At 66.5% G+C, this 114,202-nt stretch carries 103 protein-coding genes (2 of these 103 only partly in view); 51 read left to right on the top strand and 52 right to left on the bottom strand.

The window, feature by feature from the left end; all coding sequences use genetic code 11:
* The 9 genes from flgC to motA form a co-directional block, all read right to left on the bottom strand.
* Window positions 1–256 carry the 5' portion of a flagellar basal body rod protein FlgC gene (gene flgC, locus ABLE91_RS01835; RefSeq protein WP_348927871.1) on the bottom strand. The gene continues 164 nt to the left of window position 1, outside the view, so only the first 256 of its 420 coding nucleotides appear in the window; it begins with the start codon at window positions 254–256; its stop codon lies beyond the left edge, outside the window.
* Window positions 253–639: a flagellar basal body rod protein FlgB gene (gene flgB / locus ABLE91_RS01840; RefSeq protein ID WP_348927872.1), complete on the bottom strand. Its 387-nt coding sequence runs from the start codon at window positions 637–639 to the stop codon at window positions 253–255. The genes flgC and flgB overlap by 4 nt, the downstream gene beginning before the upstream one ends.
* Window positions 640–716: 77 nt before the next feature.
* Window positions 717–1,100: a BspJ family T4SS effector nucleomodulin gene (locus ABLE91_RS01845; RefSeq protein ID WP_348927874.1), complete on the bottom strand. Its 384-nt coding sequence runs from the start codon at window positions 1,098–1,100 to the stop codon at window positions 717–719.
* 55 nt (window positions 1,101–1,155) lie between these two features.
* Window positions 1,156–2,238 (bottom strand): flagellar biosynthesis protein FlhB, encoded by a 1,083-nt coding sequence (gene flhB, locus ABLE91_RS01850; protein WP_348927876.1) that lies wholly within the window; start codon window positions 2,236–2,238, stop codon window positions 1,156–1,158.
* A gap of 8 nt (window positions 2,239–2,246) precedes the next feature.
* A complete protein-coding gene (locus ABLE91_RS01855) occupies window positions 2,247–3,269 on the bottom strand; it encodes a flagellar motor switch protein FliG (protein ID WP_348927877.1) in 1,023 nt (340 codons plus the stop codon).
* A gap of 14 nt (window positions 3,270–3,283) precedes the next feature.
* Window positions 3,284–3,649, bottom strand: coding sequence for a flagellar motor switch protein FliN (gene fliN / locus ABLE91_RS01860; RefSeq protein WP_348927878.1), 366 nt, complete (start codon window positions 3,647–3,649; stop codon window positions 3,284–3,286).
* Window positions 3,650–3,696: 47 nt separating this feature from the next.
* The gene (locus ABLE91_RS01865) at window positions 3,697–4,017 is read right to left on the bottom strand and encodes a hypothetical protein (RefSeq protein WP_348927880.1); all 321 of its coding nucleotides are present in this window, start codon (window positions 4,015–4,017) and stop codon (window positions 3,697–3,699) included.
* Window positions 3,998–4,927: a flagellar motor switch protein FliM gene (locus ABLE91_RS01870; RefSeq protein WP_348927881.1), complete on the bottom strand. Its 930-nt coding sequence runs from the start codon at window positions 4,925–4,927 to the stop codon at window positions 3,998–4,000. The genes ABLE91_RS01865 and ABLE91_RS01870 overlap by 20 nt, the downstream gene beginning before the upstream one ends.
* Before the next feature lies 1 nt (window position 4,928).
* A complete protein-coding gene (motA, locus tag ABLE91_RS01875) occupies window positions 4,929–5,819 on the bottom strand; it encodes a flagellar motor stator protein MotA (protein ID WP_348927883.1) in 891 nt (296 codons plus the stop codon).
* Between the two features lie 170 nt (window positions 5,820–5,989).
* Here motA and ABLE91_RS01880 point away from each other — a divergent pair, with 170 nt between their 5' ends.
* From ABLE91_RS01880 to ABLE91_RS01985, 22 genes are all read left to right on the top strand, one after another.
* Complete coding sequence (locus ABLE91_RS01880) at window positions 5,990–6,763, top strand: DUF1217 domain-containing protein (RefSeq protein WP_348927885.1); 774 nt, start codon at window positions 5,990–5,992, stop codon at window positions 6,761–6,763.
* 1 nt (window position 6,764) lies between these two features.
* Complete coding sequence (gene flgF / locus ABLE91_RS01885) at window positions 6,765–7,487, top strand: flagellar basal-body rod protein FlgF (RefSeq protein WP_348927886.1); 723 nt, start codon at window positions 6,765–6,767, stop codon at window positions 7,485–7,487.
* Window positions 7,488–7,495: 8 nt separating this feature from the next.
* Entirely contained in the window at window positions 7,496–8,818 is a 1,323-nt protein-coding gene (fliI, locus tag ABLE91_RS01890; protein WP_348927888.1) for a flagellar protein export ATPase FliI, read from the top strand.
* An 84-nt stretch (window positions 8,819–8,902) separates the two neighbouring features.
* Window positions 8,903–10,186: a flagellar hook protein FlgE gene (locus tag ABLE91_RS01895; RefSeq protein WP_348927890.1), complete on the top strand. Its 1,284-nt coding sequence runs from the start codon at window positions 8,903–8,905 to the stop codon at window positions 10,184–10,186.
* A 34-nt stretch (window positions 10,187–10,220) separates the two neighbouring features.
* Window positions 10,221–11,648 (top strand): flagellar hook-associated protein FlgK, encoded by a 1,428-nt coding sequence (flgK, locus tag ABLE91_RS01900; protein ID WP_348927892.1) that lies wholly within the window; start codon window positions 10,221–10,223, stop codon window positions 11,646–11,648.
* Window positions 11,649–11,652: 4 nt separating this feature from the next.
* Window positions 11,653–12,690, top strand: a complete 1,038-nt coding sequence (locus ABLE91_RS01905) for a flagellar hook-associated family protein (RefSeq protein ID WP_348927894.1) — start codon at window positions 11,653–11,655, stop codon at window positions 12,688–12,690.
* 18 nt (window positions 12,691–12,708) lie between these two features.
* Window positions 12,709–13,056: a flagellar biosynthesis regulator FlaF gene (flaF, locus tag ABLE91_RS01910; RefSeq protein WP_348927895.1), complete on the top strand. Its 348-nt coding sequence runs from the start codon at window positions 12,709–12,711 to the stop codon at window positions 13,054–13,056.
* Window positions 13,053–13,514, top strand: a complete 462-nt coding sequence (flbT, locus tag ABLE91_RS01915) for a flagellar biosynthesis repressor FlbT (RefSeq protein ID WP_348927897.1) — start codon at window positions 13,053–13,055, stop codon at window positions 13,512–13,514. The genes flaF and flbT overlap by 4 nt, the downstream gene beginning before the upstream one ends.
* Entirely contained in the window at window positions 13,511–13,903 is a 393-nt protein-coding gene (gene flgD, locus ABLE91_RS01920) for a flagellar hook assembly protein FlgD (RefSeq protein ID WP_348927899.1), read from the top strand. The genes flbT and flgD overlap by 4 nt, the downstream gene beginning before the upstream one ends.
* 3 nt (window positions 13,904–13,906) lie before the next feature.
* Window positions 13,907–14,173, top strand: coding sequence for a flagellar biosynthesis protein FliQ (fliQ, locus tag ABLE91_RS01925; protein ID WP_348927901.1), 267 nt, complete (start codon window positions 13,907–13,909; stop codon window positions 14,171–14,173).
* Window positions 14,174–14,239: 66 nt separating this feature from the next.
* Complete coding sequence (gene flhA, locus ABLE91_RS01930) at window positions 14,240–16,330, top strand: flagellar biosynthesis protein FlhA (protein ID WP_348927902.1); 2,091 nt, start codon at window positions 14,240–14,242, stop codon at window positions 16,328–16,330.
* Complete coding sequence (locus ABLE91_RS01935; protein WP_348927904.1) at window positions 16,327–17,082, top strand: flagellar biosynthetic protein FliR; 756 nt, start codon at window positions 16,327–16,329, stop codon at window positions 17,080–17,082. The genes flhA and ABLE91_RS01935 overlap by 4 nt, the downstream gene beginning before the upstream one ends.
* Window positions 17,083–17,089: 7 nt before the next feature.
* Entirely contained in the window at window positions 17,090–17,503 is a 414-nt protein-coding gene (locus ABLE91_RS01940) for a hypothetical protein (RefSeq protein ID WP_348927906.1), read from the top strand.
* Window positions 17,504–17,549: 46 nt separating this feature from the next.
* Window positions 17,550–18,053 carry a rod-binding protein gene (locus ABLE91_RS01945; protein WP_348927907.1) on the top strand — a complete coding sequence of 168 codons (504 nt, stop codon included), beginning with the start codon at window positions 17,550–17,552 and terminating at the stop codon, window positions 18,051–18,053.
* Window positions 18,050–18,511, top strand: a complete 462-nt coding sequence (locus tag ABLE91_RS01950; RefSeq protein WP_348927909.1) for a hypothetical protein — start codon at window positions 18,050–18,052, stop codon at window positions 18,509–18,511. The genes ABLE91_RS01945 and ABLE91_RS01950 overlap by 4 nt, the downstream gene beginning before the upstream one ends.
* Window positions 18,508–19,023, top strand: a complete 516-nt coding sequence (locus ABLE91_RS01955) for a hypothetical protein (protein WP_348927911.1) — start codon at window positions 18,508–18,510, stop codon at window positions 19,021–19,023. The genes ABLE91_RS01950 and ABLE91_RS01955 overlap by 4 nt, the downstream gene beginning before the upstream one ends.
* 16 nt (window positions 19,024–19,039) lie before the next feature.
* On the top strand, window positions 19,040–20,710 hold the full coding sequence (locus tag ABLE91_RS01960) for a methyl-accepting chemotaxis protein (RefSeq protein ID WP_348927913.1): 1,671 nt from the start codon (window positions 19,040–19,042) through the stop codon (window positions 20,708–20,710).
* A 194-nt stretch (window positions 20,711–20,904) separates the two neighbouring features.
* Entirely contained in the window at window positions 20,905–23,709 is a 2,805-nt protein-coding gene (locus ABLE91_RS01965; protein WP_348927914.1) for a hybrid sensor histidine kinase/response regulator, read from the top strand.
* The gene (locus ABLE91_RS01970) at window positions 23,706–24,179 is read left to right on the top strand and encodes a chemotaxis protein CheW (RefSeq protein ID WP_348927916.1); all 474 of its coding nucleotides are present in this window, start codon (window positions 23,706–23,708) and stop codon (window positions 24,177–24,179) included. The genes ABLE91_RS01965 and ABLE91_RS01970 overlap by 4 nt, the downstream gene beginning before the upstream one ends.
* 28 nt (window positions 24,180–24,207) lie before the next feature.
* Complete coding sequence (locus tag ABLE91_RS01975) at window positions 24,208–24,588, top strand: response regulator (RefSeq protein ID WP_348927918.1); 381 nt, start codon at window positions 24,208–24,210, stop codon at window positions 24,586–24,588.
* Window positions 24,585–25,766: a protein-glutamate methylesterase/protein-glutamine glutaminase gene (locus ABLE91_RS01980; protein ID WP_348927920.1), complete on the top strand. Its 1,182-nt coding sequence runs from the start codon at window positions 24,585–24,587 to the stop codon at window positions 25,764–25,766. The genes ABLE91_RS01975 and ABLE91_RS01980 overlap by 4 nt, the downstream gene beginning before the upstream one ends.
* Window positions 25,763–26,596: a CheR family methyltransferase gene (locus ABLE91_RS01985; protein ID WP_348927922.1), complete on the top strand. Its 834-nt coding sequence runs from the start codon at window positions 25,763–25,765 to the stop codon at window positions 26,594–26,596. The genes ABLE91_RS01980 and ABLE91_RS01985 overlap by 4 nt, the downstream gene beginning before the upstream one ends.
* 45 nt (window positions 26,597–26,641) lie before the next feature.
* On the opposite strand, the gene ABLE91_RS01990 is transcribed toward ABLE91_RS01985, so the two are convergent.
* The 3 genes from ABLE91_RS01990 to ABLE91_RS02000 form a co-directional block, all read right to left on the bottom strand.
* Entirely contained in the window at window positions 26,642–28,711 is a 2,070-nt protein-coding gene (locus tag ABLE91_RS01990) for a GAF domain-containing protein (protein WP_348927924.1), read from the bottom strand.
* 171 nt (window positions 28,712–28,882) lie between these two features.
* Entirely contained in the window at window positions 28,883–30,511 is a 1,629-nt protein-coding gene (locus ABLE91_RS01995) for a GMC family oxidoreductase (protein WP_348927926.1), read from the bottom strand.
* A gap of 92 nt (window positions 30,512–30,603) precedes the next feature.
* Window positions 30,604–31,278, bottom strand: a complete 675-nt coding sequence (locus ABLE91_RS02000) for a GntR family transcriptional regulator (protein ID WP_348927928.1) — start codon at window positions 31,276–31,278, stop codon at window positions 30,604–30,606.
* Window positions 31,279–31,507: 229 nt separating this feature from the next.
* Here ABLE91_RS02000 and ABLE91_RS02005 point away from each other — a divergent pair, with 229 nt between their 5' ends.
* Both ABLE91_RS02005 and ABLE91_RS02010 read left to right on the top strand, forming a co-directional pair.
* On the top strand, window positions 31,508–32,878 hold the full coding sequence (locus ABLE91_RS02005) for a malonyl-CoA decarboxylase (RefSeq protein ID WP_348927930.1): 1,371 nt from the start codon (window positions 31,508–31,510) through the stop codon (window positions 32,876–32,878).
* The gene (locus tag ABLE91_RS02010; protein WP_348927932.1) at window positions 32,875–34,401 is read left to right on the top strand and encodes a malonate--CoA ligase; all 1,527 of its coding nucleotides are present in this window, start codon (window positions 32,875–32,877) and stop codon (window positions 34,399–34,401) included. Before ABLE91_RS02005 ends, ABLE91_RS02010 begins: the two co-directional genes overlap by 4 nt.
* Before the next feature lie 52 nt (window positions 34,402–34,453).
* On the opposite strand, the gene ABLE91_RS02015 is transcribed toward ABLE91_RS02010, so the two are convergent.
* The 5 genes from ABLE91_RS02015 to ABLE91_RS02035 form a co-directional block, all read right to left on the bottom strand.
* Window positions 34,454–35,362: a transglutaminase family protein gene (locus ABLE91_RS02015; protein ID WP_348927933.1), complete on the bottom strand. Its 909-nt coding sequence runs from the start codon at window positions 35,360–35,362 to the stop codon at window positions 34,454–34,456.
* 5 nt (window positions 35,363–35,367) lie between these two features.
* Window positions 35,368–37,863 (bottom strand): circularly permuted type 2 ATP-grasp protein, encoded by a 2,496-nt coding sequence (locus ABLE91_RS02020; protein WP_348927935.1) that lies wholly within the window; start codon window positions 37,861–37,863, stop codon window positions 35,368–35,370.
* Window positions 37,864–38,186: 323 nt separating this feature from the next.
* A complete protein-coding gene (locus tag ABLE91_RS02025) occupies window positions 38,187–41,522 on the bottom strand; it encodes a transglutaminase family protein (protein ID WP_348927936.1) in 3,336 nt (1,111 codons plus the stop codon).
* A gap of 148 nt (window positions 41,523–41,670) precedes the next feature.
* A complete protein-coding gene (locus ABLE91_RS02030) occupies window positions 41,671–44,871 on the bottom strand; it encodes an efflux RND transporter permease subunit (protein ID WP_348927937.1) in 3,201 nt (1,066 codons plus the stop codon).
* A gap of 30 nt (window positions 44,872–44,901) precedes the next feature.
* Window positions 44,902–46,161 carry an efflux RND transporter periplasmic adaptor subunit gene (locus ABLE91_RS02035; RefSeq protein WP_510181895.1) on the bottom strand — a complete coding sequence of 420 codons (1,260 nt, stop codon included), beginning with the start codon at window positions 46,159–46,161 and terminating at the stop codon, window positions 44,902–44,904.
* A gap of 528 nt (window positions 46,162–46,689) precedes the next feature.
* Between ABLE91_RS02035 and secA the strand changes: the two genes are divergently transcribed.
* Together secA and ABLE91_RS02045 are read left to right on the top strand one after the other, a co-directional pair.
* The gene (gene secA, locus ABLE91_RS02040; protein ID WP_348927941.1) at window positions 46,690–49,470 is read left to right on the top strand and encodes a preprotein translocase subunit SecA; all 2,781 of its coding nucleotides are present in this window, start codon (window positions 46,690–46,692) and stop codon (window positions 49,468–49,470) included.
* 222 nt (window positions 49,471–49,692) lie between these two features.
* Window positions 49,693–50,436 carry a class I SAM-dependent methyltransferase gene (locus ABLE91_RS02045; RefSeq protein ID WP_348927943.1) on the top strand — a complete coding sequence of 248 codons (744 nt, stop codon included), beginning with the start codon at window positions 49,693–49,695 and terminating at the stop codon, window positions 50,434–50,436.
* On the opposite strand, the gene ABLE91_RS02050 is transcribed toward ABLE91_RS02045, so the two are convergent.
* Window positions 50,405–51,067, bottom strand: coding sequence for a pyridoxamine 5'-phosphate oxidase family protein (locus ABLE91_RS02050; protein WP_348927944.1), 663 nt, complete (start codon window positions 51,065–51,067; stop codon window positions 50,405–50,407). The two genes, ABLE91_RS02045 and ABLE91_RS02050, sit on opposite strands and share 32 nt — an antisense overlap.
* Before the next feature lie 49 nt (window positions 51,068–51,116).
* Complete coding sequence (locus ABLE91_RS02055) at window positions 51,117–51,662, bottom strand: carboxymuconolactone decarboxylase family protein (RefSeq protein ID WP_348927946.1); 546 nt, start codon at window positions 51,660–51,662, stop codon at window positions 51,117–51,119.
* Window positions 51,663–51,780: 118 nt separating this feature from the next.
* Here ABLE91_RS02055 and ABLE91_RS02060 point away from each other — a divergent pair, with 118 nt between their 5' ends.
* On the top strand, window positions 51,781–52,689 hold the full coding sequence (locus tag ABLE91_RS02060) for a LysR family transcriptional regulator (RefSeq protein ID WP_348927948.1): 909 nt from the start codon (window positions 51,781–51,783) through the stop codon (window positions 52,687–52,689).
* A gap of 51 nt (window positions 52,690–52,740) precedes the next feature.
* Here ABLE91_RS02060 and ABLE91_RS02065 read toward each other — a convergent pair whose 3' ends face one another.
* Window positions 52,741–54,252, bottom strand: coding sequence for a hypothetical protein (locus ABLE91_RS02065; protein WP_348927950.1), 1,512 nt, complete (start codon window positions 54,250–54,252; stop codon window positions 52,741–52,743).
* 271 nt (window positions 54,253–54,523) lie between these two features.
* Window positions 54,524–55,474, bottom strand: a complete 951-nt coding sequence (locus ABLE91_RS02070) for an acetyl-CoA carboxylase carboxyltransferase subunit alpha (RefSeq protein ID WP_348927952.1) — start codon at window positions 55,472–55,474, stop codon at window positions 54,524–54,526.
* Between the two features lie 181 nt (window positions 55,475–55,655).
* On the opposite strand from ABLE91_RS02070, the gene ABLE91_RS02075 reads away from it, so the two are divergent.
* From ABLE91_RS02075 to ABLE91_RS02085, 3 genes are all read left to right on the top strand, one after another.
* Complete coding sequence (locus ABLE91_RS02075) at window positions 55,656–55,847, top strand: hypothetical protein (protein WP_348927954.1); 192 nt, start codon at window positions 55,656–55,658, stop codon at window positions 55,845–55,847.
* A 211-nt stretch (window positions 55,848–56,058) separates the two neighbouring features.
* Window positions 56,059–56,349: a YggT family protein gene (locus ABLE91_RS02080; protein ID WP_348927956.1), complete on the top strand. Its 291-nt coding sequence runs from the start codon at window positions 56,059–56,061 to the stop codon at window positions 56,347–56,349.
* Between the two features lie 6 nt (window positions 56,350–56,355).
* Entirely contained in the window at window positions 56,356–56,664 is a 309-nt protein-coding gene (locus tag ABLE91_RS02085) for a DUF167 family protein (protein ID WP_348927958.1), read from the top strand.
* Window positions 56,665–56,778: 114 nt separating this feature from the next.
* Here the strand turns inward: ABLE91_RS02085 and ABLE91_RS02090 are convergent, their stop codons facing one another.
* A complete protein-coding gene (locus tag ABLE91_RS02090; protein WP_348927960.1) occupies window positions 56,779–57,738 on the bottom strand; it encodes an amidohydrolase family protein in 960 nt (319 codons plus the stop codon).
* Window positions 57,739–57,895: 157 nt separating this feature from the next.
* Between ABLE91_RS02090 and ABLE91_RS02095 the strand changes: the two genes are divergently transcribed.
* The gene (locus tag ABLE91_RS02095) at window positions 57,896–59,356 is read left to right on the top strand and encodes an FAD-binding oxidoreductase (RefSeq protein WP_348927961.1); all 1,461 of its coding nucleotides are present in this window, start codon (window positions 57,896–57,898) and stop codon (window positions 59,354–59,356) included.
* On the opposite strand, the gene ABLE91_RS02100 is transcribed toward ABLE91_RS02095, so the two are convergent.
* The 4 genes from ABLE91_RS02100 to ABLE91_RS02115 all read right to left on the bottom strand — a co-directional run bounded on the left by ABLE91_RS02100 (window position 59,334) and on the right by ABLE91_RS02115 (window position 64,349).
* On the bottom strand, window positions 59,334–60,533 hold the full coding sequence (locus ABLE91_RS02100; RefSeq protein WP_348927962.1) for an MFS transporter: 1,200 nt from the start codon (window positions 60,531–60,533) through the stop codon (window positions 59,334–59,336). The genes ABLE91_RS02095 and ABLE91_RS02100 overlap by 23 nt on opposite strands.
* Before the next feature lie 216 nt (window positions 60,534–60,749).
* Entirely contained in the window at window positions 60,750–62,795 is a 2,046-nt protein-coding gene (locus ABLE91_RS02105) for a SpoIIE family protein phosphatase (RefSeq protein ID WP_348927964.1), read from the bottom strand.
* Entirely contained in the window at window positions 62,795–63,613 is an 819-nt protein-coding gene (locus tag ABLE91_RS02110; protein ID WP_348927965.1) for a hypothetical protein, read from the bottom strand. Before ABLE91_RS02110 ends, ABLE91_RS02105 begins: the two co-directional genes overlap by 1 nt.
* A complete protein-coding gene (locus tag ABLE91_RS02115; RefSeq protein ID WP_348927966.1) occupies window positions 63,603–64,349 on the bottom strand; it encodes a hypothetical protein in 747 nt (248 codons plus the stop codon). The genes ABLE91_RS02110 and ABLE91_RS02115 overlap by 11 nt, the downstream gene beginning before the upstream one ends.
* 285 nt (window positions 64,350–64,634) lie before the next feature.
* Between ABLE91_RS02115 and ABLE91_RS02120 the strand changes: the two genes are divergently transcribed.
* From ABLE91_RS02120 to rplS, 10 genes are all read left to right on the top strand, one after another.
* Window positions 64,635–65,282: a hypothetical protein gene (locus ABLE91_RS02120; RefSeq protein WP_348927968.1), complete on the top strand. Its 648-nt coding sequence runs from the start codon at window positions 64,635–64,637 to the stop codon at window positions 65,280–65,282.
* Window positions 65,279–67,267 (top strand): MFS transporter, encoded by a 1,989-nt coding sequence (locus tag ABLE91_RS02125; protein ID WP_348927969.1) that lies wholly within the window; start codon window positions 65,279–65,281, stop codon window positions 67,265–67,267. Before ABLE91_RS02120 ends, ABLE91_RS02125 begins: the two co-directional genes overlap by 4 nt.
* Window positions 67,267–68,277, top strand: a complete 1,011-nt coding sequence (locus ABLE91_RS02130) for an ABC transporter substrate-binding protein (protein ID WP_348927971.1) — start codon at window positions 67,267–67,269, stop codon at window positions 68,275–68,277. The genes ABLE91_RS02125 and ABLE91_RS02130 overlap by 1 nt, the downstream gene beginning before the upstream one ends.
* 4 nt (window positions 68,278–68,281) lie before the next feature.
* Complete coding sequence (locus ABLE91_RS02135; RefSeq protein WP_348927973.1) at window positions 68,282–68,950, top strand: GNAT family protein; 669 nt, start codon at window positions 68,282–68,284, stop codon at window positions 68,948–68,950.
* Complete coding sequence (locus ABLE91_RS02140) at window positions 68,947–70,134, top strand: alanine racemase (RefSeq protein ID WP_348927975.1); 1,188 nt, start codon at window positions 68,947–68,949, stop codon at window positions 70,132–70,134. Before ABLE91_RS02135 ends, ABLE91_RS02140 begins: the two co-directional genes overlap by 4 nt.
* Before the next feature lie 142 nt (window positions 70,135–70,276).
* The gene (locus ABLE91_RS02145) at window positions 70,277–70,726 is read left to right on the top strand and encodes an ATP-binding protein (protein ID WP_348927977.1); all 450 of its coding nucleotides are present in this window, start codon (window positions 70,277–70,279) and stop codon (window positions 70,724–70,726) included.
* A gap of 29 nt (window positions 70,727–70,755) precedes the next feature.
* A complete protein-coding gene (locus tag ABLE91_RS02150) occupies window positions 70,756–72,387 on the top strand; it encodes a Na/Pi symporter (RefSeq protein WP_348927979.1) in 1,632 nt (543 codons plus the stop codon).
* Window positions 72,377–72,679 (top strand): STAS domain-containing protein, encoded by a 303-nt coding sequence (locus ABLE91_RS02155; protein ID WP_348927981.1) that lies wholly within the window; start codon window positions 72,377–72,379, stop codon window positions 72,677–72,679. The genes ABLE91_RS02150 and ABLE91_RS02155 overlap by 11 nt, the downstream gene beginning before the upstream one ends.
* A gap of 143 nt (window positions 72,680–72,822) precedes the next feature.
* A complete protein-coding gene (trmD, locus tag ABLE91_RS02160) occupies window positions 72,823–73,545 on the top strand; it encodes a tRNA (guanosine(37)-N1)-methyltransferase TrmD (RefSeq protein ID WP_348927983.1) in 723 nt (240 codons plus the stop codon).
* Window positions 73,546–73,666: 121 nt separating this feature from the next.
* Window positions 73,667–74,089 (top strand): 50S ribosomal protein L19, encoded by a 423-nt coding sequence (gene rplS, locus ABLE91_RS02165; RefSeq protein WP_348927984.1) that lies wholly within the window; start codon window positions 73,667–73,669, stop codon window positions 74,087–74,089.
* A 62-nt stretch (window positions 74,090–74,151) separates the two neighbouring features.
* Here the strand turns inward: rplS and ABLE91_RS02170 are convergent, their stop codons facing one another.
* Window positions 74,152–75,231, bottom strand: a complete 1,080-nt coding sequence (locus ABLE91_RS02170; RefSeq protein WP_348927986.1) for a calcium:cation antiporter — start codon at window positions 75,229–75,231, stop codon at window positions 74,152–74,154.
* 79 nt (window positions 75,232–75,310) lie between these two features.
* A complete protein-coding gene (locus ABLE91_RS02175) occupies window positions 75,311–76,225 on the bottom strand; it encodes a hypothetical protein (protein ID WP_348927988.1) in 915 nt (304 codons plus the stop codon).
* Window positions 76,226–76,371: 146 nt separating this feature from the next.
* Here ABLE91_RS02175 and ABLE91_RS02180 point away from each other — a divergent pair, with 146 nt between their 5' ends.
* The 3 genes from ABLE91_RS02180 (at window position 76,372) to ABLE91_RS02190 (ending at window position 81,230) form a co-directional block, all read left to right on the top strand.
* Window positions 76,372–79,425: a hypothetical protein gene (locus ABLE91_RS02180; protein ID WP_348927989.1), complete on the top strand. Its 3,054-nt coding sequence runs from the start codon at window positions 76,372–76,374 to the stop codon at window positions 79,423–79,425.
* Window positions 79,426–79,506: 81 nt separating this feature from the next.
* Complete coding sequence (locus tag ABLE91_RS02185) at window positions 79,507–80,097, top strand: ANTAR domain-containing response regulator (RefSeq protein ID WP_348927991.1); 591 nt, start codon at window positions 79,507–79,509, stop codon at window positions 80,095–80,097.
* Window positions 80,094–81,230 carry a CmpA/NrtA family ABC transporter substrate-binding protein gene (locus ABLE91_RS02190; RefSeq protein ID WP_348927992.1) on the top strand — a complete coding sequence of 379 codons (1,137 nt, stop codon included), beginning with the start codon at window positions 80,094–80,096 and terminating at the stop codon, window positions 81,228–81,230. Before ABLE91_RS02185 ends, ABLE91_RS02190 begins: the two co-directional genes overlap by 4 nt.
* 54 nt (window positions 81,231–81,284) lie before the next feature.
* Here ABLE91_RS02190 and ABLE91_RS02195 read toward each other — a convergent pair whose 3' ends face one another.
* The 5 genes from ABLE91_RS02195 to ABLE91_RS02215 form a co-directional block, all read right to left on the bottom strand.
* Entirely contained in the window at window positions 81,285–81,794 is a 510-nt protein-coding gene (locus ABLE91_RS02195; RefSeq protein ID WP_348927994.1) for a TIGR00645 family protein, read from the bottom strand.
* A 73-nt stretch (window positions 81,795–81,867) separates the two neighbouring features.
* The gene (locus ABLE91_RS02200; protein WP_348927996.1) at window positions 81,868–82,749 is read right to left on the bottom strand and encodes a carbohydrate ABC transporter permease; all 882 of its coding nucleotides are present in this window, start codon (window positions 82,747–82,749) and stop codon (window positions 81,868–81,870) included.
* Window positions 82,750–82,779: 30 nt separating this feature from the next.
* Complete coding sequence (locus ABLE91_RS02205) at window positions 82,780–83,718, bottom strand: carbohydrate ABC transporter permease (protein ID WP_348927998.1); 939 nt, start codon at window positions 83,716–83,718, stop codon at window positions 82,780–82,782.
* 184 nt (window positions 83,719–83,902) lie between these two features.
* Entirely contained in the window at window positions 83,903–85,222 is a 1,320-nt protein-coding gene (locus tag ABLE91_RS02210; protein ID WP_348928000.1) for an ABC transporter substrate-binding protein, read from the bottom strand.
* A gap of 84 nt (window positions 85,223–85,306) precedes the next feature.
* Complete coding sequence (locus ABLE91_RS02215; protein WP_348928001.1) at window positions 85,307–86,374, bottom strand: ABC transporter ATP-binding protein; 1,068 nt, start codon at window positions 86,372–86,374, stop codon at window positions 85,307–85,309.
* Window positions 86,375–86,620: 246 nt separating this feature from the next.
* Between ABLE91_RS02215 and ABLE91_RS02220 the strand changes: the two genes are divergently transcribed.
* The 4 genes from ABLE91_RS02220 (at window position 86,621) to ABLE91_RS02235 (ending at window position 90,028) form a co-directional block, all read left to right on the top strand.
* Window positions 86,621–87,586, top strand: coding sequence for a 2-hydroxyacid dehydrogenase (locus ABLE91_RS02220; protein WP_348928003.1), 966 nt, complete (start codon window positions 86,621–86,623; stop codon window positions 87,584–87,586).
* Between the two features lie 10 nt (window positions 87,587–87,596).
* Window positions 87,597–88,037, top strand: a complete 441-nt coding sequence (locus ABLE91_RS02225; protein WP_348928005.1) for an AprI/Inh family metalloprotease inhibitor — start codon at window positions 87,597–87,599, stop codon at window positions 88,035–88,037.
* 38 nt (window positions 88,038–88,075) lie between these two features.
* Complete coding sequence (locus tag ABLE91_RS02230; RefSeq protein WP_348928007.1) at window positions 88,076–88,879, top strand: protease inhibitor Inh/omp19 family protein; 804 nt, start codon at window positions 88,076–88,078, stop codon at window positions 88,877–88,879.
* Window positions 88,880–89,125: 246 nt separating this feature from the next.
* Window positions 89,126–90,028, top strand: coding sequence for a TorF family putative porin (locus ABLE91_RS02235; RefSeq protein WP_348928008.1), 903 nt, complete (start codon window positions 89,126–89,128; stop codon window positions 90,026–90,028).
* A 296-nt stretch (window positions 90,029–90,324) separates the two neighbouring features.
* Here ABLE91_RS02235 and radC read toward each other — a convergent pair whose 3' ends face one another.
* From radC to ABLE91_RS02310, 15 genes are all read right to left on the bottom strand, one after another.
* Complete coding sequence (gene radC, locus ABLE91_RS02240; protein ID WP_348928010.1) at window positions 90,325–91,032, bottom strand: RadC family protein; 708 nt, start codon at window positions 91,030–91,032, stop codon at window positions 90,325–90,327.
* Window positions 91,033–91,034: 2 nt separating this feature from the next.
* Window positions 91,035–91,862: a type I methionyl aminopeptidase gene (gene map, locus ABLE91_RS02245; RefSeq protein ID WP_348928012.1), complete on the bottom strand. Its 828-nt coding sequence runs from the start codon at window positions 91,860–91,862 to the stop codon at window positions 91,035–91,037.
* Between the two features lie 130 nt (window positions 91,863–91,992).
* Complete coding sequence (gene sfsA / locus ABLE91_RS02250; protein WP_348928014.1) at window positions 91,993–92,706, bottom strand: DNA/RNA nuclease SfsA; 714 nt, start codon at window positions 92,704–92,706, stop codon at window positions 91,993–91,995.
* Complete coding sequence (locus tag ABLE91_RS02255) at window positions 92,706–93,176, bottom strand: PaaI family thioesterase (RefSeq protein WP_348928016.1); 471 nt, start codon at window positions 93,174–93,176, stop codon at window positions 92,706–92,708. Before ABLE91_RS02255 ends, sfsA begins: the two co-directional genes overlap by 1 nt.
* A gap of 278 nt (window positions 93,177–93,454) precedes the next feature.
* On the bottom strand, window positions 93,455–94,228 hold the full coding sequence (locus ABLE91_RS02260; protein ID WP_348928017.1) for a fumarylacetoacetate hydrolase family protein: 774 nt from the start codon (window positions 94,226–94,228) through the stop codon (window positions 93,455–93,457).
* A gap of 40 nt (window positions 94,229–94,268) precedes the next feature.
* Window positions 94,269–94,469 (bottom strand): YqaE/Pmp3 family membrane protein, encoded by a 201-nt coding sequence (locus tag ABLE91_RS02265; protein ID WP_348928019.1) that lies wholly within the window; start codon window positions 94,467–94,469, stop codon window positions 94,269–94,271.
* Window positions 94,470–94,671: 202 nt separating this feature from the next.
* Window positions 94,672–95,922, bottom strand: a complete 1,251-nt coding sequence (gene frc / locus ABLE91_RS02270) for a formyl-CoA transferase (protein WP_348928021.1) — start codon at window positions 95,920–95,922, stop codon at window positions 94,672–94,674.
* Between the two features lie 160 nt (window positions 95,923–96,082).
* Window positions 96,083–96,505 carry a PAS domain S-box protein gene (locus ABLE91_RS02275; RefSeq protein ID WP_348928023.1) on the bottom strand — a complete coding sequence of 141 codons (423 nt, stop codon included), beginning with the start codon at window positions 96,503–96,505 and terminating at the stop codon, window positions 96,083–96,085.
* 106 nt (window positions 96,506–96,611) lie between these two features.
* Window positions 96,612–97,889 (bottom strand): formyl-CoA transferase, encoded by a 1,278-nt coding sequence (frc, locus tag ABLE91_RS02280; protein ID WP_348928024.1) that lies wholly within the window; start codon window positions 97,887–97,889, stop codon window positions 96,612–96,614.
* Between the two features lie 126 nt (window positions 97,890–98,015).
* Window positions 98,016–99,755, bottom strand: coding sequence for an oxalyl-CoA decarboxylase (gene oxc / locus ABLE91_RS02285; RefSeq protein ID WP_348928025.1), 1,740 nt, complete (start codon window positions 99,753–99,755; stop codon window positions 98,016–98,018).
* Window positions 99,756–99,820: 65 nt separating this feature from the next.
* Window positions 99,821–100,456 (bottom strand): GntR family transcriptional regulator, encoded by a 636-nt coding sequence (locus ABLE91_RS02290; protein ID WP_348928308.1) that lies wholly within the window; start codon window positions 100,454–100,456, stop codon window positions 99,821–99,823.
* A gap of 309 nt (window positions 100,457–100,765) precedes the next feature.
* On the bottom strand, window positions 100,766–102,280 hold the full coding sequence (locus ABLE91_RS02295; RefSeq protein WP_348928027.1) for a tripartite tricarboxylate transporter permease: 1,515 nt from the start codon (window positions 102,278–102,280) through the stop codon (window positions 100,766–100,768).
* A 145-nt stretch (window positions 102,281–102,425) separates the two neighbouring features.
* A complete protein-coding gene (locus ABLE91_RS02300) occupies window positions 102,426–102,932 on the bottom strand; it encodes a tripartite tricarboxylate transporter TctB family protein (RefSeq protein WP_348928028.1) in 507 nt (168 codons plus the stop codon).
* A gap of 184 nt (window positions 102,933–103,116) precedes the next feature.
* Entirely contained in the window at window positions 103,117–104,130 is a 1,014-nt protein-coding gene (locus ABLE91_RS02305) for a Bug family tripartite tricarboxylate transporter substrate binding protein (protein ID WP_348928030.1), read from the bottom strand.
* A 575-nt stretch (window positions 104,131–104,705) separates the two neighbouring features.
* Window positions 104,706–105,551, bottom strand: coding sequence for an IclR family transcriptional regulator (locus tag ABLE91_RS02310; RefSeq protein WP_348928032.1), 846 nt, complete (start codon window positions 105,549–105,551; stop codon window positions 104,706–104,708).
* 214 nt (window positions 105,552–105,765) lie between these two features.
* Here ABLE91_RS02310 and ABLE91_RS02315 point away from each other — a divergent pair, with 214 nt between their 5' ends.
* On the top strand, window positions 105,766–106,800 hold the full coding sequence (locus tag ABLE91_RS02315) for a 2-dehydropantoate 2-reductase (RefSeq protein ID WP_348928033.1): 1,035 nt from the start codon (window positions 105,766–105,768) through the stop codon (window positions 106,798–106,800).
* 527 nt (window positions 106,801–107,327) lie between these two features.
* A complete protein-coding gene (locus ABLE91_RS02320; protein WP_348928035.1) occupies window positions 107,328–107,909 on the top strand; it encodes a YqaA family protein in 582 nt (193 codons plus the stop codon).
* Here the strand turns inward: ABLE91_RS02320 and ABLE91_RS02325 are convergent.
* Together ABLE91_RS02325 and ABLE91_RS02330 are read right to left on the bottom strand one after the other, a co-directional pair.
* Window positions 107,897–108,670, bottom strand: coding sequence for an anti-sigma factor family protein (locus ABLE91_RS02325; RefSeq protein ID WP_348928037.1), 774 nt, complete (start codon window positions 108,668–108,670; stop codon window positions 107,897–107,899). The two genes, ABLE91_RS02320 and ABLE91_RS02325, sit on opposite strands and share 13 nt — an antisense overlap.
* Window positions 108,660–109,166 carry a sigma-70 family RNA polymerase sigma factor gene (locus ABLE91_RS02330; protein WP_348928039.1) on the bottom strand — a complete coding sequence of 169 codons (507 nt, stop codon included), beginning with the start codon at window positions 109,164–109,166 and terminating at the stop codon, window positions 108,660–108,662. The genes ABLE91_RS02325 and ABLE91_RS02330 overlap by 11 nt, the downstream gene beginning before the upstream one ends.
* Window positions 109,167–109,324: 158 nt before the next feature.
* Between ABLE91_RS02330 and ABLE91_RS02335 the strand changes: the two genes are divergently transcribed.
* A complete protein-coding gene (locus tag ABLE91_RS02335) occupies window positions 109,325–109,870 on the top strand; it encodes a hypothetical protein (RefSeq protein ID WP_348928041.1) in 546 nt (181 codons plus the stop codon).
* A 192-nt stretch (window positions 109,871–110,062) separates the two neighbouring features.
* Here the strand turns inward: ABLE91_RS02335 and ABLE91_RS02340 are convergent, their stop codons facing one another.
* Both ABLE91_RS02340 and gltB read right to left on the bottom strand, forming a co-directional pair.
* On the bottom strand, window positions 110,063–111,487 hold the full coding sequence (locus ABLE91_RS02340; RefSeq protein WP_348928043.1) for a glutamate synthase subunit beta: 1,425 nt from the start codon (window positions 111,485–111,487) through the stop codon (window positions 110,063–110,065).
* A gap of 293 nt (window positions 111,488–111,780) precedes the next feature.
* A protein-coding gene (gene gltB, locus ABLE91_RS02345; RefSeq protein WP_510181892.1) for a glutamate synthase large subunit crosses the window boundary here: on the bottom strand, window positions 111,781–114,202 show its 3' portion. It continues 2,276 nt past the right edge of the window; only the last 2,422 of its 4,698 coding nucleotides appear in the window; its start codon lies off the right edge, out of view; it ends in the stop codon at window positions 111,781–111,783.

The raw sequence follows: 114,202 nt of genomic DNA on the forward strand, positions 1-114,202 counted from the left end.
GATTGCCCGGCTCGTGTTCGACCCGGAACGGCGCCTTGTCGACGCCCATGGACTTCACCTTCACCACGTTCACGCCAAGGGCGCGGTCGAAGTCGGGGGCGAGGTGGACGGTCTTGCGTGTATAGGGTCCGGCGCCGGTGGTGCTGCCGGTGGAGCGCATGTTGGCGAGGTTTTCCGCGACGATTCGCATGCGCATGCTCTGGGCTTCGAGGCCCGAGCTGGCGATGGACGTTGCGGCCTTTAATGGATCGATCATCCCTGAGACCTCACGCTGGCCAGCATCATCCGGTGGAAGGAGCGGGTGATGCTCATGTCGAGGGTATAGGCGCGGTTGACCTCGTCGGCCTTGACCATCTCCTGCTCCAGGGTGACCGAGTTGCCGGAGTGGTTGACGTCCCACGTGTCACGGCCGTCGAGACGCGCCTGGCGGGTCCCCGCATCGCGGATGTCCATGTGGCCGGCGGCGGTTTGCGCCACCTGCAGATGGGTCTTCGACAGCACCGCCGAGAACGGCTCCACGTCCATGGCCTTGTAGCCGGGGGTGTTCGCCTGGGCGATGTTGCTGGTGATGGTGGCCTGCCGCAGCGTCGCCCATTGGGCATGCCGGGAGACCAGATCGAAGAGATAAATGGGCTCCAAGAGGGCCTCCGCACGGTTCCAGGAGACCTTAAGAGAGCAACCTTGCACGAGGCTGGCCGCCGCGCGCCGCACCGTCTTTATTGGCGGGTGAGACGGGCCTCGGAGAGGGCGCGCGCGAAGCGACGAAGATTCTCTTCGGGCCCGCCCAGCGCCTCGCTGAACAGGATGCCGTCGATATGGACGCCGACAGCCTGGGCCTCGAAGGTCACGCGGAAGAAGGCCGCGAGGCTGTCATGGTGCAGCTCGAGGTCGAGGGAGACTTCGGGCGGAAAGCCCCAGACGGTGTCGACACTTGCGTGGCGTCCGTAGCGCAGCAGGCCGGGCTTCAGCGTCAGTTCCGCGGAGGAATCGACGATGTCGTTGATGTTCTCGCCCTTGTCCGCTTCGATATAGGAGATGAAGATCCCTGCACTGATAAGGCAGAGTTCCGAGAGAAAACCTTTGAGGTTTTCCGCAAGCATCTTCTCATAAGGAAACACTACGCGCCCGGGTAGAGCGCGCGCGTCCAGGAAGCGTTCATTGCTTGAGATTGCCATCTTTACCTCGGGAGTAGAGATAGAAGAGGATATTGGCGACCGGCCGGTAGAAGTCCGGCGGAATCCATTGGTCAACTTCCACGGCGTCATAAAGGGCTCGCGCCAGCTGCCGGTCTTCGATCACCGGCACGCCGTGGCGCTCCGCAATTTCGCGGATCTTGAGGGCGATCAGGTCCAGTCCCTTGGCGATCACCAGCGGGGCGCCGCCTTTCGTGCGGTCGTAGCGGAGCGCGATGGCGTAATGGGTCGGGTTGGCGATCACGAGGGAGGCGCCGGGGACGGCGTTCATCATGCGCCGGCGCGCCCGCTCCAGCGCCAGGGAGCGCAGGCGGGCCTTCACCAGCGGGTCACCCTCGGCCTGCTTGTACTCCTCCTTCACCTCCTGCTTCGTCATGCGCAGTTCCGTGCGCCAGTGGACGCGGGTCCAGACGAGATCGACGGCGACGAGCACGATGGTGGCGACGCAGACCGCTGAAATGAGGCGGGTGGCAAGGTTCAGCACCACCGACGGCAGCATCAGCGGGTCGGTGAATATGGCGTTCATCACGTTCGCCTGCTCGGAATAGAGCAGCGCCACGCAGACCACCGATATGACCACGAACTTGAACAGGGACTTTCCGAATTCCACGTATCCCGGCGTGCCGAAGATTCGCGACCAGCCGCTCGCCGGGGACAGCCGCGACCATTGAGGGCGGATGCGCTCCAGCACGAGGCGCGGGGTATTCTGGAACAGGGACGCCACAAGGCCTGCGAGCATGAGCACCACGACGATCGGCAAGAGAAAGCGGCCCGCCATCTCCAGCGCGCTCCACAACAATGCCGTGGCATCTTCGCCAGTGGCGATGGGATAGCCAGCAGGATCGTCGACGAAGCGTGCAAGGCCCTCGGTCAGGAGGCTGGTCTGGGGGCCCGCGAAGAAGGAGAGGCAGACAAGGATGCCCACCAGCGAAGCGAACAAGGGGGCTTCACGGGAGAACGGCACATTGCCCTTCTCCACCGCCTCCGAGATTTTCTTCTCGCTGGCGTCTTCTGTTTTGCTCTCCTTATCCGCATCCTCGGACATCGGCGCGCCTAGCCGATATAGGCGTCATCAGCGCCGGTGCTGATATCGATCTCTCCCTTGCCCGCAAGATCGAGGGCAAGGTCGGTGATGAAGCGGCGGGCCTCCTGCACGTCGCGATGCGGCGCCGGCTCGCCTCCCTGCAATTCCTGCTCGATCATGCGGCGCACGCGCGAGGAGATGGACTGCAGGATGGCCTCGCGGAAGACGGGGTCGGTGCCCTTCAGCGCGAGGACGATCTTTTCGGCCGGCACCTGGTCGAACAGCAGGGTCTTGGACCGCGCCGGAAGATCCATGATGTCGTCGAAGGTGAAGAGCAGGCTCTTGAGGATCTCCGCCGATTTGGGGCGGGTGGTCGCAAGATTCTGGAGCACCTGATCCATATCGTTGCGCTCCATCTTGTTGATGATATCGGCGATGCGCGAATGGGTATCCGCGGCGGCATTTCGCGCCAGATTCATCATGAAGTCTTCGTGGATGGTGTGCTCGATGATGTGCATCGTCTCCTCGACGATGGGCTTCACCGTGAGCATGCGCCGCATGACGCCGTTGCGCACATGCTCGGGCAGATGCGCCATGACCTTGGCGGCGCAGGCCGGCTTCACCTTCGAGAGGACGAGCGCCGCCACCTGGGGATGTTCCTTCAGGATGTAGGCGGCGATGGTGCTTTCCGAAACGCTGGAGATGCGGTCCCAGATGGAATGGTTGGCCGCACCGAGAACATCGTTCATGACCTCGGAGACTTGCTCGGGCGACAGGAACGCGCTCAGGATGCGCTCCACGTCTCCGGGCGTGCCGGCAATGTTGGCGCCGGCCACGAACTGGGACGCGAACTCCTCAACCGCCGCCTCGATCTGCGCGGTGGAGATCGAGCGCATGTCCGCGATGGCGCGGGTGACGGTCTTCAGCTCCTCCGCGCTGAAATATTTCATGAGGCGCCCCGCCATGGGCTTGCCCATGGTCATGAGCAGCGCGGCGACGCGCTCCACCCCTTGGAGCTGACGTTGCTGGGTTCTGGTGCTGGCCGCGGCCATGGCGGTGTTCCGCCTCAGCTCGTCACTTCGCCGCCGCCGGGACCGACGATCTCGGTCAGCGAAACGCCGAAGCGGGAATTGTCGTCCTCGACCACCACCACCTCGCCCCGCGCGATGATGCGGCCGTTCACGACGATGTCCACGGGCTCACCCACGCGGTGGTCGAGGGGCACCACGGCGCCGCGGCCGAGCTTCATGAGCTGCGCAACGGGCATGGAGGCGGAGCCGAGCACCACCTGAAGCAGAACCGGCACGCGCAGCAGGGAATCAAGGCCCTTGCCCGCGCCGAAATGCTCCAGCCCCGCGCGCTGGGCGGTCGCCGTATCCGAGCCGGCGCCTTCAAAATTTTCCAGCTCTTCGGAATCGAGGAGCGATGCCATGGTGTCTTTCGAGTTGCTCATCGGAAAAGTCCGTTCTGGAGCGCGCGTCAGCCGCGGCGGTCGAATGAGACGGGTCGGGCGGGGATGCGTCCGGCCGGCACGTGCTGGCGACGGTCGAGTTCGATGATGAGCGACTGCGCCTCATCGATCTTGCTGCCGAGCGAAACGATGAGGCTGCGCCCGTCGCGGTTCAGCACGTCGACCGCCTCGCGGGCCGTGTTCAGCGCGGCCACGGTCTCACCCAAGGCGTGCTCGTATTCGGTCTGGCTGGTGCGCAGCGCGCTCAGCTTGCGATAGAGCATGACGACGACAGTGCTTGTGACCACGAGAGCAGCCAGCAGCACCAGATCAACGGGGAATGATGTCATCCAGGAACTCCTGCTCAAGATCCACGGGGTCTTCCACGCGCACCACATAGGAGCCCTCGGCCTGGCCGAGGGTGCACCAGAAGAGCGGGTGGTCGCTGCTCTCCAGCTTCATCTTGCTGCGGGGAGTCGCCTGGAGCTTCAGCACCTGGCCGACCTTCAGGTCCGCCACGTCGCCGAGGGTGACCTGGCGCTCCTCCATGATGACCCGCAGCGTCACCTCCGCCCGGTTCACTTCGGAGCGGATGTGGCGCGTCCAGTTCGGGTCCCGGGTGGACACATCGTCAGCCGTCACGCGCGAGAGCCGCTGGCGCATGGGGGTGAGTGCCGATTGCGGGATGATGACGAACATCTCGCCGCCGCGATTGATGGCCTGCAGCAGGAATTTCGAGGCGATGGCCAAATTGTTTCGCCGGCCGATCACCGCGAAATCCATGCGGGTTTCCAGCCGCTGGAACGTGAAGGTCGCCTTCTTCACGAGGGCGAACGACGTCGCGAGCGCCTTGCCCATCTGCTCGAAAAGCGCCTGCGCGATGCGGATCTCGATATTCGAGAAGCTGCGTTCGTCGTCCACCGGCGGCTCAGAGCCGTCGCCGCCGAACAGAACCTCGACCATGGTGAAGACGAAGTCGCGGTCGAAGCCAACGATGATGTGGCTGTCCCATTCGGGAACATGAAATACGCCGGCCACCGCATTGGCCTCGTACATTTCCAGCATGTCGCCGATGCGCCCGCTCTCCAGGTTACTCAGCGAGTAATAGGCCTGGGACGCCGCGTACTGGCGCAGGCCGTCCGCGCAATGGGTGGCCATGCGGTCGAAGATGACATGCAGCATGGGCAGCTTGTCGAGCGACAGGCCCGCCGCGTCGAGCAGCATGTCGCGGATGTCCTGGTGGGAAACGGCTGCGTTCATGTCAGGCCGCCTGCTGCACGGGGGCCGAAGCCGGTTGGATGGCGTGAGAGATGGCCTCGTTCTCCACCTCGTCGATGGTCGGCCTCTCGCTGGAGGAAATGGTCTTGCGCCCATGCTCCAGGGCGATCTGCGGCAGCGCGCCGTTCATGAAGGCGATCAACGACTGCTTCACGATGATGAAGGGCTGACATTGCTTCTCCCGCGTCAGCTTGATCTTGGTGGCGAGCGGAGAGAGCACCGCATAGGACAGGAAGATACCGATGAAGGTGCCGATAAGGGCGGCGGCGATGTAGTGCCCAAGGATTTCGGGCGACTGGTCGATGGCGCCCATGGCCTTCACGACACCGAGCACAGCCGCGCAGATGCCGAGCGCGGGCATCGCATCAGCGACCGTGCTCACTGCCGAGGCTGGCTTGGTCTTTTGCTTCTTCACCGTCGAGATCTCCTGCTCCATCAGGGCTTCGATCTCGTGGGAGCGCGCATTGCCGATCACGATCAGGCGCGCGTAGTCGCAGATGTACTGGGTCAGCTCCTTGTCCTTCAGGATGCTCGGAAAGCTCTGGAAGATGGCGGAGTTCTGCGGGCTGTCGATATGCTGCTCGACCTCGTTGCGCGGCTTGGAGCGGAGATCCCGCATCAGCGCGTAGAGGAGGCCCAGGATCGCGATGAAATCCTTGCGCTTCGGCACGGCGCCGGTGACCGCCTCGACGAAGGCCAGGCCCGTATCCTTGATGGTGTACAAGGGGTTCGCGATGATGAAGGTGCCGAGCGCGATGCCGACGATGATGATGTATTCGGACGGCTGCCAGATCACCCCGACATTGCCGCCCATCGCGATGAACCCGCCGAGCAGCGAGCCGAGGCCGACGACCAATCCAATCAAGACGCCCAAGGCGAATCCCTCCACAAGCCCCAGCGGTTCTACGAGGCCAGGATTGCGCGAGGCTTGATTCCGAGAAGGCAGGCCGACGCAAGCTTGAGAAGAGATGCTGAGAGCGGCTGCCTCTGCGGGCGCCGGGCAGGTCCACGATCCGAGCCACGATCTTGAGCGAGGGACGCGCGATGGATACGACATTCGCCACATATCAGTATCTGACACGCAACCTCGACCGCACCCTCGAGCTCAAGCAGAAAGAGCCGACGGTCTCGCTTGAGACGAAATACTATCTGGATAACGTCGAGAGCATCAAAAGCATCGACGATTTCATGAAGAACACCCGAGTCTATAACTATGCGCTGAAGGCGTTCGGCCTGGAAGACATGGCCTATGCGAAAGCCTACATCCGCAAGGTTCTGGAAGAAGGGGTGATGGACAAGACCTCGTTCGCCAACCGGATCAATGACGATCGTTTCGTCACCTTTGCCAAGGCGTTCGATTTCGAGACCTATGGTGAGAACACCACGCTGAGAATGGCCACGGGCCAGGAGGTGGTGGACAAGTATGTGCGCCAGTCGCTGGAAGTGGACCAAGGCGCGGAGAACCAGGGCGTCCGCCTCGCGCTCTACTTCAAGCGCGCCGCTCCGGACGTCACCACAGCCTACGGCCTGCTCGGCGATCAGGCGCTGTGGCAGGTGGTGAAGACCATCTTCGGCTTTCCCGACGCCATGGCGAACGCGGACATCGAGCGCCAGGCCCAGGTCGTGGAGAAGGCCCTGGATGTCAAGGACCTGCAGGACCCCGCCAAGCTCGACCGCCTCATCCAGCGCTTCACCGTGATGTGGGACGCGACCCAGAACGCGAGCCCCGCCCCGGTTCTCCAGCTCTTCGCCGGCGGCGACGACACGGCCGGCTACGACTTCTCCATGTCTCTCCTCAACCTCAAGTACGGCGGCTGAAATGGCCTCCAGCATTTACGTCGCCCTCTCGGCGCAGAGCACGATGGAGCGGCGCCTCGCCACCATCGCCACAAACCTTTCCAACATGAGCACCCCCGGCTTCCGCGCCGAGGAGGTGAAGTTCGAGACCCTGCTTTCGAAGATGGGTCGGAACAGCGTCGCCTTCGCCAACGATGGCGAGGTCTTCACCTCCCTCAAGTCCGGCCCGGTCACGTACACCGGCAACACCCTGGACGTGGCGGTGCGGGGCGCCGCATGGCTCGGCCTCGACACCCCGGCGGGGCGCGTGCTGACCCGGGACGGGCGCCTCCAGATCAATGAAAACGGCGAGCTGAAGACGCTGGACGGCTTCGCGGTGGTCGATCCCGGCGGCCGTCCGATCCTGCTCGATCCGAACGGCGGCACGGTGAGCATCGGCATGGACGGCGCCATCACCCAGGCCGGCCAGCCCGTGGGCAGCATTGGCGTCTTCGAGATGTCGCCCAATGCCAAGCTCGTCCGCTACAGCAATTCCGGCGTCATCCCCGATCTGCCCCCCAACCCGGTGATCGACTTCACCAATCAGGGCGTGCGGCAAGGATATATCGAGGGTTCCAACGTCGATCCCATCATGGAAATGACCAAGCTCATCATGGTCCAGCGCGCCTTTGAAAGCGCGGCCATGGCGGTGCAGGCGGGCGAAGACCTGACGCAGCAGGCGATCACGTCACTCGGCCCGGCCTGACGCGCGCCATGAACGCCCTGGCGCGCCTCGGTACCGCGGTGGACGGCTGCATCAACGAGCTGCCCATGACGCGCGTCGCGGGCCATGTGCGCGAGGTCGCGCCGACCCATGTTCGGGTGGCCGGTCTCTCGTCCCATATCCGCCTCGGCGACCGCGTCAGCATCGAGGAGGCCGGCCGCGCCACCATCGGCGAGGTGGTGCGCATCGACAGCGCGGCCGCGACCGTAAAGCTGTTCGACGAGCGTGCGCCGGTAGGCATCGGCGCCTTAGCCTACCGCACGGGAGCGCTTGCGCTCAGTCCGTCCCCCTCATGGAAGGGGCGCGTCGTGAACGCGATCGGCGCGCCGCTGGATAATCTCGGGCCACTCGTGCGCGGCGAACGGTCCATGCCGTACGACGTCGAGCCGCCGTCCGCCATGCAGCGCAGCCGCGTGGAGGCGCCCTTGAAAACGGGCGTGCGGGTGCTGGATCTTTTCACGCCCATCTGCAAGGGCCAGCGCATCGGCATCTTCGCCGGCTCAGGCGTCGGAAAGTCGACCCTGCTCGCCATGCTGGCCGGCTGCGAGGGCTTCGACACGGTGGTGGTGGCCCTGGTGGGCGAGCGCGGCCGCGAGGTCCGTGAATTCCTGGAAGGCCCCCTCGCGCCCAACCGGCACCGCTCGGTGGTGGTGCTCGCCACCAGCGACGAGAGCCCCATGATGCGGCGCCTCGCGCCCCAGGCGGCCCTTTGCGTGGCCGAATATTTCCGCGACCGCGGCGAGAGCGTCCTGCTCATCGTCGACAGCGTGACCCGGTATGCCCACGCCGCGCGCGACGTGGCACTGGCGGCCGGGGAACCGGCTGTGGCGCGCGGCTACACACCCAGCGTCTTCAGCACCCTGCCGAAGCTCCTGGAACGCGCCGGACCCGGCCTCGAGGGCACCGGCTCCATCTCCGCCGTCTTCTCGGTGCTGGTGGACGGCGACGACCATAACGATCCCGTGGCCGACGCCATACGCGGCACCCTTGACGGCCACATCGTGCTCGACCGCGCCATTGCCAATGAAGGGCGCTTTCCCGCCGTGAACGTGCTCACCTCCATCTCCCGCCTTGCGGAGCTGGCCTGGACGCCCGACGAGCGGGAGCTGGTGCGCAAGCTGCGCACCCTTATCGCGCGCTTCGAGGACACGCGCGACCTGCGCCTCATGGGCGGCTACCACCCTGGCAGCGACCCGGATCTCGACCGGGCCGTCACCCTCACGCCGCGCATTTATGAAGCGCTGCGCCAACTCGCCGACGCCCCGCCGAGCCGCGATGCGTTCGCGGAGCTTGCTCAGGCCATACAGGGCTGAGCTCGCCAGTTTCGCACAAGCTAAATGGCCTTAAATGCAGCTGCGCTTCATCAATGGAGCGGCTGAGTTCGTGGAGCTTCCAAGATGAGCCTTTACGGCATGCTGCGTACCGGTGTCTCCGGGATGAACGCGCAATCCAACAAACTCGGCACGATTGCCGACAATATCGGCAATTCCGGCACCGCCGGCTACAAGCGGGCCTCCACGGAATTCTCCTCCCTGCTGCTGGGAACCACTGGCGGCCAGTACAATTCGGGCGCCGTGAACACCTCGGTCCGATATGCCATCAGCCAACAGGGCGCGCCGAACTACACCACCTCGCGCACGGATATGATGATCCAGGGCAACGGCTTCTTCATGGTGGAGGACGCCTCGGGTCAGCCCTTCCTCACCCGCGCCGGCAATTTCACGGTCGATGGCTCCACCGGAAACCTGGTGAATGCGGCCGGCTATGTCCTCCAGGGCTACGACATCACCAATGGCCCGGCTCAGATCAATCTGAACAGCACGGCCGGCATGGTGCCCATCAATCTTTCAGCGGCGAAGTTCGACGCGGTTCCCTCCACCGCGGGCTCCTTCTCGGCGAACCTCCCCACATCCGCGGCCGTCGTGCCCGCAGCCCAGCTGCCCTCGGCAAACCTTGCCACCTCCACCTATTCCGCAAAATCGTCGATCACCACCTATGACAACCTCGGCAATGCGGTGGTTCTCGACATCTACCTGAGCAATACGGGTGGTACGCCTGCGGCCTGGGAAATGGCGGTCTACAATCGGGCGAATGCAGCTGCCGGCGGTGGTTTTCCCTATGCAGGCGGACCGTTGACGACCACGACCCTCAACTTCAATGCGAACGGCAACCTGAACATCGGCACCGGCGCTGGTCAGACACGATCCCCCATGGCTCCGTTCACCATCCCCGGGGGCCAGCCGTTCAGCTTCGATATCTCCAACATGACCAACCTCAATGCCGCCTACACGCCGACCGACCCGAAGGCGAACGGCAACGCGGCGAGCCTGATCGATAACGTGACCATCGACGATGACGGTGTGGTCTCGGCCCTTGATCCGAGCGGCCAGAAGCGCCCGCTCTTCCAAATCCCCCTCGCCACCGTGCCGAGCGCCGACATGCTCGAGCCGGGCGCCGGCAACGTGTTTCAGGTGACTGCTGCCTCCGGCAACATTCAGATCGGCATCCCGAACCAGGGTGGTACCGGCTACATCGTTTCCAGTGCCACCGAGCAGTCCAACGTGGACATGGCGACGGAGCTCACCGACATGATCGTCGCACAGCGCGACTACACAGCCAATTCCAAGGTCGTCCAGACCGGCTCCGAGCTCCTGGACGTGCTGATGAACCTGAAGCGCTGATCGCGTTCCAACGCGTGTGACCTGAGAGATCGCCATGAGCCTTTCGCTTGCTTTCAACTCGGCGCGTTCGTCGCTGATGGCGACCTCGTCCCAGATCGAGGTTTCGTCCCGCAACACCGGCGGGGCGGACATGCCGGGCTATTCCCGCAAGATCGCGAATACCACCACCTCCGCTCTCGGATCGGCCTATGTGGTGCAGGTATCGCGGGCAAGCGATCAGGCGCTTTACAACCGCATGATCTCCGCCACATCGCGCACCGCCGGACAGCAGGCTCTGCTGTCCGGGCTCAATCAGCTGCAATCGGCGGTAGGCACCCCCGACAGCGCCAACTCGCCTGCCGCCCGCATCAGCGCTCTCGCCGATGCTCTGGCCCAGTTTCGGAATGCTCCGGATGAACCGGGCATGGGCACGAATGCAGTCCTGGCGGCCCGCGATCTTGCCGCTTCGCTCAACAGCGCCGCGGCGGGCGTGCTCGACGTCCGCAGCGATGCAGACGCGGCCATCGCCGATTCGGTCTCCCGGGTGAACGACCTGCTCCAGCAATTCGCCGTCGAGAACAGCGCCGTGGTCGGTGGCACTCTGAGCGGCGCCGACGTCACCGATGCCCTCGACCGCCGCGACAGCATCCTCTCGCAGCTCTCCGAGGAGATGGGAATCTCCACGGTCACCCGCCCTGGCAATGACATCGTGATCTATGCCGCCGGCGGCGCGACCCTGTTCGAGAAGACCCCTCGCGCGGTGACTTTCCAGCCGACCGCGGTTTACGGCCCGGGTACCACCGGGGGCTCGGTCTTCGTCGACGGCGTGGCCGTCACCGGCCCGTCAGCGCCCATGCCGCTCACATCCGGCCGCATCACCGGGCTTACCCAATTGAGGGATGACGTTGCCGTCACCTTCCAGACGCAGCTCGACGAGATGGCGAACGCGCTCGTCGCCAGCTTCTCGGAGCACACCACGCTCGCTCCTCCCCCCGCCCCTCCCTCCGCTGCGGGCCTCTTCCAGGCGGGCGGCTCACCGGGGTCGGCCAGGAGCATTACGGTCAATCCGCTTGTCGATCCCGCGCAGGGCGGCTCGGCCGACAGGATCCGCGACGGCATCACCTACGACTACAATGCCGATGACGCGACGAGCTTCCCGGACCACCTCCAGCAGCTCGTGGACGACCTCTCGGCGCAGCGCACATTCAGCCCCACCGGACAGATCGTGACCCAAACCAATCTGGCGGATTACGGCTCGGCCTCCGTCGCCTGGCTCGCCGCCCAACGGCAGGCGGCATCCACCTCGGCCGATACCGAGGCCGCCCTTCTGTCCCATGCCTCGACCGCGCTCTCCAATGCGACCGGCGTGAACATGGACGAGGAATATATTCACCAGCTCGACCTGGAGCACAGCTACCAAGCGTCCTCCAAGCTGATCGGTGTGATCAACGAGCTTTACGACACCCTCCTCAACATCAGGTGATGCCGTGAGAACCAGCTTCCTTTCCACGCTCACCATCAATAACGGCCCCCGCAACGCGCTGCCGCGGCTTCAGGCTGAGGCGCTGAAAGCCAATACCGAGCTCACCACCGGCAGCCGCGCGGATCTGGGGCTCGATCTCGGCGTCCGCGTCGGGCAAAGCGTCTCCCTGAGGCAGGAAAAAGCGAGCCTGCAGTCGCTGATCGACAGCAACGCTTTGGCCACCGGCCAACTCGAGATCGCCGAGGCGGCGGTCGACGACATGACCGCCAGCGCCAACGACATGATGAAGACCTTGATCGCGGCGCCGGGCTCGAGCAGCGCCGAGGTCATCCGCAACCAGGCGCGCAGCAGCCTGAATGCCTTCATCGCCACCGCCAACGCCACCGACGGCCGGCGCTATGTCTTCGGCGGGACGAATACCGGCGAGCAGCCGCTGAACGACTATGCCGGCGCGCCGAAGGCCGCCATCGACGCGGCCTTCGCGGCGGCCTTCGGGGGACGCACCCCGGACGATCCGACCATCAGCGACATCTCAGCGGCGGACATGGCGGCCTTCATCGACAATCAGTTCGCGGCCGAGTTCGACGATGCCAGCTGGAAGGCCAACTGGTCGACCGCGACCGATGCCTCCCGCACCGCCCAGATCTCGCCCACCGAGAAGGTCGCCGTCTCCGCGAGCGCCAACGACACAGCCATACGCAAGCTCGCCATGGTATTCACCATGGTCGGGGAGCTCGGCACCGTCAATCTCTCCGAGGCAGCGCGCCAGGTCGTCATCGAGAAGGCCCGAAATCTTCTGGGACCGGCCGTCACCGATCTCACCACCATCGGCGGCAAGATCGGAACCTCGCAGCAGCGGATCGTGACGGCGAACGAGGTTATGAAGCGCGCGTCCTCGACCCTCGACGATAGAATGTCCGCGCTGGAAGCGGTCGACCCCGCGGAGGCCAAGTCACGGCTCGATATGATCACCACCCAGATCGAGATGTCCTACTCGCTGACGCAACAAATAATGAAGCTTTCGATCATCAACTACGTCTAGTTGAGGGGCATCGACGCCATGTACAGAATTTCTTATGCGGAGATCATCAACGACTCCAGCACCGAGATGCGCGAACAGGAACGCCTCGCGCTTGACCACGCCATCGAGCTCCTCACCCGAGCCGAGGAGCAGGGCCCGAATTCGGACGAGGCGGTGCAGGCCGTCCTCTATCTCCAGAAGCTCTGGGGCTTCCTGATCAAGGATCTCTCCGATCCCGGCAACGAGCTGGCCGAAGCCCTCAGGGGCAATCTCATCTCCATCGGCCTCTGGGTAATCAAGGAGGCCGATCAGATCATGCAGCAGAAGTCCAAAAGCTTCTCCGGCCTCATCGATGTGACGCGTAGCATCCGGGACGGACTGGCATGACAAAGCGAATGCAGATCAGCCTCAAGCCGGGCGAACGCATCTTCCTCAATGGCGCGGTGGTCCGGGTCGACCGCAAAGTGACACTTGAGTTGATGAACGACGTGGCCTTTCTGCTGGAGAGCCATGTGCTCCAGATGGAGGACACCACCACCCCGCTCCGCCAGCTCTATTTCGCCGTGCAGACCATGCTCATGGCCCCCCGCGACGCGGAGGCCGCCTATGTGCTGTTCGGCCAGCAGCTCTCCTCGCTCATCGGCGTGTTCGAGAACAAGGCCATGCTCACCTCGCTGCTGCAGGTGGGCACGCTGGTGGACCAGAACCGGCTGTTCGAGGCCCTGCGCATCATACGCTCCCTGTTCCCGGTCGAAGATCAGATCATCAACAGCGACAGCGCCGCTTCGCTGAATCCGGTGCCGCGGATCGACGCCGCCCCCCCTCTTATGGAGATCACGTTATGAGCGTCAGCCCCATCGGGACGAACCAGCAGTCCAACGCCGCCTCGAACAACTCGTCCAAAACCGTGGACTACAACGCGTTCCTGCAGCTTCTGATCGCCCAGATGAAGAACCAGGACCCCACGGCGCCGATGGACTCCACGCAGTACATGGCGCAGTTGGCGTCCTTCTCACAGGTGGAGCAGAGCGTCTCCACCAACTCCAAGCTGGACTCGCTTCTGACCGCCTCGGCCCTGCAGAATGCGGACGCCGCCATCGGTCACAACATCACCAGCGCGGACGGCACGGTCACTGGGGAAGTGGCCTCGGTGAAGATCTACAGCGACGGTGCCATCGCCACCCTCAAGGACGGGCAGCAGGTTCTCCTCGGCCCCGGCGTCACGATCTCCTGAGCCATGACCGAAGCGGACGCACTCGACCTGGTACAATCGGCCATCTGGACCATCCTGGTGGCCGCGGGGCCGGCGGTGGCCGCCGCCATGCTGGTGGGCATCATCATCGCCCTGCTGCAGGCCCTCACCCAGGTCCAGGAGATGACGCTCACCTTCATCCCCAAGATCATCGCGGTGCTTGCCGTCACCGCGCTCACAGGCTCGTTCATGGGCGGTCAGATCCTCGCCTTCACTGAGCAGATCTACGGACGGATCACGACGGGCTTCTGAGGGGACCGGCTAAAGCGTGACCTGCCCTCAATCTTTGTGGACCTGGCTCTGGAGCGAGGCTGAGCGATGACCGATATCTCCGCGAGCACGGCAGCGGCCAGCCCCCCCGCCTCCCGGCGTGACATCGGCTTCGCCATTGGCATGGTCGCCATCCTCGCCGTCCTGTTCCTGCCGATCCCGCCATTCCTGATCGACATCGGCCTCGCGCTCTCGATCGCACTGTCCGTGCTCATCCTCATGGTGGCGCTGTGGATCGGCAAGCCGCTGGAATTCTCCTCGTTTCCAACCGTGCTGCTGATCGCGACGCTGCTGCGCCTCGCGCTCGGCATCGCCACGACCCGCCTCATCCTCGCCCATGGCGGAGACGGCGTGACGGCCGCCGGCCACATCATCCATGGCTTTTCGCAGCTGGTCATGAGCGGCGACTTCGTCATCGGCATCGTGGTGTTCCTGATCCTGGTGACGGTGAACTTCCTCGTCATCACCAAGGGTGCGACCCGTATCGCGGAAGTGGGCGCACGCTTCACGCTCGACGCCATCCCCGGCAAGCAGATGGCCATCGATGCCGACCTCAATGCCGGCCTCATCAATGACAAGGAAGCCCAGAGACGCCGGTCCGAGCTGGAGGAGGAAAGCTCCTTCTTCGGCTCCATGGACGGCGCGTCCAAGTTCGTGCGCGGCGAGGCCATCGCTTCGCTCATCATCATCGCCGTCAACATCTTCGGCGGCATCATCATCGGCGTGACCCGCCACGAGATGCCGCTCAGCGAAGCCGCGGACATCTATACCCGCCTGTCCGTGGGCGACGGCCTGGTCTCGCAGATTCCCGCCCTCATCGTCTCGCTGGCCGCCGGCCTCCTCGTGTCGAAGGGCGGCACGAAGGGCTCGGCGGAAAAGGCCATCCTCGGGCAGCTCGGCGCCTATCCGCGCGCTCTGTTCGTGGCCTCGGGCCTGATGTTCGCGCTCTCCATCGTGCCCGGCCTGCCCTTCCTGCCCTTCGCTTCGCTCGGCGGCTTCCTCGCCTTCGTCGGCTACACCATCCCGCGCCAGATCGCCCGCAAGCAGCAGGCCGAGGAGGACTTGGAGAAGGCGAAGCAGCAGCAGGCCGTGGCGGACGCGCGCGATTCCGTGAAGGAATCGCTTCGCACCCACGAGATCGAGCTGGCGGTGGGCAAGCAATTCGCCACCACCGCCCTGCGCGCGCCGCAGGAACTGGCCCACCGTCTCGGCAAGATGCGGCGCAAGTTCGCCCAGCGCTACGGCTTCGTGGTCCCGGAGATCAAGGTTGGAGAAGATCTCGGCGTCGCCAGCAAAAGCTACCAGATCAAGGTGCATGGCACCGCCGTGGCGACGCAGGACGTGCGCCTCGGCGAGCTGCTGGTGGTCACCGGCGACGGCCCGAAGCCCGACGTCCCCTGCGATGAGGTCCGCGAGCCCGCCTTCGGCATGAAGGCGGTTTGGATCTCGGAAGCCTATTCCTCCGAAGTGCGGCGGGAAGGCTTCAACCCCATCGATCCGCTCTCGGTCATGCTCACGCATCTGAGCGAGGTCATCAGCAACAACCTGCCTCAGCTGCTGTCCTACAAGGACATGCGGACGCTGCTCGATCGGCTCGACCCGGAATACAAGCGCCTGATCGACGACATGTGCCCGTCGCAGATCTCCTTTTCCGGCCTTCAGGCGGTGCTGAAGCTGCTGCTGGCCGAGCGGGTGTCCATCCGCAACCTGCACCTCATCCTGGAAGCCATAGCGGAAATCGTGCCCCATGCCCGGCGCTCGGAGCAGGTGGTGGAGCATGTGCGCATGCGCATGGCGCAGCAGATCTGCGGCGACCTCTCCGAAGGTGGCATGCTGAATGTGCTGCGCCTCGGCGCGAAGTGGGATCTCGCCTTCCATGAGAGCCTGAAGCGCGACGGCAAGGGCGAAGTGGTGGAGTTCGACATCGACCCGCGCCTGGTGGAGCAGTTCGGCGTGGATGCCTCCGCCGCCATTCGCGAGCGCATGAAGCAGGGCGGCAGCTTCGTTCTGGTGACCGCGCCGGATTGCCGGCCCTATGTGCGCATGATCATCGAGCGCATGTTCCCCTCGCTTCCCGTCCTCTCGCATGTGGAGATCGCGCGCGGGGTGCAGATCCGCTCCCTGGGCACGGTCGCGTGAACGCGGAGTTCCAGACGTGGATACTCCATGCCTTTCTGATCTTCTGCCGCATCGGCGCCTGCATGATGCTGATGCCTGGCCTGTCCTCAAGCCGGCTGCCGGTGCAGGTGCGGCTGTTCTTCGCCATTGGCCTGTCGCTCGCCTTGCTGCCCGTCGTGGAGCCGCAGATTCAAAGCGGGGGGAACCCGTCCACCGTGCCGTCCCTGCTCTGGACCATTGTGACGGAGCTGGGCACGGGCGCGTTCATCGGCTTTCTCGCGCGCATCTTCTTCCTGGCGCTTCAGGCGCTGCTGGCAGCCTCCTCGCAGATTATCGGTTTCACGGGTCTCGCCGGCACAGTGGTGGACGATGGCGAGCAGGCGCCGGAGATCGCGACGCTGCTGACGCTCGTTGCCACCGCCCTCGTCTTCCTCTCCGGCCTCCATTGGCAATTGCTGCGGGGCCTGGTGGATTCCTACAGCCAAATGCCCATGGGGCAATTCGCCGGCGCGGCGCGGTTCCTCACCGCCGTGGTGGACCAGCTCGGCACCACCTTCATCCTGGCGCTGCGCATCACCAGCCCCTTCTTCATCTATTCGCTCATCGTGAATTTCGCAGTGGGCCTCACCAACAAGATGGTCCCGCAGATCCCGGTCTATTTCATCTCCATCCCGATCGTCACGGCGGGCGGCCTGCTGCTGCTCTATTTCATGGTGACCGAGATGCTCACCGACTTCCTCGACGCCTTCGGCGCCTGGGTGACGGGGATGTGAGACAGACATGAGCACGCGCACGCGGAAAATCCGCCGCATCCTGGAGCTCCAGGACCTGCTCCACCGCGCAAGCGAATGGAAGCTTGCGGGCATCCGTGCCGAGATCGCGGAGAATCACCGCACCCGCGACACCCTCATCAACACCCTCTCCGACGAGGTGCTCGGGCCACTGCTGGTGGACGTGACCGCACGGCGCCTACGCACCGTCGCCCTGGTGCATGGCCAGCTGACCCGCGCCGAGGACGTGCAGGTCGCCCAGGTGCGCGAGGAGGCGAGGCGGCTGAAGCAGGTCGAGCGCATGGCGGAGACGGTCCGCCGCGCGGACGACCAGGCCCGCGAGAAGGCGGATCTCCACACTTTGCTCGATGGCATCGCTGCCAAGCCGGCGCCCACCGTGGATGCAAGCCTGCCGCCAGCTTGAGACAGCATGGTGGTTGCTCGAAAACCTGAGCCTCGGTGCAGGAACAATGGGCATCCAACCTCCTTCCGACCTGATCCTCGACGTGATCAACGCCGCCGACCCCATGAAGGCGCAGGCGATGGCCACGCGCCTGAAGCAGGCGGCGGCATCTCCCACCCCCTTGGGATATACCGCCGGCTTCGATGATGAGATGAAGCAAGCGGCCCTGCCGCTTGAGCAGATGTCGTTGCTCAGCGCCTCCTCCTCGGTGAGCCTGCGCAACGCCACCGCTCTCTCGCAGAAGAACGGCACGAACTCGTCGAGCGAGGCCTATCGCCGCTTCGAGGCCATGGTGCTCTCGAGCTTCGTGGAAAGCATGCTGCCCACCAAGGCGAGCACCGTGTACGGCTCCGGCACCGCCGGCGACGTCTGGCGCTCGATGCTGGCCGAGCGCATCGCCAATGAGGTCGCGAAAACCGGCGGCATCGGCATCGCCGACCGCCTCGCCACCAATGCCGCAAAGACCGGCGCCGACAAACCCGCCCCGACATCAGGAGAGCGCCCACTATGAGCCTCGCGCCCAAGGATACGGTGCTTCCGCTGTTGGCGGTGGAGGCCACGCCGGCCCCGGTGCCGGCCACCTTCGACCACGCGATGGAGGAGCGCATTGCCGGACCGGCGAGCTCCACCCTGACCAGCGCCCTGGAGCGTCTGGAAGAGCTGGTGCGGGAAGAAAGCCACGCGCTGCGCATGCGCACGCCCATCGACTTTGCCGAGATCAGCCGGCGCAAGAGCCGCAGCCTCCTGGAGCTGAGCCGCGTGGCCCGTGCCGTGCCGCCGCGCCTCGATGCCGGCACCGCTGAGCGGGTTCGTGCCCTGCGCGAGGAACTGCAGCAGAATTTCGAGCTTCTCGGCGTCCACCTGGCTGCGGCCCAGGAGGTGGGGACCATCCTCCACGGCGCGCTCCGGGATGCGGAATCCGACGGCACCTATTCCACCACCATCACGTATGGGGGATCGGCGACGTGATCCGCGTCCTCTTCATCGGCCTCTGGGTGTGCATCGTCACGCTGATCTCCAGCTATGGCGCTGCCTATTGGGCGGCCGGCGCGGCCCGGGTCGATGGGGAAGATGCGCATGTGTCCGGCATCGAATATCGCCGCATGCCGTCCATCAACATCCCGATGATCATCGATGGTTCGGTCCGCGGCTATGTGATCGCCAAGCTCGTCTACACCGCCGAGAACAGCAAGCTGCGCCAGCTCGGCATCGACCCCCAGGCATTCGTGACCAGCGCCGCGTTCGAAGAGGTCTACACCAACGGCCGCATCGATACCGGCAAATTAGCCAAGTACAACTTGAAGGAGATGCTCGACAACATCAAAGCAACCACCAATAAAAAGTTAAACGGAGACGTTATCCAGGACGTCCTCGTCGACAGCATCAACTACATAGATAAAAACGATATGAGGAAAATGGCTGAGGCTGCTGGGTCACAGGGGCGAGGAGAAGCGGATAAAGCCGCCAAGCCCGCCAACTGAGACCGGAGGAGGGGAAATGAAAATCATCAATAAAATCTACTCAATCGTCGCAGTTCTAGGCTTATCGACAGTCGCCGTCGCCGGGATCGGCATCTACTCTGTTCACCTTCAGGCCCTCACCGCCGAACGGCTGAAGGAAGCTTCGCAGCGCGCGTTCCTCTCGGAGCGCATCAACGGCCTCGTGACGGCCGTCGTGATGGAATCGCGCGGCGTCTATATGGCCGAGAGCATTGCCGTGGCAAAGCCGTTCGCCGCCGGCATCCTGCGCAACCTCGGCGAGATCGACACCACCCTCGCCGACGCCCGGAAGCTGACGACCGCCAGCCAGAAGGCGACGATGGAAGTTCTCGCCCAGGATCTCGCCAAGTTCAAAGAATTCCGCCTGGAGACGGCACGTCTCGGCACCGAGGTCGGGCCTCAGGCCGCCTCCACTCAGGGTAACAACGACGCCAACCGCGCGAACCGCAAGGCGCTTCAGGCGTCGCTCGCGAGCTATGTCGAGGCGCTGCGGGCCGCTGCCGAGCCGCTCTCCGCCGAAGCCGACGCGATGGAAGCCTGGACCCGGATGATGATCATCGCGACCAGCATCGTCGGCCTCGTGTGCGGCATTGCCATCGCCTTGTTCATCGGCGTCGTGACGCTCAGCCGCCCCATTGTCCGCGTCTCCGCCGTTCTCAAGGAGATGGCTGCCGGCGAGCTCGATGTGAAGGTCGAGAAAGGATCCCGCGACGAAGTCGGGGACCTGTGGCGCAGCACCGGGCGCCTTCTGACGGGGCTGAACGAAGCCGAGCGCATGCGCGAGGAGCAGGCCGCCTCCACCGGGCGCATGGAAGTGGAAAAGCGCACCATGATGAATGCGCTCGCCGAGCGGTTCGACAGCGAGGTTTCGGGCGTCGTGCGCACGGTTGCCGCCGCCGTGAGCCAGCTGGAAGCCAGCGCCGCGTCCATGAACTCGTCCGCCGACGAGACCAGCCGCCAGTCGACCGCGGTTGCCGCCGCGGCCGAGCAGGCGACCAGCAACGTGCAGGTCGCGGCCACCGCCACCGAACAGCTTGCCGCCTCCGTCCGTGAGATCGGCCAGCAGGTCTCCACCGCCGCCCGGATCGCGGGCGACGCCACCGACCAGGCAACCAGTACCGCCGAAGTGGTGCGGGGCCTCGCCACCAGCGCGCAGCGCATCGGCCAGGTGGTGAACCTGATCACCGACATCGCTTCCCAGACCAACCTCCTCGCCCTCAACGCCACCATCGAGGCGGCCCGGGCGGGCGATGCGGGACGCGGCTTCGCCGTGGTCGCCATGGAGGTGAAGACGCTGGCCGAGCAGACCTCCAAGGCCACCGATGAGATCTCCTCGCAGATTTCGGCGGTGCAGAGCGCCACGGGCGACGTGGTGAGAGCCATCGAGGGCATTTCCGGCACCATTCGGCAGGTGGATGAAATCTCCACCTCCATCGCCGCCGCCATCGAGCAGCAGGGCGCTGCCACCGGCGAGATCGCCCAGAGCGTCCTCCAGGCCGCCCAGGGCACGCAGGAGGTGTCGTCCTCCATCTCGACGGTGACCGCCGCGGCCGCCAACACAGGCCGGGTTTCGATCGAGATCGTGCGCTCCGCGTCCGATCTCGCCTCGCAGGCGGGCAGCCTGCGGACCCAGGTGGATGCCTTCATCGAGCGGGTACGCGCCGCCTGATGGGGGAACGCCCGCCACGGCGGCGGGCTGAAGAGTTTGTTTGCGTCGCGGGGTGTCGTGAGCAGGACGCCATCCCGTCTTGAATGCCCTTTGGTTCCTGCACCGCCTGACCTGGCCCGCGTCGTTCGCACCGGGGTGAAGGACAGGAAGGCGGCGCGGGGACTGAACGTGGGTCGCACCGTTGGAGAAGAGCCATGGATGATCTGTTGCGTGAATTTCTGACGGAGACCAGCGAGAGCCTCGACGTGGCCGACGTTGAGCTCGTGAAGTTCGAGCGGGACCCCAACAACCGGGAGATCCTCAACAACATTTTCCGCCTGGTTCACACCATCAAGGGCACTTGCGGCTTCATCGGCCTGTCGCGCCTCGCGGCGCTCGCCCATGCCGCCGAGACCCTCATGGACAAGTTCCGCGAGGGCATCCCGGTGACGCCGGACGCGGTCAGCCTGGTGCTTGTCACCATCGACCGGGTGAAGCTCATCCTCACCGAGCTGGAGATCAGCGAAGGGATCGAGCCGGAAGGATCCGACGCCGACCTCATCGACGAGCTGCTCGCCATGGCCACCGACCCGCCCGCCGCGGCGGAGGTGGAAGAAGAGCTTCCTTCGGCATCGGTGGTGCAGATGGGCACCATCGTCCACCAGACCCTGGAGCGCGAGCTGCTGCCCGGCGAGGTGTCGCTCGACGAGCTGGAACGCCTCTTCCGCCAGACCGAGGTGGAGGTCGTGCCCCCCAAGGCGAAGGCATCGGCAAAGTCCCCCCCGCCCAAGGCTGCGGCGAAGGAGAAGCCCGCCGCAAAGGAGAAGGCCCCCGCCAAGGAAAAGGCTGCGGCGAAAGACAAGCCCATCGCCGTCGTGAAGACGGTGGCCGAGAACGAGCCCGCGACGGCCGCCAAGCGCGGAGATGACGAGAACGCCCCGGGCACGCCCATCGCCGCGCAGTCGATCCGCGTCAGCGTGGGCATGCTCGAACACCTGATGACCATGGTCTCCGAGCTGGTGCTTACCCGCAACCAACTCCTGGAGATCGCCCGGCGCAACGAGGACCACGACTACAAGGTCTCCCTCCAGCGCCTGTCCAACGTCACCGGCGAATTGCAGGATGCGATCATGCGCACCCGCATGCAGCCCATCGGCAATGCCTGGCAGAAGCTGCCGCGCATCGTCCGCGACCTCGCCCAGGAGCTGGGCAAGCAGGTCGATCTGCAGATGACCGGCAGCGAGACCGAGCTCGACCGCCAAGTGCTGGACCAGATCAAGGACCCGCTCACCCACATGGTGCGCAATTCGGCGGACCATGGCCTGGAATTCCCCGACGACCGCCGCCGCGCCGGCAAGCCGGAAAAGGGCGTGATCCGCCTGTCCGCCTATCACGAGGGCGGCTTCGTCATCGTCAAGATCTCCGACGACGGCAAGGGCCTCGACCTCGCCCGCATCAAGGCGAAGGCGCTGGAGAACGGCCTCGCCGACGAGGCCGAGCTGGCCAAGATGTCGGAAGGCCAGATCTTCCGCTTCATCTTCGCCGCCGGCTTCTCCACCGCGGCGAAGGTGACCAGCGTCTCGGGCCGCGGCGTCGGCATGGACGTGGTCCGCGCCAACATCGAGTCCATCGGCGGCACGGTGGACGTCCAGTCGAAGGCGGGGGTCGGCTCCACCTTCATCATCAAGATCCCGCTCACCCTCGCCATCATGCCGGCGCTCATCGTCGAGGTGTCGGGCGAGCGCTTCGCGATCCCGCAGAACACGGTGCTCGAGCTGGTGCGGATCCAGGCGGATTCCGAGCACGCGGTGCGGCGCCTCAACGACGCGCCGGTCCTGTGCCTGCGGAACCAGCTTCTGCCCATGCTCCATCTCGGCCGCCTGCTGGGTCTCGATGCCGGCAAGCCCGAAGGCTATGTGGACGAGGATTTCGAGAACCGGCTGATCGCCGTGATGGATGTGGGCAACGAGCGCTTCGGCATCGTGCTGGACAGCGTCTCCCACACCGAGGAAATCGTGGTGAAGCCCATGTCCTCGGTGCTGCGCCAGGTCTCCCTGGTGTCGGGGAGCACCATCCTCGGCGACGGCCATGTGATCATGATCGTCGATCCTAACGGGCTCGCCCAGGCGGTCGCGGCCGGCTCCGAGGCCTCGATGACGAGCACCATGGCCGATGCGGTCCAGCAGGACACCTCGGACGCCTTCATGTCCCTGCTGCTGTTCAGCGCCGGCTCGGACGACATCAAGGCGGTCCCGCTCTCGCTGGTCACGCGCCTCGAGGAGCTCGAGCGCGACACCATCGAGAAGGTGGATGGCCGCGCGGTCATCCAGTATCGCGGCAAGCTGATCCCCGTCATTCGGGCCGATGGTGAGCTCGCCGAGCGCGGGACGGGGACGCAGCCCATGCTGATCTTCTCCCACGACGCCCGCGTCATGGGGCTTGCGGTGGACAAGATCGTCGACATCGTGGAGAGCAGCCTCGACCTCCAGCTCTCCTCGTCCTCGCCTCACGTTCTGGGCGGCGCGATCATCGACGGGCGGGCGACCGAGATCCTCGACGTCGGCTACTTCCTCTCCATGGCCCTCGGCGAGGAGAACGAGCAGGAGCAGGAAGCCGGCGCCCAACCGCGCCTGCTGCTGGTGGACGACAGCCCGTTCTACCGCAACCTGATCCAGCCCGTGCTGCGGGGCCGGGGTTATTCGGTCACGGCCTGCGCCTCGGCGCAGGAGGCGCTGGAGCGTCTCACCTCCGACAGCCCCTACGATGCCATCATCAGCGATGTGGAGATGCCCGGCATGGACGGCTTCCGCTTCGCAGAGATGGTGCGCGGCGACCTCGGCCTGACGCATGTGCCCATCATCGCCATGGCGGGCTCCAATCCCGCGATCGCGATCCAGCGCGGCCGGGCGGCGGGCTTCACCGAATGCGTCTCGAAATTCGACCGTCCGGGCCTGATCTCGGCCCTGCAGGAGTTCACCGGTCAGGAGTTCACCGGCTCCGCTGAAGGAGAAGCGGCATGACCAAGTCTATCAGTGAGGCCGAGAAGACCACCGGCACCACGCAGTTCGTCACGGTGCGCATTGCCGGGCAGTTGTTCGGCGTGCCGATCGAGATCGTCCACGAGGTCTTCACGCCAGACCGCATCACCCACGTGCCGCTCTCCCCGCCCGAAATCGAGGGCGTGCTGAACCTGCGCGGGCGCATCGTGACCATGGTGAACATGCGCCGGCTCCTCGGCGTCCCGTCGAGCGGAACGGCGACCACCGCCGTGGGCATCGAGCGGTTCGGCGAGGCGTTCGGCCTCATCATCGACGCGGTCGGTGAGGTGCTGGTGCTGGAGGCCGCCAAGCGGGAGTCGAACCCGGCCAATCTCGATCCGCGCTGGGCGGAGCTGGTGACCGGCGTCCACCGCCTCACGGGCGAACTTATGCTGGTGCTCGACGTGGAGCGCGCCCTTGCGCGGCTCGGCGCGCGCCGGACGGCCGCGTGACGGCCGAACGCGAACACAGGAGACGGTAATGAAGACGGGGCTGGTGGTGGACGATTCCCGCGTGGTGCGCACGGTCGCGCGGCGCCTCCTGGAAGGGTGGTCATTTACGGTGACGGAGGCGCAGAACGGTGCGGAGGCGCTTGAGCGCTGCACCGAGGCGATGCCCGACGTGATCCTGCTCGACTGGAACATGCCGGTGGCGAATGGCGTCGATTTCCTGAAGGGGCTGAGGGCCAGCCCCGGCGGCGCGGCGCCGAAGGTGATCTTCTGCACGACGATGAATGATCTCGACCACATCACCGAGGCGCTGTCGCTCGGGGCGGACGAATACATCATGAAACCTTTCGATGCGGATATCCTGAAGGAAAAGCTGGAAGCCGTCGGCCTGCTTGAAGAGTATTCCGCATGACCACTCCCGCCGCTCTCGCCCAGGAAGCGCCGGAGGCGACGCACGCCATCAAGGTGATGGTGGTGGACGATTCCGTGATGGTGCGCGGCATCGTCGTGAAATGGCTCTCCGAAGAGAAGGGCATCAGCGTCGTCGCCACCCATTCCAACGGGCGTCTGGCGGCGGACGACATTCAGAAGACCCAGCCCGACGTGGTCATCCTCGACCTCGAAATGCCGGGCATGGACGGCCTCACCGCCCTCCCCCTGATCCTTGAGCGCAAGCCCGACATCGCGGTGCTCGTAGCGTCCGCGCTGACGCGGCGCGGCGCCGAAGTGAGCCTGAAGGCGCTCACGCTGGGCGCCGCCGACTATCTGCCGAAGCCCGATGCCGGCAAGGGCATCGGCGCCGCCGAGGAGTTCCGCCGCGAGCTCACCCTCAAAGTGCGCAGCCTTGGCCAGCGCCAGCGCAATCGCGCCCTGCCCCGCCCTCCCGTGGGCCAGCCTGCGCCGCAGCCCGCGGCCGGCAAGGCCGCGCCCGCACCGAGCGCCCCAGCCACGCCGGCACTGGCGCGGGCGAAGGCGGCGGAGAAACTCCGCTCCTATTCCTCGACCTCCCCCGGCATTGTCGCGATAGGCTCCTCCACGGGCGGGCCGCAGGCCCTGACGCAGCTCTTCACGGACATCGGGCCGGTATTGGGGAATGTCCCCGTCGTCATCGTCCAGCACATGCCGGCGACCTTCACCGCCATCCTTTCGGAGCACATCGCCCGCGCCGCCGGCCGCCCGGCCCGTGAAGGCACGGATGGGGAAGCGCTCAAGGCAGGGCACATCTATGTGGCGCCCGGCGGCTTCCACATGGTGCTCGAGAAGAGCGGCAAGGACGTGGTCATCCGCATCGATGACAGCCCGCCCGTCAATTTCTGCAAGCCGGCCGTCGACCCGCTCTTCCGCTCCGTGGCGGACATCTATGGCAGCGGCACCCTCGCCATGGTCCTCACCGGAATGGGTTCCGACGGGGCGAACGGCGCGCGCGCCATCAGCGCCGTCGGTGGCAGCGTCATCGCCCAGGACGAGGAAACGAGCGTGGTGTGGGGCATGCCCGGAGCCGTGGTGGCCGCCGGCGCGTGCGCGGACATCCTGCCAATCGGCGACATGGGACGGAAAGTGTCGCGGATCTTGACGGGGGGGCGGGCGTGATCTCGGCGAGCGACTACGATTTCCTGCGCAACTATCTCAAGGCGCGCTCCGGCCTCGTCCTCACCGACGACAAGCACTATCTGCTGGAAAGCCGGCTCGAGCCCGTGATGCGGCGCTTCGATCTCCCGGACATGGCCCGGCTGGCGCGGGCGCTGCGCGACACCAGCAAGCCGGGCCTTGCGGACGCGGTGGTCGAGGCCATGACCACCAATGAATCCCTGTTCTTCCGCGACCGCAAGCCGTTCGACATCCTCACCTCGGTGATGCTGCCGACCCTGGCGCGCAACCGCCGGCCCGGACTGCCGCTGCGCATCTGGTGCGCCGCGGCCTCCACCGGGCAGGAACCCTATTCCATCGCCATGACCCTGCGCGAGAACGCCCATCTCCTCGGGGGGCGGACCGTGGAGATCATCGGCACGGACCTCTCCAGCGATGTTCTCGACCGGGCCACGGCCGGGCTCTACAACCAGTTCGAAGTCCAGCGCGGGCTGCCGATCCAGCTCCTCCTGAAATACTTCACCAAGTCCGGAGACCAGTGGCAGATCGCGCCCGAGCTGCGCGCCATGGTGAAGTTCCGCCGCCTGAACCTGCTGGAGCCGTTCTCCATGCTCGGCATGTTCGACATCGTGTTCTGCCGCAACGTGCTCATCTATTTCGATGTGCCCACCAAGGAGAACGTGCTCGCGCGCATCGCCAAGAGCACGGCGAGCGACGGCTATCTCCTCCTGGGCGGCGCGGAAACGGTGATGGGGATCTCCGACGCCTTCGTGTCCGGCCCGCAGCCCGGCTTCTACGTGCCGAAGATGCGGGCCATGGAGGCGATGGCCTAGAGCGAGCGCGGGACTCAGGCGAAGACCGGCCGGGCCGCAGCTTCGTCAGAGCGCCGGTTCGCCGGGGGCGGCATGCAGGCTCCGGCTCTGCAGGGAATCAAGCGCCATAGAGATGTCGACGGCCACCTGCTTCACGATGACAAGTTCGCTCGGCGTGAAGAAACCGGGCGTCGCAGCGTGCAGCACCAGCACCGCCCTGACCTTGCCGCCATGATCCAGGGGCAAGGCCGCGCAAGAGCCATCGCCAGCGCGGGAGAAGCCACGCTCATTGTCGATCACGGGCCCCCTGCCGGCGAACACGTCGGCGGTCAGTCGATCGACGCCTCCCAGATCGGGCTTGGGCGTGGCGCCCATAAGCCGCGCCGATGCGACAGTGCGCAGGCCCCGATCCTCATCCCGGACGCGGACCTGCGCATACGCGAACTTCCCGTCCTCAATGGCGATCCGGCAGGCACCTTCGAACAGGGCGGCCTTGTTCTCGGCATAGGCGCTGAGCTCGCCGGCGCTTGCGAGCATGGTGTGCATGCGCGAAAGCCGCACGAGGCGCTCTTCCTGTGCGCGGCGGTCGATGAACTGGCCCACCTGTCCGCCGATGGCCCTGAACAGCAGGACGAGGTCCGGATCGGGCGGGCGCACATTCTCGCCGAAGAAGCCGAGCACGCCGGCGATGCGCCCCCGTGCCACCACCGGAAAGAACAGAGCTGACTTGACGCCGGCCGCACTGGCACTGGCGGAGCGCAGGAAGCCTGCCTCCTTCTCCACATCCGCGACCCAGACCGGCGCCTCGTCCCGCCAGACCTGCCCCGGCATTCCCTCTCCGCGAGAGAAGGTGGAGGCCTGCGTCTCGGCCATGAAGGCGTCGATCCCCTCGACCCCGGCATGCCATGTGGCCACGTGGCAGAGGCGGTCCTCGTCCCGGTTGATCTCCCACAATTCGCCGATGGCGAAGTCCGCCTTGGTGCAGATCGCTTTCAGCACCTCGGGCGCGGCTTCCTCGATGGTGGAGGTCTGCGCCAGCACGCGCGCCACCTCGCATTGCATCTCCGCGCGCCATTGGCTCATGGCGCGCTGCGCCACTTCCATTTCGAGCTGGCGCGAGCGCTGGGACAGTTCGCTCAACAGGCAATGGTTCTCGAAGATCCGCCCGAGATAGGAGGCGAAGATGGTGAGGAGGCGCTCATCGTCCGCGCTGAAGGCCTGGCCGCTGATCTTGCTGGTGGCGCACACCCACCCATACTGGCGCGTCGGCGACTTGACGGGCACCACCAGCATGGCCCCCACCGGCGGATAGGCCCAGGGCAGGCCCACATCATCGGCATCGCTGACGGGGCCAGCGCGCCGCACGGGGCCGGTGGCCGACAGGGGCACGGGATGCGGCGTGACGCTCGTGAGCCCCGCCTCCACCGCCTCAGCCGCCTCGTCCGACAAGCCGCTCACGGCGATATGCCCCGTGGGGGGCGTGCCGGCCTCCCACAGGCCGACGACGGCGTGGCGGGCCGCCACGAGATCGCGGGTCCAGCGGCAGAACGTCTTGACCATCTGCTCCGGCTCGCGCTCCGCCGCGATCTGGATGCACATTTCGATCAGCGCCATCAGGCGGCTGGTGGTCCATTCCAGCTCCTGGGTGGTCTGCACGAGCTTGCTGGAGACGAGGCGGAGATAAGTCTGGTCCACAGACTGGGCGGCCTCGCCCCCCTCCAATGACGCGCCGTCCGAACCTGCCAGCGCGTCCTCGACCACCCGCAGCACGTCCCCAGGCTCCGCCGGCTTGGTCAGGACATATTTGACCCCGCAGGCGCGGGCGAGATTCAGCGCTTCCCGCTCGTTGAAATGGGCCGTGTAGAAGACCACCGGCACTTCGGCCAGCAAGGGCTCGCGGCGCAGGCTCCGCACCAGTTCATACCCGTCGCCCGAGGGCATCAGGATGTCGGAAATGATGAGATCCGGGCGCTCGTCCCGCGCCATCTCAAGCGCGGACGACCCGTCCGACGCCTCGGCCAGGCGGTGCCCCCCGTGCTTCAGAAGGGTGACCAGAAATTCGCGGTTTGCCGCGTGGTCATCCACGATGAGGATCGTCGCCACCTTGTGCTCCGACTGGGCGGGGAGCGCGGACACTACCGCGCGTTTTTGTCTCGAACGCCTTTGCTCTTTCGGGATCGAGGCGTCTTCTTCAAGCTAGCGGGTCCGTCACGCGGCTCCATCCGTAGCGGAAGGCTGCACGGATCGTATCCAAGTTCAAGTCCACCACAAGAGGTATGCGGGTCGGCGCAGGCCGTGCGAGGCCGGTCAAGCGCGCTCATCCACAAGGATCATTCCGGCAGCCTTTTCAGCGATCATGATGGTGGGCGAATTGGTGTTTCCCGATGTGATGCTGGGCATGATCGAGGCATCGGCCACCCGAAGCCCCTCGATACCCATCACCCTCAGTCTTGTATCCACCACTGCAAGCGGGTCGGATTTAAGGCCCATCTTCGCGGTGCCCACAGGATGGAAGATGGTGGTGCCCAACTGCCCGGCCGCCAGAGCGAGCGCCGCGTCGTCATCATTGGGGACGGAGGGGCCGGGCAGCATCTCATCGGGGGCATAGGCGGCGAGCGCCGGCTGCGAGACGATGCGGCGGGCGACCCGGATGGACGAGGCCGCCACCAGCCGGTCCTCCTCGGTGGCGAGATAATTGGGGCGGATCTCCGGCGCGGAGGCCGGATCGGCAGTCTTCAGGCGGATGGTGCCGCGCGAAGTCGGGCGCAGATTGCACACGCTCATGGTGAAGGCCGGGAAGCGATGCAGCGGATCGCCGAACTTGTCGAGCGAAAGGGGCTGGACGTGGAATTCGAGGTCGGCGCGCTCCTTGTCGGGGCCGGACCGCGTGAAGATGCCGAGCTGCGAGGGCGCCATGGTGAGTGGCCCCTTCCGGAACAGCGCGTACTCGAGCCCCATGCCGGCCCGTCCCAGCAGGGAATGGTAACGCTCGTTCAGCGTGCCGATGCCCTGCACCTTGTAGATGAGGCGCAATTGCAGATGGTCCTGGAGGTTCGCGCCGACGCCGGGGGCGTCGAGCACCACGTCGATGCCCTGCGCCTTCAGGTGCTCTCCGGGGCCAATGCCCGAAAGCATCAGGAGCTGCGGCGAGCCGAGGGCACCCGCCGCCAGCACCACTTCGCGCCGGGCGGTGAGCGTGCGCGTCCCAGCCGCTGTGCGCAGGCGCACACCGGTGGCGCGCCGGCCTTCCAGCACCACCTTCTCCACATGGCCCGAGGTGATGAGGCTGAGGTTGCGCCGGTGGAGCACGGGTTTCAGGAAGCCGCGCGCCGCGCTCCAGCGCAAACCGCGCTTCTGGTTCACGTGGAAATAGCAGCTGCCTTCATTGTCGCCGGTGTTGAAGTCGTCGATGGGGCGGATGCCGTCCTCCGCCGCCGCGCGCCGCACGGCGTCCAGCAGGGGCCAGGTGATGCGGGGAAACTCCACATGCCATTCCCCGCCCGCGCCGTGGTGCGCGTTCGGCCCCAGGAAATGGTCCTCATGCTTCTTGAACAGCGGCAGGACATCGTCCCATCCCCAGCCCTCCAGGCCGAGCTGGCGCCAATGGTCGTAGTCCGCCGCCTGCCCGCGCATATAGATCATGGCGTTGATGGCGGAGGAGCCGCCCACCGTCTTGCCGCGCGGATAGGACAGCGCCCGCCCGTTGAGGCCGGGCTCGGGCTCGGTCTTGAAGCACCAGTCGGCACGGGGGCTGCCGATGGCGAAGAGATAGCCGACCGGGATGTGAAACCAGATCCAATTGTCGTTGCCGCCCGCTTCCACCACGGCGACCCGCACATTGGGGTCCGCCGAGAGGCGGTTGGCGAGCACGCACCCCGCCGAGCCTGCGCCGACGACCACATAGTCGTAGACGTCATCTCCCCCGGCCGACGCCATGGCGTTACCTCCGATTTTTATCGGGGCGGAATTTGGCGGCATAGTCCGGCAACTGCAAGTGCTGCGTTAGCTGTAAGCCAGCACCGCAACCCTTACCCTGCCTTTGCCGCATCCTCCGTCTCATCCTGGAGCGCGGTGAGCAGCGACATGAAGCGCTCCCCCTGCACCAGCACATGAGCCCGCAGATGCGTGGCCGCCTCTTCCCCGTCCCCTGCCACCAAGGCGGCAAGGATTGCCTCATGCTCCAGGAAGGAGGCATCCATGCGGCGCGGAACGCGGAGCTGAAGCCGGCGATAGGGCTGGAGGCGCAACTGGAAGCGCCGGGCTTCTTCGGCGAGCACCCGGTTGGCGGTGGCCGCATAGATGGCCTGATGAAACACCGCATTGGCCGGATAGTAAGCGGCCATGTCGCCGGCCTGGACGGCCTCGGCGCAGGCGGCGTGCGCGGCCTGGAGCGCGGCCTTGTCCTCCGGCGTCATGCGCCGGGCGGCAAGGCGCCCGCAGGCGGCCTCGATCTCGGCCATCAGCTCGAAGGATTCGATGAGCGCCCGCGGGCCGAGCAGCACCACGAACGCCCCGCGGCGCGGCCGGATTTCCACGAGCCCGGACGAGGCCAGCTGGATCAGCGCCTCGCGGATCGGCGTGCGGGAGACCTCGAAACGCTCGGCGAGCCCCACTTCGTCGAGGCGCTGGCCGGGCCGCAGCCGGCCCGAGACGATGTCGTCCTCCAGCGCTTCCCTCAGGCGCGGCGTCGCCTCTCCACGCATGCTCCGTCTCCTTAGCTCGCGCAGATTAGCATGCACGAAAATGCATGTGCGAAATTCTTGCATACATGATCGTTGACATTTTCCGGCGGTGGCGGCTTGATGGAGCGATCAAGGGAACGCTTATGTCGCATCCTCCGAAAGATCCATGCGCGACCTGCACGCGGGTGCTTGCCAAGCCCCGCACCGCCCTGTCCCATAAGGGGTGGGCGAACTTGGCGGAGCGGCGGGCATGACTTCCAACTCCAGCTTTTTCGGCGACCTCCTCACCACCATCGCCGAGCGCGGACGCGCGCTGCTCGATCGCAACAGCCGCGTCAACGGCGCCACCAAGGCGGCGACATTGGCCGACCGTTGCCAAGACCTGCTCTCGGGACGCGGCGAGGCATCGGGCGTGGCGCTGGCCACCGACATCCTCGACCGCTATGCCCGCATGAAGACCGGTGAGCGCATCGCCTTCTTCGAATTGCTGCAGGAGACGTTCGGCCCCGATTTGCCGCGCCTGGAAAAGGCCATAGCGGACTATGGCGCCACCGGCTCGGAAGCTGCGATCACCGAGGTTCACGCCGCCAGCGAGCCGCGCCGGCAGGAGCTGTTCCGCCGCTTCAACCTTGCCCACAACGCCACCTTGAGCCTGGTGCGCATGCGCGAGGACCTGATGGACGCCATGGTCCGCCGCCGCGACCTCGCGCCCGTGGACCGGGATTTCGGCCACCTCTTCTCGTCCTGGTTCAACCGGGGGTTCCTCGTGCTCCGCCGCATCGACTGGTCGACGCCCGCCAACGTGCTGGAGAAGATCATCCGCTACGAGGCGGTGCACGAGATCCAGGACTGGAACGACCTGCGCGCCCGTGTGGATTCACCGGACCGGCGCTGCTACGCTTTCTTCCACCCGGCCCTCGTGGACGAGCCGCTGATCTTCGTGGAAGTGGCCCTTACCAAGGAGACGGCGAGCGCCATCGCGCCCATCCTCGACCAATCGCGCGCCGTGATCGATCCGGGCACCGCGACCACTGCCGTCTTCTATTCAATTTCCAACTGCCAGCGCGGGCTGGGCGGGGTCTCCTTCGGGCATTTCCTCATCAAGCAGGTGGTGGAGGAGATTTCGCGGGAAATCCCGTCCCTCACCACCTTCGTCACGCTCTCCCCGGTGCCGACCTTCCGCAAATGGCTCGACGCGGAACGGGCGAGCGAGTCCTCCCCCGTCCTCACCGCTGCCGACCGGGAAACGCTGAAACTGATGGACGCGCCCGACTGGGCGGACCGGGCGGAAGCCAAGACGGAGCTGACGCCCGTCATCAACGCGCTTGCCGCCCATTTCTTCCTGGTGGCGAAGTCCACCAAGGGTCGCCCGCTCGACCCGGTGGCCCGCTTCCACCTGGGCAATGGTGCGCGGCTTGAGCGCATCAATCCCATGGGCGACCTCTCGCCCAAGGGCATCGCCCAGGCCGCCGGCCTGATGGTCAATTACCGCTACATCCTCCCCGACATCGAGAAGAACCACGAGGCTTTCGCCGGGAAGGCGGAGATCGTGGCGAGCCCGGTGGTGAAGAAACTCCTCCGCGGGGAAGCCAACTCGCGCGCTCTGGTATCGACGCAATGACAGACATGAACCATTTGTTCGCAGCCTTCAGGGCCGCCATGCCGTCCCTCGACACGCCTTTGGTCTACCACCCCGGCGGGGGCGAGGAGACCTATGGCGATGCGCTCGCCCTATCGGGCCGCCTCGCCCATCTCTTCATCGCGCGCGGCGTGAAGCCGGGCGACCGCATCGCGGTGCAGGTGGAGAAGTCCTGGACGGCCCTCGCCGTCTATCTCGCCGCGGTGCGCGCGGGCGCCGTCTACCTGCCGCTCAACACCGCCTACACCCTGGCCGAGCTCAGCTATTTCCTCTCGGACGCGGAACCGACGATCCTCATCTGCCGGCCGGAGGTCGAGGCGGACGTGCGCGCGCTCGCCTCATCGCTCAACGTGCCCTGCGTCGAGACGCTGGGCACCAACGGCACGGGTTCGCTGACGGTGGCGGCCGCGGGCTTCCCGGAAGATTTCACGGACGTAGCACGCGGGCCGGACGACCTCGGCGGCATCCTCTACACGTCAGGCACGACGGGCCGCGCCAAGGGCGCCATGCTCTCCCACGAGAACCTGCTCTCGAACGCCCGCACGCTGAAGGACTATTGGCGCTTCACAAGGGATGACGTGCTCATCCATGCGCTGCCCATCTTCCACACGCACGGCCTGTTCGTCGCCACCAACGTCATCCTTCTGGCCGGCGCGCGCATGATCTTCTGCCCGAAGTTCGATGCGAAGGAGGCCCTCTCCCTCATGCCCAAGGCCACCAGCCTCATGGGCGTGCCCACCTTCTACACCCGCCTCCTCGACCAGCCCGGCCTCACCCGCGAGGCGACGGCGCACATGCGCCTGTTCGTCTCCGGCTCCGCCCCGCTCCTCGCCGAGACCCATCGCGCCTTTTCCGAGCGCACGGGCCAGGCGATCCTGGAGCGCTACGGCATGACCGAGACCGGCATGAACACATCCAATCCCTATGACGGAGACCGGCGCGCCGGGACGGTGGGCTTCCCCCTCCCCGGCATCGATGTGCGCATCACCGATCCCGAGACCGGCAAGCTCCTCGCGGCCGACGAGATCGGCAGCATCGAGGTGAAGGGCCCCAACGTGTTCAGGGGCTATTGGCGCATGCCGGAGAAGACCGCCTCCGAATTCCATGACGGCTTCTTCATCACCGGCGACCTCGGCAAGATCGATCCCGACGGCTATGTGCACATCGTCGGCCGGGGCAAGGATCTCGTCATCACCGGCGGCTTCAACGTCTATCCCAAGGAAGTGGAAGGCGAGATCGACGCCCTCCCCGGCGTGATGGAGAGCGCGGTCATCGGCGTGCCCCACAAGGATTTCGGCGAGGGCGTCACCGCTGTTGTGGTGAGGACCAAGGGCGCCGCACTCACCGAGGCCGAAGTGCATGCGGCGCTGGAGAAGCGCCTCGCCCGCTTCAAGCTGCCCAAGCGCGTGTTCTTCGTGGACGAGCTGCCCCGAAACACCATGGGCAAGGTGCAGAAGAACGTTCTGCGCGAGACCTACAAGGACATCTACCGCAGCGTTGCGTGAGGGGTGGGGCTAAGTCCCCTCCCCCGCAAGGGGGAGGGAGATCCCAGAAGAGCTACGACGCCGGCGCCTCGGCCTGGGGGCGCTCCACGGGAATGACATCCACCCCCACCGCCAGCTGGTGGTCCCCCGAGGCGACGATGACCCCGTCCACCGGCGAGACGTCCGCATAGTCGCGGCCGATGGCGAGGATGATGTGGTCCTCCCCGGCCGGGATGGCGTTGGTGGGGTCGAGGCCGATCCAGCCAATGTCCGGCCCGCACCACACCTCGACCCAGGCATGGGTGGCGTCCGCGCCGGAGAGACGCTCCTGGCCCGGCGGGGGGACAGTGCGCAGATAGCCCGAGACGTAGCGCGCCGGTAGGCCGAGGCCGCGCAGGCCGGCAATCATCACCTGGGCGAAGTCCTGGCACACCCCCGTCTTGGCAGCGAACGCCTCGGAGGGGAGCGTCGTCACGTCGGTGGCGCCGGGCTGGTAGGTGAAGCCCTCCTTGATCCGGTGCATCACCTCCATGGCGGCCGCGAGGATCGGGCGGTCCTCGGGACAGCTTTCCGCCGTCCAGTCGGTGATGACAGGGTCGAGCGGCACCCCGCGGGTGGGAAACAGGCCGTGGACCGGAGAGGCGGGGCTGAGGTCGGTGGAGGCGAAGGCCAGCGCGCGCACCACATCCACCACGGGCGTCGTCATGGGGTCCGGCAGCGGCACCTGATGCACCTCGATGCGGGCCCGCATGGTGATGCCGAGGGTCTCGTGGGCGGCCTCGAAGGTCACGTAGCAGATGGCGTTGCCGAAGAAGTCCACCCCATGCTCGATCTCGCTCGGCTCCGGCTTGGTGTCCAGAAGGTGGGCGATGACGTGCTGGTGGCTGCCGCGGTCCACCGGCGTCATGCGCATCACCTGCCGCGCCGCGCGCACGGGGGCGCCATAGGTATAGGTGGTGGTCTGGCGGATGTCGTAGAGCATGCCCGCTATGCCTGCCAGTTGTCGGTGGCCGCTTCCTGGATGAAATAGTGCGATGAGATCTCGTCCGAGAGCAGCATGAGATCGCCTTCCAGCGCCTCGAAATCGCTGAGGTCGAAGCTGTCGGCGCTGGAGGCGGTGAGGTCCGCCTGCATGCGGGCGACCAGGCGTTCGGCGAAGGGCGGCGGCTCGTCCGGGTCCCGGCCGGGCAGCACCTTTAGGTGCGTCGCCATGCGCCCCACCTGGAAGGCGAAGGAGCGCGGATTGTCGGGGTCCAGCAGCACGAGGTCCAGCACCGGCCCGCGCGCCTCCATCATCACATAGCGGCTGCGATAGGTGATCTGGCTGTCGGCGAGCTGGAGCAGCACGTCCAGCGCGCCGCGCGGGGCGCCGGGCTCGGCGAAGGTGCGCACGAAGCGCATCAGCGCGATGGAGCGCTCGATGCGCCGGCCCATCTCCAGGAAGCGCCAGCCGGTGAGGCGGTTCATGTTCTCGCTGGCAAGGCCCGAGAAGGCGGCGACGATGCGCAGCGCGGCGTCCGCCCGCTCATGGGCATCGGCCTCCGAGGGGGAGGCCGGAACCGGCGCATCGACGCAGGCTTCGAGGTCCACCAGCGCACGCCACGCATCGGGCGAGAAACGGTCGCGGATCACCGAGGCCGAGGCGCGGGCGCTCTTCACCAGCTGCGGCAGCGCGCCGGGGAGATCGCGGTTGGTGAGCGCGGCGACCGCATAGCGCCCGGGGCTCGCGCGGGCGAGATCGCGCGGCATGGCCCCCCAAGTGGAGAGGAGTGAGAGCAGCCGCGTCACCAGCGGGCTCGACGACGGCTCCATCTCGGCGAGCCGTCCCACCAGCGCCCGCACGAGGCGCAGCGTCGCCTCGGCCCGCTCCACGTAACGCCCGAGCCAAAACAGATTGTCCGCCGAACGGCTGGGCAGCGTGCCGGAGGAGCGGCGCACCCGCACATTGTCCGGGCTCGGCAGGAGCGTGGTGGTGGGGACGTCGCTGTCCGCCAGCACCCACACGTCCGCCGAACGGTCGCCCCGCTGGATGGAGAAGGCGCGGGCGTCCAGGCTCTCGGCGATGCGGCAGAAGCCGCCGGGCATGACGCTCCAGCCCTCCTCCGTCGCCGCGAGGAAGACGCGGAGCGAGAACGGACGCGGCACGAGCTTGTCGCCGGTCCAGACCGGCATGGTGGAGAGGCGGGCCACATCCTGGCCCACGAGGTCCGCGCCGCGCCGCGCGAGGAGGGCCGCGAGCTTGCGTTGCTCGGCCGGGCCGAGGTCCGCGCCGAGCAGCGAGCCCTTCAGCCTCAGGCCCGGCACGGTGCTGCCGAAGGCGGGGGCGATCACCAGGGATTCCAGGTTCTCCATCACCTGGGCGCGCTCCGCTTCCTGCCCGCACCACCATGTGCCCACATGCGGCAGCGAGAGGTTCTGGCCGAGCATGTGGGTGGCGAGGCGCGGCAGGAAGGCCATGAGCGCGGGCGCCTCCACAAGCCCCGAACCCAAGGCATTGGCCAGCACCGCGCCGCCCGAGCGCACCGCCTGGACGAGACCGGGCACGCCAAGGCGCGAGCGGGCGTTCAGCTCAAGCGGGTCGGCGAAGTCGGAATCCAGGCGGCGCAGCACCACGTCGAGCCGCCGCAGGCCCGCCACCGTGCGCACGAACAACGCATCGCCGCGCACGGTCAGGTCCTCGCCCTCCACCAGGAGGAAGCCGAGATAGCGCGCGAGCAAAGCATGCTCGAAATAGGTCTCGTTCAGCGGGCCGGGGGTCAGGAGGCCGATGCGCCCCTCGCCCGTCCGGTCGAGCTTGATGAGGGAGGTGCGGAACGCCTGGAAGAAGCCGGCGAGCCGCTCCATGCGCATGTCGCGGGAGACGTCCGGTAGGGCGCGGCTCAGCGCCAGGCGGTTCTCCAGCGCATAGCCGGTGCCGGATGGCGCCTGCGTGCGGTCGGAGAGCACCCACCAGCGCCCGTCCGGCCCGCGCCCCACATCGGCCGCATAGAAGCGCAGGAACCGCCCGCCGCGCGGGGTCGCACCCACCAGCGGGCGCAGGAATTCCGGACTGCCGGCCACGGCGGCGGCAGGCAGTGCGCCGTTCTTCACGAGGTTGGCAGGGCCGTAGAGGTCGGCGAGCAGCCGGTCCAGCAGCTCGGCGCGCTCGGCGAGGCCCGCGGAGAGCACGGCCCAGTCGGCCTTGTCGATGAGGAGGGGAATATGGCTCAGCGCCCAGGGCCGCTCCCCCCCGCCGGCATCGTCATAGACGCGGTAGAAGACGCCCGAATCCTTCAGGTAGCGGTCGGCAGCGCCGAAGCGGCGGCGCAGCTCCTCGGGGCCGATCTCGGCGAGGGCGGCGAGGAAGGGCACCCAATGGGGGCGCGGATGCCCATCGGCATCCATCATCTCGTCTCGGATGCCGGGCAGTGTCGCATAGCCGCCGATGACGCTCGCCACGGCTGCTTCCTGGAATGCCTCGCTGCGCTGCTCCGCCCCGGACACGCTCGGCCTTTCTGTTGTGGTGGCACGTCCCCACCTCGGGCGCGCGATCCCCGCGCGGCCCGCCGCCGCTGCACTGCATTAGAGCCGTGAACGCGCCGAAGGGGAAGCGACTTTTTCCAATGCTAAACAGCGCAAACCGTTGAACGGCTGTGCTTTCGGGGCGGCTTATAAGCCTTTGGAGCGCAGTACAGGGCTAATCCCGAAGGGCACCGTCATGCCCGGGCTTGACCCGGGCATCCACGTGTTTTCGTCGGCCTTGCACTTGCAGAGCGACGTGGATGGCCGGGTCAAGCCCGCCCATGACGGCTCCTTATGAAGAACTCTCACACCCCCACGGGCCGCCTGAGGTCCAGCGTGGTGGGGAACTCGTCCGGCGCCGTCTCGGCGGGCACGTAAGGCACGCCGGGCGTGTGGCCATGGGACTGGAAGCGGGCGAGGCGCCGCGCCTCGGCCTCGTAGGAATTCACCGGATAGGCCTCGTAATTGCGGCCCGCCGGATGCGCCACATGATAGACGCAGCCGCCCCGTGAGCGCCCGCTCCAGGTATCGATAAGGTCGAAGGTGAGCGGGGTATGGACGGGGATGGTGGGGTGCAGGCCGTTGGGCGGCTGCCACGCCTTGTAGCGCACCCCGCCGACGAAGGTGCCGTTCCGTCCCGTCGCCGTCATGGGCACGCGGCGGCCGTTGCAGGTGACCACGTAGCGGGCGGGATTGAAGCCCTCCACCTTCACCTGCAGGCGCTCCACCGAGGAATCCACATAGCGGACCGTGCCGCCGATGGCGCCCTCTTCGCCCAGCACGTGCCAGGGCTCCAGCGCACCGCGCAGCTCCATCTCGACGCCCGCTCGCTGCACCTTGCCGTAGGCGGGGAAGCGGAATTCATACTGCGCCTTGAACCAGAGCGGATCGAAGGCGTAGCCGGCCTCGGCGAGGTCGGCGAGCACGTCCTCGAAGTCCGACCACACATAATGGGCCAGCATGAAGCGGTCGTTGAGCGACGTGCCCCAGCGCACGCAGCCGCCCTGGAGCGGCTTGCGCCACAGCATGGCGATGAGCGCCCGCAGGAGGAGCTGCTGGGCGAGGCTCATGCGCCAGTCCGGCGGCATCTCGAAGCAGCGGAATTCCACGAGGCCGAGCCGGCCGGTGGGACCATCGGGCGAATAGAGCTTGTCGATGGAGATCTCGGTGCGGTGCGTGTTGCCCGTCACGTCGATGAGGATGTTGCGCAGCAGGCGGTCCACCAGCCAGGGCGGCGGCGGCAGGTCGGTGCCCGGCGCCGAGATCTTGGCGAGCGCGATCTCCAATTCGTAGAGGCTGTCGTGGCGCGCCTCGTCGATGCGCGGATGCTGCGAGGTGGGGCCGATGAACAGGCCCGAGAAGAGATAGGACAGCGAGGGGTGGCGCTGCCAATAAAGGATCAGGCTCTTCAGGAGATCCGGGCGGCGCAGGAATGGGCTGTCGGCCGGGGTGATGCCGCCCACCACCACATGGTTGCCGCCGCCGGTGCCGGAATGGCGCCCGTCCAGCTGGAATTTCTCGGTGCCGAGGCGGGCGAGCCGCGCTTCCTCATAAAGGATGCGGGTGGTGTCCACGCAGCCGCGCCACGTGGCGGAGGGGTGGACATTGACCTCGAGCACGCCGGGGTCGGCGGCGACGCGGATGACATCGAGGCGCGGATCGAAGGGCGGCGGATAGCCCTCCAGATGCACCGGCATGCGCAGCTCCGCCGCCACCGCCTCGATGGCGGTGATGATCTCGAGATAATCCTCGAGCCTTTCCAGCGGCGGCAGGAACACGCAGAGGCGGCCGTCGCGCGGCTCGATGGCGAGCGCCGTGCGGACATAGAAGGGGCCGACCGGCGGGGAGTGGGACAGATACTCCTCGACGATGCCCCGGGCCTTCTCCGCCGCCGGGACGAGGCCGCTTTCGCCGTCGCGGCGATAGGCCTGCGCCATGCTGTCCGGATCGGGCAGAGGCGCGCGCGGGTCCAGGGGGTCGGCCGGGATGGTGTGGGGATAGATGGTGGGCGGCAGGAAGGGCAGCGAATCCAGCGGGATGCGGAAGCCGATGGGGCTGTCGCCTGGCACCAGGAAGAGATGGTCGCGCCGGAACTTCCACACTTCCGAGAGCCAGCCGCCGCCGGCGGCGGCATTCAGGCGCTGGATCGGGATGATGAAGCCGCGTGGGGTGCCGAGACCGTCCGCAAACGCATTGGCCATGGCCTTGCGGGCGACCGGGTCCTTGATGCGCGGGTCGCCGGGCTCCAGATTCTCCGGAAGGTTCGCCTCCTTCATGAGGAAGTGGGCGACATCCTCATAGGCCGGCCGCACATATTGCGGGCCGAGGCCGAGGCGCTCGCCCAGCAGCCGCGCGAAGCGCTCCGCATCGGCGGGCCCGACGCCGTAATTCTTCGTCTCGAGGGCGATCAGGCTGTCATCGCGCCAGACGATCCTGCCGTCCTTCCGCCAGAACAGGCCGAAGGACCAGCGCGGCAGGTCCTCGCCGGGATACCATTTGCCCTGGCCATAATGCATCAGGCCGCCGGGCGCGAAGCGCTTGCGCAGCCGGCGGATCAGGTCATCCGCCCGCGTCCGCTTCATGGGGCCGTGCGCGGCCGTGTTCCATTCGGCCGCTTCGTAATCGTCGATGGAGATGAAGGTGGGCTCGCCGCCCATGGTCAGGCGCACGTCGTGGGCAAGGAGATCCTCGTCCACCTTCTCGCCGAGCGTGTCGAGGGCGGCCCAGCTCTCATCCGAGAACGGCAGCGTCACCCGCGGCGCCTCGGCGACGCGGGTGACCTTCATCTCGAAGTCAAACTCCACCTCCGCTGGCTCCACCTGCCCCTCGATGGGCGCGGCGGAGCCGTAATGGGGGGTGGCCGCCAGCGGGATATGGCCCTCGCCGCAGAGCAGGCCGGACGTGGCATCAAGGCCGATCCAGCCGGCGCCGGGCAGATAGACCTCGGCCCAGGCATGGAGATCGGTGAAGTCCACGTCCGTGCCCGACGGGCCATCCAAGGACTTCACGTCGGGTCGGAGCTGGATCAGGTAGCCGGACACGAAACGCGCGGCGAGGCCGAGGCGGCGCAGCACCTGCACCAGCAGCCAGCCGGAATCGCGGCACGAGCCGAGCTTCGCCTTCAGCGTCTCGTCCGGCGTCTGGACGCCCGGCTCCATGCGGATGACATAGCCGACCGCGCCCTGGATGGCCTGGTTCAGCTCCACCAGGAAATCCACGGTGCGACGCTTCTTCAGGGAGACGCCGGCGACGAAGGCGTCGAGCAGTGGCCCGCCGTCCTCCAGCTCCAGATAGGGGGTGAGCTCGGCCTTCAGTTCGTCGGTATAGGCGAAGGGGAAGTGCTCGCCATAATCCTCGATGAAGAAATCGAAGGGATTGGTGACGGCGAGGCTGGCGAGCAGGTCCACCTCGACCTTGAATTCCTTGGTGCGCTCGGGAAACACGAGCCGCGCCTGCCAATTGCCGAACGGGTCCTGCTGCCAGTTGATGAAGTGCTGGGCCGGCGTGACCTTCAGCGCATAGGCCGGGATCTCGGTCCGGCAATGGGGCGCGGGGCGCAGCCGGATGATCTGCGGCCCCAGCGCCACCGGCCGGTCATAAGTGTAGCTGGTGACGTGGTGCAGATTCGCGAGAATGGGCATGGCAGGTCACCAGCTGCGGGGCAAAGCGAGGCCCAAGGTTAGACAAGGGGTTACGCGCGCGAAAGCAACACTTTGTGGCGGCCTGCCGCATTAGCAGGCACGGAGCCGGTGGGCACCGTGCCGGCACGTGCGTGGCGCAAGGAAACCCTCACGCCGAGGCCGGCTCCACAGGCCCGACGGGGGGATGCCCGTCGGGGGTCCCTTCGGTGCCGCGCGGCTTCGGCTTCTTCTTCAGCACCTTCTCCTCGAAGCGCTGGAGCACCGCGTAGAAGGAGGGCACGAACAGCACCGCGAGGCAGGTGGAAGCGAGCATGCCGCTCACCACCGCGATGCCGATGGATTTGCGGGAATTGGCGCCGGCACCCGTCGCGAACACCAGCGGCAGCACGCCGAGGATGAAGGCGAAGGAGGTCATGAGGATGGGGCGGAACCGGAGGCGCGAGGCCTCCACCGCCGCTTCCACGATGTCCATGCCTTCGGCGCGTTTCTCGCGGGCATATTCCACGATGAGGATCGCGTTCTTGGAGGCGAGCGCGATCAGCAGCACGAGGCCGATCTGGGTGTAGAGGTTGTTGCTCGCCCCCACCGCCATGAGCGCGCCGACAGTGCCGAGCAACGCCAGCGGCACGGCGAGGATCACCGCGAGCGGCAGGATCCAACTTTCGTACTGGCCGGCGAGCACCATGTAGACCAGGAGGATCGCCATGCCGAACACGAAGTACATCTGCGAGCCGACCTGCTTCTCCTGGTAGGACATGGCGGTCCATTCGAAGCCCATGCCCGGCGGCAAGGTCACGGCGGCGATCTGCTCCATCATGTCCAGCGCCTGGCCGGAGGAGAAGCCCGGCGCATTGGTGCCGACAATGGTCGCGGTGGGATAGAGGTTATAGAGCGAGATCAGTGGCGAGCCGGACATGATGCGCACGTCGATCAGGGTGCCGAGCGGCACCATGATTCCCTGCGGGGTGCGGATCTTCAGGTTCTGAAGATCCTCCGGCAGCAGGCGCGACTTGGAATCCGCCTGCACATAGACCTGGAACACGTTTCCGAACTTGTTGATCTGGGTGACGTAGCTCGATCCCACATAGGACGAGATGGTGTCGAACACCTGCTTCACCGTCACGCCCAGCGTCTCGGCCTTGATGCGGTTCACCTCCACATTGAGCTGCGGAGCGGTGGCGCGGAACGAGGTGGACAGATGTTGCAGGCCCGACTGGGCATTGCCCTTCTCCACCAGCGCATTGGCCACGTTCTGGAGCAAAGCGTAGTCGAAATTGCCGTCGCGGATCTGCGGCTGCATGGTGAAGCCGGAGGCGTTGCCGATGCCCTGGATGGCAGGCGGCACGAGGACCGCGATCTGCGCCCCCTCGATCTTCGAGAACTCCCTGTTCATGGTCGTGTAGATGGAGAGGAGATCCTGCCCCGTCGTCGCGTAACGCACATCCCAGGGCGTGAAGGGCACATAGAGCACGCCGCCGTTTGCGAGACTCGAATTGTTGTCGAGGGCGGAGATGCCGGTGATGCCGAGCACGGTTTTGACGCCGGGAATCTTCAGGGAAATCTCGGAGATCTTGCTGACAATCTCATGCGTGCGCTCGGTGGACGCGGCGTCCGGAAGCTGCACGGCGAGAATCACGTATCCCTGGTCCTCGATGGGAAGGAACGAGGTGGGCAGGCGCGAAAGGCCCCACCCTGCCAAGCCGATCAGGATCAGCGCCACGACCACCATCAAGCCGGACACGTGCACCATGCGGTTGATGAGGCCGGAATACCAGTGCTCGCACTTGTCATAGACGGCGTTGAACCCGCGGAAGAAGAAGTTCTTCTTCTCATTCGGCACGGGCTTCCGCAGCCACAGGGCGCACTGGGTGGGCTTCAGCGTCGCGGCGTTGATGGCCGATATGACCGCGGTGGCGGCGATCACCAGGGCGAACTGCTTGAACATCTCGCCGCTGAGGCCGGGAATGAAGGAGGCCGGCAGGAACACCGACATCAGCACCAGGGTGATGCCGATGACCGGGCCGAACAGCTCGTCCATCGCCTTCTCGGCGGCGGGCTGGCCGTCCATGCCCTCCTCGATATGCCGCGCCACGCCCTCCACGATCACGATGGCGTCGTCCACCACGATGCCGATGGCGAGGATGAGGGCGAACAGGGTGGAGATATTGATGGTGAAGCCCATGGCCGCCATGGCGGCGAACGCGCCAATGATGGTCACGGGCACCGTGGTGGCCGGGACCAGGGTGGCGCGCCAGTCCTGCAGGAACAAGATGATCACCACGAGCACCAGGATGCCGGCCTCGAACAGTGTCTTGTAGACCTCGGAGATCGAGGCGGTCACGAAGTCCGTGGTGTTGAACGGGATGTCATAGGCGAGCCCTTCCGGGAACGACTTGGCCAGGACCTCCATCTTGGCCTTCACTTCCTGCGACACCTGGAGCGCGTTCGCTTCCGGAAGCTGGAAGATGCCGATACCTGCGGCCGGCTTTCCGTTCTGGGTGAAGATCTTCGAATAGGTCTGCGCGCCCAGTTCCACCCTGCCGATATCACGGATGCGCACGATGCGCCCGCCATTCGTATTGTCCGACTTGACGATGATGTTCTCGTAGTCGGGCACGTCGTTCAGGCGGCCCTGGATATTGACCGTATATTGGAAGCTGGTGTTGGCCGGCGCCGGCGGCATGCCCACTTGGCCGGCAGTCACTTCCTGGCTCTGGCCCTGGATGGCGTTGATGACATCCTGTGGGTTCAGACCCACCGCCTGCATCTTGTCGGCGTCCATCCACACGCGCATGGCGTAGGTGCCGGCGCCGAACACAAGCACGTTGCCGACGCCGGGAAGGCGCGCCAGCTCGTTCTGGACGAAGATGCCCGCATAGTTGGACAGGAAAAGGCCGTCATAGCGCCCATCGGGCGAGATGAGGGCCACGAACTCCAGGATCGACGTGCCCTTCTGGAGCACGGTTACGCCTTGCACCTGCACCGCCTGAGGCAGCGAGGCCATGGCGATGGAGACGCGGTTCTGCACCAGCACCTGCGCCATGTTCGGGTCGGTGCCGATGTCGAAGGTGACCAGCAGCGTGTAGGTGCCGTCGGCGGCGCTCCAGGACTGCATGTAGAGCATGCCCTGGACGCCGTTCACCTGCTGCTCGATGGGCAGGGCGACCGTGTCCACCATGGTCTTGGCGCTGGCGCCGGGATAGGAGGTGGTTACCGTCACCGTGGGCGGCACGATGTTCGGATACTGCGCCACCGGCAGCCGGATGAGGCAGACGGCGCCGATGAGGACGAACAGAAGCGCGAGCACGTTCGCCAGAACCGGCCGCTCGATGAAAAAGCGCGAGATCATGGTCGCTGCCTGGGTGCGAGGGGCCGGGGATCAGTTCTTCGGAGCGGTTGCCGCAGGCGCCGCGCTCGTGGGTGCCGGGGCTGTGGCCGCGGGCGCCGCGGCAGGCGGGGTGGCCGCCGCGGGCGGGGTGGGGGCCGCAGCCGGCGTGATAGGCGCGTTGGGCGGAGCCACCTGACCCATGGTGCCGGCCTCGGGCGTGATCTTCGAGCCGGGAATGGCGCGCTGGAGGCCGTTGATGACCACCTGCTGGCCGCCGGCAAGGCCGCTGTCGAGGGCGCGCAGGCCTTTGTCCTGCAACTGACCCATCTTCACCTGGGCTTGGGCCACCTTGTTGTCCTTGTCGACGGTGAGCACATAGGGGCCGCTCTGATTGGTGCCGATGGCGTTATCGTTCACAAGCACCATGGGGACCGCCGGGCCGAGGGGCAGGCGCACCCTGGCGAACAGGCCGGGGATCAGCGTGAGGTTGGGATTCTCGAAGATGCCGCGGACGGTCAGCGTACCAAGATTGGGGTCCACCTGGGGCGAGATATAGTCGAGCTTGCCCTTGTGGGGGTAGCCGTCCTCGGTCTGGAGGCCGATCTCCACGGGGATGCTGGCGAGGTCCTGGGCCACGGCCTGGAGCGTGCGGCCCTGCTTGGCGAGCCCCTCCTTGATGCGCAGCACCTGGGTCTCGGAGAGCGAGAACCACACATAGATGGGGTTCACTTCGACGATGGTGGCAAGCTTGGTGGGGCTGCCATAGCCCACCAGCGCGCCGACGTCCTGCAAGTGGGCGGTGACGACGCCGTCGAAGGGCGCGGCCACCTCGGTATAGCCGAGATTGATCTTGGCGATATCCAGCGCGGCCTGGGCGTTCTGCACATTGGCCACCGACTGGTCGCGCTTGGCGCGGGCCTGATCAAGGGTGGCCTGGGAAGCGAAGTCCTGCTTGGCGAGCTGGTTCTGGCGGTTGTACTCGGCTTCCGCCTGTACCTGGAGCGCCTGGTTGGCAGCCAGCGTCGCCTGGGCCTGGGTGACATCCGCCTTGTACTGGTCCTGCTCGATCACGAACAGGACGGTGCCCTTCTTCACCAGGGCACCGTCCTTATATTTGATGTCCGTGAGGAAGCCCTGGACGCGGGCATTCAGGTCCACGGTGTTGATGGAGGCCGTGTTGCCGGTAAGCTCAAGATAGCGCGTGACCGGCTGCTCGAGGGCGGGGGCGACGGTCACCGCCGGCGGGGGCGGTGCAACATACGTGTTCTTCTCCTCGCACCCGGCGAGCGCCAGGGCGCCGGCGGCGCACATGGCCGCAATCAGCACCCGACGATTCCCGCGGTTGGCGGAACCGTATGCACCGTAAACAGAAACCACCCCGGCCATGCCCGTCCCCCGACCGTGTAAAGTGGGCGGATACTACGCAGCGGCCGGCACACTGTCCATGACACATAAAGACCGGACGGGGCGTCGTTTTGACCGGCTGGAGACCGGGCCGCGGACCAGATCGGCCCATCGCGCAGCGGAAACCCCTTCGCGGCGCAGCAAAGCTCGCGCTCAGCCTGTGCGGGAATGGCGCCCGCGCTCATTGACAAGGTCCCGCCCCGTTCATAAGTCTCCGTTCGGCACAGCGGTGTCCCCCCACCTTGCCGTCGGCCGGACGCGGCCATCAAGCTTTGCTCGTCGGCTTCACAAGGCAGCGACCATCGCGCGTGAGGCGCTTCGGACTTGGTGACGCCGTATTAAAAGGCGTCGATGGGGGACGCCATTGACCGGAGGGTTCGGCGGCCGTCGCCCGTCCTCCTCGATACCGCGACGGAACGAATAGAGACCTTAACCATGTTAGGTGGAATTGCCCGCAAGCTGTTCGGTTCGGCGAACGACCGTAGGGTCAAAGGCTATCGTCCCACCGCTCAGGCGATCAATGCGCTGGAACCCGAGCTTGCGGCGCTGAGCGACGAGCAGCTCCGCGCCCGCACGGATGCGTTCCGCGCCGAGATCGCCGCCGGCAAAACTCTCGACGATCTGCTGATACCCGCCTTCGCCACCGTGCGCGAAGCGTCCAAGCGCGTGCTGGGCCTGCGCCCCTTCGACGTGCAGCTCATCGGCGGCATGGTGCTGCACCATGGCGGCATCGCCGAGATGAAGACCGGCGAAGGCAAGACCCTGGTCGCCACCGCCCCCGTCTATCTCAACGCGCTCGCCGGCAAGGGCGTGCACGTGGTGACGGTGAATGACTACCTCGCCCGCCGCGACGCCGAGTGGATGGCCCGCATCTACCGCTTCCTCGGCCTTTCCACCGGCATCATCGTCCACGGCCTCGACGACGACCAGCGCCGCGCCGCCTATAACTCCGACGTCACCTACGCCACCAATAACGAGCTGGGCTTCGACTATCTGCGCGACAACATGAAGTATGACCGCGCCCACATGGTGCAGCGGCCGCACTTCTTCGCCATCGTCGACGAGGTGGATTCCATCCTGGTGGACGAGGCGCGCACGCCCCTCATCATTTCCGGCCCGCTGGACGACCGGTCCGACTTCTACAACACCATCGACACCTTCATTCCCCGCCTCGCCAAGGAAGATTACGAGGTCGACGAGAAGCAGCGCTCCGTGGCCATGACCGAAGCCGGCATGGAAAAGATGGAGCAGATGCTGACCCAGGCCGAGCTGCTGAAGTCCGCCTCGCTCTACGACATCGAGAACGTGACGGCGGTTCACCACGTCAATCAGGCGTTGCGCGCCCACACCCTGTTCCAGCGCGACAAGGATTACATCGTCCGCAATGGCGAGGTGGTGATCATCGACGAATTCACCGGCCGCATGATGCCCGGCCGGCGCTATTCGGAAGGCCTGCACCAGGCGCTGGAAGCCAAAGAGCGCGTCGCGGTCCAGCCGGAGAACCAGACGCTCGCCTCCATCACCTTCCAGAACTATTTCCGCCTCTATGAGAAGCTTGCCGGCATGACCGGCACCGCCTCCACCGAAGCGGCCGAGTTCGGCGACATCTACAAGCTGGACGTGGTGGAGATCCCCACCAACGTGCCGGTGGCCCGCATCGACGATGATGACGAGGTCTACCGCAGCGCCGGCGAGAAATATGACGCCATCATCAAGCTCATCGCGGAAGCCCATGAGCGCAACCAGCCGATCCTGGTGGGCACCACGTCCATCGAAAAGTCCGAGCTCCTGGCCGAGCTTCTGTCCAAGGCCGGGTTCAAGCAGAAGGACTTTTCCGATCCGGATGCCTTCAACGGCCATACCCAGGTAAAGGGCTTCTCGGTCCTGAACGCCCGCTATCACGAGCAGGAAGCCTATATCGTGGCGCAGGCGGGCGTCCCCGGTGCCATCACCATCGCCACCAACATGGCGGGCCGCGGCACCGACATCCAGCTCGGCGGCAATGCCGATATGCGCATTGCCCATGAGCTTGCCGACACGCCTGAGGACGCCCCCGAGCGCAAGGAAAAGGAAGAGGCGATCCGCGCGGAGATCGCCGTCCTGAAGAAGAAGGCGCTGGATGCCGGCGGCCTGATGGTGCTCGGCACGGAGCGCCACGAGAGCCGCCGCATCGACAACCAGCTGCGCGGTCGCTCGGGACGCCAGGGCGACCCCGGCCATTCCAAGTTCTTCCTCTCGCTGGAAGATGACCTGATGCGCATCTTCGGGTCCGACCGGCTCGACAGCATGCTGCAGCGCCTCGGCCTGAAGGAAGGTGAGGCCATCATCCATCCCTGGATCAACAAGGCGCTGGAGAAGGCGCAGCAGAAGGTGGAAGCGCGGAACTACGACATCCGCAAGAACCTCCTGAAATATGACGACGTGCTCAACGACCAGCGCAAAGTGGTGTTCGAGCAGCGCGTCGACCTGATGAACGATGCGGATGTCGCCGAGACCGTCGAGGACATGCGCCATTCGGTGATCCACGACCTGGTCGCGAAATACATCCCCGCCAATTCCTATCCCGAGCAGTGGGACGTGAAGGGCCTCGACTTCGCCGTGCGCGATGTCCTGACCCTCGATTTGCCGGTGGAGGAATGGGCGAAGGAGGAAGGCATCGGCGCCGAGGAGGTGACCGAGCGCGTGATCCGCCGCGCCGACGAATGGATGGCGGCGAAGAGCGGCCAGTACGGGCCAGACCTCATGCGCTATGTGGAGAAGTCCGTGCTTCTCCAGACGCTGGACCATCTGTGGCGCGAGCACATCGCCATGCTGGACCATCTGCGCCAGGTGATCGGCCTGCGCGGCTACGGCCAGCGCGACCCGCTGAATGAGTACAAGTCCGAAGCCTTCCAGCTGTTCGCGGCCATGCTGGGCCGGCTGCGGGAGATCGTCACCTCGCAGCTCATGCGGGTGGAGATCGTCACCAGCCCTCCCCCCATGGAGCAGCTTCCGCACATGGAGGGGCACCATATCGACCCCTCCACGGGCGAGGACGAGATGGGCGCGGCGGCCGCCGCCATCGGCCGCCGCCCGGATTCCGCGCTGGCGGACGAGGTGGCAGTCGCGGACCGCAACCCGGCCGATCCCTCCACCTGGGGCAAGGTCGGCCGCAACGAAAACTGCCCTTGCGGCTCGGGCAAGAAGTACAAGCACTGCCACGGCCGCTTCGGTTGATGGCATCTACATCAGAGGCGCCGTCCGAAAGCTTCGAATGGCGTCTCGACTTGCGTCCAAATAAGCCTTTTGGAGAGTGGCCCGGCTTCTCATTGCCGGAATTCCCGTTTCAAGGGTTCCGCTTTTGCCCGTCTGGTCGGTTGAACGCCTGCCTGTACGGAAGCAGAGTTCACGTCCCGCGCGAGTTTTTCGCGCCCCTGCGGCACGTGATCGGAACCGGCGATGTACGCAACCGAATGGCATACAGTCCACGCCGCCAAGACCGAACATTCTGCCTGGGCCATCCTGCCGGACCTGCTGACGCTCTTTCACGTGGCAAGCGTGCTGGAAGTCGGCTGCGGCAACGCGCACTGGACCAGCGTCGCGGTCATGAACGGGGTCGGCGACCACCTGGCCGTTGATGGCCCCTGGAACGTGGTGGACGATCTCGTCATCGATCCCGACCATTACCAGGTGCGCGACCTCACGAAGCCTCTGGCGATCGGCCGACAATTCGACATGGCCATCTGCCTGGAAGTGGCGGAGCACCTGGACCTGGAATATGCCGACATCATTGTGGATTCGCTCGCTAGCAGCGCGGATGTCATCGTCTTCAGCGCCGCCATCCCGCTGCAGGGCGGCTTCCGGCATGTGAACGAGCAATGGGGATCCTGGTGGCGGGCCAAGTTCTCCGCGCGCGGCTTTGAGGCCTTCGATCTCATTCGCCCGAAGCACTGGTCGGACACCAATATCCACTTCTGGTACCGGCAGAACACCTTCGTCTATGTGCGAACCAGCAACGCTGCCGCCATAGCCGCCGCCAAGGCGCGGCAGCAGGAGCTCTATGCCGGGCCCATCATGTTCGATGCCGTCCAGCCCGAAAAGTACGACGAGATGGCATCCTACCGGACCATCCAGGGAAAACGGCTCGCCAAGCGTTTGCCGCGCTGGCTCGTCAGCCGCCTGCGTCTCGCCCTTCATCTTTAGCCCCACCCACCGCCAGCGCCGCCAGCTTCTCGCGAAGCGCTGCATTCTCCGCCTCCAGCGCCTGGATATGACGCCGCACCGGGGCCAGGGCTCCTTCGAGTTCCGTGTCGGTGTAGCGAGGCGTGATGTGCTGCGGGCAGTTCCAGTCGAAGGCCTCGAGTTTAAGGATCAAAGCGCGCTCCACCTTCGCCTTGTAGCCGGGCGTGCCGAGCTTTTCGGCAAGCTCCGGATCATCGGCGAGGTCTCGCACCTCCATATGCGCAAAGATTTTCAGGCGCCGGCGGCCCGCATAATCCATGAGGATCAGCGAGACGCGATCGTCGGCGGCGATGTTCCCGACGCTGATATATTGCCGGTTGCCGCGGAAGTCCGCGAACCCCAGCGTGGTCTCGTCCAGCACGCGCAGGAAGCCCGGCGGACCGCCGCGGTGCTGCACATAGGGCCAGCCGCTCTCCGACACGGTCGCCATGTAGAAGCTGTCGCGCGCGGCGATGAAGGCGGCCTCCGCCTCGGTGAAGCGGTCGAACATCCGCTCGCCCCGGAAGCCTGCCCAATAGGCGCCGGCGCCATTGGCCTCCTGCGCCGCCTTCACGCTCGGCGTCGTCGCCATATCGAGGAATTTGTAGGTCATGGGAATATCTCCCCTGAGGCGGGCGGCCCATTCTGGGCCGCCCTTCCCATCAGGCTGCCCTGGTGGCTTCGAGGGCGGGAAAGTCGATGTCGGTATCCGCGACGTTGTTCAGGAAGTTGGCCAGGAGGAACTGGGCTGACAAGGCCACGATCTCCACAATCTGCGGATCGCTGAACCCCGCCTCGCGCACCGCCGCCAGATCCGCATCGGCCACCTTACCGCGCGCCTCGATCAGCGCCTGCGCGAAATGGGCCGCGGCCGCCCGCTTCGCATCTGCGGAGGCGCCTTTGCGGTTCAGGGCGATCTCCTCCAGTGAAACCTTGGAGAAGGTCGCGGCGAGATAGCTGTGGCCGGCGAGGCAGTAATCGCACCCGTCCGCCTGCGAGACCGCCAAGGCGATGGCATCGCGCGTCTTGATGTCCAGGGTCTTGGCGAGCGGTCCCTGGAGGCCGACGAAGCCGGCAAGGACATTCGGGCTGAGCGCCATGAGCCGGTGCAGGTTCGGCACGAAGCCGAGCTGCGCGTGGACGGCATCGAGAATGGGCTTTGCGGCTTCGGGGGCGTCGTCGCGGCTCGGGATGGCGATGCGGGGCACGTAGGGTCTCCATCTGCTGGCGGGCTCCATCGGCCCGGTGGTGAAGATTTAGTCCTCACCCCTCATGCGGATAATCCGGTAATCTTGGGAATTATCCTCTCAAAAAATGAGAGACAAGATGGACCGCCTGGAAGCCATGTCGATCCTGCTTGCGGCTGTCGAGGCCGGAAGCTTCTCGGCGGCGAGCCGCAAGCTCGGCGTGCCGCTCCCCACCATCAGCCGGAAAGTGGGAGAGCTGGAGGCGCATCTGAAGACCCGCCTCCTCATCCGCTCCACCCGCAAGCTGACCCTGACCGATGCCGGGGCGGACTATGTGGCGGCCTGCAAGCGCATCCTGGAACAGGTCGGCGATGCGGAGACGCAGGCCTCCGGTGAGTACAGCGCCCCCAGGGGCGAGCTGATCCTCACCGCGCCCATCGTCTTCGGCCGCCTGCATGTGGTGCCCACCGTCACCGCCTTCCTGGCCGCCTTTCCCGACATCGATGTGCGCATGGTGCTGTCGGACCGGAATGCGAACCTCGTGGACGACCATATCGACATGGCGGTGCGCATCGGCGCATTGCCGGACAGCTCCATGGTGGCGACCCGCGTCGGTTCCGTGCGCCGCGTGGTCTGCGGCAGCCCGGCCTATTTCGCCGCCCACGGCACGCCCAAGACGCTGGACGATCTCGCCGACCTCACCTCAGTCACCTTCGCCGGGCTGGGCACATCCTGGACCTTTCCATCCCAGAGCCGGGGCAAGGCGGCGAAATCGGTGCAGCCGCGGTGCCGGCTCAGCATCAACATGGCGGAAGCGGCCATCGATGCGGCCATCGAGGGCATCGGCCTCACGCAAGTGCTGTCCTATCAGGTCGCCCGCGCGGTGGCGGGGGGCAAGCTGCGCATCGTGCTGGAGGATTTCGAGCCCGCGCCCATGCCGGTCCATCTCATCCATGCCGGCCAGGGCCGGCTTCCGCTCAAGATGCGGCGCTTTCTCGAATTCGCGGTGCCGCGCCTGCGGCAATCCCTGATGGACGCCGCGCCATAAAGAAAACGCCCGGCCGATGGCCGGGCGCATTCAGAACCATGCGGTCGATGCTCAGCGCGGCGTGGAGAAGCCGCTGGTGCTCATGATGGATCCGGCGCCCGAAAGCGGGGCCGGCGGAGGGGCGAATGCCGTATCGGCGGAGAGGCTCGCCGTCTGCTGCTGCGACTTGGGCGTGGCCTGGGCAGACGGCTGGGTGCCCTGGGATGACGTGGTAGCCGGCGGGTGCCCAGCCGCAGCCACGGGTGCGGCCGGACGGGGCGCCGACGCAGCAGCCGGTGAAGACGGCACGCTTGCGGGACGCGTGGCGGGAACGGCTGCGGCGACAGGATCGCTCGCCGGCTCACTCGTCTTGTTGAAGCCGAGCATGTTGCCGATGGAGAAACCGCCGGTCCCATTGGAGGCGACGGCAGGGGCCGCGGGCGTGTCGCCGGAAGCGGGCGCGCCGGGGCGGGCCGTGACGACGGACGGCTCGGGCTGCGCCGCCGCGAGGACGGAGGGCGCGGTGGGTGTGAAGCCGGCGGGGCTGAAGCCGTCGTCGGCGACGCGCGGGGGCCGGGTGGAGGCGGCGGGCATGGTGCCGGGCGCGGGCGCAGCGGCCACGATCGGGCCGTCGGAATAGGCCGGGTTCTGCGCTTTGTAGTGGGCCAGGAACACCGGATGCATGCCGCCGTCGATGCCCGCGCGATTCGGCGCATTGGCCGTGTGCGAGATGAGGTCGGCAACCTTGGTCTCGTCCGACCGCTGCTTTGCCGACACAGCCTGGGCGACCTCGGCGGGCACCGTATAGTTCGGGCAGGCGATGGACGCATCGAAGCCCCGGCCCGGATCGGCCGTGGCGTTGAACACGTACTGCCGGTTGCAGACATTCACCTTCGGCTCGCGCAGCGTGACCTCGAACGCGTCCGTGCCTTCCTTCAGATTCTTCCAGAAGGGCATGTTCGGATTGTTGCGGTACTTGGCGAGGTTGGTCGGCGTCATGCGGAAAGGCAGCGCCTGCACCTGGAAGGCCTTCTGGCCGCCGGCGAACGATTCGCGCCCCAGAGCGAAAATCTCGGCAATCTGTTCGTCCGTCATGGCGTAGCAGCCGGCGGACGAGCAGTCGCCATGCACCATGAGGAACTCGCCCGTGCGCCCGAAGGACCGGTCATAGGCGTTGGGGAAGCCGAGATTGAAGGAGAGATAGTAATTGGAATTGGGGTTCATCTGCCCCGGCGTGATCGTATAGAAGCCCTCCGGCGCCTGCCGGTCGCCCACTTTCACCTTCGGGCCGAGATCGCCCGACCAGCGGCAGATGGGATAGGTCTTCAGAAGCGCGAAGTCGCCGTCCTTCTTCTGCTTCCACACCTCAAGCTCGGATTCCTGCTTGAAGATGCGCACCAGAATGGGGCTCTCGGGCGTCATGCCCTTTTCTTCGATCAGCGCCAGCGTCTTCGGAGAGAGCGGCTGCCGCGCGCGGGCGGACGTTTCATAAGAATCGCCATTGCAGCCGGCAAGGGTGAGCGCCGTCACGGCAGCCAACGCCGCCAAGCGCACACGCGGAATGAAATGAAGCGGACGGCTCAACGCAGAACTCCAAGGTCCATTCCGGGCGCGGTGAGCGTCATGGTTAGAACGTCTACCCTTGACGGCCCGTTACCGCAAGATGGCGAAAAATGGAAGAGATGCGCCCCTTTAGGGGCAGAAAACCCACCAATTGCGGCCAAGATGAGATGGTTCCGGAAACCGTGCCATCCCTGGGAACTGCTTGCAAGCCGGACGCAAGGTTATGCTTAAGACCCTGGAGCCAGATCCACCTGCATCGCGATGCAGGTGGTAAATTCGCCTCCCGCCCAGACTAAAGGGTGCGGCCAATGGCGAGGAACTTCTCGCGCCGCGCCTTGCGCACGGCCGGCCCGTCCAGCCCTGCAAGCCCGGCGAGCGCCTCGGAAATGGCCTCGCTGGTGGCGGCGATGGCGGCCTTGGGGTCCCGGTGCGCGCCACCCGAGGGCTCGCGCACGATGGTGTCCACCACGCCGAACCGCACCAGATCCTGGGCGGTGATCTTCATGTTGGTGGCGGCCTCCTGCGCCTTGGCGGTGTCGCGCCAGAGGATGGAGGCGGCGCCCTCGGGCGAGATCACGCTGTAGACCGCGTGCTCCAGCATCAGCACCTTGTTGGCGGTGGCGAGCGCGATGGCCCCGCCGGAGCCGCCCTCGCCGATGATCACCGCCACATTGGGCACGCTGAGCGCGAGGCAGGCGTCGGTGGAGCGGGCGATGGCCTCGGCCTGCCCGCGCTCCTCCGCGCCGATGCCGGGATAGGCGCCAGCAGTGTCCACCAGCGCGATCACCGGCACCTCGAAGCGGTCCGCCAGCTCCATCAGGCGCACCGCCTTGCGATAACCCTCGGGACGGGCCATGCCGAAATTGTGACGGATGCGGGCTTCGGTGTTGGAGCCCTTCTCGTGGCCGATCACGCACACCGCCTGGCCGCGGAAGCGCGCGAACCCGCCGAGGATGGCCTCGTCCTCGCCGAACTTGCGGTCGCCGGCGAGCGGGGTGAATTCGTCGAACAGGCCCTTGGCGAAGTCGGCGAAGTGGGGCCGCGCGGGATGGCGCGCCACGAGCGTCTTCTGCCAGGGGGTGAGATTCGCATAGAGCTGGGTGAGGGCGTCGGCCGCCTTGGCCTGAAGGCGCTGCACGTCCTCGGCGATGGCGACGCCGTCGCCCGTGGAGAGCGCGCGCAGTTCCTCGACCTTCGCCTCGAGCTCGGCCACCGGCTTCTCGAAGTCCAAATAGCTGCGCATGCCTGCCCGTGGGGGTTTGAAGTGGACGACGCCTGACCGCGTCCGAAAAGCGGGCGGAAGCTGCCTGCCGCCGCAGTGCGAGTCAAGCACCGCAAGGTGTCGCGCCCTGGCGGAAAGCCGGGGCGCAACCCTGTGGCGGCCGGAGCGTTAAGAACCAAAGATGGTTTATGTGAGAAAGCCCATGACCGCCCAGAAAAAGCCGGCCCCGCACCGCTCCAGGAAGGAGCCTCGCAAGGGCGCCCCCGACGATCCTGGAAATCCCGCCGCCGGCCCGCATGCGAAGCCGCATCTGACCGACCCGCAGAAAACCCCGGGTGCCGGCAGCCTGCCCGATCCCGAGCGACCGGCGGAAGGGGACGCGACGACCGGGTGAGGTGGAACGCCCCGGTGCGATGTGGTTTCCCGGATCAAGTCCGGGAATGACAGCTCCATTGGAATTCCATCGAAGGCGGTGAGTGAAAGCTTTCCCCTCCCCGGCGCCTATCAAATGCTCTGTTCAAGCGCGCGCGCCTTGGCTATTCCTGGCCCCTGACGCGCGGGCCGCCTTTTGGGCCCGTGCCCGCCTGCCGAGGAATTTTTCGACGATGCGCGCCATTCTCGACGTGATCCTGATCGTCCTCCAGCTTTATGTATGGGTGCTGATCGCCGCCGCGGTGCTGTCGTGGCTGGTCGCCTTCAATGTGGTGAACCCCTACAACCAGTTCGTCCGGACGGTGGGCGAGATGCTGTTCCGCGTCACCGAGCCGGTGCTGGCGCCCATCCGCTCCATCCTGCCCAATCTGGGCGGGCTCGATCTGTCGCCCATGGTGCTGATCCTGGGCATCTTCTTCCTCGAGCGCGTGATCGGCCTCTACATCTATCCTTACGTCTTCTGAGCCGGCGTGGCCTTCTGGACCGAGACGCCGGAAGGGCTTGAGGTGAGGGTCCGCGTCACGCCGAAGGGCGGGCGCGACGGGCTGGACGGCATCGCGCAACTGGCGGACGGGCGGGACGTGCTGAAGGTGCGCGTGCGTGTCGCGCCGGAGGACGGCGCGGCCAATGCAGCGCTGGGGAAATTGTTGGCAGGGGCCGCGGGCGTGGCGCCTTCCCAGGCGGCGCTGATCTCCGGCGCCACCGCGCGGGTGAAGACGTTCCGGCTCAAAGGGGATGCCGCCGCCATGCGGCGCGCCATCGAGGGAAAGCTGGGCTGAGGCTTTCCCATTTTCCGTCAGCCCGGGCGCGGCCCGGGCATCTTCCTTCGCCTTGCAAAAGATCCCCGGATCAAGTCCGGGGATGACATGTCTGCGGGTGGCGAAGGCCGGGCCTCAAACCTTCAGGTTCATCAGCCGGACGGCATTGAGCCGCGCCACCTTCTCACGCGTCGCCTCGCTGATGGCGGCATTGTCGAGGAAGCGGCCGGCGATGGCGGAATCCTCGTAAGGATAGTCCACCGAGAACAGCACATTGTCCGCGCCCAGCCCCGAAATGGCGGCGATGAGAGGCACGTCGTCGCACTGGCCGGACGTGGTCACGAACAGATTGCGCTTCAGATAGTCCGACGGCTGCAGCTTCAAGGGGCGCTTGCTGGGCGTCAGCTTGGCCCGGCTGTCCAGGCGCCAGAGCACATAGGGCAAGGTCTCGCCCATGTGGCCGAGCACGATCTTGAGCTTCGGGAAACGGTCGAACAGGCCGGAAAAAACCAGGCGCAGGAAATGCGTGGACGTCTCCACACTCCACTCCCAGACGGGCTTGCTCAGCCCGGCCGCGCCCTGCAGCACATGGGGCAGGACATGGGCATCCTCGGGGTGCAGATAGAGCGGCACGTCGAGCGCTTCCATCGCCTCCCAGAACGGATCGTAGCAAGGATTGTCCAGATAGATGCCGTGGGTATGCCCGTTGACCATCGAGCCGACGAAGCCGAGTTCCCGCACGCACCGCTCCAGCTCGGCGGTGGCCGCCTTCACATCCTGCATGGCGAGGTGGGCGAAGCCGCGATAGCGGGCGGGATGCTTGGCCACCGCCTCCGCCAAGAGGTCGTTGGCCTCGCGGGCGAGGGCCACGGCACGGGAAGCGTCCGGCTCCACCTGGACGCCCGGCCCGGAAATGGAGAGCACGGATAACTCGACGCCCGCCGCATCCATGGCGGCAAGCCGCCGCTCGCCGAGATCGGAGAGCAGATCCACCAGCGTATGCTCCACCTCGGGTGTCACCGCGGGCATGCCTTCCAACAGGTGGTCCACAAGGCATGGCACGATGAAGTGCTCTTCCAGGGCGATCTTCTTCATAGGATGGCGTCCATGGGGAGTAAGGCGCTGGCCGCGCAGGAGAGGCCCGAACTCTAGCGGAACGGTGCGAAGGGTGCGCGAACAAAAAATGGCGGATCAACGTGCCGCCCCAAGTGCCCCTTGATCAGCGCCCGCGGCTCGGCCAGTCTCCCCCGCCATGTCCTCCACCGCCCCCGCTCCCCTCCGCCTCCCCGAAGACCGTGTCGCTTCCGTGCTCTCGGCCCTTGCCGAGAAGCTTGGCCCGCGCGGCGTCGTCACCGCCCCCGGCGATATGGCGCCCTATCTCGTGGAGCAGCGCGGCCTGTTCCAGGGCTCGACCCCCGCCATCCTGCGCCCCGCTGATACGGCCGAAGTTTCGCTGTGCCTTGCCGCCTGCGCCGAAGCGGGGCTGCCGGTGGTGCCCCAGGGCGGGAATACCGGCCTCGTGGGAGGCCAAGTGCCGTTCGGCGCGCTGCTGCTCTCGCTGGAACGGCTGGACAAGGTGCGCGCGGTGGACGCCACCGACCTCACCCTCACCGTGGAAGCGGGCGTGACGCTCCATGCCGTGCGCGCGGCGGCGGAAGCGGCGGACTGCCTCTTCCCCCTCTCCATCGCGTCCGAGGGGAGCTGCCGCATCGGCGGCAACCTCTCCACCAATGCGGGCGGCACTGCGGTCCTTCGCTACGGCAACATGCGCGAGCTGACCCTGGGGCTGGAGGTGGTGCTGGCGGACGGGCGCGTCTGGAACGGCCTCTCGCGCCTGCGCAAGGACAATACGGGCTACGACCTGAAAGACCTGTTCATCGGCGCGGAGGGCACACTGGGCGTCATCACCGCCGCCGTGCTGCGCCTGTTCCCGAAGCCGCGCCAGCGCACCACGCTTCTGGCAGGCCTCGCTGATCCCCATGCCGTGCTCTCCTTCATGCGGCGCCTCAGGGCCGTGGCGGGGGATGCGCTCACCGGCTTCGAGATGATGCCCCGCTTCGGCATGGAGATGGTGCTGCAGCATATGCCCGGAAATGTGCGGGCGCTCACCGGCGATCACGCCTTCTTCGCCCTCGCCGAACTCACCTCCACGCGGCGCGACGATGATCTGGCCGCCCTGGCGGAAGGCGTCCTGGAAGAGGCGTTCGAGGGCGGCGAAGTGGAGGATGCGGCCATCGCCTCCAGCGAGGCCCAGGCGGACGCGCTCTGGCGGCTGCGCGAGGACCTTTCCGACGCCCAGAAGTTCGAGGGCGGCTCCATCAAGCACGACGTTTCGGTGCCGGTCTCGAAGGTGGCGGAATTCGTGGTGGAGGCGAGCCGGCTGTGCGAGGCGCACCTGCCGGGGGTGCGGGTCTGCGCCTTCGGCCATGTGGGCGACGGCAACATCCATTTCAATCTGAGCCAGCCGGTGGGAATGGAAAAGGCCGCCTTCCTCGCCACCTGGGAGGATTTCAACCGGCTGGTGCACGATTATGTGGCCTCGCTCAGCGGCTCCATCTCCGCCGAGCACGGCATCGGCCTTCTGAAGCGCGAGGAGCTGACGCTCTACAAGGACCCGGTCGCCCTCGACCTCATGGCGGCGCTGAAGGGCGCGCTGGACCCGGCCGGGCTGCTCAATCCCGGCAAGGTGCTTATTTCTTCCGCACGCCGATGACGGTGACGATGCCCACCAGCAAGGGGGCGGCGGCGCCGAGGAAGACGGCGTGGGTCATGTGGTTGTCCAGCATGATGCCGTACATGAGCGGCCCCGCCAGCGCACCGATATCGAAGCCGGAATAGACGAAGCCGAACACCTTGCCCCGCGCATTGGCCGGCGCGGCATGGCGCACCAGGACGTCGCGCGAGGGCGTGGTCATGCCGAGCGAGAAGCCGATCACCACCATCAGCACAAGCGTTGCGAGCGGCGGGATCTGGACGAGCCCGATGACGAACAGCGCCACCGCCGCCACCGCCAGACCCGCCATGGCGATGCGGTGGTGGTGCGAGGCGCGGTCGGCGATATAGCCGCCCAGCATAACACCGCAGACATTGGCGCCCTGGTAGAAGGTGAGTGTCAAAGCGGCGAAGGCCGTGCCCATGCCGAAGCCTTCCTGGAGCGCGGTGATGCCGAAGCTCTGAAGGCCCACGAGGCAGATGGCGGTGAGGAAGAAATAGAAGAAGGCCAGCAGCACCACCCGCGAGGCGATGATGTCGGCAAAGCTCGGCGCCCCTGCGGCTTCCTGGTGCGCATGCTCCTGGTGCCGCTCGATGCGCAGGAGCGGACGGGCCATCATCAGCGCGAACCCGACCATGAGGCACGACACCCCCATCACCACCAGCGCGGTGCGCCAGCCATACATCAGGGCGAGCGCGCCGGACGCCAGCGGCGAGGCCGCATAGCCGAGATTGCCGGCCACCACATGCAGCGCGAACGCCCGCCCCAGCCGCTCCGTGCGGATGCGGTGGCTGAGGATGGAGAGATCCGCCGGGTGGTAGACGCTGTTGCCTAGGCCGGCCAAGGCGGCGAACGGCAGCATGGTGGCATAAGTAGGCGCGAGCCCCATGGCCGCCATGGAGGCGGACTGGAGCAGGATGCCGCCGAGCAGCAGCCGGTCGGCGCCGAAGCGGTCCACCATGATGCCCGCCACCACCTGACCACCGCCGGAGAACAGGTAGAAGATGGAGAGAAGGACGCCCAATTCGGTGAAGGAGACGCCGAGATCGTCGCGCATGGCGATGAACAGGGGCGCCAGCGCCAGTTGCAGGATATGGCTGACGAAATGGCCCGCGCTGACGGCGGAGATGGTGGCAAGCTCCCGGCGGGGCGCCGTGGCGGGAATGGCTAATGTCACGCGTCTCTCCCTGCCCGCCTTCTTGTGGACGAGCATTCCGGCGCGGCTGAGCCAACCGGAGTGTCCGGTTTAGGGGCAAGGGTGGGGACAGCGCCAGCTAAATTGATATGATTCTGACGCATGGGGGGGAGCGCACCTCCCGGCTGGGCGCATAGGCCATTTCAGCCGACGCGATCAGGTTCTTTTCCATTGGGAACCCAGGCCCGGTGCAGCCCCTTACACCGTGGGACGATGGCCGCCGAAATAGCGCAGGGTCAGGCAGGTTATGTCGTCCGCCTGGGGGGCGCCGCGCTCGAAGCCCTTGATGGAGGCCAGCACCCGCTCGGAGAATTCCGGCACCGTCCAGTCCCGGGCGCCGTCGGCCAAAAGGGCCTCCAGCCGGCTCTCGCCATAGAGCCTGCCGTCAATGTCGAACGCCTCGGTGACGCCGTCCGTATAGAGCAGCAGCGTGTCGCCGGGCTCCAGGTCGAAATGGTGCTCCTGGTAGACAAAGCCTTCCAGCACCGCCACCGCCATGCCCTTGGTGCTCGGCACGGTGGAGATCTCCCCCGCCCGCGAGATGCGATAGGGCAGATTGTGGCCGGCATTCACATAGCTCACGCGGCCGGTCTTCAGGTCGACCACCCCGTAGAACAGGGTGACGAACAGCATCTGCTCGTTTTCCATGGCAAGCAGGTCATTCAGCCGCCGCACGCACCCCGCCGGCGACCGCTCGAACAAGGCGGTGGAGCGCAGGAGCGTGCGGGAGATGGCCATGAACAAGGCCGCGGGCACACCCTTGCCTGATACGTCCGCCACCACGAAGCCGAGGGTGGATTCGTCGATGAGGAAATAATCGTAGAAGTCGCCGCCCACTTCCCGCGCCGGCGTCATGTGGCCGTCGACCGCCACGCGCTGGTTCGGCGGAAACGCCTTGGGCAGGATCGCGAGCTGCACCTGGCTGGCAATCTCCAGTTCCTGCTGGAGGCCAGCGAGCTTGGTCTTCGTGACGAGGGCCTCGCGCAGTTCCACCACCATGGAGGACAAGCGCGTATGCTGCTCGACGATGCGGCGCGACAGATCGTGCAGCACGCGCGCCACCCGGCGCAGCCCGTCCTCCGTCTCCCCTCCGCTGGGCGAGGCGAGGAGCGCCAGCACCTCTTCGCGATCCGTGGGGTCGATGGAGTCTGCGAGGAACTTCAGCTCGGTGGAGATCACCGCTTCCTGCCGGCGGCGCACCCGCTCGTGCTGGCGCCGGGTTTCGGCCAGCGCCTGGGCATTGGCGCGCAATCCGGTCACCGCCTCGGCGATGCGGCCGATCTCGTCATCCCCGGAATGCTCCAGCACCACCGAGGTCTCGCCGCGCGACAGCGCCTGGAGCACGCCGATGGCATTCTCCAGGGGCCTGAAACTGTACCAGAGGAAGATGTTGAGGCCGATGACGCCCAAAATGGTGAGCCCGACGCCGGCCGCAATGGCGACGGAACGCAGCACGCCTTGGGCCGCCCAGGCCGCGGTGTTGTCCTTGAGGCTGACCAGGGCGCCGACTATGCCGCCGGTCACGTCGTCCACCGGCACGCTGGTGACGGAATAGGTCTTGTCGCCCACGACCACCCGGTCATAGACCGGCTGGCGTGGGGTAATGGTGAGGTCTGCGGCCTGCCACAACGTGCCATTGGTGGTGGCGAGGAGGCGGTCGCGCAGGGAGATGACGCTCGCCTCCGCGTCGATGCTGGCGGCGAAGCGCGAAAGGGCGACGCTGATGTCGCGGCTGAGCACCAGAACGATCTGGCCCCGTTCGGGCAGGGTGATGGTGCGGGTCGCAACGACCACGAGACGCCGGGCCGAGACAAGGCGCAGCCCGCCGGCGCGGTTTCCCGCAAAGGCCCGGTCCAGGGTGCCCGCATCCAGGATGCCGCGTTCCGACGCCTGCCCTAGGAAGGATGTGACGTCGCGCTCCTGCCCGACCGTTTCGAACGCGAGCGTCCCGTCCTCGTCCTTCACGCCCAGATCGCCCAGCGTCGCCAGGATGGCCGGGCGGTTGCCGAAGGACAAAGCGACGCGGAACGCCGGATAGGCCTCCATGTCATCCAGCTCTTGCTCCAGGTTGGAAAGAGCCACCGCCACGATTTCCCGCCAAAGAGCCGATTGTGCGGAAATGGCGACATCCGCCGTGCGCTCGTGCTCCAGCCGGTCGCGCACCAGGCTCGCCGCCCAGAAGATGGCCATGAGCACCAGAAAGCCGGCAGCAACGATGAGGGTGATGCGGGTGCGGAGCTGCATCACGGATCTCGCTGGGCCTGCGGCGCACGCGACAGCGCCTCGCGCTTGATGCGTTCGATATCGGCCCGGAGACGGCCGTCGAAATCCACCGCCAGAAGTTCCTCGGCATAGGCCTGAAACGAGGCCCTCTGGTCTGCGAGCCTGCGCTCTCCGTTGCCGAGCGCAGAAAAGGCGGCCGCGATGACACCCCGCCTCGGGCGGCGGTTCGCCGGCACGTCCTCGGGGCTGCCGGCCGCGCTCGCCACCAAAGCCTCGGCGAGCTTGCGCCGGGCGCTCGCCAGGCTCCCTCCGGCATAGGCGCCGGCAATGAGGCCGGCCAGCAGCGAACAGACGAACACCGCAACGCCGGTCCGCCAGTTGAGCGAGCTCAGGACAGAGCTCAAGGTGGCCGGCGTCGTGGTGACATCCACCTGCCCCAGCGGGATTCCATCCACCAGGATCGGGGCGACGACGGTGTCGACCCCCGGCGTAAGACCCACGGCGCTACGCACCTCGCGGCCGTCAGGCCCCCGCACGATGATCCGGGTGAGGCCCGGCGTGCGGTTCATGGTCTCGGCGAGGTAGGCTTCGACGCCCGGCAGGAGCTTGAGCGGGATGCCGAAGCGGGCCGCCTTCTCGAACTGGGCGGCCAGGGAGCGCGCGACTGTCGCGCCGATGAGCTTGGCGTCCCGTCGCGCCGTCTCCTCCACCCGCGCCTTAAAACCGTTCATCAGCAGGATGCCGGCGCCGCCGCCGATGACGAGGACAATGAGAAACGCAAACAGCCCGCAGGCGAGCCGGTCGCGGGCATTGGCGGCGGGATGCACGTCAGTCGGCATCGTCAAGCGCCTCCAGCTGGCTCACGCCGCGCGCGACCCGCGCATCCGACGCCGACCAGGTTTCGCGGACCTGAACGGCGAGTCGCTCCAGCCGCTGCTGGGGCGCTGGCCGCACATCGGTGCCTTGCAGGATGTTTGCCACGCGGATGAAAGGGCGGCCCCGCGCAAAGGCGAAGGCAAAGGCGGCTGCGAGCCCCACCACCAGCGCCCCAGCGCTGACGACGAATGCGCGCGCCGCAAGATCCACCCCCAGCGCCTCCGCCCGGGCGCGCCGGCTCGCGCCGGAAACCGTCACCGCAATGCCCCCTGCAACGCCAACATCGTTCTCGAAGCGGGTGCCGAAGACGGTCTCGCCGCGGACCTCCGCCCGCCACAGGCCTTCCCGCGACAGATTGTCGACCCAGACCTTCTCCACCTCTTCGCCCACGGCGCCGCGGTCGGTGCTGTAGACCGAACGGCCCGCGCCGTTGAACACGTCGATGGCCACGATGCCGGAATCGTTCGCCTTCTCGCGCTCGATGCTGGACTGGAGCAGGGAGATCTCATCCAGCATCAGCCCGATAGAGAGGTTCGCCTCCGTCGCCGCGCGCAGCGTGCCGATGAGATGGGAGACGCGCGCCTGCTCGATCTCTTCGCTGACATGCTCGCCCGCAACAAAAGCTGCGCCCACGATCGCCACGAGGGTGACCATGACCGAGAAACCGATGACGAAGATGAGCCGGTCGACGAACGTCATGAATTGAACTTGAGCGCGGGATCGGGCGGGACGTTAGCCGCCCGGGCCGTTGCAAACCAGACCTAAACTGATCACAGTCGAAAAAACCTCGCTTTTATAAATGCTTCACAAAAGTCGGCCAAGGCCATGCGTGGTGCGGTACGACCGTCAAATTGCTGAATCTTTATGTCTTTAAGCGTTAGAGTGCGATCCATCCAATGTGGGCGAACGCGTGCCGGCTTCTCGTCGGCAAGGCCCTTCTCCAGCAGGCGAGTCTGACGTCGTGCGTCTTTGCGAGCAGCCGGAATGATCCGAACCTCCCTCGGCCTGATTGTCGTATTCGCCCTGATCGCCGCAGCCTGCGTCGCCTTCGGCGCCTACTTCTCCTTCGTCACCCTGCAGAACGCCCACAGGAAAGCCGTGGAAGCGCGATTCGCCATCACGGCGGAGCGCATTGCCGGCAGCGCCCAGACCGCCGCCTCCCTCGGCATCGCATTGCCGGCGCAAACCACCTTGGCCGAATTGCTGCGCCGGGAGGCGCGCCTCGACCACACCATTCTCTCCATCGACGTCACCGATGACCGCCAGCGGGTGCTCTACAGCAGCGATCCGGACCGAATCGGCGGAGGCGAGGGCGCACGGACGGCCAACGGCATCAGCCGGCGCATCGAAAACGACCTTGCCGCCACCATCGGCAATGTGGTGGTGCGCTACGACCCGGCGGCGCTTGCGGCCGGCGCGGCGGCGCTTTCGGGCGAACTCGGGGTGATCGCGTTGCCGACGCTGGCGGGGGCCGCGCTGGCGACCATCGCCATCGGCCTTCTCTTGGCCGGCGGCCTCGGCCGTGCCGCCAAGCGCGCCGCGAACCCGGCCTTCTGGCCGCGCGCCGCGCGCTCCGCCCTGGCGGAAGCGGAAGCCGCCCATTCCACCTTCCGCGCGGAGGATCGCCCATGATCGGCCTCAGAGCGGGCATATCCATCGCCATCGCCGCCATCCTGTGCGCCGCCCTCGTCGTGATCGGCTGGAGTGCGCGCGAGGCGGTGGAGCGCACCATCGTCCCCGCCATCGCCGCGCAGGCGGAATCCGTCGGCCGCTCCGCCGCCTCGCTGGTGGAGAATGCCGTCACGGCCGGCGTGCCGCTGGATAAATTGGTGGGCGTCGACACCTATCTGGAGGGCCTGCGGCGCGCCAACGTGGAACTGGCGGAGCTGAAGCTCATCACCCCCGCCGGGGCCGTGCTCGGCCGGGCCGGCGCACCGCCGGAAGAGGCGAATGCACCGCAGGTGGTGACCGCCGTGACCGCGCGCAGCGGCGTGCCGCTGGCAAGCCTCATCATCACCATCGATCCGAGCGTCGTCTCGGGCCAGGTGAATGCGGTGCTCATCGATGTCGCCTTCATCGGCATGGTGTCGCTGCTGGTGGCCCTCGAACTGGTGGCGCTGGTGGTGGGCGCGCGCGGCGTGGAGGCGCTCGCTGCTTTGGAAGCCCGGGTGCGCGCGCTGTCGCGCGGGCATCTCTGGATGCATTCCGACACGACGGAAGCCTCCCCCCTGGTGGCCCCCATCGACGCCCATGTGGCCCTGCTGCACGCCCGCCACCAGAAAGCGCGGAGCGAGGCGGCGCGGCGTGGCGATGCCGAAGCCATCAGCAGCCTGGACGCGCTCAGCGCGCGCACGGGACTTGGAACAACCCATGCGGGCGAGAACCACGCCGCCACGGTTATCCGCCCAGCCCTGTTCCTGTTCATGATGGCTGAGGAGCTGGCGCGTCCGTTCCTGCCGCGCCTCGCGGCGGAGGTGGTGCCGGCCAATCTCCATATGAGCGTGGACTTCGCCATCTCGCTGCCCATCGTGATCTTCATGGCGGGCGTCGCGCTCTGCCAGCTTCCGTTCGCGGTGGCGTCCGAGCGGCTGGGGCGCAAGCGCGGCTTCATCATCGGCGCCGCCATCGCCGTCGCGAGCTACGTCCTCTCAGCCCTCACCGACAATTATTTCCTCTTCCTCGGCAGCCGCCTCACCGCCGCCATCGGCTATGCGCTGGTGTTCGTCTCGGCCCAGGGGCACGTCATCGACCATTCCCGGCCCTCGGAGCGCACCGCGGGGCTCGCGGTGTTCGTGCGGGCCATCCTGGTGGCGGGCCTGTGCGGGCCGCCCATCGGCGGCGTGCTCGCCGACCGGCTCGGCGACCACACCGCCTTCCTTGCCTCTGCGGCGCTGGCCGCGCTCTCCCTCCTGGTGGCGCTGCTGAGCCTGCCGCGCTCGCAGCCGAAGAAGGATGTGCAGGGCGTGGGGCTGTCCGACCTCGGCTCCGCCCTGCGCGCGCCGCGCCTTGCGGCGCTGCTGTTCGGCTGCGCCCTGCCGGCCAAGATCCTTCTGGTCGCCATCTGCTTCTATCTGGTGCCGGTGGAGCTTCAGCGGCAAGGCTACAGCGCCGCCGCCATCGGCCGGCTGCAGATGATCTATCCGGTGCTGATGGTCATCGCCGTTCCCGCCTTCGCCGCCTTGGCCGAGCGGCTGAACGCCCGCGCCGGCTTCGTGGTGATGGGCAGCCTTCTGGCGGGCGCCGGCACGCTCCTGCTGCTGGCCGGCACGTCCCCGGCGATCATTGCCGGCGTGCTGGCCTTGCTGGGCCTCGGGCAGGCCATGTCCATCGCCTCCCAGTCCGCCCTCGTGGCCGACAGCGCCCAGCATGTGCCCGGCGCCGGCTCGGCCGGTGTGCTCGGCCTGTTCCGGCTGATCGAGCGCACGGGCAATGCGGTGGGGCCGGCGGCGGCCGGTCTTTTGCTGGCGGCGGTGGGTTTTGCCTCTTCCGGCGTCAGCATCGGCATTTTGGTTGTAGCCGGCGCCCTCGGCTTCGCGCTATCTGGACGCAGTCAACCCTCTACCCCCCGCACCGCCCGCAGTGATGGCGATGCCGCACCGGAAGGAAGCCCGCTGTGATGGACCGGCGCTCTCTCCTCTCCCTCGGCCTGGGAGCCGGCGCCGCCGGCCTCATGGGCGCAACGCCCGTGCGCGCGCAGCAGGACAAGCCCTTCAAGATCCTGATGCTCACCTTCCGCGGCGAGACCGACGTGGAGCGGGGCTTCCGGGAATTTTTCCAGGCCGCCGACGTGAAGGCCGAATTCATCGTGCGCGACGCCGACCGCGATCCGCGCAACGTGCCCGCCTTGATCGCTGACCGGGCGACGCTCAAGCCCGACCTCATCTATACCTGGGGCACGTCGGTGACCCTCGGCGTGGTTGGCCCCCTGGGCAATACCGATCCGGCCTACGTGCACAACACTCCCGTGGTGTTCGCCCTGGTCGCCGCGCCGGTTCGCGCCGGCATCGCCAAGAGCTTCGAATCCTCGGGGCGCAACGTAACTGGCGCGGTCCACGTGGTGCCCACGGACGTGCAGATGCGCGCCATGCAGGCCTATCTGCCGTTCAGCAAGGTCGGCATCCTCTATTCCACCAATGAGCAGAACTCGGTGGTGATCGTCGAAGAGGCCAAGGCCGTGGCCGCCAAGATGAACGCGACCATCATCGCCAAGCCGTTCCACAACGATTCCAGCGGCCGCCCCACGTCGGACGGCGTCGTCGATCTCATCAAGCAGATGCGGGCGGAGAAGGTGGACTGGCTCTACCTGCTGCCCGACACCTTCCTCGGCACCATCTATGACAAGGTGACCCCCGCGGCCCTGGAGGTGGGATTGCCCACCTTCGCCGCCGCCGAGCTCGGCGTGCGCGAAGGCGGCGCCCTGGTGGGCCTCGTCAGCCGCTATTATTCCGTGGGCCAGCTCGCCGCCGCCAAGGCCATCGAGATCCTGGTGCAGAAGAAGGCGCCCGAGGATGTGCCCATCGAGACGCTGAAGCGCTTCTCGCTCATCATCAATATGCGGATTGCCAAGACGCTCGGCATCTACCCGCCCATCGCCATGCTGAACTACGCGGAAATCGTCACGAGCTGACGCCGTGCCGCCGGACGACGACCTGATCTGGCGCCCCCTCGGCGCCGCCGACCTCGACAGGGTCGAGGCGCTGCACCGCGCGGTCATGGCTGGCCTCGGGCCTGAGGTGGTGAAGCCCGAGACCCGCGACTTCCTCGCCGACATGCTCGGCCCCCGCGGGCGCATGGTGGGCGTGTTCGCAGGTGAGGCGCTGGTGGCTTACGGCGTGCTTCAGCACCATGTGCCGGCAAGCGATGATCCGCGCGCGGCGATTGGTCTTCCCTTCGATGTCCCGCTGATGAAGCTGGCGGGCGCCTCGGTGGCCCTGGCCTATCGCGGGCGCGGCCTGCAGCGCGCCTTGATCGCGGCGCGCGTGCGGCTCGCGCTGGACGGCGTGGCCGGGACGCCGCCGATCCTCTTTGCCACCTCTGCACCGGCAAACAGCGCCAGTTGGGGAAATCTTCTTGCCGAAGGGTTCGCCATTCGCGCTATCAAGCCCTATTACGGCGGACATCTGCGCTACGTGATGGTGCGGAACACCGAGCGGATGGAGCAGGAGGGGCACATGCTTCTAGATGCCAGTGCAACGCAGGAGCAGGCCGCCCTGCTGGCTGCGGGATGGCGCGGCGTCGCGCTGCGCGATGGCCCCTCTGGCCCCTCCCTCGCCTTCGCCCGCCCGGCGGCCAAGCCGTGACCGACGCCCTCCCCGCCGACCGCCCCGCTTTGCTGATCGACCTCGGCGCCGTGCGCCGCAATTTTCTCATCGCCCGCGACACCTATACGGGGAGCAGTCTCGGCGCGGTTTTGAAGAAGGATGCCTACGGGCTCGGCACCCCCCGCATCGCACCCCTGCTGCACCGGCTGGGCTGCCGCGACTTCTGGGTGGCGGACCTGGACGAGGCGGTGGAGCTGCGCCGCGTGCTCCCCCATGGGCGCATCTTCGTTCTCCACGGGCTCGCCGGCTATTCCCTGGCCGACTTCCGGGCCGTCGGCGCCATCCCGGTGCTGCTGGACGCCGGCGAGGTCGCCCGCGCCGCCGCCACTGTTGGCGAGGCTCGGCCGGAGGTCGCCATCCAGCTCGACACGGGCATCAACCGGCTCGGTCTCCAGCTAGGGGACGTGCGTGCGCTCGCCCACGACCCCTCCCCGCTCGCCCGGCTGTCCATCGCCGCCTACGTCACCCATCTGGCGCGCTTCGCCGACCCGGCCGCGCCGCAGAACCGCTGGCAATGGCTGCGGTTCCGCGCCTGGACCCAGAGCCTGCCGCCTGCCCCGCTCAGCTTCTGCGCCTCGGCGGGCACGTTCGGGCCGCGCGAACGGCATGCGGACCTCGCCCGCGTCGGCAGTGCGCTCTATGGGGTGGAGACCACGCCGTCCCAGCCGCAGCCCATCATCCCCGCCGCGACCTTGAGCGCGCCGATCCTGCGGGTGCACGACGTGCCCGCCGGCGCCGAAGTCGGCTATGGCGGGGTTTATCACGCCCCCGGGCCCCGGCGCCTCGCGCATGTGGCGGCCGGCTATGCCGCCGGCATCCCCTTCACCTTCCGCCATCCCTGGCACGTGCTTCTCGACGGCCACCGCGTACCCATCGTCGCCGGCACGTCCATGAGCCTCATGACCATCGACGTGACCGACCTGCCCGCCCATCTGGCGCAGCCGGGACGCCGGGTGACGGTGTTCGGCCCCGATTTGCCGGTCCATCTTCTGGCCGAGGCGGCGGGCGTTGCCCCCAATGTGGTGATGGTGGCCGCGGGGCGCGGCGTGCGGCGCGTCTATCGCGATCCGCCGACCGCGGTGCTTGTGGAAACGCCGCCGGGGGAGATGCACGCACCGGAGTTGCGGGACGTGCGGATTGCCGGAGCCGGCAGGGACATATAGCGTGGTAGCGGCTCAGGCGACGCTTCGTCCGGCGTTATGCCGCGCGGCGTCCTGGGCGGTGGCAGGCAAGCGGCGGCGCCGCGCTTCCGGCCGCATTCGGGCACGGCACCCAACCAGACCTCAAGCGGGCACTCGGATTCCCATGACCCCCACTTCCGGCGAGAGCATCCTATCGTCGCTCACCATCGGCGCGTCCGTGGAGGAGGTCACGAAGGTTTCCGAATGGCTGGAAGGCATCGCCGAGCAGGATGGCTGGCCCGCTTCCCTGCGCTTCGGGCTGGAGCTGGCGCTGGAAGAGGCCGTCGTCAACGTCATCGATTATGGCTTCGAGGGCAGCACCGAAACGCCCCTCATACGGGTGGAGTATTTTCGCCTGCCCGACCACAAGGTGGCGGTCCGCATCGTCGACAATGGCGTGGCCTTCGACCCGACGGCGGCGCGGCAGCCGGACCTTGCCGACAGCGTGGAAGAAGCCGGCATCGGTGGGCACGGCATCCGGCTGATGCGGCACTTCCTGAGCGAAATCGCCTATGCACGGGTCGGCGGGCACAACCAGCTCACCCTGATTGCGGGCCTCAAGCCCTCCGAATGACAGCGTAGCACTTTGAAGGGGACCCGGGGGTGATCGCTTTAGCCCAATTGTTTGCCGGCTTAGGCCTGCTGTTCGTCGGCCTCAAGCTGATGAGCACCCATCTCCAGCAGGCCATGGGCCGGCGCATGCGCGCCATCCTGAAACGGGCGACGCGCTCGCGCCTGGTCGGGTTCGCCTCCGGCGCCCTCACCGGCGCCATCGCCCAGTCCAGCAACGCCGTGACGCTGATCACCGCCAACCTCGTGCGCGGCGGCGCCCTCTCCACGCGTGAAGCCATCCCGGTGGTGGCGGGCGCGAATGTCGGGACATCCGCTCTCGTCTTCGTCGCCGCCATCGATATGCGCATGATCATCTTCTACCTCATCGCGATGGTCGGCCTGAGCTATCAGGTGAAGTTCGACCGGACGCCGGTGCGGCGGGAATGGATGGGCGTGCTGCTGGGGCTCGCTCTGCTGTTCCTCGGGCTCGATTTCATCAAGGCCGCGCCCCAGTCCATCTCGCTCGACAGTGCGGCGTCTCTGCTGTCCGGCATAACCCCGCCCGTCGGCCTCCTCATCGGCATGGTCGCCGCCATCATCACCCAATCCTCCTCGACCGCGACCATCCTGTGCGTCGCGGCCGTGCGCGCCGGCATTTTCGGCCTGGAAGACAGCTTCTTCATCGTGCTGGGGGCGAATTTCGGCTCCGGCCTCGCGACCCTGGTGTCCGCCGGTGGGCTTCAGGGCACCGGCAAGCAGCTCTGCTTCGTTCATATCATCGTGAAGGCCGTGGGATGCGCCGCCGTCTTCGCCCTGTGGGCCGTCAGCGCCGCAACGGGTTTCCATGACGGCGCCACCCTCGCCGCGGTCAACCAGGCCGGCGTCTCGCTCGCCATCTCCATCATCTTCCTGCTGCTTCAGTTGACCGGCGGCGTGGCAGTGACCGTGTTCTGCCGGACGACCGAGGCGCTGGCCGGGCGTTTCAGCCCGCCGAGCCGGGAAGATCACGTCTCCCGGCCCCATTTCATCACCGATGAGGCCATGGCGGACCCGCCCTCCGCCCTCGACCTCGTCGCCCGCGAGGCCGACCGGCTGGTGAAGCACCTGCCCGACCTCCTGCCGGACCTCGACCAACGCCACGCCGACGACACGAAGGCGCGCGCGATCCAATGGCGCGGGGCAAAAGCCATCGCGAGCGCCACGGACCATTTTCTGGTGGAACTGATCGACCGGCGTCTCTCGCGTGAGGATCTGGACCTCGCCTTGCGCATCCAGGATCAGCTGAATCTGATCCACGCGCTCCAGGACACCCTCAAGAGCTTTGCCGACCTCATCGACGGCTTCGCCGCCCCGCCCCCGCTCGCCTTCAATCTCTGCGAAGCGTTGCGAACCATCGTGTTCGAGCTTGCGGACGTGCGCGGCGGCACGGCGGAAGAGCTCGACCTCGTGATCGCGCTGACCAGCGACCGCAGCGATACCCTGGACCGCATCCGACGCGCGCTATCCGCCTCTCCCCTCGGCACCGGGGAGGAGGCGCGGCATTTGCTTACCGCACTTAGCCTTTTCGAGCGCGCAGTCTGGCTGGTGCACCGCCTTGCCATGACATTGCGCCCCGTTGCGAATGAGGCTAATCCCAACCACGAAACTCACCATCTCAACCGGGGCGAGGCTTATGCAGATTGAGCGAGAACAGGCCGGATCCGACGTGGTGCTGAAGGTTTCCGGGCGCCTCGACACGCCCAATGCGAAGCCCTTCGAGGCAAGCCTTCTGGATGCCATCTCCGGCACGGCGGGCGCCATCACCGTCGATCTCGCCGGGGTGGACTATGTTTCCTCCTCGGGGCTGCGTGCCCTTCTCGTGGCCGGCAAAGCCATGCGGGGCGCCAAGCGCGACCTTGCCCTGCGTGCCCTCCAGCCGCAGATCCGGGAAGTGTTCGACATTTCCGGCTTCTCGACCTTGTTCGAGATCAAGTAGCCGCCCTGATAGGGACGGGCGGGGCGCCGAAGACGGCCGCGCCCCGTCCCTGACGCTCCGTATTGCGCCGGGTTCAGCCTCGGCCCCGGCATGCGGGAAACGCTTCATTTGACCTTCGGCGCGCGCTCGCCCATCACGGCGGCATGACGTTTCGCGCCACCATCCTCACGCTCTACCCGGAAATGTTCCCCGGTCCCCTCGGCCATGCTCTGGCCGGCAAGGGGCTCGCGGCGGGGCTATGGGCGCTGGAGACCGCGCAGATCCGCGACTTCGCCCTCGACAGGCACCGCTCCGTGGACGACACGCCGGCGGGCGGCGGGCCGGGCATGGTGATGCGCGCCGACGTGCTCGCCCGCGCCATCGACGCCGTCTCTCCGCCCGAGGATGCGCGCCCGCGCCTCCTCATGACGCCGCGCGGACGGCCGCTCACCCAGGCGCGGGTGGCGGCGCTGGCGGCAGGTCCCGGCGCGGTGATCCTGTGCGGGCGCTTCGAGGGGGTGGACGAGCGCATCATCGCCGCGCGGAACCTCGAGGAAGTCTGCGTCGGCGACGTGGTGCTCTCCGGCGGCGAGAGCGCGGCCCTGCTGCTGCTCGATGCCTGCGTGCGGCTCATCCCCGGCATCATGGGCAAGAGCGAGAGCGGGACGGACGAGAGCTTCTCGGACGGGCTATTGGAATATCCGCAATATACCCGCCCCCAGCTCTTCGAGGGCGCCGGCATCCCCGAGGTGCTGACCTCCGGCGATCACGCCCGCATCCGCGCCTGGCGCCGGGCACAGGCGGAGGCGGCGACGCTAGAGCGCCGGCCGGATCTCCTCCCCGGCCGCAAGGGCGAAGATGACGCTCCCATGAACGAAAGCGCATGACATCGGCCTTATTCTGCGATATAGGGCGGCCCGTCCCTTAACTTAAAACGACACCATGTGGCGCCGGGGCTTGGTTCCGGGGACGGAACTTGCATTGGCGACCGCTTAAAAGGTTGGCGACATGAACATTATCCAGACCCTTGAGGCCGAGCAGGCAGCTCGCCTCACCGAAAAGCGCGCGACCCCTGAATTCCAGCCCGGCGACACGGTGATCGTGAACGTGAAGGTTGTCGAAGGCGAGCGCACCCGCGTCCAGGCCTATGAAGGCGTGGTGATCGCCCGCTCCGGCGGCGGCCTCAACGAGAACTTCACGGTCCGCAAGATTTCCTACGGCGAAGGCGTGGAGCGCGTGTTCCCGATCCACTCGCCGCTGATCGATTCCATCAAGCTGGTGCGCCGGGGCAAGGTCCGCCGCGCGAAGCTCTATTATCTGCGCGACCGCCGCGGCAAGTCCGCCCGCATCGCCGAGCGCACCGACCGCCAGACGGACAAGAAGGGCAAGGGCAAGGGCGCGACGGCCGCTGCCGCGGCTCCCGCCGAGTGAGCCTTTCCGGCTTCTGATGCTTTCAACGCCGCCGGGCAACCGGCGGCGTTTTTTATTTGGGCTTACGGCACCACCGCAAAGAACAGAAACGCGGCGAAGATCACCAGATGCACGATGCCCTGAAGCACGGTGGTTCGGCCGGTGCCCAGGGTGATCACGCCGACAAACAGGGTCAGCGCCAGCAGAAGCACGTCTTTAGCACCCAGGCCGAGCGCGAGAGGCTGCCCAATCACCATCGAAACAGCGGCAACCGCCGGAATCGTCAGGCCGATGGTCGCGAGGGCGGATCCCAGCGCGAGGTTCAGGCTGGTCTGTAATCGATTGTGCCGCGCTGCCTTCAAAGCGGACAAGCCTTCCGGCAGCAGCACCAGCGCCGCAATGATGATCCCCACCACAGCCTTCGGAACTTCAAGATAGGCGATCCCGGTTTCCAGCGTGGGCGTCAGAGCCTTGGCAAGGCCGACAATGGCCACCAGCGCGCAGAGCAGAAGACCTGCGCTTATAGCCGTCGTTCTGACGGTGGGCGCAGGTGCGTGCGCCTCCGGGTCGTCATCCTGGGCCGGGAGAAAATAGTCGCGGTGCCGCACGGTCTGGATAAAGACGAAGGAGCAATAGAGCACCAGCGACACGAAACCGGCGAAGACGAGCTGCGGGGCGCTGTAGACCGGGCCGAGTTCGCTCGAGGCGAAGTTCGGAAGCACCAAGGTGAGCCCGGTGAGCGCGGCCAGAACGGCCAGCGCGGCGCTCGCCCCTTGAAGCTGAAATCCCTGTTCGTGATGACGCGCCCCGCCCCAGAGCAGGCACGCGCCCACGATGCCGTTGCACACGATCATCACGGCGGCGAAAACCGTATCGCGCGCGAGCCCTGCTTTCTCGACCGGGGCCGCGATCATGACCGAGACGATCAGCGCGGTCTCGATCACCGTTACGGCGAGGGCCAGGACAAGAGTGCCGAAGGGCTCGCCGACACGGTGTGCGACCACCTCCGCGTGGTAAACGGCCGCGAACACGGTGGCCAGCAAGGCGATTCCGATCGCCGCGACCATGATCCCCCCGCCGCCGACGAAAATTTTCGCCAGCAGGACCACCCAGGCCACGAGAGGCCACGCCCATGTCCACAAAGGCGTCCGTGCCGCGACCATGGCGATCCCCCCAAAAACCAACGTGCCAACAAGATAACATCGCACGAATGCGAACCCGAGGCGCCAACTGCCGCGGAACTCAAGGGATCTCTTGAGCCGTTGCCATGAGCCGCCCCAGCAGTCCCTCCGGGTCCGCCGCATAGGCCCGGCGCGCGCGCTCCAGGGCGGCGGCGCCGCCTCCACGGTGGCCGGCGCCGCCCACATGAAGCCAGGTGTCCACGAGGAGGAAGGGCTCCGGCTCGCCGGTGTCGGGATCGGGAAGCATGACCTCCCAGGTCTGCGCCCGGTCGAGCGCCGGCAAGGAGAGGTCACGATAGAGCACGCGCCAGTTCTGCCCGCCCGTGTCGAGGGTCAAAGGCGTGTCGGTGCCGAAATCGAGAGGCAGGTGTTCCACCGCCGCGAAATCGAACAGGCTGTAGCCGGGCCACAGGAACCAGCCGCCGAACCGCTCTCCCTTCCGCACCATGCCATAGACCGGCTGGTGCGCGAGGCGGCTGGAAAGATCGTCCGCGGCCAGCGGGATGAGGTCGTGGTCGATGAGCGCGAAGCCGCGGGGGCGCGTCGGCCTTATGAGGTTGCGCCAGATCCAGTTGAGGGCGACGCCGTGGGAGCGCGAGCCGTTCGGCCGGGAATGGAGCTGCGGCGCGGCGGGCATGGGGCAATAGAGCCGGCCCTCCTGCGTGCAGAGCGCGGCGATGCGCGCCCGGGCGGCGGGATCGGTGGAGTTGTCGCACACCACCAGGGCAAGCCCCGGCATGGCGCGCGCCATGGCCTGGGACAGGAAGGCAATGGCCTCGGGCATGTTGAAGGCCACGGTGAAGACGAGGAACTCGCCCCGGAAACGCGACAGCTCAGCGAGAAGCGCCGCCTGCCCTTCCGCCTGCCGCTTCCCATAGACCCGGTCCACGGCCATGTTGCGCAGCCGCCGCGCGCCATGGGCGAGCGGCATGGCCCCCATCCAGTCGCGAAGCGAATAATTCCCGAGATCCCGCATGACGTGGCTTTTCGCGAGGCACGCCGCCCGCGTCAAGCGGCCGCGTCGCGGTTGAACCGGGCGGGCGGGCGGCGGCTTTCCGGGGTGGCTTCGGGGCTATAGCTTTCGGCGCGCGGATCGTGTCAACGTCCGGCCAGGAGGGTCGTATGGGAAGCTTTCGCACCTGGTTCAGTGGATTTGCCTGGGGGGTCATCCTCGGCGTGCTGGGCGCTTCGGCCGCCAGCATCATGCTGTTTCGCCCCGATTTCGTCGAACGCATGCGGGCGGAGCGCCCCTTCGCGGCCGCACCACCAACCGTTTCGGCACCCGCAGCCCCGGCCGCTGCGCCGGCTGCAGCGCCCGCGCCTGTGGCCGCAGCTGCCGCCGCGCCACCTGCGGCGGCCCCAGCCGCACCGGCGGCCAGCATCCCCGCCTTCTTCACCAACACCAACACCAAGGAGGCCCTGGACAAGGGCTTCGCCCCGCCCCGCGCCTTCTCGCCGGGGGATGACCTGGTGATCCGCGGGGTCAATACCAGCAGCGGCACGCTCAACCTCTCGGTGCGCATCGACGATGCCAGCTCCAAGAACTGGATGACCAACTTCAACACCAACAGCAACTTCCCGCCCGGCCCGTTCGTCATGCGGGTACCGCTGAACAACCTGCCGACGCCGAGTTCGACCATGCTCGACGTAAACGCGCTCACCCGCTTCATCGTCTTCACCGACCAGGGCACGCCCCCGGCCAAGATCGACAGCGTGAAGATCGAGCCGCGGCAGAATTCCGGCGCGCTGACGCCCACCACCAAGGCCGCCGCCAACACGGTGACGAACGGCCAGTCCTGGCTTGCGGGGGCGCGCCTGACGGCCTCGCAGGATTTCAGCACGCCGGTGGCGTTCGACGCCAACCAGGAACTGGTGGTTTCCGGCACCAACACGTCGGCCAAGCCAGTCACCATCTATCTCCGGGTGGATGACGTGAACTCCACCAACTGGAACTCGCGGGTGAACGCCACCGCGACCTTTCCCCCCGGCCCTTTTGTCTTGCGCTCACCGGTCTCCTCCTGGGTGACTCCCTCTAAGGCGCGGCTGGACCGCACCAAGGTGAAGCGCATCGTCGTCTCCAACGGTGAGGGTGAGGGCCCCATCACGCTCAACGATCTGCATGTGGAAGCGGGCTCGCCCGTGCCGCCGGATGCGCTGGCGCTGCGCTTTGCGCCGAGCGCCGACATCCAGGTGCCGGGCTTCGAGACCGTTCTGCCCAACGATTCCCGCCTGTCCCATCCGGCCGGGGTGCTGATCCGCACCCAGAACGATCCCCTGCTGTCGAGCGGGCTCAACAATATCGACACCATCACCATCCCCTGGACCAAGAGCAGCGTCGCGACGGTTTCGCTCTGGACCGAGGATCAGGGCGAGTGGGAGTATTTTCCCCATTCCCTCAACCGCACCATCACCATCAACGGGCAGGTCATCCTCCAGCAGAGCCTGACGCCGGGCGAATGGGTGGACCAAGTCTATAAGCGCGGCCTCTGGAAGGAGGCCATGATCGACGGCGGCCCCTGGGAGGTTTACGCGAAGGACCGCTCGGGCCTGATCACCGCCACCGTGCCTGTCATCGACGGCAAGATCGTCGTGCAACTCCAGTCCGACCAGCCGCCGAACAACGGCTATCTCGCCGCCATGGTCATCGAGCCAGGCAATAGCGACACGGCGGTGGACGCCATCGAGGACTGGCGGCGCAAGCGCTATCTGGAGCGCTGGCCGGTGGTGGACAAGCCGGTGGACCCGGCGCTCGCCAAGGACGTGACGCTGCGCATCCTCCCTGCGGGCGCACCGCGCAGCCAGCATCCCTTCTGGAACCCGAGCCTGCCGTTCCAGGCCAATTTCCGCGCGCCGCGCGGCGGCGTGGTCTCCATCGATTTCCTGGCCTTCTCCAACCAGGACGACCTGATGCCCGACGTCTCGGTCACCGCGCCGGACGGCATCACCCCGCTCGTGCGCTGGGGCAAGTGGACCTATATGCGCCGCGGCGTCGGCGAGAACAGCCTCGCCATCACCTCCGACGTGCTGGACGGCGACCTCTCCCACATGCGCGTCGTCAACGGCGTCCCACGCCGGCTGAACGTCACCTTCACCGTGCCCAACACCGCCAGGGGCACCCTTCCCGTGACCCTCGCCCTCGACATCGCCGGCACCAAGGTGGAAGCCAGCGCCATGGTGGAGGTGATCCCCGTCACCCTGCCCCTCCCCGACCGGCCGGTGGGCTATTACATGGCGGCGCCCAACTGGGAGGTGTGGTTCCCGCCCGCGCCGGACGAGGCGGACCGGGGCATGGTGTGCGACTACACTGCGCTGCGCGCCTTCGGCATCAACGGCATCTCGCCCGACATGGTGATGCCGACCCCGGACAAGCTCTCCCGCTATGTGCGGCAGATGAGCCTCGTGAAGCAAGCCGGCTTCCTGCCCCCTTATTTCGACTACACCTCCGTCAAATACATGCAGGAGGCGGTGGGCTTCTCGAAGATCGGCCCGAACATCGCCTCCGCCCAGCGCGCCCTGGCCGCGGCGGGGCTTCCGAACCCCCTCTGGTCCATCGCCGACGAGCCGCCGCCGGGCGAAGCGGGTTTCACTGAGTTCAAGAGCATCCGCGACGCCATCAAGGCGGCCGCGCCGGACGCCGCCATTTCAGGCCAGCTCAACGATGCCAAGCAGCGCAACCTCCTGCCGGTGTTCGACACGGTGCTGGTCAATGACGGATTCGGGGTGAGCGCGTCCGGCTTCCAGCAGATGCGCGCCCAGAAAGTCATCCCCTGGATGTACAACATGCCCGACTTCAGGGCGGCGGCCGGCTTCCTTCTGTGGCGCACGGGCGGCCGGGGCTATCTGCAATGGCACGCCCGCGCCTGGAGCGGCGATCCGCGCGACCCCACCGACGCCCGCGAGCCCGATTATGCCATGCTGCCGCTCAGCGGCGATCGCTGCGCGCCCGCGCCGACCATCGATGCCCTGGTGATCACCACCAGCGAAGGCATCGAGGACCTGCGCTGGCTGCAATGGCTGGAGGACAAGGCATCGGGGGATTCCAAGGCCAGGGTGCTGAAGGAGGCGCTTTCCGATGCGGTGCCCGCCGACTGGGTCTCCTTCCAGAAGACCCCGCCCTCTTTGCCGGCGCTTCGCGACAAGATCATCGACTTCGCTCTTGCCGCCTCAGGCGGGTGAGGCACACATCCTCATCGTCCGCCGCGGGACAGGGAGTGGTCCGCTCCTTGCCTGTGGAGGCCAACAGCGTCGCGAAGGTTCATGGCGAACGATCTCTCCTTGCGCATCGTCATCGTCGATGACAGTCCCGTCCGTGCGGCCATCCTCAGCGAGGGGCTGCAGGAGGCGGGATTTGTCAACGTGCTGCGCCTGGAAGGGGTCAACAACCTTCTGGAGCGCATCTACGCCATCGACCCTGATGTGATCATCATCGACTTGGAAAACCCCAGCCGCGACACCATCGAGCAGATGTTCCAGGTGAGCCGCGAGGTGAAGCGGCCGGTGGCCATGTTCGTGGACCAGTCGGACAAGTCCACCATCGAGGAGGCTATCGCCGCCGGCGTCGCCTCCTATGTGGTGGACGGCCTGCGCAAGGACCGGGTGCGGCCGATCCTGGAGACCACCATCTCGCGCTACCGCGCCTTCGCCCGGCTCCGGGAGGAGCTGGAGGAGGCGAAGAGCCAGCTTGAGGAGCGCAAGCTCGTGGACCGGGCGAAACTGATCCTCATGAAGGCCAAGAATATCGACGAGCAGACCGCCTACGGCCTGATCCGGCGCACCGCCATGAACGAGAAGAAGCGCCTCGTCGACATTGCCCAATCCATCATCACCGCCGCGGAGCTCCTGCGATGAGACGCCTCGCCATGGGCTTCATTCCCTTGACCGACGCCGCTGTGCTCATCGCGGCGGCGGAGCGCGGCTTCTCCATGGCCGAGGGCATCGAGATCGACCTGCACCGGGAGGTCTCCTGGGCCAATATCCGCGACAAGGTGAATGTGGGCCTTCTGGACGGCGCCCACATGCTGGGTCCGCTCGCCATCGCCTCCTCGCTGGGCCTCGGCCATGTGCGGGTGCCGCTCGTGGTGCCGTTCGCGCTCAACCTCAATGGCAGCGCCATCACCATCGCCAAGGACATCTATGAAGAGATGGGCGAGACCGGCACCGACCTCTCCACCGCGCTGGGCGCCGCCGGCGCCCTCGGCCGGGTGGTGGCGGCCCGCCGGGCGGCCGGGCACGACCCGCTCACGTTTGCTGCGGTCTATTCCTTCTCCACCCACACCTATCTCATCCGCCATTTCCTGAAAGCCGGCGGCATCGACCCGGACAAGGACGTGCGCCTGGTGGTCATCCCCCCGCCCTTCACGGCGGAAAGCCTGCGCAACGGGCTGATCCACGGCTTCTGCGTCGGCAGCCCCTGGAACAGCGTGGCGGTGGAAGCGGATGTGGGGCGCATCGCGGCGCTGGGCGCGGAGATCTTCGGGTGGGTGCCCGAGAAGGTGCTGGGCGTCCATGCCCGCTTCGTCAACACCGAGCCGGACCTGCTGCGGCGCCTCGTGCGGGCGCTCCATGCCGCCGCCCGCTGGTGCGAGGATCCGGCCAATCACGAGGACCTTGCCCGCCTCCTCGCCGAGCCGCGCCATCTCGGCCTGCCCGCCGATATCCTCAGGCGCACTTTGGACGGGCGCCTCCACACGGCGCCCGGCGGCGCGCTGCGCGCGCACCCCGACTATCTCGTGCTGAACCGCGACAATGCCAACCGGCCGAACCTCGACCATGCGCTGTGGATGTACAGCCAGATCGTCAAGGCCGGCCAGGGCGAGTGGACGGCGGATGCTGCGCGCGAGGCCATCTCGGTCTACCGGCCGGATCTGTTCGATGCGGCAGTCGGCCCGCCCGTCCCCGCCCCGCGCCCGGAGCCCGACTGCGTCGCGACGCAGTTCGGCGACGTGTTCGACCCCGAACGGTTCCTCGCGACGGGGGAATGAGGCGTCTGCTCCCGATAGAGGCGCGAGGCAGCCCGGCCGAGGATGGGATTGCCCTCAGTGCGCTCCGGGGGACGGCCCGCCGATCCTGTCGGACCATGCCAGCACGAGGCTCGAGCCCACGAACACCACATGGATGATCACCAGCCACATGAGCTGGGTCGTGTCCGCATTCGCGTCGAGGTTCATGAAGGCCTTCAGCAGCGATATGGCCGAGATGGCGACGATGGAGGCCAGCAGCTTCTGCTTGAGCCCTGAGAAATCCACCCGCGTCATCCATTCCGGCCAGTCGGGATGCCCCGCGGGATCGATCTTCGAAACGAAATTCTCGTAGCCGGAGAAGATGACGATCAGCACCAGATTGCCGGTGAAGGTGAGGTCCACCAGGGTCAGCACGCCGAGGATGACGTCGCTCTCGCTGGCGCCCACCGCATGGGTCACGAAATGCAGCAGCTCGTGGCCGAACTTGAAAAGCAGCACCAGCAGCGCGATGACGAGGCCGAGATAGAAGGGCGCCATCAGCCAGCGGCTGCGGAACAACACCTGCTCGATCAACTTCTCGACCATTCCAGCTCCTCCGCCTTGCCCATCCGAGGTGCCATGTTCACCACCGGATCGGCAAGGGGAGAAAGCACCGCGCCTATTCCTTCACGGCCCCCGTCATGGACGACACGTAATAGTCCACGAAGAAGGAATAGAGGATCACCACCGGCAGGGAGCCGATCAGCGCACCGGCCATGAGCGCCCCCCATTCATAGACGTCCGAGCGCACCAATTCGGTGAGCACCCCCACCGGCACGGTCTTGTTCTCCGACGAGGCGATGAAGGTGAGCGCGTAGATGAACTCGTTCCAGGAGAGCGTGAAGGAGAAGATGCCCGCCGAGATCAACCCCGGCACGGAGAGCGGCAGCAGTACCTTCAGGAGGATCTGCCAGCGCGAGGCGCCGTCCACCAGGGCGCATTCCTCCAGCTCGTAGGGGATGGAGCGGAAATAGCCCATGAGCAGCCAGGTGGAGAACGGCACCAGGAAGGTCGGGTAGGTGAGGATGAGCGCCAGCTTGGTGTCGTAGATGCCGATCTTGAACACCATCAGGGCCAGCGGGATGAACAGGATCGAAGGCGGCACCAGATAGGCGAGGAAGATGCCGAGCCCCACCCAGCGCGAGCCATGGAAGCGCAGCCGCTCGATGGCGTAGGCGGCGAACACCGAGGTCACGAGCGAGATGGCCGTGGCGAAGAAGGACACGAGCATCGTGTTCCAGAGCCAGCCGGGATAGGAGGTCTCGAACAGCAGATACTTGATGTGCTCGAGCGTGGGCTCCACCACCCAGAGCGGCGAGTAATTGGCGTAGTCGGTGAGCTGGTGGTTCGGCTTGATGGCGGTGATCGCCATCCAGTAGAACGGAAACAGCAGCACGAACACGAAGACCAGAAGCGGCAGCATCACGGTGATGAGCCGCTTCGGCAGGCTGTCCAGATAGCTCATGCCGGTGGAATGGTCGGCGACGCTCTGGTCGTTCATGGGGCTGTCCTCGAAACGTGAGCGCTCATCTCAATCCCCTCCGCCCTGCTGCCATTTCCGCCGCTGCAGGCCGAAATAGCTGAAGAGGATGGCGGAGAGCAGGAACGGGATCATCGCCACCGCGATGGCCGCGCCCTCGCCCAGTTGCCCGCCGGGGATGGCACGCTGGAAGGACAGCGTCGCCATGAGATGCGTGGCGTTGAGCGGCCCGCCGCGGGTGAGCACGTAGATGAGCTGGAAGTCGGTGAAGGTGAACAGCACCGAGAAGGTCATCACCACAGCGATGATGGGCGAGAGCATGGGCAGGGTGATGTAGCGGAAGCGCTGCCACCCGCTCGCCCCGTCCAGCGTCGCCGCCTCGTGCAGCGAGGCCGGGATGGTCTGGAGGCCGGCGAGCAGCGAGATGGCGACGAACGGAATGCCGCGCCACACGTTCGCGGCGATCACCGAGGCGCGCGCATTGGTGCTGTCACCCAGGAAGTTGATGTTGTGGTCGATCAGCCCGAGCTTGATGAGCGCCCAGGAGATGATCGAGAACTGCGCGTCGAAGATCCACCAGAAGGCGATGGCGGACAACACGGTGGGCACCACCCAGGGCAGCAGCACAACGGCGCGGAAGAACGACTTGAACGGCAGATGCTGGTTCAACAGCAGCGCCAGCCACAGCCCGAGGGCGAACTTCAGGATCGAGGCGGCGATCGTGTAGAGTAGCGTGTTGAAGACGGCGAGCCAGAACACGCTGTCTTCCCACAGCGACTGGTAGTTTTCGAGGCCGATGAACACGCCGGCGCGGCCGATGCGCGTGTCGGTGAAGCCGAGCCACACGCCGAGGCCGAGCGGATAGGTGAGGAAGAACAGCAGGAAGACGGCCGCAGGCAGCAGGAAGAGAAGGCCGAGCACATGCCGCCCCTGGCCGATGCCCGCCCACCAGCGCCTGCGCGCGGGGGCTCCTGCTGCGATGTCCGCCATGAAAATAACCCTTGCTCCACACAAGCCGTCATGGCCGGGCTCGTCCCGGCCATCCACGCGGCTCCGCTCGGTACGCGCTTAAGGGAGGGCCGTGGACGCCCGGGACGAGCCCGGGCCTGACGGCTCCAAAGCGTTAAGATAAGTGCCGCCCCGCTTGCCCTGACGAAAGCGGGGCGGCTACGGGTCAGCCGCGATAGATGCGGTTCGCCCGCGTCTCGGCGCGCTTGGCCGCCTCTTCCGGCGAGCGCTGGCCGGTTGCGGCCTCCGCCACCATGTCCACCACGATCCAGTCCGCCATGGCCGCGGCCGATTGCGGGCCGAGCGGGCCGGAATAGCCGTTGGGCCGCAGCAGCTCGGAGGCCTTGGCATAAGGCGCGTGGTTGGGATCGGAGGTCCACACCGGGTTGTTGGCGAACGCCTTCAGCGTCTGGCAGCAATAGCCGCTGGAGCCCTGGATCCAGGCATTCATCTGCGGCGCGTCGTACATGAAGGCCATGTAGGCCTGCGCCGCCTTGGGGAACTTGGTGTACTTGAAGATGCAGGCCGAGGTGGTCTGCGCAAGCTCCGCCGGGCCGAGGGGCCCCACCGGCATGTTGGTGGTCTTGATGTCCTTCGCCATGTCGGCGAGCTTCGGATCGTTCTTCGCGGCGTAGTAGAGCGACACGCCGTTGGCGGTGACCGAGATCTCACCCGCGAGGAAGGCGCGGTTGTTGTTGACGTCGAGCCAGCTTTCCGTGCCCGGAATGAAGGTCTTGTAGAGTTCGGCCGCGTATTTCAGCGCGGCGACGGTCTCGGGGCTGTTGATGACCACCTTGGACTTGTCGTCCACCATCCTGCCGCCGTGGCTCCAGAGCACCCAGTGGCAGAAATTGTTGCCGTCGCCGACCCCGTGGCCCAGCGTGAAGCCCATGGGGTGGTTCTTCGCCTTCAGCGCCTTGGCGAGCTCAAGGAAGCCCTTGGTGTCGTTCGGGAACTGCGAGAAGCCCGCGTCCTTCACCCAGCTGTCGCGATAGCACACCGCATTGCCGATGGTGGCGAGCGGCAATGCGATGAACTTGCCGTCGGCCTTCGCATACGCCTCGTTGCCGGGATACCAGCCGCCATATTTCGCGCCGAGGGCGTTGGCGAGCGGGGTCACGTCCAGAAGCTTGTCGGGATATTGCTGGGCGTCGTCGAACCACACCCACACGATGTCCGGCCCCGAGCCGACATTCGCCGCCACCGCCGCCTTGGGGCGGATATCTTCCCAGCTCTCCTTGTCGATGCGTACATCGACCCCGGTGGCCTCGGTGAACTTCTTGGTGTTGGCGATCCAGGCGTCCTCCTCGCCCTTCACGAACGGCGCCCAGCGCAGCACGCGCAGGGAGGCGCCCTGCTCCGGCTTCAGATCGGGCATGGCCGCGCCCTGGGCGAAGGCCGGCAGGGCGCCGAGCCCTGGCAGGACGGCGGCCGCACCGGCAAGGCCAGCACCGCCGAGCAACACGTCGCGTCTCGAAATGGTCATAGCGTTCCTCCAATCACGTCGTTGCGTGCATTCTTCAGTGCCGGCCGCTTGCGGTGCGTTCCCGCGCGGCTCTTCTCGGCGTTTTTACTGGACCAGGCGCGCGCCGCTCGCCTCGTCGAACAGATGGGCCAGCCCCGCATGCGGGGTGATGTGGATGGTCTCTCCCGGCCGGAACATGATGCGCTCGCGGAACAGGAGGGTGATGTCCTGTCCGCCGAGGCGCGCGACGACGAGGATTTCCGACCCGGTCGGCTCCACCACCACCACCTCGACGGGAACGCCGTTGGGGTCGATGCGCACATGCTCGGGCCGCAGCCCGTAGACCGCGCGGCGGCCGTCCACATTGCCCGGGACGCCCTCCACCGGCAGGGTCGCGCCGCCATCGGTCACGAAGGAGGCGGTGCCGTTCACCCGCACCGTGCCCTTGATGAAATTCATGGCCGGAGAGCCGATGAAGCCCGCCACGAACTGGTTCATCGGATGGTCGTAAAGGTCGAGCGGGGCGCCGATCTGCTCAACCACGCCGTCATGCATCACCACGATCTTGTCGGCCATGGTCATGGCCTCGATCTGGTCGTGGGTGACGTAGACCGTGGTGGTCTTCAGGCGCTGGTGCAATTCCTTGATCTCGGTGCGCATCTGCACGCGCAGCTTGGCGTCGAGGTTGGAGAGCGGCTCGTCGAACAGGAACACCTGCGGATCGCGCACGATGGCGCGCCCCATGGCGACGCGCTGGCGCTGGCCGCCGGAAAGCTGGCGCGGATAGCGCTCCAGCAGATGGGAGAGGCCGAGAATCTCCGCCGCCCGCTGTACCCGGCCGTCGATCTCGGTCTTCGGCGCGCCACGCAGCTTCAGGGAGAAGCCCATGTTCGCGCCCACCGTCATGTGCGGGTAGAGCGCGTAGTTCTGGAACACCATGGCGATGTCCCGCTCCTTCGGCGGGAGATCGTTGACCACGCGGTTGCCGATAAGGATCTCACCCCCGGTGATATTCTCCAGGCCCGCAATCATGCGCAGGAGCGTGGACTTTCCGCAGCCGGAGGGGCCGACCAGCACCACGAACTCACCGTCGCGGATATTCACGTCCACGCCGTGAATTACCGCAGTCGTGCCATAGGCCTTTTTCACTCCGCGAATATCGACGGTCGCCATTCCAACTCCGCTCCTGGACATCCAACCCATATGGCCTGCGGAGACACCTGGCGTGGTGGTCGCAAGCCTTTAGTATTGGGCCGCGCCAAGGCGGCCGCGCCGCCTCATCGGGCAGCTTGCAAGTGGATCATGGTGCGCGGGTGCGCCGTGATCAAGCGAAACTTAAAACGATTGAACCAAAGGAGGGGGAGGGTTATTCCCGAACCTGCCTCCGGCATCCCACCCCTCCCGCATACCGAGCGAGCCATGAGCGAAGACACCCGCCCCGTTTTGCTTTTGACCGGAATGATCATGGACCATGTGGTGGAGCGCCAGCTGAAGGAGCGTTTCCACCTGGTGGGCGCAGAGGACTTCGAAGGCGCGCTGGCGGCCCATGGAGATGAGGTGCGCGGCGTCGTCACGCGCGGCAGCCGGGGGGTCACGGCCGCGGTGATCGAGCGCCTGCCGAAGCTTGAGATCATCTCCAATTTCGGCGTCGGCTACGATTCAGTGGACGCGGCGACAGCGGCAAAGCATGGCGTCATGGTCACCAATACGCCGGACGTGCTGAACGAGGAGGTGGCGGACCTTGCCCTCGGCCTGCTGCTTGCCACCATCCGCGAGATCCCGCAGGCCGACCGTTACGTGCGGGACGGCAAGTGGAAGGCCGCCGCCTTCCCGCTCGGCGCGACTTTGCGCGGCCGATCCATCGGCATTGTCGGCATGGGACGCATCGGCCGAGCCATCGCCAAGCGCATCGAAGCGTTCGGCCTGCCCATCGCCTATCACACCCGCGGCCCCGTGCCCGATCTCCCCTACCCCCATTATCTAGACCTGGTCGCCATGGCGCGGGACGTGGACACGCTCATCCTCATCCTGCCCGGCGGCCCGTCCACACGCGGTATCGTGAATGCCGAGGTTCTGGCCGCCCTCGGACCCAACGGCGTGCTGATCAACGTGGCGCGCGGCTCCGTGGTGGATGAGCCGGCTTTGATCGAGGCGCTGAAGGCGCGCACCATCCTGGCCGCCGGCCTCGACGTGTTCGCGGACGAGCCCAACGTGCCGGAGGCGCTGCGCGCGCTCGACAATGTGGTGCTGCTGCCCCACGTGGGCTCGGCGACCCACTTTACTCGCACCGCCATGGGCCAGCTGGTGGTGGACAATGTGATATCGTGGTTCGACGGCAAGGGGCCTGTGACGCCAGTTGCGGAGACGCCGTGGCCGAAGGGCTGAGGGGGCGGGAATGGACGGGCGCGGGTCGATCCTGGCCGGGGCGCTGAGCCTCGGAATATCGAGCCTTGGAATGCTTCTGCCCATTGCGGCCGGCGCCCAGACCTTCGAGCCCATCAAGCCCATGGATACGGCCGGCGTCGACAAGGCGATGCTGGACGATGTCTTCGGCCGCTACGAAATCCGCGACGCCACTGGCAAGAAGAAGTGCCGCATCATCTTGAAGCGGGACTATATGATCGGCGGCATGCAGATCGAGGTGGCGAAGGATTGCGCCGCCCAATTCCCCGTCATGGGCGAGATCACCGCCTGGCGCCTCATGGAGAGCTGGACCATCGACCTCGTCGATGCCCTGCGCAAGACGCGGGTGCGCTTCCAGACCCCCGACGAGCGCTATGTGGCGATCCCCGAGGTGGATGGCATGGACGAACTGTTCAAGCTGCCGGCCCGCTGAAGCTTCACCTCCCAACCGCTCTGGGATAGCCTTCATCCATGCGCGTCGCCTCCGCACTTTCGGCCCTGCTCCTCGGTGTCGCTTTCGCGATGCCCGCCGGCGCGCAGTCCAACACCCCGCCGAAGCCCGTGCCGGACCCGAAGGCCTCTTCGGCCAAGCCCGCAGCGCCAAAGCCGCAGGCGGCGAAGCCTGCGCCGCCACCGAAGGTGGACCCGGCCCTCCAGGCGGCCGCCCAGAAGATTGCGGGGCCGTTCACCCTTTCCAGCGCGGACGGCGCGCGCACCTGCCCGGTCACGCTCAAGCCGGAGCCCGCCGCAGCCAACTTCGCCGCCACGCTCGATGCCGGCGCCTGCGCCAGCATACCGTTCACCCTCCAGGTCATGGGCTGGGTGCCCGATCCGTCGGGGTCGATTCGCTTCACGGGCACGGACGGCCGCACGGTGGCGGAATTCACCGAGGGAACGGGGGGCACCTATGAGGCGCTGCGCGAAGGCGACGGCGTCTACTTCCTCTCCAGCCCGGCGGCCGTGACGACGGTGGAGGTCTCGGCCGAGGAGATGATCGGGGACTGGGATCTTGCCCGGGCTGCAGGCAGCCCGGCCTTGTGCCGCTGGACTCTGACGGGGGACGCGCAGGCGGGCGGCGGCTTCCAGGTGAAGGTCGCGCCAGGGTGCAATACGGCGCTTGCGGACTTCTCCCCCGCCACCTGGCGCGTGGAAGGGGGAAATGTGGTGGTGAACTCGTCCGCCGGCGCTCCGCCGCTGCGATTCGCCCGGCAGGAAGACGGCGGTTGGGCCAAGACCCCGGAGCGCGGGCGCCCGCTCCTCCTGTTGCGCCCATGATACAGCCGGAAGAAGCTCGGCCGTATAAAGATGAGGCGCCGTCCCTATAAGTAACGCCTAAAAATGGCGTCCCCGCCCCCCTTCCTCCATTGCTTTCACTACTGCTGTTGCAGGACTGCAACAATTAGAATCCAGCATTCATGCGGGTTTGCCTAATTTTCAAGCAAAGAATGCCCGTTTTTTCACATTGGAGAATGTGCAGAAATTTGGTCTCAATCTGGACAGATATCCATTGGGGGTTCGTGTATGAAAAAGCTCGTTGTTGCCGCTGCCGCTAGCATGATGATCGCCGGCGCTGCCCATGCTGCCGACATGTCCATGCCTGTGAAGGCGGTCGTGGCTCCGCCCCCGCCGCCCCTGTTCGATATTGCCTTCGGCGTTACGGGAACTTCGGACTATCTCTTCCGCGGCATCAGCCAGACCAACAACAACCCCGCCATCCAGGGCTTCGTCGAGCTGCAGGCGTTCGACTGGCTCTACCTCAACGTCTGGGCGTCCAACCAGAACTGGGTCGAGAACTTCCTCTGGGACGGCAACAGCTCGCTTGAAGTCGACTTCTCCGGCGGCCTGCGCCACACCTGGGGTGCCTTCACCCTCGACGTCGGCGCCATCTACTACATGTACCCGGGCAGCAGCTCGAGCCTCGATCCGGTCACGCTGACCATGACCGGCCCCGGCTCCACCGATTACAATTACTGGGAAATCTACGCGAAGCCGTCCTACGTGGTGGCCCCATGGCTGACCGTCGGCCTTGGCCTCAACTGGACCAGCGACTTCGCCGCCACCGGCACCGACGGCACGGCGCTGTCGCTCAATGCCAAGGTTCCCCTGCCGGCCTTCGGCCCGTCCGGCGACTTTGGCTGGTTCCTCTCGGGTGAGTATGGCCATCAGTGGCTCTCCTCCTCGGCCTACAATTATGATGTCACCAACATCTTCACCGGCATCACCACCAACACCACGATCCCCGGCTACAACTGGTGGAACGTCGGCGTCGCCTTCACCTACAAAGTTGCGACCCTCGATCTGCGCTACTCCGGCACCGACCTGAGCGGTGACGACTGCGCCTTCATCATCGGCAACAACAGCGCCTGCGGCGACAAGTTCGTGGCGACCCTGTCGTTCGCGACCTCGCTGAACGCCTTCAAGTGACCTGACCCGGCGCGCGGCTCCGCCCGCGCCGGACCTCCAAAGACGCCGCGCGAAAGCGCGGCGTTTTTTTATGCGCCCACCACAGATTGCTTGTCCCGGACAAGTGAGAGCGCAGCTCGAACGCCGATCCGGGATCCAGCGCAAGGAGCCGCCGAAGGCGCTTCACCCCGCCAGCGCCGCCACGCGGCGATGGCGCAAGGGCGCTGGTCGCGGGGTGACGGCTTCGCCGAAGTCTGGCGCTGGGTCCCGGATCTGCGCTCCGCCTACGGCGTCGCTTGTCCAGGACAACACCCCCCTCAGATCAGCCGCAGGCCCTTCAGGCTGGCATGGCCGTCCTTGCCGACGATGATGTGGTCATGCACCTCGATGCCCAGGGGCTTCGCCACATCGATGATCTTGCGGGTCATGTCGATGTCGGCGCGCGAGGGCGTCGGGTCGCCGGACGGGTGGTTATGACAGAGGATCAGGGCCGAGGCGGAGACCTCCAGCGCCCGTTTCACCACTTCGCGCGGATAGACGGGCGCGTGGTCCACGGTGCCGGTCTGGACCACCTCGTCGGCGATGAGCTGGTTGCGCTTGTCGAGGAACAGCACCCGCACCTGCTCACGCTCGGAAAACGCCATGGCGGTGCGGCAATATTCGATCACCGACGACCAGGAGGACAGAACCGGGCGCCGCTTCACCTGGCCCCGCGCGATCCTGTGGGCCGCCGCCTCCACCAGCTTCAGCTCGGTGACGACGGAGGGCGTGAGGCCCGGCATCTCCTCAAGAAGGCCTGCCGGCGCCCCCACCACCTCGGCGAACGAGCCGAATCGGTCCACTAGGGCCTTTGCGAGCGGCTTCACATCCCGCCGCGGGATCGCCCGAAACAGCACCAGCTCCAAAAGCTCGTAGTCCGCCAGCGCCGCTGCTCCTGCCTCGCGGAAGCGGCTGCGCAGCCGGTCCCGATGGCCGTGGAAATGCGGTGTCGCCTCCGCAAGCCCGTCCTCGGGTTTTTCCGCCATGGTCAGGCCGGCAGATAAGGCGGCTTGTGGTAGCCCTTGGGGCTCAGGGTGAAGATCTCCACGCCGGTTTCCGTCACCCCCACCGCGTGCTCGAACTGGGCCGAGAGGGAGCGGTCGCGGGTCACCGCCGTCCAGCCGTCGGACAGCACCTTCACATGCGGGCGGCCGAGATTGATCATGGGCTCGACGGTGAAGATCATGCCCGGCTTCAGCTCCGGCCCCTCGCCGCGCCGGCCCACATGGACGATGTTGGGCTCGTCGTGGAACACCTGCCCCACGCCATGGCCGCAGAAGTCGCGCACCACGCTCATATGCTGCGGCTCGACGAATTCCTGGATGGCTGCGCCGATATCGCCCACATGCCCGCCGGGGCGGATGGCCTGGATGCCGCGCATCATGGCGTCATAGGTCACCTCGAGCAGGCGCTCGGCGCGGCGCGGCACGGCGCCGATGCCGAACATGCGGCTCGAATCGCCGTACCAGCCGTCCAGCACCAGGGTCACGTCCACATTCACGATGTCGCCGTCGCGCAGGGGGCGCGCATTGGGCATGCCGTGGCAGACCACATGGTTGATGGAGGTGCAGACCGAATAGCGGTAGCCGCGATACATCAGCGTCGCGGGATAGGCGCCGTGGTCCATGGCGAAGTCGAAGACCAGCTTGTCGATGGCGTCCGTCGACACGCCGGGGCCGACCATCTCCGCCACCGCGTCCAGCACCTGCGCGGTCAACTGGCCGGCGCGGCGCATGCCCTCGAAGCCTTCCGGCCCGTAGAGCTTGATGTGTCCGGTCTTTCGCAGCGGCGCGTGGGCCGCTTCCACATAAGTCATGAAACTCGTCCTGCCGGCTGAAAGCGCCTTGCCTCTTTCTTCCAGATTTAGGCCAACAATCGCGCAAAGCAAGCGGGCACGGCATTTTGGCGGTGTTGTAAGGTGGCAGGCGCCCCTGCCATCGCCACCGTCATCCCAGCATGGGCACCTCGCGGGCCACCTCGATGCCCTCGACGCTCATGGCGCAGATCAGCGCCGCCGCCTCCACGCCCGCCGCCCGCGCCACGTCGAATGCCGCGCCATAAGCGGGGTCGATGTCGCGGGCGAGCGAAATGCTCTGTGCCGAGCCGATCTGGCTCAGATAGACCATCACCGCCCGCGCCCCGCCGGCCGCCATGGCGGCAAGCTCGACGAGATGCTTTGTGCCGCGCGCCGTGACGCAGTCCGGGAACTCAGTAAAGCCGGGCCGGCGGATGAGGTGGACGTTCTTCACCTCCACATAGCAGGGCGCCCGCCCCTCCCCCTCCAGCAGCAGGTCGATGCGGCTGTTGACGCCGTACTTCACCTCGCGTCGCAGGGTGTCGTAGCCGGCGAGCGCGGGGATGCGGCCGGCGCGCACCGCCTCGGCCACCAGTGCGTTGGGATGCATGGTGTTGACGCCCACGAGCTCCAGGCCCGCGCCGAAATCCGCCTCCACCAGCTCCCAGCCGAAGGCGAGCTTGCGGCCGGCGGTGGTGGCGCGAGAGAGCCAGACGCGGGAGCCGGGCGTCGTCAGCCCGGTCATGGCGCCGGAATTTGCCACATGGACCGTGGTCTCGGTGCCGTCCTCCAGCACCACGTCGGCGAGGAAGCGCTTATAGCGGCGCAGCAATGTCGCCGGCACCAGGGGAGCGGGAAACCGCATCAGGCGCGCGCGTCGCTGCGGCCCATCAGGCAGATGAGGGTCTGTGTGGCGGTGGCGCAATGGGTGCGCTCGGCACCGCGTTCGGCGTAGACGTCGATCTTCACGATGGTGAGCGTGCGCCCGGAACGCACCACCTCGCCCACCGCCACCAGCCGCTCGCCGCGGCCGGGCGCCATGATGTTGATCTTGTACTCCACCGTGAGCACGGTGGCGTCAGCTGGGAACAGCGTGAAGGCCGCATAGCCTCCAGCGGTGTCCGCAATGGCACCGACCGCGCCGCCATGGAAGAAGCCGTGCTGCTGGGTCTCGTGCTCCGCATAAGGCAGGATCACTTCCGCCCGCCCCGGCGCCACATCCCCCAATTGCGCGCCCATATGCGCCATGAACGGCTGCCGGGCGAAGCTGTCGCGCACCCGGCGCTCATAGTCGGGGTCAGCAGGCGTGAAGGCGGGCGCGGCGGGAAGGGTCATGGCGGGGTCCGGGCAGGGATTGCCCGCATAGAGACGCAAGGGAGCGCCGGAGGCAAGGGTAAGGCTTTTTGTCCTGGGCGCATGCAACGACGCATCGCGTCGTGGAATGCGACCCGGGACCCAGCGCAAGGCACCGCCGAAGGCGCTTCACCCCGCCGGCGCCGCCACGCGGCGATGGCGCAAGGCGCTGGTCGCGGGTTGACGGCTTCGCCGAGGTTTTGCGCTGGGTCCCGGCTCTGCGTTCGCGCTCCGCGCTCACTTGGCCAGGACAAAAGCCTTCACTGCACGAACAGGTTCTTCAGCGTCCCGATGCCGTCGATGGAGACCTCCACCTCGTTCACCGCCTCCTTCATGGAACCGACCCCCAGCGAGGTGCCGCAGGCGATGAGGTCGCCGGGATGGAGCGTCATGTCGCGCGAGAGCATGGCCACCAGCTTGTGCGGCGGGAAGATCATGTCGGCAAGCGGATAATTCTGCCGCTCGGCGCCGTTCAGCACCGTGCGCACATGGGCGCTTTGCGGCGGGGCGGCAGTGGTGATGATGGGGCCGAACGGTCCGTAATCATCGAACCCCTTCGCCCGCGCCCATTGCGGGAAGGTGGGGTCCTTGTTGAGGATGTCAGCAGCCGTGATGTCGTTGACGATGGTGTAGCCGAAGATGTGGGCGCCGGCCTCGTCCTCGGAAATGTTCGCGCAGGTCTTGCCGATGACGATGCCCAGTTCGCCCTCATAGACGGTCTTGCCGTCATAGGCCGGCGGGCGGCGCACGGTGGCGCCGGGGGCGGCGGCGGTGGTGGGCGCCTTCAGGAGATAGAGCGGCTCGGCCGGCTCGGCGACGCCGAGCTTGGCGGCAAGGCCATGGAAATTGTTCCAGAGCGCGATGATCTTGGAGGGCTGACACGGCGCCTCCAGCGTGACGTCGGACAGCGCAACCCGCGCGCCGGTCGCGTGCGCGCCATTGAACATGCAGCCCTCGTGGACGGTGATTTCCTCGCCGTCCAGCGTGCCGATGCCGGAAATCTTCTCGCTGGTGAAGCGGACCCAGTTTGCCATGTCATCCTCCCGCGGCAGCGCCGTCGAGAGGACGACCGGCCTACCGCCTGTTCAAGGACTCCAGGAGCTCGCGGTGGCGCCGCTCCTGATTGTCCGAATTGACCACCATGACGGCCCAAATGGCCGCCGGCAGCCAGCCGATCAGCGTGATCTGAAGGATCAGGCACAGGATTCCCTGGAATATGCGGCCTCGAAGCATGAGAGCCAGCCAGGGCAACAGCACCGCAACCGCGTACATCATTCCAACTCTCCCCCGACGGAAGAACGGACATAATGTAGGTTGGCGACACGCAAGTGAAAGGGGCGCACGCGGCTTCAGGGGGGCTTCGCCCGCATCCCGGCCGGACATCTCTGCGGCCCTATGCCCACAAGGAGCGTTTTAGGAAAGGGAACGGCGCAAAGCGCCGTCCCCGATGTTAGCTACACGAGCGTCCGAGCAAAGCTCAGACGGCGCGGGCCGCGTGCAGTTCCTTGATCTGCTCGGCGTCGTAGCCGAGCTGGGCAAGAACCTCGTCCGTGTGCTCGCCGAGCAGCGGCGAACCTGTCACTTCCACCGACATGTCGGAGAACTTGATGGGGCTGCCGACGGTGAGATACTTGCCGCGCTCCTTGTGATCGACCTCAACGATCGTGCCGCTCTCACGCAGCGACGGGTCGTTGGCGATCTCCTTCATGGTGAGCACCGGCGCGCAGGGGATGTCGAACTTGCGCAGGATATCCACCGCCTCGAACTTGGTCTTGTCGGCCAGCCAAGCCTCGATGATCCCGAAGATCTCGAAGATCTTGTCCTGGCGGGCGAGCGCCGTGTTGTAGGCCGGATCGTCGATCCACTCCTCGCGGCCCAGCGCCTTGCAGATGGGCGCCCAGGCATGGCCCTGGATGGTGAAGTAGATATAGGCGTTGGGATCGGTCTCCCAGCCCTTGCACTTCAGCACCCAGCCCGGCTGGCCGCCGCCGCCCGCATTGCCGCCGCGCGGCACCACGTCCGAGAACTCACCGTGGGGATACTGCGGATACTCTTCCAGGTAGCCTACGCGGTCGAGACGCTGCTGGTCGCGCAGCTTCACGCGGCAGAGGTTGATGACCGCATCCTGCATGGACACGGCGACCTTCTGGCCCTTGCCGGTCTTGTTGCGGGCGTGCAGCGCGGTGAGGATGCCGATGGCGAGGTGCATGCCGGTGTTCGAGTCACCGAGCGCCGCAGCCGACACGGTGGGGGGGCCGTCCCAGAAGCCGGTGGTGGAGGCCGCGCCGCCGGCGCACTGCGCCACGTTCTCGTAGACCTTCAGGTCTTCATAATGGTGGCCGTCGGAGAAGCCCTTCACCGAGGCGACGATCATGCCCGGGTTCAGCTCCTTGATGTGCTCCCAGGTGAAGCCCATGCGGTCGAGCGCGCCGGGGCCGAAATTCTCCACGAGAACGTCGCTCTCCTTGATGAGCTTCGTCAGCACTTCCTTGCCCGCCGGGGTCTTGGTGTCCAGCGTCAGGGAGCGCTTGTTGGAGTTCAGCATGGTGAAGTAGAGCGCGTCGGCATTTGAGATGTCGCGCAGCTGCGAGCGGGTCACATCACCCGAGCCGGGGCGCTCCACCTTGATCACGTCCGCGCCGAACCAGGCGAGCAGCTGGGTGCAAGCCGGGCCGGCCTGCACGTGGGTGAAGTCGATAATCTTGATACCGTCCAATGGCTTCGTCATGTCGGTTCCCTTTCGAGCGTCTTAAAGTTGGTCCGGTGGGAGCCTCGGAAGGCCCGTCCCGGACGATTGTCACCCCTTGAGCCGCAGGCGCCCTTTGGGCGAGATGCTGCCTGCCGTCTGGTCTGGGGAGATTCCTGGCGGGCTGCGCAGCCCATCCGCCTCATGCGCCGTGCGTCTCCAGCTCCGAGAGGCGCTTGCGCAAGGCACGCTCCTCGTTCCAGCGTTGGGTTTCGTCGCGGATCACGGCGACGATGGCATCGGGCGCGGTGCCACCGGATTTCAGCAGCGCCACCGTGAAGGCGATGGACATGGCGCGCCCGTCCTTGTGGGTCGCCGGCACGCGCAGGAGCTCAGTGCCGTAGCGGGTCACGCCCGTCTGCATGGTCTCGTGATAGCCATCCCAATGGCGCTTGCGCAGCCGCTCGGGAATGATGATGTCGAGGGACCGTCCGAGGGCCTCTTGCGTGCTGAAGCCGAACATGCGCTCGGCCGCGGCGTTCCACAGCGTGATCGCGCCAGCAGCGTCGGAGACGACCACGGCGTCTCCGATCGCATGGACAAGCTCATCAAAATCAATCGCCATGGGCCTTCTCTAGCTTAGCAAGGGCAGCCGCGTTCTTGTCATCATCCACCGCGCGAAGGCCGGGGCCCGCGCGCGGCGCAGTCTTGTCTTCCGCCGAGCCTGAGGCTCACTCCGCCGCCATGCGCGCCGGCAGGCCGAGGGCGCCGGTGAGCTTGAGGGAGGAGATGCGCGCATCGTCGAAGCCGAGCACGCGGCTAAGGATTTCTTCGGTGTGCTCGCCGAGCAGCGGCGAGCGTTCCACGTCCACGTGATTGTCGGACAGCTTGATGGGGTTGCCCACCGTCACATAAGTGCCCCGCACCGGGTGCTCCACCTCCACCAGCGTGCCGGTGGCATAGAGCGAGCGGTCTTCGGCGATCTCCTTCATGGAGAGGATCGGCCCGCAGGGAATGTCGAACTTGTTGAGGATCTCCATGGCCTCGAACTTGTCGTGGGCCATGGTCCACGCCTCGATGCGCGTGAAGATTTCGTTCAAATGCGGCAGGCGCGCGGCGGCGGTGGCGTAGTTCGGGTCCGTCTTCCAGCCGGGCTCGCCGATGACGTCGCAGATCTTGGCCCAGACCGGGGCCTGGGTGATGAAATAGATGTAGGCGTTGGGATCCTGCTCCCAGCCCTTGCACTTGAGAATCCGGCCCGGCTGGCCGCCACCGCTGTCGTTGCCCGCGCGCGGCACGCTGTCGCCAAAGGGCACGCCCTCGCCGAACTGGCTGTATTCGGTGAGCGGCCCATGGGCGAGGCGCTGCTGATCGCGCATCTTCACGCGGCAGAGGTTCAGCACCGCATCCTGCATGGCGGCGAGCACCTTCTGCCCGCGCCCCGTATGCTCGCGCTGGAACAGAGCGGTGACGATGCCCAGCGCCAGATGCAGGCCCGTGCCGCTGTCACCGATCTGCGCGCCGGTCACGAGCGGCAGGCCGTCGCGGAAGCCGGTGGTGGAGGCGGCGCCGCCCGCGCACTGCGCGACGTTCTCATAGACCTTGCAGTCCTCGAACGGGCCGGCGCCGAAGCCCTTCACGGAGGCGAGGATGAGGCGGGGATTGAGTTCCTGGAGACGCTCCCAGGTAAAGCCCATGCGGTCCAGCGCGCCGGGAGCGAAATTCTCCACCAGCACGTCGCAGACCTTCACCAGCTCCTCCAGCACCTGCTTTCCCTCGACGGTCTTAGTGTCGAGGGTGATGGAGCGCTTGTTGGAGTTCAGCATGGTGAAATAGAGGCTGTCGGCATTGGGCACGTCGCGCAGCTGAGTGCGCGTCACGTCGCCCTCGCCCGGACGCTCCACCTTGATCACGTCCGCGCCGAACCAGGCGAGCAGCTGCGTGCAGGTGGGACCCGACTGGACATGGGTGAAATCCAGAATGCGAACGCCGTCTAAAGCCTTGCCCATAAGAGCCTCTTGTTCCTCTCGGCACGCGCTTGAAGCGACGCTTGTTCTTGTGTCTTGAACCCTCTGGAATGTGCGGACGGGGCCGGAGCCCCGTCCGAAATGGCTGATGCCGGAAAAATGCGCAGATCAGGACTTCTTTTTCACGACGCTCTGCGGATTGAGGTTGCCGATGCGGCCGCTCTCGGTGCCGGCCGCCGGGTCGATCACCGCATTGATGAGGGTCGGCTTGCCGGAATCCATGGCCGCGTCGACGGCGCGCTTCAGTTCGTCGGGGGTCGTCACATTGACGCCCACGCCGCCGAAGGCCTCCATCATCTTGTCGTAGCGGCTATCCTTCACGAACACCGTGGTGCCGGGATCCCGGCCCGTCGGGTCGGTGTCGAGGCCGCGATAGATGCCGTTATTGTTGAAGATGACGATGCAGACCGGCAGGTCGTAGCGGCAGATGGTCTCCACCTCCATGCCGGAGAAGCCGAAGGCGCTGTCACCTTCAACCGCGAGCACCGGCTTGCCGGTCTCCACCGCCGCGCCAACGGCGAAGCCCATGCCGATGCCCATCACGCCCCAGGTGCCCACGTCCAGACGCTTGCGCGGCTGGTACATGTCGATGATGCCGCGGGCGAGGTCGAGGGTGTTGGCGCCCTCGTTCACGAGGATGGCGTCCGGGCGCTCCTTAATGACGGTGCGCAGGGCGCCGAGCGCGCTGTGGAAGTCCATGGGCGCCGAATTCTTCATCAGGCGCGGCGCCATCTTGGCGATGTTGTCTTCCCGCTTCGAATAGACGGTGTTGAGCCAGTCGGCCGAAGGGGCCTGCCAGCTGCCGTCGATGCCCGCGAGGAGGGCGGAGACCACCGAGCCGATATCGCCCACCAGCGGAGCGGCGATCTCGATGTTGGAGTCCATCTCCTTCGGCTCGATGTCGATCTGGATGAACTTCTTCGAGCCGGGCTCACCCCAGGTCTTGCCCTTGCCGTGGGACAGCAGCCAGTTGAGGCGGGCGCCGATGAGCACCACCACGTCCGAATCCTTCAGCACCGTCGAGCGCGCAGCGCCCGCGGACTGGGGATGGGTGTCGGGCAGGAGGCCCTTGGCCATGCTCATGGGCAGGAAGGGGATGCCGCTCTTCTCGACGAGCTGGCGGATCTCATCGTCGGCCTGGGCATAGGCCGCGCCCTTGCCGAGGACGATGAGGGGGCGCTTTGCGCTCTTCAGCAGATCGAGCGCGCGCTTGACGGCGTCGGGGCCGGGGATCTGGGCCGGGGCCGCATCGATGACCTTCACCAGCGACTTGGCGCCGGCTTCCGCATCCATCACCTGCGAGAACAGCTTGGCCGGCAGGTCGAGATAGACGCCGCCGGGACGGCCGGACACGGCCGCGCGGATGGCGCGCGCCACGCCGATGCCGATATCGGCGGCGTGCAGCACGCGGAAGGCCGCCTTGCACAGCGGCTTGGCGATGGCCAACTGGTCCATCTCCTCATAGTCGCCCTGCTGGAGGTCGACGATCTCGCGCTCGGAGGAGCCGGAGATCAGGATCATGGGGAAGCAGTTGGTGGTGGCGTTGGCCAGCGCGGTGAGGCCGTTCAGGAAGCCGGGCGCCGACACGGTCAGGCAGATGCCGGGCTTCTTGGTGAGGAAGCCGGCGATGGCGGCCGCGTTGCCGGCATTCTGCTCGTGGCGGAAGGAGATCACGCGGATGCCTTCGGCCTGCGCCATGCGGCCGAGATCGGTGATCGGAATGCCGGGCACGCCGTAAATGGTTTCGATGCCGTTGAGCTTGAGCGCGTCGATGACGAGATGGAAGCCGTCGGTCAGCTCCTGCTCGTGGGCCACGTTTGCATCAATGCTCTGTGCTAGTGCGGACATCCGCTTTCTCCCGGAAAATCTTTAGCTGTACCGTTTCGGTCGCTTTCCCGTCTTCGCCACGAAGGCTATTCCGGAAAAACCCCGTGCTTCTCGACGTGGGCCGCAAGGCCCATCGTGTGTTCCCGCACCAGACGCTCGGACAGGTCGGAATTGCCGCCTTCCAGCGCGTCGATGATGGCCGTGTGCTCGCGGATGGAGGTCTCGGACCTGTTCTCCTGGCGGATCGACACCGCGCGGATGGCGCGCATGTGAAGGAACAGGTTCTGGGTCATGTCCACGATCAGGTTGCAGCCGCCCATGCGGATGATTGCCTGGTGGAAGGCGATGTTGGCCTGCGAGTATTCGTGCATGTGGGCCGCGAGCGGCTCCTTTTCGAACTCGTCGAACAGGCGGCGCAGGCCCTTGATGTCGGCGCTCGTGGCGCGGGTCGCGGCGAGACGCGCGGCCATGCCTTCGAGCGCGGCCCAGACAGTGATCATCTCGATGATCTGGCGCTTGGTCTTGCGCACCACGAAGATGCCCCGGCGCGGCACGGAGCGCACGAAGCCCTCCTGCTCGAGCACCGTCATGGCTTCGCGGATGGGGGTGCGCGACACGCCGAGATCTTCGGAGAGCTGACGCTCGTCCAGGCGGAATTCGGTGGTGGACCCGTAAATGTCCATCTCGGTGATTGCCCGCTTCAACGCATCGTAAGCCAGCATGCGAAGGCTGGAACTGGCTCCCAGCGGCTCCACATTCAGCTTTGGTGTGTCGGCAACCTGCTGCACGGTGTTCCCTTCCCTATGGCCGGCACCTTCTATCGGGCGCGCGCCGTCGGTGAAATACTGTGTACTGTATGCTAGCGCGCGACGCAATCCCCTCTGAGGGAAAGGCGCAAAGCGCTGCGAATGCTCGTTCCGCGTCTGTCTTGACCTTTGGGCAGGATGTGCCTGCCTCTCCCCCGGAAAACCGCTTCGAGGGAAGCGGCCCGGCGCAATGTGGCGCCGGGCCGTCGTCTTACTTGGCCAGCCTCACTCGGCGGCGGCCGGACGGGCACCGCCCATGAGGCGCTGCTTCAGCATGCTCAGCACCGGCCAGAACAGCATGACCAGCGCCAGGGTGACGATGGAGCCGACCAGGGGGTTCGACCAGAAGATGCCGAGATTGCCCTGGCTGACCAGCATGGCCTGGCGGAAGGAGCTCTCCGCCATGTCGCCCAGCACAAGCGCCAGAACCAGCGGCGCCAGCGGATAGTCCAGCTTCTTGAAGACATAGCCGACGACGCCGAAGATCAACATGACCGCGATGTCGAGAGCCGCATTGTGCACCGTGTAGGCACCCACCGCGCAGATCACCAGGATGATGGGCGCGATGACGCTGAACGGGATGCGCAGGATCGCGGCAAACAGCGGCACGGTGGTGAGCACCACGATCAGGCCGGCGATGTTGCCGAGATAGATGGAGGCGATGAGGCCCCACACGAAGTCCTTCTGCTCCACGAACAGGAGCGGACCCGGCTGGAGACCCCAGATGAGCAGGCCGCCCAGCAGCACCGCAGCGGTGGGCGAGCCGGGGATGCCGAGGGTCAGCATCGGCAGCAGCGCCGAGGTGCCGGCCGCATGGGCCGCCACTTCCGGCATCACGACGCCTTCCAGCTCGCCCTTGCCGAAGTTGTTCCCGTTCTTGGAGAACTTCTTGGCGAGGCCGTAGCTCATGAAGGAGGCCGGGGTGGCGCCGCCGGGGGTGATGCCCATCCAGCAGCCGACCGCCGCAGAGCGGATCATGCCGACCCAGTACTTGGGCAGCTGGGCCCAGGTCTGGAACACCACCTTGGCGTTGATCTTCGCGCTCTTGCCCTTGAAGGCGAGGCCCTCTTCCATGGTGAGGAGGATTTCGCCGACGCCGAACAGGCCGATGACCGCCACCAGGAAGTCGAAGCCGCGCAGCAGCTCCACCGAACCGAAGGTCATGCGCAGCTGGCCGGTCACCGTGTCGATGCCCACCGCCGCGAGCGCGAAGCCCAGCGTCATGGCTGCGAGCACCTTGAAGGGCGATTCTCGGCCCATGCCCACGAAGGAGCAGAAGGTGAGCAGGTAGACTGCGAAGAATTCGGCGGGGCCGAACTGCAGCGCGAACTTGGCGATCATGGGGGCGAGGAAGGTGATGAGCAGCACCGCCACGAAGGCGCCGATGAAGGAGCCGGTGAACGCGCCGGTAAGCGCCTCGCCCGCTTTACCCTTCTGGGCCATGGGGTGCCCGTCGAATGTGGTCGCCACTGACCATGGTTCGCCGGGAATGTTGAACAGCACCGAGGTGATGGCGCCGCCGAACAAGGCCCCCCAATAGATGGAGGAGAGCATGATGATCGCCGAGACCGGCGACATGGAAAAGGTGAGCGGCAGGAGGATCGCGACGCCATTGGCGCCGCCGAGACCCGGCAGCACGCCGATGAGCACGCCCAATGCGATACCAACGAACATGTAGACGATGTTCATTGGATCAGCGAGGACGCTGAAACCTCCGATAAGGGATGTGAGCGCTTCCACTATATTCCTCCCCAGGTCCCCTGCGGTCGTTGCGCGGGGCGGCGGGTGATGTTTTCGGTTGGGGTGCCCCGTTGCACGGGCCGCGGCTGAGCCTGCGGCCGTCCGGGGTCTTTGCCTTGGGGCCGCCCCATCCGGGGCGGCGGGATCAGTAGCCCAGCGCGGCCTCGATCGGTCCCTTGGGCAGCGGCACCAGGAACCAGATCTCGAACATCACGAACAGGACGAGGGGGACGCCAACGGCGACCGGAAGGATGATCTGCAGCTTGTACTTGCCGAGCCACCACATGAAGAAGGCGATGAAGATGATCGACGCCACGTAGATGCCGATGAAGTTGATGGCCACCACATAGACGATGGTGGGCACCAGAACCTTCAGCACCGAGCCGAACTGCTCGCGATCGACGAAATTGGCGAGGTTTGGGGTCTTGGTGACGATGTTCGTCACCAGCGTGCCGGCGCTGGCGATGAACATGATCAGGCCGACGTAGAAGGGAAAGTAGCCGGCCTGCGGACCATCCGAGGCCCAGCGCGCGCCGACGCGCCAGCTATCCACCATCACCAGCACTGCAAGGGCCATGAACAGCAACGCGACGACGACGTCCATGGTGCGGATGGAGACGGTGTGTTCAGACTTATCGGTTTCAGTTGCCATGACTGACGTCCTGTCGAAGAAGACTTGGGCCAAGGAAAGCTTGGGCCAGGAAGCCGCAATATTCGGCCGCAATATTCGGCCGCGATGTTCCCAGAAGGCGGGCGATCATGCCGCCGGCCGTAAAGATCAGCCGGGATAATGATCCCGCCGCGCAGGGCGCACGCCCCGCGCGGCGGGCATCGCATCACTTGGCGATGAAGCCGGCATTCTCCATCAGGGAGCGGTGGCTCTCCGCCGCCTTGCCGAGCCAGGCCTTGTATTCCTCGCCGGTCAGCATGGTGGTGTTGAAGGCGCCCTTCTCCATGAAGTCCTTCCACTCAGCCGTGTCGCGCACCTTCTTGAACAGGTTCACGTAATAGTCGACCTGGTCCTTGGTGACCTTGGGCGCCATGAAGATGCCGCGCAACATCAGGTATTCGATGTCGAGGCCACCTTCCTTGCAGGTGGGGATGTCACCCCAGGACTTGCCGCTGGCCACCGGCTCCTTGTAGGGCAGGCGCGTGGTGTCGAACACGCAGATCGGCTTCAGCTCGCCGGCACGCCACTGCGACACGGCCTCGATGGGGTTGTTGACCGAGGAGGTCACATGCCCGCCCACCAGCTGGGCCGCCACGTCTCCACCGCCCTTGTAAGGGACGTAGATGAACTTCGAGCCGGTCTTCTGCTCGATGGCGGCGGTGATGATCTGGTCTTCCTGCTTGGAGCCAGTGCCACCCATCTTGAACTCGCCGCCCGGCGCCGCGCCCTTGAGCGCGGCGAGGTAGCCCTTCACGTCGTCATAGGGCGCCTTGGCGTTCACCCACAGGACGAACTCGTCGAGCGCCAGCATGGCGACGGGGGTGAGGTCGTCCCACTTGAACGGCACGCCGGTGGCGAGCGGCGTGGTGAACAGGTTCGAGAGGGTGATGACGATCTTGTTGGGATTGCCGGCCGAGCCCTTCATGTCGAGGAAGCCCTCGGCACCGGCGCCGCCGGACTTGTTGATGACCACCAGAGACTGAGTCATCAGATTGTTCTTCTGGATGATGCCCTGAAGCATGCGCGCCATCTGGTCGGCGCCACCGCCCGTGCCCGCGGGGACGATGAATTCCACCGTCTTGGTGGGCTCCCAGGCCAAAGCTGAGAGGGGCGTGAACGCCGCGACGGCGGCGCAGACTGCTGCGAATCGCTTCGCGGACTTGGCAAAAGCCGAATGCATTCTGATTTCCTCCCGGATCGCCCGCCTTCTTCATGAGACGGATTGCGTGACGTAACACATTGAACAAACGATATTATTGCCACTCTGGCTAGGAGCGGATTTGGAAAGAGTATATTGTATGTCACCTCTCCGCAACGGAAATTAGCGATGCTGAATTCAGTGCGCTGAATACATTCATCTGATATTTGAAATACATTATTTCACGAGCATCAGTAACGGCATCCCCTGCGTCACCGTTACGGCATGCCGCAAAGCAACATATGCGCGCAGACCACGGCCGGGGCGCTTTCCTCTTAGGCAGGGAAAGTTGGCATGCTGCGCCGGCGAAGAAGATGCGCCGCACTACGTCTTTCGATCAAAGCTGGGGATACATCCACCTTAGGGCGTACACGACGGCCCCGCGCCCATGAGGCGCCCGCGGGGCCGTGCAGGTGCACCCCACCGGCGCGTGTGAGCGCGCGAGGCGCAGGCCGTGGAGTGACGACCGCCCGCGCCTTGCGTGGCGGCCGGGACCAGCGCTCAGCGCGCCGCATCGCCGGCCTGTGACGAGCTCTCCCCGGGCTGGCGCGCCGGCCTCACCGATACGCCACGAATTCCGGCGGCAGGGTCTCGTCGGCGCCGGAATAAAGCCGCGTCATCTGGTCGGCGGCGGCGACGATGCGGCGGCCCAGACGCTCCACGCGGTCATTGCTCATGCGCACGGAAGGGCCGGACACGGAGACCGCGCCGATGGGCTCTTTCCACTCGTTGAAGATGGGCGCAGCCACGGACCGCATGCCCGCCGTGTGCTCCTCCTCGTCCACTGCATAGCCGCGCTCGGAGATGCGGGCGAGGTCGTCCACCAGCTCGCGCTCGGACCTATGGGTGCGCACGGTGAAGGCCTCGTAGCGGATCTGCGCCAGGCATGCGCCCCGGAAGGCGGGGCTGGCAGAGGCGAGGATGGCCTTGCCGGCAGCGGAGGCGTGCAGCGGCAGGCGCGCGCCAAGGCGGAAGAAGGCGCGCACGGGCGAATGCCCCTCGGCCTGCCCCACCACCACCAGCTCGTTGCCGTCGAACATGGCGAGGTTCACGGTCTCCTCGGTCTCGTGCAGCAGCCGGCGGATCACCGGACGGCCCACGTCCGGCAGCTTGCGGATGCGCAGATAGGCGGCGCCGATGCGGAACAGGCCGAGACCCACGGTCCAGAGCCCGTTCTCCTGGTCGTGATTGACCAGTTGGCGCTTCTGGAGCGTCGCCAGCAGGCGATGCACCGTGGAGGCGGGCAGCTCGGCCTTCTTGGCGATCTCACTGAGGCTCATGCCATCGGCTTCCGCCAGCACGCGCAGGAGCGCGATGGCCCGGTCCAGCGACTGGACCTCGCCGCCATCGACAGCCGAAGCTGGCCGGCCCCGGCGCCGGGGCGCGATGTTCTGGTCCTCCATGGGCCTCCTCCGCCGGCCGCTTTCGGGTGCGGTCCGATGGCGCCCAAATGGCGTGATTTCCCTGCGTTCGGCAAGGTGCGCGCTCACCTGCGGCAATTTTCCATATTACGGAAATATTTCCCACAAATATCCTGAGGCCCAAGACCAAGCACGCGGCACCATAGCCGCTAGCCTGGCATACATTATACGGCATCAACGATACGGGAGGATCGCCATGAAGGTTTGCATCTATGGCGCGGGCGCCATCGGCGGCTATTTGGGCGTTCAGCTGGCCGAGGCCGGCGCGGAAGTCAGCCTTGTGGCCCGTGGCCCGCACCTCGAAGCCATGAAGCAGAACGGCGTGAAGCTGCTGATCGGCGGCGAGGAGCGTGTCGCCAAGGTGCACGCCACGGACGATCCGGCCGAGCTCGGCCCCCAGGACTACGTCTTCATCGCGCTCAAGGCCCATTCGGTGCCGAGCGTGGTGGACCGCATGCGCCCGCTTTTGGGCAACGACACCAGCGTCGTCACCGCCGTGAACGGCGTGCCCTATTGGTATTTCTACAAGCATGGCGGCGCCCTTGAGGGCCGCACGCTGGAGAGCATCGATCCCGGTGGAAAGCAGTGGGACGTGCTGCGCCCCGAGCGCGCCATCGGCTGCATCGTCTATCCCGCCACCGAGGTGGTGGCGCCGGGCGTGATCCAGCACGTCTATGGCGACAAATTCCCCATCGGCGAGCCCTCGGGCGAGAAGACCGAGCGGGTGGAGCGGCTCAGCGAGATCATGGGCAAGGCGAAGCTGCGCGCGCCGGTGCTGACCAACATCCGCGACGAGCTGTGGCTGAAGCTGTGGGGCAATCTCTGCTTCAACCCCATCAGCGCCCTCACACACGCCACCCTCGACGTGATCGCGACGGACCCCGACACCCGCGCCGTGGCCAAGGCCATGATGCAGGAGGCGGAGACGGTCGCCCGCCGGCTCGGCGTCAATTTCCGTGTGGATGTGGAGCGGCGCATCGATGGCGCGGGCGCCGTGGGCGCCCACAAGACCTCCATGCTCCAGGACCTGGAGCGCGACCGCCCCATGGAGATCGACCCGCTGGTGACGGCGGTCCAGGAGATGGGCCGCCTTCTGGAGCAGCCCACGCCGACCCTGGATGTGGTGCTGGCCCTGGTGCGCCAGCGCGCCGCCATGGCGGGGCTCGGCGGGCACCTGTCCACCCCGCCTCTGACGGCGGCGAACCTGCCCGGCGCGGATACCCGGCACTGAGGGGCTGCGCCCCCTGAAGAAACATTATGCCCGGGCCTGGCCCGGGCATTCCGCCGCGAAGGCGCTTCTGACGCTCCCACGAAACGGCCGGGTCAAGCCCGGCCGTTTCGTGGGAGCGTTATGCGTTTAAAGGCGGGAATCCCTCACTCGGCAGCGATGGCAATCGCCGCGCCGGTCGCGGAGACGTCTCCGGTGGAGAGCGCCACACCGGTGAGCGCGTAACCGAGGATGAGGGCGGCGAAGACAGCGATGCGCTTCAGCATGGAACTCTCTTGAACAGACAGGGACATCTGCGCCAGCGCGCAATAAAGGCACGCTGCGCCACAGAGGTTCCCAATTGGTTAAACCGCGCACCTGGATGCTGCTTCGCACCAGGCACCTTTTCGAAGACGGTTAATGCGCGAGCCCGGCCGTATGTTCCACGCGGCTTTGCGCCGCGCCGTCCGCACGTTCGTACCAGCCCTGGACAGATGACGATCCCGCGTCTACTCCCAGCCAGCCTTCCAGCCGCAAAGAACCCCTTTTCCATGCTCCGCAAGCTCTATGACTGGGTGATCGCCTATTCCGCCCGCCCGTCCGCACCCTGGGCGCTGGGCATCGTGTCCTTTGCCGAAAGCTCGGTCTTTCCAATTCCCCCGGACGTGCTCCAGGTGCCCATGACCCTGGCGCGGCCGGACAAGGCCTGGACCTACGCCCTCATCGCCTCGCTCTCCTCGGTGGCGGGCGGCCTCGTGGGCTATGCCATCGGCGCGCTGCTCTATGACAGCGTCGGCCAGTTCCTGATCAATCTTTACGGCTATGGCAGCAAGGTGGAGGCGTTCCGCCACGCTTATGCGCAATACGGCCACTGGGTGATCCTGCTGAAGGGCCTCACGCCCATCCCCTACAAGCTCGTGACCATCACGTCGGGCTTCGCCAATTACAGCCTGTTCTGGTTCGTGGTGCTCTCGCTGATCACGCGCGGCGCCCGCTTCTTCATCCTCGCCGCCTTGCTGCACTATTTCGGGCCGGCGGCGCGGGAATTCATCGAGAAGCGGCTGGGGCTCGTCACCCTCGGCCTGTTCGCCGTGGTGGTGGTTGGGCTGGTCGCGGCGGTCTATTTGTTCTGAGGGGTTCCTGCGGCGGCGTCCGCGAACGCCTTCAGTTCCGGTGCCTCCATGTCCGACACCGACCAGAAGGCGAGCCCGTCACGCCGCCAGCTCACCAAGGTAAAGCCGCGGTCCTGAAGCACGCGGGGCGCGATATCGTCCCCCGCCTCGGCCCAGATGAAGAGATTGATGGTGTGGCGGCGGCGCTTCAGCACGATGGCGGCCACTTCCCGCCCATCCACATAATCGAGCCGGCCGCCCACCAGCTCGAAGCCGGCCTGGATGAGGTTCTCGATGGGCGGCGCGAACGGCAGGTGGCCCGCGAACCAGGGCTTCACCGTGTGGCTGTCGGCGGAGGCGACGTCCACCGGCGTGCCCCCCAGCAGCGACCGCACATGGGCCGCCACCACATCCCGGACCACAAGATCCTCCTCCACCGACCGGCTGAAAGTGCCCCAGGCCCCCAGCGCGCCCAGGGACGCGCCCACCACCCCGCCGCACAGCAGCAGCGCGATGCCTGCCGCCAGCGCCCGGGGCGCGAGCTGGACGCGGGGGGGCCGCGCGACGCTCGCCAGTTCCCCGCCCAGCCGCGCCGCGAACGCCGCTCCTGGCCTGGGCGCCTCCAGCGCGCGCAGGCCGGTGCGAACCTCGCCCCATTGGGCCATCAGCGCGGCGCAGCGCGGGCAGGCGGCGAGATGGCGCTCCACCTCGCGCTGCTCGGGCGCGGCAAGCTCACCGTCGAAATAGGGAGCGAGAAGCTCCCGGAGGTCGTCACAGTTCACGCAGGCGTCCTCCATTCTGTGCGACCGCTTCCACGAGCCGCGCCCGGGCGCGCGCCAGACGCGACATGACCGTGCCGACGGGAGTGCCCGTCACCGCCGCGATCTCCGCATAGCTCAGCTCCTGGAGCTCCCGCAGCACCAGCACCTCCCGATAGATCAGCGGCAGGCGCGCCAGGGCCTCTTCCAGCCGCGTGCGGGCATCGCCCGCCTCCAGGCCTGCGTCCGGAGCATTGAAAGGGGAAGGATCCGAAGCGCCGTCGAGCACGGCGAGGCCGTCCTCGTAGGGCGCCGGTGCGAACCGGCGCGACTGCTCTAACGCCCGGAAGGCGGCATTGCGGACGATGGCGAGGATCCAGCCACGGGCCGAGCCGCCGGCATACTGGTCGAATGCGGCGAACGCTTTCAGATAAGCCTCCTGGACCACATCCTCCGCATCGGCCGCATTGCCCATGAGCCGGCGCGCAAAGGCATAGGCCGCATCGAGATGCGGAAGCATCGCGGTCTCAAATCTCTTCAGGCGTTGATCCACGCGCACCTGCCGACCATGAAGATCGCCCAGGGTGTCATTTTATTCCCGGCGGCATGGGAATAATCGCGCCGCTCCGATGATCCTTTCTCCGCGGGGGTCTGCTCCACCTTCGGGGAGACATGGTCATGCATCTCACATCCAGCCAAACCTGCGCCGCGCTTCTCGGCGCCAGCCTTGCTTTGCTCTTCATGCCGGATCCGGCCTCGGCCCAGTCCGCCTACGCGACCCCCGGCGCGGCGGCGACACTGCCGCCGGCCGTTCCGGGCACCCGGCAATTCTATATCGCCACCGTCCATCTCGACGGCACCACCACGACGAAAGGCGACGACAAGCACCCCGCCGAGGCATTCCCCAACGCGGCGCTGCCCGTCGGCGGCGGCTATGTGCTGACGAAGCCGGACGAGAGCGGCAAATGGAACATGCGGGCCTTCCTGTTCTCACCGGCGCAGGTAACGGTGATGGAAGGCGACAGAGTGGTGCTCAATTTCATCGGCGTGCAGGGCCCGTCCCACCGCATCCTGGTGGAAGGGGCGGACGAGCCGGTGATTCTGACGCGCGGGGAGGTCGAGCGCGTGGAATTCGTCGCCCGGAATCCGGGGATCATCCGCTTCGTCTCGCTGGACCGCCTGCCCTCCATGCAGGGGGAGGTGGTGGTTCTGGCGAAGAAGTAGGCAGGCAAAACGGAGCGCCGTTGTCCTGGAGATACCCGGCCCCTTGGGCACCGTCATGCCCGGGCTTGACCCGGGCATCTCCCATCGCCTGCCTGCTTCAGCAAGAAGATCCCCGGATCAAGTCCGGGGATGACGGTCGGTTTGCTTCACAGGCCGCGCGTAGTTCGGCGGAGGCGTCGCCACCCAACCCCGTCACCGCGGCAGCGTGGTCTCGCCCATCAGCGCCTTGTCGATGGCGTGAGCCGCCTGGCGGCCCTCGCGGATGGCCCACACCACCAGGGACTGGCCGCGCCGCATGTCGCCGGCCGCATAAAGGCGCGGCGTCGAGGTGAGGTATTGCTCCTCGTCGGCCTGCACGTTGCCACGCTTATCCAGCGCGACGCCGCTCTGCTCCACCATGCCGTCATGGAGCGGATGGGCGAAGCCGATGGCGAGGAAGACGAGGTCGGCGCGCAGCACGAACTCGGTGCCGGGAATGGGCTGGCGCTTGGCGTCCACGCGGGCGCACTTCACGCCGGTGACGCGGCCGTTGCGGCCCTCAATGCCGAGCGTCGCGCAGGCGAACTCGCGCTCGGCGCCCTCGGCCTGGGAGGAAGAGGTGCGGAACTTGGTGGGCCAGTACGGCCACACCGCCAGCTTGTCCTCCTTCATGGGCGGCACTGCGCGGATGTCGAGCTGGGTCACCGAGAGCGCGCCCTGGCGGAACGCGGTGCCGACGCAGTCGGACGCGGTATCGCCGCCGCCCACCACCACCACGTGCCGGCCTCCGGAAAGGATGGGCATCTCGCGGTTCGTGTCCTCACCGCCCTCCCGGCGGTTCTGCTGGACGAGATAGGGCATGGCGAAGTGCACGCCCTCGAATTCCTGGCCCGGCAGGCGCGGATCGCGCGGGGCCTCGGCGCCGCCGGCGAGCAGCACGGCGTCGTAGGTGTCGAGAAGCTCCTGGATGGGCTTCGTGACGCCCACATTCACGCCGTAATGGAAGGTGACGCCCTCGGCCTCCATCTGGGAGACGCGCCGGTCGATGTGGCGCTTCTCCATCTTGAAGTCGGGGATGCCATAGCGCAGCAGGCCGCCGGCCTTGGGCTCGCGCTCGAACACGTGCACGTCATGGCCGGCGCGGGCGAGCTGCTGGGCCGCCGCCATGCCGGCGGGGCCGGAGCCCACCACCGCCACGGAGCGACCGGTGCGGACCGCGGGCAGCTCGGGCTTGATCCAGCCGTTCTTCCACGCCTTGTCGGCGATGGCCTGCTCCACCGTCTTGATGGTGACGGGCATGTCTTCCAGGTTCAGCGTGCAGGCTTCCTCGCAGGGGGCGGGGCAGATGCGGCCGGTGAATTCGGGGAAGTTGTTGGTGGAATGGAGGTTGCGCGCGGCCTCCTCCCAGTCGCCCTGATAGACGAGGTCGTTCCAGTCGGGGATCTGGTTGTGCACCGGGCAGCCGGTAGGGCCGTGGCAGAAGGGGATGCCGCAATCCATGCACCGGGCGGCCTGGTTGGCCACCTCGGTGTCGGGCAGAGGCAGGGTGAATTCGCGGAAATGGCGAATCCGATCGGAGGCGGGCTGATACTTCTGCTCCCGCCGGTCGATCTCCATGAACCCGGTGACCTTACCCATAACCACCCCTCCGGGAGCCGCGTCGCACATCGGGCGCCGATTAGCTCCATTACAAGAATTGTTCCAGCTTGAGGACTCGCTTTTGTGCCGTGCAATGCCGCACGGCGCGGCGGGTCGGTTCAAAGCGCTCGAAAGCCCTCTCCCGCTTGCGGGGGAGGGTTGGGAGGGGGCGCCGCGCAGCGGCGAACGTCGCCCCGGGGAGATCACGCCGAGCTTCCTCGCTTCGCTCGGCCCCTCCCCGGCCCTCCCCCGCAAGCGGGAGAGGGAGCTTGGGCCGCGCTGGCGGAGACGCCCTACTCCGCCGCCTGAAGCCCGCGCAGTTTCTCCATCTCGCGCAGCGCGCGGCGGTATTCCACCGGCATCACCTTGACGAACTTGCCGCGATAATCGGCCCAATTGTCGAGGATTTTCTGCGCCCGGCCCGAGCCGGTATAATGAAGATGCTTGGCGATGAGCTGGTGCAGGCGCTCCTCGTCGTGGCGGGACATGTCGCCCTGCACGTCGATGCGGCCCTTGAACTCCAGATCGCCGCCATGGTGGTGGAGGCGCTCCAGCAGGTCCTCTTCCTCTTCCACGGGCTCGATATCGACCATGGAGAGGTTGCAGCGCTTGGCGAAGCTCTTGTCCTCGTCCAGCACATAAGCGACGCCGCCCGACATGCCGGCCGCAAAATTGCGCCCGGTCTGCCCGATCACGACCACGATGCCGCCGGTCATGTACTCGCAGCCATGGTCGCCGGTGCCTTCGACAACGGCGATTGCCCCCGAATTGCGCACGGCGAAACGCTCGCCCGCAATGCCGCGGAAGTAGCATTCGCCTTCCGTCGCCCCATACATCACCGTGTTGCCGACGATGATGGAGTCCTCCGGCACGATGGCGCTGTGGGCCGGCGGCCGGACGATGATGCGCCCGCCCGAGAGGCCCTTGCCCACATAATCGTTGGCCTCGCCCACGAGGTTCAGCGTGACGCCGGTGGCGAGGAAGGCGCCGAACGCCTGGCCCGCCGTGCCGGTGAGGTGCACCTCGATGGTGTCGTCCGGCAGCCCCGCGCCGCCATAGCGCTTGGCAACCTGCCCCGAGAGCATGGCGCCCGCGGAACGGTCCACGGAGCGGATGGGGCTTTCGATGACCACCTTCTCGCCGTTCTCAAGCGCCGGCATGGCCTTCTCGATGAGGGTGCGGTCGAGCACCTTCTCGATGGGGTGGTGCTGCCGCTCGGTGTTGCGCACGGCGACTTCCGGCGGCACCTCGGGCTTGGCGAACATGCGCGAGAAATCGAGGCCCTTCGCCTTCCAGTGGGCGATGGCCTGCTCCTGGTCGAGGAGTTCGGACCGGCCGATCAATTCATTGAAGGTGCGGAAGCCCAGCGCCGCCATCATCTCCCGCACCTCTTCGGCGACGAAGAAGAAATAGTTGATGACGTGCTCGGGCGTGCCCTTGAAGCGCTTGCGCAGCACCGGGTCCTGGGTGGCGACGCCAACCGGGCAGGTGTTGAGATGGCACTTGCGCATCATGATGCAGCCGGCGGCGATGAGCGGCGCCGTGGAGAAGCCGAACTCGTCGGCCCCCAGAAGCGCGCCGATGATCACGTCCCGGCCGGTGCGCAGGCCGCCATCCACCTGGAGGGCGATGCGCCCGCGCAGGCGGTTGGCCACCAGGGTCTGCTGGGTCTCGGCGAGGCCCATCTCCCAGGGCGAGCCGGCGTGCTTCAGCGAGGTGAGCGGAGAGGCGCCCGTGCCGCCCTCGAAGCCGGAGATGGTGATGTGGTCGGCGCGCGCCTTGGCGACGCCGGCCGCCACCGTGCCCACCCCGACCTCGGAGACGAGCTTCACCGACACGTCCGCGTCGGGATTCACGTTCTTCAGGTCATAGATGAGCTGCGCCAGATCCTCGATGGAATAGATGTCGTGGTGCGGCGGCGGGGAGATGAGGCCGACGCCGGGCATGGAGTGGCGCACCTTGGCGATCACCGCATCCACCTTGTGGCCCGGCAATTGCCCGCCCTCGCCGGGCTTGGCGCCCTGCGCGACCTTGATCTGCATCACGTCGGAATTGACGAGATATTCCGCCGTCACGCCGAAGCGGCCGGAGGCCACCTGCTTGATGGCCGAGCGCATGCTGTCGCCGTTGGCCATGGGCTTGAAGCGCTCGGGCTCCTCGCCGCCCTCGCCGGTGTTCGACTTGCCGCCGATCCGGTTCATGGCGATGGCGAGCGTGGTGTGCGCTTCCCGCGAGATGGAGCCGAACGACATGGCGCCGGTGGAGAAGCGCTTCACGATCTCGGACGCCGGCTCCACTTCGGAGATGTCCACGGGCGCGTTGCCAAACTCGCCGGCCTCGCGGATGCGGAACAAAGAGCGGACGTTGAGCAGGTTTTCCTGCGCGTCCATCATCTTGGAGAATTCGCGGTAGCGGTCCTGCGCATTGCCGCGCACCGCATGCTGGAGCAGGGACACGCTGTCCGGCGTCCAGGCATGGGCCTCGCCGCGGATGCGGTAGGCATATTCACCGCCCACATCCAGCGCGAGCCGGTAGACCGGCGCGTCGGAAAAGGCGAGCTTGTGCCGCCGCACGGTCTCCTCGGCGATCTCGGCGAGGCCGATGCCCTCGATGGTGGTGGCGGTGCCGAAGAAATACTTGTTCACCAGCTCCGAGGAGAGGCCCACCGCGTCGAAGATCTGCGCGCCACAATAGGACTGGTAGGTGGAGATGCCC

The sequence above is a fragment of the Aquabacter albus genome, from assembly GCF_040049275.1.
Lineage (GTDB): Bacteria > Pseudomonadota > Alphaproteobacteria > Rhizobiales > Xanthobacteraceae > Aquabacter.

What these genes read in the sequence shown, in the direction of transcription:
- ABLE91_RS01845 (WP_348927874.1), bottom strand. Translation starts at nt 1,100, where the DNA reads ATGCTTGCGGAAAACCTCAAAGGTTTTCTCTCGGAACTCTGCCTTATC.
- flhB (WP_348927876.1), bottom strand. Translation starts at nt 2,238, where the DNA reads ATGTCCGAGGATGCGGATAAGGAGAGCAAAACAGAAGACGCCAGCGAG.
- ABLE91_RS01855 (WP_348927877.1), bottom strand. Translation starts at nt 3,269, where the DNA reads ATGGCCGCGGCCAGCACCAGAACCCAGCAACGTCAGCTCCAAGGGGTG.
- fliN (WP_348927878.1), bottom strand. Translation starts at nt 3,649, where the DNA reads ATGGCATCGCTCCTCGATTCCGAAGAGCTGGAAAATTTTGAAGGCGCC.
- ABLE91_RS01865 (WP_348927880.1), bottom strand. Translation starts at nt 4,017, where the DNA reads ATGACATCATTCCCCGTTGATCTGGTGCTGCTGGCTGCTCTCGTGGTC.
- ABLE91_RS01870 (WP_348927881.1), bottom strand. Translation starts at nt 4,927, where the DNA reads ATGAACGCAGCCGTTTCCCACCAGGACATCCGCGACATGCTGCTCGAC.
- ABLE91_RS01880 (WP_348927885.1), top strand. Translation starts at nt 5,990, where the DNA reads ATGGATACGACATTCGCCACATATCAGTATCTGACACGCAACCTCGAC.
- flgF (WP_348927886.1), top strand. Translation starts at nt 6,765, where the DNA reads ATGGCCTCCAGCATTTACGTCGCCCTCTCGGCGCAGAGCACGATGGAG.
- fliI (WP_348927888.1), top strand. Translation starts at nt 7,496, where the DNA reads ATGAACGCCCTGGCGCGCCTCGGTACCGCGGTGGACGGCTGCATCAAC.
- ABLE91_RS01895 (WP_348927890.1), top strand. Translation starts at nt 8,903, where the DNA reads ATGAGCCTTTACGGCATGCTGCGTACCGGTGTCTCCGGGATGAACGCG.
- flgK (WP_348927892.1), top strand. Translation starts at nt 10,221, where the DNA reads ATGAGCCTTTCGCTTGCTTTCAACTCGGCGCGTTCGTCGCTGATGGCG.
- flaF (WP_348927895.1), top strand. Translation starts at nt 12,709, where the DNA reads ATGTACAGAATTTCTTATGCGGAGATCATCAACGACTCCAGCACCGAG.
- flbT (WP_348927897.1), top strand. Translation starts at nt 13,053, where the DNA reads ATGACAAAGCGAATGCAGATCAGCCTCAAGCCGGGCGAACGCATCTTC.
- flgD (WP_348927899.1), top strand. Translation starts at nt 13,511, where the DNA reads ATGAGCGTCAGCCCCATCGGGACGAACCAGCAGTCCAACGCCGCCTCG.
- fliQ (WP_348927901.1), top strand. Translation starts at nt 13,907, where the DNA reads ATGACCGAAGCGGACGCACTCGACCTGGTACAATCGGCCATCTGGACC.
- flhA (WP_348927902.1), top strand. Translation starts at nt 14,240, where the DNA reads ATGACCGATATCTCCGCGAGCACGGCAGCGGCCAGCCCCCCCGCCTCC.
- ABLE91_RS01940 (WP_348927906.1), top strand. Translation starts at nt 17,090, where the DNA reads ATGAGCACGCGCACGCGGAAAATCCGCCGCATCCTGGAGCTCCAGGAC.
- ABLE91_RS01945 (WP_348927907.1), top strand. Translation starts at nt 17,550, where the DNA reads ATGGGCATCCAACCTCCTTCCGACCTGATCCTCGACGTGATCAACGCC.
- ABLE91_RS01950 (WP_348927909.1), top strand. Translation starts at nt 18,050, where the DNA reads ATGAGCCTCGCGCCCAAGGATACGGTGCTTCCGCTGTTGGCGGTGGAG.
- ABLE91_RS01960 (WP_348927913.1), top strand. Translation starts at nt 19,040, where the DNA reads ATGAAAATCATCAATAAAATCTACTCAATCGTCGCAGTTCTAGGCTTA.
- ABLE91_RS01965 (WP_348927914.1), top strand. Translation starts at nt 20,905, where the DNA reads ATGGATGATCTGTTGCGTGAATTTCTGACGGAGACCAGCGAGAGCCTC.
- ABLE91_RS01970 (WP_348927916.1), top strand. Translation starts at nt 23,706, where the DNA reads ATGACCAAGTCTATCAGTGAGGCCGAGAAGACCACCGGCACCACGCAG.
- ABLE91_RS01975 (WP_348927918.1), top strand. Translation starts at nt 24,208, where the DNA reads ATGAAGACGGGGCTGGTGGTGGACGATTCCCGCGTGGTGCGCACGGTC.
- ABLE91_RS01980 (WP_348927920.1), top strand. Translation starts at nt 24,585, where the DNA reads ATGACCACTCCCGCCGCTCTCGCCCAGGAAGCGCCGGAGGCGACGCAC.
- ABLE91_RS01995 (WP_348927926.1), bottom strand. Translation starts at nt 30,511, where the DNA reads ATGGCGTCGGCCGGGGGAGATGACGTCTACGACTATGTGGTCGTCGGC.
- ABLE91_RS02000 (WP_348927928.1), bottom strand. Translation starts at nt 31,278, where the DNA reads ATGCGTGGAGAGGCGACGCCGCGCCTGAGGGAAGCGCTGGAGGACGAC.
- ABLE91_RS02005 (WP_348927930.1), top strand. Translation starts at nt 31,508, where the DNA reads ATGACTTCCAACTCCAGCTTTTTCGGCGACCTCCTCACCACCATCGCC.
- ABLE91_RS02010 (WP_348927932.1), top strand. Translation starts at nt 32,875, where the DNA reads ATGACAGACATGAACCATTTGTTCGCAGCCTTCAGGGCCGCCATGCCG.
- ABLE91_RS02015 (WP_348927933.1), bottom strand. Translation starts at nt 35,362, where the DNA reads ATGCTCTACGACATCCGCCAGACCACCACCTATACCTATGGCGCCCCC.
- ABLE91_RS02025 (WP_348927936.1), bottom strand. Translation starts at nt 41,522, where the DNA reads ATGCCCATTCTCGCGAATCTGCACCACGTCACCAGCTACACTTATGAC.
- ABLE91_RS02030 (WP_348927937.1), bottom strand. Translation starts at nt 44,871, where the DNA reads ATGATCTCGCGCTTTTTCATCGAGCGGCCGGTTCTGGCGAACGTGCTC.
- ABLE91_RS02035 (WP_510181895.1), bottom strand. Translation starts at nt 46,161, where the DNA reads ATGTGCGCCGCCGGCGCCCTGGCGCTCGCCGGGTGCGAGGAGAAGAAC.
- secA (WP_348927941.1), top strand. Translation starts at nt 46,690, where the DNA reads ATGTTAGGTGGAATTGCCCGCAAGCTGTTCGGTTCGGCGAACGACCGT.
- ABLE91_RS02045 (WP_348927943.1), top strand. Translation starts at nt 49,693, where the DNA reads ATGTACGCAACCGAATGGCATACAGTCCACGCCGCCAAGACCGAACAT.
- ABLE91_RS02050 (WP_348927944.1), bottom strand. Translation starts at nt 51,067, where the DNA reads ATGACCTACAAATTCCTCGATATGGCGACGACGCCGAGCGTGAAGGCG.
- ABLE91_RS02060 (WP_348927948.1), top strand. Translation starts at nt 51,781, where the DNA reads ATGGACCGCCTGGAAGCCATGTCGATCCTGCTTGCGGCTGTCGAGGCC.
- ABLE91_RS02070 (WP_348927952.1), bottom strand. Translation starts at nt 55,474, where the DNA reads ATGCGCAGCTATTTGGACTTCGAGAAGCCGGTGGCCGAGCTCGAGGCG.
- ABLE91_RS02075 (WP_348927954.1), top strand. Translation starts at nt 55,656, where the DNA reads ATGACCGCCCAGAAAAAGCCGGCCCCGCACCGCTCCAGGAAGGAGCCT.
- ABLE91_RS02080 (WP_348927956.1), top strand. Translation starts at nt 56,059, where the DNA reads ATGCGCGCCATTCTCGACGTGATCCTGATCGTCCTCCAGCTTTATGTA.
- ABLE91_RS02090 (WP_348927960.1), bottom strand. Translation starts at nt 57,738, where the DNA reads ATGAAGAAGATCGCCCTGGAAGAGCACTTCATCGTGCCATGCCTTGTG.
- ABLE91_RS02095 (WP_348927961.1), top strand. Translation starts at nt 57,896, where the DNA reads ATGTCCTCCACCGCCCCCGCTCCCCTCCGCCTCCCCGAAGACCGTGTC.
- ABLE91_RS02105 (WP_348927964.1), bottom strand. Translation starts at nt 62,795, where the DNA reads ATGCAGCTCCGCACCCGCATCACCCTCATCGTTGCTGCCGGCTTTCTG.
- ABLE91_RS02110 (WP_348927965.1), bottom strand. Translation starts at nt 63,613, where the DNA reads ATGCCGACTGACGTGCATCCCGCCGCCAATGCCCGCGACCGGCTCGCC.
- ABLE91_RS02115 (WP_348927966.1), bottom strand. Translation starts at nt 64,349, where the DNA reads ATGACGTTCGTCGACCGGCTCATCTTCGTCATCGGTTTCTCGGTCATG.
- ABLE91_RS02120 (WP_348927968.1), top strand. Translation starts at nt 64,635, where the DNA reads ATGATCCGAACCTCCCTCGGCCTGATTGTCGTATTCGCCCTGATCGCC.
- ABLE91_RS02125 (WP_348927969.1), top strand. Translation starts at nt 65,279, where the DNA reads ATGATCGGCCTCAGAGCGGGCATATCCATCGCCATCGCCGCCATCCTG.
- ABLE91_RS02130 (WP_348927971.1), top strand. Translation starts at nt 67,267, where the DNA reads ATGGACCGGCGCTCTCTCCTCTCCCTCGGCCTGGGAGCCGGCGCCGCC.
- ABLE91_RS02145 (WP_348927977.1), top strand. Translation starts at nt 70,277, where the DNA reads ATGACCCCCACTTCCGGCGAGAGCATCCTATCGTCGCTCACCATCGGC.
- ABLE91_RS02155 (WP_348927981.1), top strand. Translation starts at nt 72,377, where the DNA reads ATGCAGATTGAGCGAGAACAGGCCGGATCCGACGTGGTGCTGAAGGTT.
- trmD (WP_348927983.1), top strand. Translation starts at nt 72,823, where the DNA reads ATGACGTTTCGCGCCACCATCCTCACGCTCTACCCGGAAATGTTCCCC.
- rplS (WP_348927984.1), top strand. Translation starts at nt 73,667, where the DNA reads ATGAACATTATCCAGACCCTTGAGGCCGAGCAGGCAGCTCGCCTCACC.
- ABLE91_RS02170 (WP_348927986.1), bottom strand. Translation starts at nt 75,231, where the DNA reads ATGGTCGCGGCACGGACGCCTTTGTGGACATGGGCGTGGCCTCTCGTG.
- ABLE91_RS02175 (WP_348927988.1), bottom strand. Translation starts at nt 76,225, where the DNA reads ATGCGGGATCTCGGGAATTATTCGCTTCGCGACTGGATGGGGGCCATG.
- ABLE91_RS02180 (WP_348927989.1), top strand. Translation starts at nt 76,372, where the DNA reads ATGGGAAGCTTTCGCACCTGGTTCAGTGGATTTGCCTGGGGGGTCATC.
- ABLE91_RS02185 (WP_348927991.1), top strand. Translation starts at nt 79,507, where the DNA reads ATGGCGAACGATCTCTCCTTGCGCATCGTCATCGTCGATGACAGTCCC.
- ABLE91_RS02190 (WP_348927992.1), top strand. Translation starts at nt 80,094, where the DNA reads ATGAGACGCCTCGCCATGGGCTTCATTCCCTTGACCGACGCCGCTGTG.
- ABLE91_RS02195 (WP_348927994.1), bottom strand. Translation starts at nt 81,794, where the DNA reads ATGGTCGAGAAGTTGATCGAGCAGGTGTTGTTCCGCAGCCGCTGGCTG.
- ABLE91_RS02200 (WP_348927996.1), bottom strand. Translation starts at nt 82,749, where the DNA reads ATGAACGACCAGAGCGTCGCCGACCATTCCACCGGCATGAGCTATCTG.
- ABLE91_RS02205 (WP_348927998.1), bottom strand. Translation starts at nt 83,718, where the DNA reads ATGGCGGACATCGCAGCAGGAGCCCCCGCGCGCAGGCGCTGGTGGGCG.
- ABLE91_RS02210 (WP_348928000.1), bottom strand. Translation starts at nt 85,222, where the DNA reads ATGACCATTTCGAGACGCGACGTGTTGCTCGGCGGTGCTGGCCTTGCC.
- ABLE91_RS02215 (WP_348928001.1), bottom strand. Translation starts at nt 86,374, where the DNA reads ATGGCGACCGTCGATATTCGCGGAGTGAAAAAGGCCTATGGCACGACT.
- ABLE91_RS02220 (WP_348928003.1), top strand. Translation starts at nt 86,621, where the DNA reads ATGAGCGAAGACACCCGCCCCGTTTTGCTTTTGACCGGAATGATCATG.
- ABLE91_RS02225 (WP_348928005.1), top strand. Translation starts at nt 87,597, where the DNA reads ATGGACGGGCGCGGGTCGATCCTGGCCGGGGCGCTGAGCCTCGGAATA.
- ABLE91_RS02230 (WP_348928007.1), top strand. Translation starts at nt 88,076, where the DNA reads ATGCGCGTCGCCTCCGCACTTTCGGCCCTGCTCCTCGGTGTCGCTTTC.
- ABLE91_RS02235 (WP_348928008.1), top strand. Translation starts at nt 89,126, where the DNA reads ATGAAAAAGCTCGTTGTTGCCGCTGCCGCTAGCATGATGATCGCCGGC.
- radC (WP_348928010.1), bottom strand. Translation starts at nt 91,032, where the DNA reads ATGGCGGAAAAACCCGAGGACGGGCTTGCGGAGGCGACACCGCATTTC.
- map (WP_348928012.1), bottom strand. Translation starts at nt 91,862, where the DNA reads ATGACTTATGTGGAAGCGGCCCACGCGCCGCTGCGAAAGACCGGACAC.
- sfsA (WP_348928014.1), bottom strand. Translation starts at nt 92,706, where the DNA reads ATGCGGTTTCCCGCTCCCCTGGTGCCGGCGACATTGCTGCGCCGCTAT.
- ABLE91_RS02255 (WP_348928016.1), bottom strand. Translation starts at nt 93,176, where the DNA reads ATGACCCTTCCCGCCGCGCCCGCCTTCACGCCTGCTGACCCCGACTAT.
- ABLE91_RS02260 (WP_348928017.1), bottom strand. Translation starts at nt 94,228, where the DNA reads ATGGCAAACTGGGTCCGCTTCACCAGCGAGAAGATTTCCGGCATCGGC.
- ABLE91_RS02265 (WP_348928019.1), bottom strand. Translation starts at nt 94,469, where the DNA reads ATGATGTACGCGGTTGCGGTGCTGTTGCCCTGGCTGGCTCTCATGCTT.
- frc (WP_348928021.1), bottom strand. Translation starts at nt 95,922, where the DNA reads ATGACGAAGCCATTGGACGGTATCAAGATTATCGACTTCACCCACGTG.
- ABLE91_RS02275 (WP_348928023.1), bottom strand. Translation starts at nt 96,505, where the DNA reads ATGGCGATTGATTTTGATGAGCTTGTCCATGCGATCGGAGACGCCGTG.
- frc (WP_348928024.1), bottom strand. Translation starts at nt 97,889, where the DNA reads ATGGGCAAGGCTTTAGACGGCGTTCGCATTCTGGATTTCACCCATGTC.
- oxc (WP_348928025.1), bottom strand. Translation starts at nt 99,755, where the DNA reads ATGTCCGCACTAGCACAGAGCATTGATGCAAACGTGGCCCACGAGCAG.
- ABLE91_RS02290 (WP_348928308.1), bottom strand. Translation starts at nt 100,456, where the DNA reads ATGCTGGCTTACGATGCGTTGAAGCGGGCAATCACCGAGATGGACATT.
- ABLE91_RS02300 (WP_348928028.1), bottom strand. Translation starts at nt 102,932, where the DNA reads ATGGCAACTGAAACCGATAAGTCTGAACACACCGTCTCCATCCGCACC.
- ABLE91_RS02305 (WP_348928030.1), bottom strand. Translation starts at nt 104,130, where the DNA reads ATGCATTCGGCTTTTGCCAAGTCCGCGAAGCGATTCGCAGCAGTCTGC.
- ABLE91_RS02310 (WP_348928032.1), bottom strand. Translation starts at nt 105,551, where the DNA reads ATGGAGGACCAGAACATCGCGCCCCGGCGCCGGGGCCGGCCAGCTTCG.
- ABLE91_RS02315 (WP_348928033.1), top strand. Translation starts at nt 105,766, where the DNA reads ATGAAGGTTTGCATCTATGGCGCGGGCGCCATCGGCGGCTATTTGGGC.
- ABLE91_RS02320 (WP_348928035.1), top strand. Translation starts at nt 107,328, where the DNA reads ATGCTCCGCAAGCTCTATGACTGGGTGATCGCCTATTCCGCCCGCCCG.
- ABLE91_RS02330 (WP_348928039.1), bottom strand. Translation starts at nt 109,166, where the DNA reads ATGCTTCCGCATCTCGATGCGGCCTATGCCTTTGCGCGCCGGCTCATG.
- ABLE91_RS02335 (WP_348928041.1), top strand. Translation starts at nt 109,325, where the DNA reads ATGCATCTCACATCCAGCCAAACCTGCGCCGCGCTTCTCGGCGCCAGC.
- ABLE91_RS02340 (WP_348928043.1), bottom strand. Translation starts at nt 111,487, where the DNA reads ATGGGTAAGGTCACCGGGTTCATGGAGATCGACCGGCGGGAGCAGAAG.